The sequence below is a fragment of the Paenibacillus illinoisensis NBRC 15959 genome (assembly GCF_004000925.1).
Taxonomy (GTDB): domain Bacteria; phylum Bacillota; class Bacilli; order Paenibacillales; family Paenibacillaceae; genus Paenibacillus; species Paenibacillus illinoisensis.
In genome coordinates, this window is sequence record NZ_BIME01000002.1 from 346,029 (window position 1) to 461,371 (window position 115,343).

At 45.9% G+C, this 115,343-nt stretch carries 92 protein-coding genes (2 of these 92 cut by a window edge); 70 read left to right on the forward strand and 22 right to left on the reverse strand.

What is annotated here, in order from left to right:
- Positions 1–1,100, reverse strand: partial view of an NAD(P)/FAD-dependent oxidoreductase gene (locus tag PIL01S_RS06955; protein WP_127536873.1) — the 5' portion only. 118 nt of this gene lie to the left of the window's left edge; the window shows 1,100 of its 1,218 coding nt (coding positions 1–1,100); the start codon lies at positions 1,098–1,100; the stop codon falls past the left edge of the window.
- Positions 1,101–1,471: 371 nt separating this feature from the next.
- On the opposite strand from PIL01S_RS06955, the gene PIL01S_RS06960 reads away from it, so the two are divergent.
- The 6 genes from PIL01S_RS06960 to PIL01S_RS06985 all read left to right on the forward strand — a co-directional run bounded on the left by PIL01S_RS06960 (position 1,472) and on the right by PIL01S_RS06985 (position 5,856).
- Positions 1,472–2,368: a putative RNA methyltransferase gene (locus PIL01S_RS06960; protein WP_246058107.1), complete on the forward strand. Its 897-nt coding sequence runs from the start codon at positions 1,472–1,474 to the stop codon at positions 2,366–2,368.
- Positions 2,369–2,525: 157 nt separating this feature from the next.
- Positions 2,526–3,131, forward strand: a complete 606-nt coding sequence (locus PIL01S_RS06965) for a zinc dependent phospholipase C family protein (RefSeq protein ID WP_127536874.1) — start codon at positions 2,526–2,528, stop codon at positions 3,129–3,131.
- Between the two features lie 70 nt (positions 3,132–3,201).
- Positions 3,202–3,663: a GNAT family N-acetyltransferase gene (locus PIL01S_RS06970; RefSeq protein ID WP_127536875.1), complete on the forward strand. Its 462-nt coding sequence runs from the start codon at positions 3,202–3,204 to the stop codon at positions 3,661–3,663.
- A 161-nt stretch (positions 3,664–3,824) separates the two neighbouring features.
- Entirely contained in the window at positions 3,825–4,772 is a 948-nt protein-coding gene (locus PIL01S_RS06975; RefSeq protein ID WP_127536876.1) for a helix-turn-helix transcriptional regulator, read from the forward strand.
- Between the two features lie 68 nt (positions 4,773–4,840).
- On the forward strand, positions 4,841–5,398 hold the full coding sequence (locus tag PIL01S_RS06980) for a DinB family protein (RefSeq protein ID WP_127536877.1): 558 nt from the start codon (positions 4,841–4,843) through the stop codon (positions 5,396–5,398).
- A complete protein-coding gene (locus PIL01S_RS06985; protein WP_127536878.1) occupies positions 5,398–5,856 on the forward strand; it encodes an EVE domain-containing protein in 459 nt (152 codons plus the stop codon). The genes PIL01S_RS06980 and PIL01S_RS06985 overlap by 1 nt, the downstream gene beginning before the upstream one ends.
- A 15-nt stretch (positions 5,857–5,871) precedes the next feature.
- On the opposite strand, the gene PIL01S_RS06990 is transcribed toward PIL01S_RS06985, so the two are convergent.
- Entirely contained in the window at positions 5,872–6,723 is an 852-nt protein-coding gene (locus PIL01S_RS06990) for an AraC family transcriptional regulator (RefSeq protein WP_174818670.1), read from the reverse strand.
- Between the two features lie 141 nt (positions 6,724–6,864).
- Here PIL01S_RS06990 and PIL01S_RS06995 point away from each other — a divergent pair, with 141 nt between their 5' ends.
- The 21 genes from PIL01S_RS06995 to PIL01S_RS07095 all read left to right on the forward strand — a co-directional run bounded on the left by PIL01S_RS06995 (position 6,865) and on the right by PIL01S_RS07095 (position 32,080).
- On the forward strand, positions 6,865–8,808 hold the full coding sequence (locus tag PIL01S_RS06995; protein ID WP_127536880.1) for a glycoside hydrolase family 127 protein: 1,944 nt from the start codon (positions 6,865–6,867) through the stop codon (positions 8,806–8,808).
- A 161-nt stretch (positions 8,809–8,969) separates the two neighbouring features.
- A complete protein-coding gene (locus PIL01S_RS07000; protein ID WP_127536881.1) occupies positions 8,970–10,730 on the forward strand; it encodes a sensor histidine kinase in 1,761 nt (586 codons plus the stop codon).
- Positions 10,727–11,863, forward strand: coding sequence for a response regulator transcription factor (locus tag PIL01S_RS07005; protein WP_127536882.1), 1,137 nt, complete (start codon positions 10,727–10,729; stop codon positions 11,861–11,863). Before PIL01S_RS07000 ends, PIL01S_RS07005 begins: the two co-directional genes overlap by 4 nt.
- Before the next feature lie 174 nt (positions 11,864–12,037).
- Positions 12,038–13,720 (forward strand): extracellular solute-binding protein, encoded by a 1,683-nt coding sequence (locus PIL01S_RS07010; RefSeq protein WP_127537207.1) that lies wholly within the window; start codon positions 12,038–12,040, stop codon positions 13,718–13,720.
- A gap of 86 nt (positions 13,721–13,806) precedes the next feature.
- Positions 13,807–14,697: an ABC transporter permease gene (locus PIL01S_RS07015; protein WP_127536883.1), complete on the forward strand. Its 891-nt coding sequence runs from the start codon at positions 13,807–13,809 to the stop codon at positions 14,695–14,697.
- 22 nt (positions 14,698–14,719) lie between these two features.
- Positions 14,720–15,604 (forward strand): carbohydrate ABC transporter permease, encoded by an 885-nt coding sequence (locus PIL01S_RS07020; protein WP_095286647.1) that lies wholly within the window; start codon positions 14,720–14,722, stop codon positions 15,602–15,604.
- A 260-nt stretch (positions 15,605–15,864) separates the two neighbouring features.
- Complete coding sequence (locus PIL01S_RS07025; protein ID WP_127536884.1) at positions 15,865–16,404, forward strand: glycerol-3-phosphate responsive antiterminator; 540 nt, start codon at positions 15,865–15,867, stop codon at positions 16,402–16,404.
- 139 nt (positions 16,405–16,543) lie between these two features.
- A complete protein-coding gene (locus tag PIL01S_RS07030) occupies positions 16,544–17,257 on the forward strand; it encodes a glycerophosphodiester phosphodiesterase (protein ID WP_127536885.1) in 714 nt (237 codons plus the stop codon).
- 18 nt (positions 17,258–17,275) lie between these two features.
- Entirely contained in the window at positions 17,276–18,109 is an 834-nt protein-coding gene (locus PIL01S_RS07035) for an HAD-IIA family hydrolase (RefSeq protein WP_127536886.1), read from the forward strand.
- 38 nt (positions 18,110–18,147) lie between these two features.
- Positions 18,148–18,984: a metallophosphoesterase family protein gene (locus PIL01S_RS07040; protein WP_164764181.1), complete on the forward strand. Its 837-nt coding sequence runs from the start codon at positions 18,148–18,150 to the stop codon at positions 18,982–18,984.
- A gap of 20 nt (positions 18,985–19,004) precedes the next feature.
- The gene (locus tag PIL01S_RS07045) at positions 19,005–20,093 is read left to right on the forward strand and encodes an ABC transporter ATP-binding protein (RefSeq protein WP_127536888.1); all 1,089 of its coding nucleotides are present in this window, start codon (positions 19,005–19,007) and stop codon (positions 20,091–20,093) included.
- Complete coding sequence (locus tag PIL01S_RS07050) at positions 20,090–20,962, forward strand: carbohydrate ABC transporter permease (RefSeq protein ID WP_127536889.1); 873 nt, start codon at positions 20,090–20,092, stop codon at positions 20,960–20,962. The genes PIL01S_RS07045 and PIL01S_RS07050 overlap by 4 nt, the downstream gene beginning before the upstream one ends.
- Positions 20,963–20,981: 19 nt before the next feature.
- Positions 20,982–21,806 carry a carbohydrate ABC transporter permease gene (locus PIL01S_RS07055; protein ID WP_127536890.1) on the forward strand — a complete coding sequence of 275 codons (825 nt, stop codon included), beginning with the start codon at positions 20,982–20,984 and terminating at the stop codon, positions 21,804–21,806.
- Between the two features lie 31 nt (positions 21,807–21,837).
- Complete coding sequence (locus PIL01S_RS07060; protein ID WP_127536891.1) at positions 21,838–23,151, forward strand: ABC transporter substrate-binding protein; 1,314 nt, start codon at positions 21,838–21,840, stop codon at positions 23,149–23,151.
- Between the two features lie 358 nt (positions 23,152–23,509).
- Positions 23,510–24,493: an alpha/beta hydrolase gene (locus PIL01S_RS07065; RefSeq protein WP_127536892.1), complete on the forward strand. Its 984-nt coding sequence runs from the start codon at positions 23,510–23,512 to the stop codon at positions 24,491–24,493.
- Between the two features lie 380 nt (positions 24,494–24,873).
- Entirely contained in the window at positions 24,874–26,172 is a 1,299-nt protein-coding gene (locus PIL01S_RS07070) for an NCS2 family permease (RefSeq protein WP_127536893.1), read from the forward strand.
- Positions 26,173–26,377: 205 nt separating this feature from the next.
- A complete protein-coding gene (locus PIL01S_RS07075; RefSeq protein WP_127536894.1) occupies positions 26,378–27,805 on the forward strand; it encodes a VanZ family protein in 1,428 nt (475 codons plus the stop codon).
- A 229-nt stretch (positions 27,806–28,034) separates the two neighbouring features.
- Positions 28,035–28,922, forward strand: a complete 888-nt coding sequence (locus tag PIL01S_RS07080; RefSeq protein ID WP_127536895.1) for a cation diffusion facilitator family transporter — start codon at positions 28,035–28,037, stop codon at positions 28,920–28,922.
- Between the two features lie 161 nt (positions 28,923–29,083).
- Positions 29,084–29,689 (forward strand): acetylglutamate kinase, encoded by a 606-nt coding sequence (locus tag PIL01S_RS07085; protein WP_127536896.1) that lies wholly within the window; start codon positions 29,084–29,086, stop codon positions 29,687–29,689.
- 305 nt (positions 29,690–29,994) lie between these two features.
- The gene (locus tag PIL01S_RS07090; protein ID WP_127536897.1) at positions 29,995–30,879 is read left to right on the forward strand and encodes a protein kinase family protein; all 885 of its coding nucleotides are present in this window, start codon (positions 29,995–29,997) and stop codon (positions 30,877–30,879) included.
- 214 nt (positions 30,880–31,093) lie between these two features.
- Positions 31,094–32,080 (forward strand): alpha/beta fold hydrolase, encoded by a 987-nt coding sequence (locus PIL01S_RS07095; RefSeq protein WP_127536898.1) that lies wholly within the window; start codon positions 31,094–31,096, stop codon positions 32,078–32,080.
- Positions 32,081–32,343: 263 nt separating this feature from the next.
- Here PIL01S_RS07095 and PIL01S_RS07100 read toward each other — a convergent pair whose 3' ends face one another.
- Positions 32,344–33,303, reverse strand: coding sequence for an SDR family NAD(P)-dependent oxidoreductase (locus tag PIL01S_RS07100; RefSeq protein WP_127536899.1), 960 nt, complete (start codon positions 33,301–33,303; stop codon positions 32,344–32,346).
- A 67-nt stretch (positions 33,304–33,370) separates the two neighbouring features.
- Positions 33,371–33,745 (reverse strand): MerR family transcriptional regulator, encoded by a 375-nt coding sequence (locus PIL01S_RS07105; RefSeq protein ID WP_127536900.1) that lies wholly within the window; start codon positions 33,743–33,745, stop codon positions 33,371–33,373.
- Between the two features lie 338 nt (positions 33,746–34,083).
- Between PIL01S_RS07105 and PIL01S_RS30010 the strand changes: the two genes are divergently transcribed.
- The 3 genes from PIL01S_RS30010 to PIL01S_RS07125 all read left to right on the forward strand — a co-directional run bounded on the left by PIL01S_RS30010 (position 34,084) and on the right by PIL01S_RS07125 (position 39,613).
- The gene (locus PIL01S_RS30010; RefSeq protein ID WP_281280772.1) at positions 34,084–35,586 is read left to right on the forward strand and encodes a collagen-like protein; all 1,503 of its coding nucleotides are present in this window, start codon (positions 34,084–34,086) and stop codon (positions 35,584–35,586) included.
- A gap of 632 nt (positions 35,587–36,218) precedes the next feature.
- A complete protein-coding gene (locus tag PIL01S_RS07120) occupies positions 36,219–37,853 on the forward strand; it encodes a helix-turn-helix domain-containing protein (RefSeq protein WP_127536902.1) in 1,635 nt (544 codons plus the stop codon).
- 62 nt (positions 37,854–37,915) lie between these two features.
- Positions 37,916–39,613 (forward strand): cache domain-containing sensor histidine kinase, encoded by a 1,698-nt coding sequence (locus PIL01S_RS07125; protein WP_246058108.1) that lies wholly within the window; start codon positions 37,916–37,918, stop codon positions 39,611–39,613.
- A 40-nt stretch (positions 39,614–39,653) separates the two neighbouring features.
- On the opposite strand, the gene PIL01S_RS07130 is transcribed toward PIL01S_RS07125, so the two are convergent.
- The 3 genes from PIL01S_RS07130 to PIL01S_RS07140 form a co-directional block, all read right to left on the reverse strand.
- Positions 39,654–40,544 (reverse strand): carbohydrate ABC transporter permease, encoded by an 891-nt coding sequence (locus tag PIL01S_RS07130; protein ID WP_127536904.1) that lies wholly within the window; start codon positions 40,542–40,544, stop codon positions 39,654–39,656.
- Between the two features lie 14 nt (positions 40,545–40,558).
- Positions 40,559–41,449, reverse strand: a complete 891-nt coding sequence (locus PIL01S_RS07135) for an ABC transporter permease (protein WP_095357605.1) — start codon at positions 41,447–41,449, stop codon at positions 40,559–40,561.
- Between the two features lie 93 nt (positions 41,450–41,542).
- Positions 41,543–43,147, reverse strand: a complete 1,605-nt coding sequence (locus tag PIL01S_RS07140) for a type 2 periplasmic-binding domain-containing protein (RefSeq protein ID WP_127536905.1) — start codon at positions 43,145–43,147, stop codon at positions 41,543–41,545.
- A gap of 889 nt (positions 43,148–44,036) precedes the next feature.
- On the opposite strand from PIL01S_RS07140, the gene PIL01S_RS07145 reads away from it, so the two are divergent.
- Entirely contained in the window at positions 44,037–45,263 is a 1,227-nt protein-coding gene (locus PIL01S_RS07145) for a multidrug effflux MFS transporter (RefSeq protein WP_127536906.1), read from the forward strand.
- A 352-nt stretch (positions 45,264–45,615) separates the two neighbouring features.
- On the opposite strand, the gene PIL01S_RS07150 is transcribed toward PIL01S_RS07145, so the two are convergent.
- On the reverse strand, positions 45,616–46,233 hold the full coding sequence (locus PIL01S_RS07150; protein WP_127536907.1) for a TetR/AcrR family transcriptional regulator: 618 nt from the start codon (positions 46,231–46,233) through the stop codon (positions 45,616–45,618).
- 122 nt (positions 46,234–46,355) lie between these two features.
- Between PIL01S_RS07150 and PIL01S_RS07155 the strand changes: the two genes are divergently transcribed.
- Together PIL01S_RS07155 and PIL01S_RS07160 are read left to right on the forward strand one after the other, a co-directional pair.
- Positions 46,356–47,126 (forward strand): alpha/beta hydrolase, encoded by a 771-nt coding sequence (locus PIL01S_RS07155; protein ID WP_127536908.1) that lies wholly within the window; start codon positions 46,356–46,358, stop codon positions 47,124–47,126.
- 111 nt (positions 47,127–47,237) lie between these two features.
- Positions 47,238–47,474, forward strand: coding sequence for a hypothetical protein (locus PIL01S_RS07160; RefSeq protein ID WP_127536909.1), 237 nt, complete (start codon positions 47,238–47,240; stop codon positions 47,472–47,474).
- A 146-nt stretch (positions 47,475–47,620) separates the two neighbouring features.
- Here PIL01S_RS07160 and PIL01S_RS07165 read toward each other — a convergent pair whose 3' ends face one another.
- The 4 genes from PIL01S_RS07165 to garR form a co-directional block, all read right to left on the reverse strand.
- The gene (locus PIL01S_RS07165; protein WP_127536910.1) at positions 47,621–48,982 is read right to left on the reverse strand and encodes a TolB family protein; all 1,362 of its coding nucleotides are present in this window, start codon (positions 48,980–48,982) and stop codon (positions 47,621–47,623) included.
- A gap of 216 nt (positions 48,983–49,198) precedes the next feature.
- Positions 49,199–50,518, reverse strand: coding sequence for a gluconate:H+ symporter (locus PIL01S_RS07170; RefSeq protein ID WP_127536911.1), 1,320 nt, complete (start codon positions 50,516–50,518; stop codon positions 49,199–49,201).
- A 123-nt stretch (positions 50,519–50,641) separates the two neighbouring features.
- On the reverse strand, positions 50,642–52,084 hold the full coding sequence (locus tag PIL01S_RS07175; RefSeq protein WP_127536912.1) for a four-carbon acid sugar kinase family protein: 1,443 nt from the start codon (positions 52,082–52,084) through the stop codon (positions 50,642–50,644).
- Positions 52,071–52,979: a 2-hydroxy-3-oxopropionate reductase gene (gene garR, locus PIL01S_RS07180; RefSeq protein WP_127536913.1), complete on the reverse strand. Its 909-nt coding sequence runs from the start codon at positions 52,977–52,979 to the stop codon at positions 52,071–52,073. The genes PIL01S_RS07175 and garR overlap by 14 nt, the downstream gene beginning before the upstream one ends.
- 314 nt (positions 52,980–53,293) lie before the next feature.
- On the opposite strand from garR, the gene PIL01S_RS07185 reads away from it, so the two are divergent.
- Entirely contained in the window at positions 53,294–53,944 is a 651-nt protein-coding gene (locus PIL01S_RS07185; RefSeq protein WP_127537208.1) for a GntR family transcriptional regulator, read from the forward strand.
- A 76-nt stretch (positions 53,945–54,020) separates the two neighbouring features.
- Here PIL01S_RS07185 and PIL01S_RS07190 read toward each other — a convergent pair whose 3' ends face one another.
- A complete protein-coding gene (locus PIL01S_RS07190; RefSeq protein WP_127536914.1) occupies positions 54,021–54,422 on the reverse strand; it encodes a VOC family protein in 402 nt (133 codons plus the stop codon).
- Positions 54,423–54,873: 451 nt separating this feature from the next.
- Between PIL01S_RS07190 and rarD the strand changes: the two genes are divergently transcribed.
- The 16 genes from rarD to PIL01S_RS07270 all read left to right on the forward strand — a co-directional run bounded on the left by rarD (position 54,874) and on the right by PIL01S_RS07270 (position 76,489).
- A complete protein-coding gene (gene rarD, locus PIL01S_RS07195; RefSeq protein WP_110823011.1) occupies positions 54,874–55,752 on the forward strand; it encodes an EamA family transporter RarD in 879 nt (292 codons plus the stop codon).
- Positions 55,753–56,091: 339 nt separating this feature from the next.
- Positions 56,092–56,844 (forward strand): FCD domain-containing protein, encoded by a 753-nt coding sequence (locus tag PIL01S_RS07200; protein WP_127536915.1) that lies wholly within the window; start codon positions 56,092–56,094, stop codon positions 56,842–56,844.
- A 16-nt stretch (positions 56,845–56,860) separates the two neighbouring features.
- Positions 56,861–58,906: a hydantoinase/oxoprolinase family protein gene (locus PIL01S_RS07205; RefSeq protein ID WP_127536916.1), complete on the forward strand. Its 2,046-nt coding sequence runs from the start codon at positions 56,861–56,863 to the stop codon at positions 58,904–58,906.
- Positions 58,903–60,891, forward strand: coding sequence for a hydantoinase B/oxoprolinase family protein (locus PIL01S_RS07210; RefSeq protein WP_127536917.1), 1,989 nt, complete (start codon positions 58,903–58,905; stop codon positions 60,889–60,891). The genes PIL01S_RS07205 and PIL01S_RS07210 overlap by 4 nt, the downstream gene beginning before the upstream one ends.
- A 58-nt stretch (positions 60,892–60,949) precedes the next feature.
- A complete protein-coding gene (locus PIL01S_RS07215) occupies positions 60,950–62,086 on the forward strand; it encodes an ABC transporter substrate-binding protein (protein ID WP_127536918.1) in 1,137 nt (378 codons plus the stop codon).
- Positions 62,087–62,143: 57 nt separating this feature from the next.
- Positions 62,144–63,262: an ABC transporter ATP-binding protein gene (locus PIL01S_RS07220; RefSeq protein WP_127536919.1), complete on the forward strand. Its 1,119-nt coding sequence runs from the start codon at positions 62,144–62,146 to the stop codon at positions 63,260–63,262.
- Complete coding sequence (locus PIL01S_RS07225) at positions 63,259–64,176, forward strand: ABC transporter permease (RefSeq protein ID WP_095286716.1); 918 nt, start codon at positions 63,259–63,261, stop codon at positions 64,174–64,176. Before PIL01S_RS07220 ends, PIL01S_RS07225 begins: the two co-directional genes overlap by 4 nt.
- Positions 64,169–64,990: an ABC transporter permease gene (locus PIL01S_RS07230; RefSeq protein ID WP_127536920.1), complete on the forward strand. Its 822-nt coding sequence runs from the start codon at positions 64,169–64,171 to the stop codon at positions 64,988–64,990. Before PIL01S_RS07225 ends, PIL01S_RS07230 begins: the two co-directional genes overlap by 8 nt.
- Before the next feature lie 18 nt (positions 64,991–65,008).
- Positions 65,009–66,223, forward strand: a complete 1,215-nt coding sequence (locus PIL01S_RS07235; RefSeq protein WP_127536921.1) for a M24 family metallopeptidase — start codon at positions 65,009–65,011, stop codon at positions 66,221–66,223.
- Between the two features lie 72 nt (positions 66,224–66,295).
- On the forward strand, positions 66,296–67,504 hold the full coding sequence (locus tag PIL01S_RS07240; RefSeq protein ID WP_164764194.1) for an MFS transporter: 1,209 nt from the start codon (positions 66,296–66,298) through the stop codon (positions 67,502–67,504).
- Positions 67,505–67,883: 379 nt separating this feature from the next.
- A complete protein-coding gene (locus tag PIL01S_RS07245) occupies positions 67,884–68,936 on the forward strand; it encodes an AraC family transcriptional regulator (RefSeq protein WP_127536923.1) in 1,053 nt (350 codons plus the stop codon).
- Positions 68,937–68,963: 27 nt separating this feature from the next.
- A complete protein-coding gene (locus tag PIL01S_RS07250) occupies positions 68,964–69,755 on the forward strand; it encodes an SDR family NAD(P)-dependent oxidoreductase (RefSeq protein WP_127536924.1) in 792 nt (263 codons plus the stop codon).
- A gap of 538 nt (positions 69,756–70,293) precedes the next feature.
- The gene (locus PIL01S_RS07255) at positions 70,294–71,571 is read left to right on the forward strand and encodes an MFS transporter (RefSeq protein ID WP_127536925.1); all 1,278 of its coding nucleotides are present in this window, start codon (positions 70,294–70,296) and stop codon (positions 71,569–71,571) included.
- Between the two features lie 266 nt (positions 71,572–71,837).
- Positions 71,838–72,242, forward strand: a complete 405-nt coding sequence (locus tag PIL01S_RS07260; protein WP_127536926.1) for a VOC family protein — start codon at positions 71,838–71,840, stop codon at positions 72,240–72,242.
- 266 nt (positions 72,243–72,508) lie between these two features.
- A complete protein-coding gene (locus PIL01S_RS07265; RefSeq protein WP_127536927.1) occupies positions 72,509–74,812 on the forward strand; it encodes a stalk domain-containing protein in 2,304 nt (767 codons plus the stop codon).
- A 186-nt stretch (positions 74,813–74,998) separates the two neighbouring features.
- Complete coding sequence (locus PIL01S_RS07270; RefSeq protein WP_127536928.1) at positions 74,999–76,489, forward strand: S8 family serine peptidase; 1,491 nt, start codon at positions 74,999–75,001, stop codon at positions 76,487–76,489.
- Positions 76,490–76,564: 75 nt separating this feature from the next.
- Here the strand turns inward: PIL01S_RS07270 and PIL01S_RS07275 are convergent, their stop codons facing one another.
- Both PIL01S_RS07275 and PIL01S_RS07280 read right to left on the reverse strand, forming a co-directional pair.
- On the reverse strand, positions 76,565–76,990 hold the full coding sequence (locus PIL01S_RS07275; protein WP_110823002.1) for a MarR family winged helix-turn-helix transcriptional regulator: 426 nt from the start codon (positions 76,988–76,990) through the stop codon (positions 76,565–76,567).
- Between the two features lie 144 nt (positions 76,991–77,134).
- Positions 77,135–77,773, reverse strand: a complete 639-nt coding sequence (locus PIL01S_RS07280) for a nitroreductase family protein (RefSeq protein WP_127536929.1) — start codon at positions 77,771–77,773, stop codon at positions 77,135–77,137.
- Positions 77,774–78,019: 246 nt separating this feature from the next.
- Between PIL01S_RS07280 and PIL01S_RS07285 the strand changes: the two genes are divergently transcribed.
- Entirely contained in the window at positions 78,020–78,475 is a 456-nt protein-coding gene (locus PIL01S_RS07285) for a DinB family protein (protein WP_127536930.1), read from the forward strand.
- A 285-nt stretch (positions 78,476–78,760) separates the two neighbouring features.
- Here PIL01S_RS07285 and PIL01S_RS07290 read toward each other — a convergent pair whose 3' ends face one another.
- Positions 78,761–80,041 (reverse strand): glycoside hydrolase family 125 protein, encoded by a 1,281-nt coding sequence (locus PIL01S_RS07290; protein WP_127536931.1) that lies wholly within the window; start codon positions 80,039–80,041, stop codon positions 78,761–78,763.
- A 406-nt stretch (positions 80,042–80,447) separates the two neighbouring features.
- Here PIL01S_RS07290 and PIL01S_RS07295 point away from each other — a divergent pair, with 406 nt between their 5' ends.
- From PIL01S_RS07295 to PIL01S_RS07310, 4 genes are read left to right on the forward strand one after another with little or no spacing between them, the layout of a single operon-like run.
- Positions 80,448–81,398 (forward strand): ABC transporter permease, encoded by a 951-nt coding sequence (locus PIL01S_RS07295; RefSeq protein WP_127536932.1) that lies wholly within the window; start codon positions 80,448–80,450, stop codon positions 81,396–81,398.
- Positions 81,399–81,414: 16 nt separating this feature from the next.
- Positions 81,415–82,326: a carbohydrate ABC transporter permease gene (locus PIL01S_RS07300; protein WP_127536933.1), complete on the forward strand. Its 912-nt coding sequence runs from the start codon at positions 81,415–81,417 to the stop codon at positions 82,324–82,326.
- A gap of 38 nt (positions 82,327–82,364) precedes the next feature.
- On the forward strand, positions 82,365–83,975 hold the full coding sequence (locus PIL01S_RS07305) for an extracellular solute-binding protein (RefSeq protein WP_127536934.1): 1,611 nt from the start codon (positions 82,365–82,367) through the stop codon (positions 83,973–83,975).
- A 52-nt stretch (positions 83,976–84,027) separates the two neighbouring features.
- A complete protein-coding gene (locus PIL01S_RS07310; RefSeq protein ID WP_127536935.1) occupies positions 84,028–85,044 on the forward strand; it encodes a glycoside hydrolase family 130 protein in 1,017 nt (338 codons plus the stop codon).
- A 58-nt stretch (positions 85,045–85,102) separates the two neighbouring features.
- Here the strand turns inward: PIL01S_RS07310 and PIL01S_RS07315 are convergent, their stop codons facing one another.
- A complete protein-coding gene (locus PIL01S_RS07315; protein WP_127536936.1) occupies positions 85,103–87,439 on the reverse strand; it encodes a helix-turn-helix domain-containing protein in 2,337 nt (778 codons plus the stop codon).
- 278 nt (positions 87,440–87,717) lie between these two features.
- On the opposite strand from PIL01S_RS07315, the gene PIL01S_RS07320 reads away from it, so the two are divergent.
- The 7 genes from PIL01S_RS07320 (at position 87,718) to PIL01S_RS07350 (ending at position 94,498) form a co-directional block, all read left to right on the forward strand.
- Positions 87,718–88,770, forward strand: coding sequence for an amidohydrolase/deacetylase family metallohydrolase (locus PIL01S_RS07320; protein WP_307720984.1), 1,053 nt, complete (start codon positions 87,718–87,720; stop codon positions 88,768–88,770).
- On the forward strand, positions 88,748–89,857 hold the full coding sequence (locus PIL01S_RS07325) for a DgaE family pyridoxal phosphate-dependent ammonia lyase (protein WP_127536938.1): 1,110 nt from the start codon (positions 88,748–88,750) through the stop codon (positions 89,855–89,857). The genes PIL01S_RS07320 and PIL01S_RS07325 overlap by 23 nt, the downstream gene beginning before the upstream one ends.
- On the forward strand, positions 89,854–90,609 hold the full coding sequence (gene dagF, locus PIL01S_RS07330; RefSeq protein ID WP_127536939.1) for a 2-dehydro-3-deoxy-phosphogluconate aldolase: 756 nt from the start codon (positions 89,854–89,856) through the stop codon (positions 90,607–90,609). The genes PIL01S_RS07325 and dagF overlap by 4 nt, the downstream gene beginning before the upstream one ends.
- A complete protein-coding gene (locus PIL01S_RS07335; protein WP_127536940.1) occupies positions 90,602–91,615 on the forward strand; it encodes a sugar kinase in 1,014 nt (337 codons plus the stop codon). Before dagF ends, PIL01S_RS07335 begins: the two co-directional genes overlap by 8 nt.
- On the forward strand, positions 91,602–92,345 hold the full coding sequence (locus PIL01S_RS07340) for a GntR family transcriptional regulator (RefSeq protein ID WP_174818671.1): 744 nt from the start codon (positions 91,602–91,604) through the stop codon (positions 92,343–92,345). Before PIL01S_RS07335 ends, PIL01S_RS07340 begins: the two co-directional genes overlap by 14 nt.
- Before the next feature lie 328 nt (positions 92,346–92,673).
- Positions 92,674–93,213 carry a 2'-5' RNA ligase family protein gene (locus PIL01S_RS07345; RefSeq protein ID WP_127536942.1) on the forward strand — a complete coding sequence of 180 codons (540 nt, stop codon included), beginning with the start codon at positions 92,674–92,676 and terminating at the stop codon, positions 93,211–93,213.
- A 181-nt stretch (positions 93,214–93,394) separates the two neighbouring features.
- Entirely contained in the window at positions 93,395–94,498 is a 1,104-nt protein-coding gene (locus PIL01S_RS07350) for a peptidylprolyl isomerase (protein WP_127536943.1), read from the forward strand.
- A gap of 309 nt (positions 94,499–94,807) precedes the next feature.
- Here the strand turns inward: PIL01S_RS07350 and PIL01S_RS07355 are convergent, their stop codons facing one another.
- From PIL01S_RS07355 to PIL01S_RS07365, 3 genes are read right to left on the reverse strand one after another with little or no spacing between them, the layout of a single operon-like run.
- Positions 94,808–96,274, reverse strand: coding sequence for a serine hydrolase domain-containing protein (locus PIL01S_RS07355; RefSeq protein ID WP_127536944.1), 1,467 nt, complete (start codon positions 96,272–96,274; stop codon positions 94,808–94,810).
- Positions 96,275–96,321: 47 nt separating this feature from the next.
- Positions 96,322–97,419 (reverse strand): HAMP domain-containing sensor histidine kinase, encoded by a 1,098-nt coding sequence (locus PIL01S_RS07360; protein WP_127536945.1) that lies wholly within the window; start codon positions 97,417–97,419, stop codon positions 96,322–96,324.
- Positions 97,404–98,078, reverse strand: a complete 675-nt coding sequence (locus PIL01S_RS07365; protein WP_127536946.1) for a response regulator transcription factor — start codon at positions 98,076–98,078, stop codon at positions 97,404–97,406. Before PIL01S_RS07365 ends, PIL01S_RS07360 begins: the two co-directional genes overlap by 16 nt.
- A 280-nt stretch (positions 98,079–98,358) precedes the next feature.
- Between PIL01S_RS07365 and PIL01S_RS07370 the strand changes: the two genes are divergently transcribed.
- The 3 genes from PIL01S_RS07370 (at position 98,359) to PIL01S_RS07380 (ending at position 100,072) form a co-directional block, all read left to right on the forward strand.
- Positions 98,359–99,027, forward strand: coding sequence for a hypothetical protein (locus tag PIL01S_RS07370; RefSeq protein WP_127536947.1), 669 nt, complete (start codon positions 98,359–98,361; stop codon positions 99,025–99,027).
- Positions 99,028–99,361: 334 nt separating this feature from the next.
- Entirely contained in the window at positions 99,362–99,595 is a 234-nt protein-coding gene (locus PIL01S_RS07375; RefSeq protein WP_127536948.1) for an XRE family transcriptional regulator, read from the forward strand.
- A gap of 42 nt (positions 99,596–99,637) precedes the next feature.
- On the forward strand, positions 99,638–100,072 hold the full coding sequence (locus PIL01S_RS07380) for a DUF3888 domain-containing protein (RefSeq protein ID WP_127536949.1): 435 nt from the start codon (positions 99,638–99,640) through the stop codon (positions 100,070–100,072).
- A gap of 129 nt (positions 100,073–100,201) precedes the next feature.
- Here the strand turns inward: PIL01S_RS07380 and PIL01S_RS07385 are convergent, their stop codons facing one another.
- Positions 100,202–101,074 (reverse strand): helix-turn-helix transcriptional regulator, encoded by an 873-nt coding sequence (locus PIL01S_RS07385; RefSeq protein ID WP_127536950.1) that lies wholly within the window; start codon positions 101,072–101,074, stop codon positions 100,202–100,204.
- 321 nt (positions 101,075–101,395) lie between these two features.
- Here PIL01S_RS07385 and PIL01S_RS07390 point away from each other — a divergent pair, with 321 nt between their 5' ends.
- From PIL01S_RS07390 to PIL01S_RS07400, 3 genes are all read left to right on the forward strand, one after another.
- Positions 101,396–107,779 (forward strand): rhamnogalacturonan lyase family protein, encoded by a 6,384-nt coding sequence (locus PIL01S_RS07390; RefSeq protein WP_127536951.1) that lies wholly within the window; start codon positions 101,396–101,398, stop codon positions 107,777–107,779.
- A gap of 517 nt (positions 107,780–108,296) precedes the next feature.
- On the forward strand, positions 108,297–110,294 hold the full coding sequence (locus PIL01S_RS07395; protein WP_164764182.1) for an FUSC family protein: 1,998 nt from the start codon (positions 108,297–108,299) through the stop codon (positions 110,292–110,294).
- Positions 110,295–110,462: 168 nt separating this feature from the next.
- A complete protein-coding gene (locus tag PIL01S_RS07400) occupies positions 110,463–112,748 on the forward strand; it encodes a preprotein translocase subunit SecA (RefSeq protein ID WP_127536953.1) in 2,286 nt (761 codons plus the stop codon).
- A 103-nt stretch (positions 112,749–112,851) separates the two neighbouring features.
- Here PIL01S_RS07400 and PIL01S_RS07405 read toward each other — a convergent pair whose 3' ends face one another.
- The gene (locus PIL01S_RS07405) at positions 112,852–113,862 is read right to left on the reverse strand and encodes an aminoglycoside phosphotransferase family protein (RefSeq protein WP_127536954.1); all 1,011 of its coding nucleotides are present in this window, start codon (positions 113,860–113,862) and stop codon (positions 112,852–112,854) included.
- A 460-nt stretch (positions 113,863–114,322) separates the two neighbouring features.
- Here PIL01S_RS07405 and PIL01S_RS07410 point away from each other — a divergent pair, with 460 nt between their 5' ends.
- Together PIL01S_RS07410 and PIL01S_RS07415 are read left to right on the forward strand one after the other, a co-directional pair.
- Positions 114,323–114,877: a class I SAM-dependent methyltransferase gene (locus PIL01S_RS07410; protein ID WP_127536955.1), complete on the forward strand. Its 555-nt coding sequence runs from the start codon at positions 114,323–114,325 to the stop codon at positions 114,875–114,877.
- Positions 114,878–115,341: 464 nt separating this feature from the next.
- Positions 115,342–115,343, forward strand: partial view of a sensor histidine kinase gene (locus tag PIL01S_RS07415; protein WP_127536956.1) — a 2-nt sliver only. The gene runs 1,711 nt beyond the window's last position; just 2 of its 1,713 coding nucleotides fall inside the window; the start codon is cut by the window's right edge — 2 of its three bases fall inside, at positions 115,342–115,343; its stop codon lies off the right edge, out of view.

Below are 115,343 nucleotides of genomic sequence, written 5' to 3' on the forward strand. Positions count from 1 at the left end.
CCGTATGCCATCAAAATATAGCAGTGGGGATATGTCTCGTATTGGCCGAGGACAGGCAATCCGTCATGCGTGCCTCCGTAGAAGGCGCCCAGGTAGTATTCAGGCTCGGCAGGAATGTCAGGAAATAGCTTGTTAAACTCTTGAATGAGCTTGTCCTTGCTCGCCAGGATTTTTGAATCTCGGGTTGAAGCGAAGGAAGTATCCTTATCCATTCCTCCGATAATAACCCGATTGTCCGGGGTTGTACGCATATACACATATGGGCGTGCAGTTTCCCAGATCAATGTTCGTTTGTGCCAGCTTGAAAAATCGTTAATAGGCTTCGTAATGACGGCATAGGAGCTTGCCAGCGTAGCATTCTTTTCGGATTTAAAATCACTATCTTCATACCCGGCTGCAATAATTACATGTTTGGCTCGGATTTCGCGACGTTCCTTGGTGTAGAAGACAGCATATTCCTGTTCGAATCGTCTGCCTGTTATCTCCGTGTTCTCATAGATCTTTCCTCCCTGAGCTTTTACTTTCTCAAGAAGTCCATATACAAATTTTAAAGGGTTCATCTCGGCATCGTCGTGATAGTACAGCGCTGCCTTTTTCCGGAATGGGTAAGAGCCGGATATGTGCTCCTCATTCCACAGATCTACCTTGAATCCGTACTTCTGTAGAAGGGCATATTCTTCATTCAAAGCGGAAACATCCTCTTCATAGCTTGCGTAATAGAGGCTATCACGTCTTATAAAATCAGGATTGATGGGTAATTGACTGCTTACTTGCTCGATATGATTAATAGACTCTTCACATAGCTTCAGATGACGAGAGGCTATTTCTTCACCAAAGGAGTGCTTGAGCGATACAAAACTTTTTTCACCTGCATATTGAATCAAGGCCGTATTGGTGCTGGTACTGCCTTCTCCAACTCTTCTCTTGTCGACGATAACGACAGATACACCCTGGTCACAAAGGAAATTTGCACACTGAGCTCCGGAGCTGCCAGCGCCGATAATGAGCACATCGCAGGATATGTCCTCCTCCAACTTAGAATAAGAGGGGGGATTAGCTATTGTTGTCGGCCAGTATAATTTACCGCTCTGCAGATCCATTCGAGTCTCTCCCTTATATATATTCGGTACGTAGTATGGGCAACTCACGGGAACTCGATGCAGCATTTAGATACTTTCGAACAACGTGCTTCGGAAACTAACAATACAGGTAACTAGGTGAAGATATGCCTCATCAAAGTGATGTTTTTTATGATTTAAGTAAATGTTCACCAGACATGCGAAACATGTTACTATTTAAGTGCTTTAAAGTTATCATGATAAGGAGCGCTTAAATATGATCATCCAATTCATTCGTTTAAGGTAGGGAGAGGTACAGCTCACATCCCCCGGAATTTTTAAAACAAGAAGCCGGGTTTGTTTGACTGTGCCTTTTTTCGTTGACCTAAAACGAATGAAGGGGTGCTTTTTTTGTGTTCAACAAAAGTAAAAAGCAGATGAGTATTGAGAGAATCAGGGACTCCCAAGAGATATTTCGTTGCCCGTTATGCAGTAAACCGATGAAATTGATTCACTTGCAGAGCTTAATCTGCATGAATCAGCATTGTTTCGATATTGCCAAGCAAGGATATATCAATCTATCCTCACGATCCATTAAGTCTAAGTATGATAGACAAACCTTTGAAACAAGAAGAATAATTAGTCAGAGCGGGTTGTTTCATCCCTTGCAGGCTGCCGTAAGTGAAATAATGGTGAGTCAAAACAAGACCAAAGAACCAATACGTTTACTTGATGCAGGTTGCGGAGAAGGTTCTCATCTGAACAGCATACAAACCATTATTAATCAGAGAAAACGTAACCCTTTATTGGCCGTTGGGATCGATATCTCAAAAGAGGGGATCAGTCTTGCAGCAGCGGAATATTCAAATGTCATGTGGTGTGTTGCAGATATTGCAAACATCCCTCTGGTTAACCAGCAATTCAATTTCATCATAAACATTTTATCCCCAGCCAATTATTCCGAATTCCAGAGATTGCTCTCAGATGATGGTTTGGTGATTAAAGTGGTTCCAGAGCAGCACTATCTAAAAGAAATAAGAGATATCCTCTATAAAGGAACAGGTAAACAGGTCTATTCCAATACACCTACAATTCGTTATTTTAACGAACGGTTCAATTTAATAGCGGTTGAAGACATTCAATATCAAGTTAGCCTAAGTGAGCACCTCATTCCACCTTTGCTTGGGATGACTCCGTTATCTTGGGGGGCTTCACAAGAGTCCAGAGAACAGATTTTACGGATGGATCTGAGACAAATTACGATGGACTTTAAGATATTAGTAGGTATGAAGCCATCACAGAACAAGTAGTTTGCATTTACGATTAACTAATACCAAAGTTTCTATCAAGGCAGCTGATCAATGGATCGGCTGTTTTTTTTGAGCGTTAATCCCAATATGTGGTACTATCATTGGATTACGAACATCTGAAATGGATCAAGGGGATGATAAGGTGGGCTCTAGGTTGATGCATTTGTTGATTTCAGATTTTGTGGGCAAGGAGCTGTCTATCAAACAACGCGGGGATATGCTCCTTGGCGCCATAGCGCCAGATGCAAAATCTGAAAAAGGAGATACCCATTTTCTAGGGGATCAATTCAAGTATGGCGTCAACAGGCGATGGGAGTACGGGCGTTTCATCAATAAATATAAGGAGCGTATTACTGAACCTTTCATGCTGGGTTACTTAACTCATTTGGTGGCGGATGAAGTTTGGGCAATGAAATCTTACTTTAGCGGATTGGAAGAGCGACTGATCAAGGAGCCTACACTGTACGATCGCTATCACCATGACTTTCGATTGTGCAATGCGAAGCTGAATGAGATGTTTATTTCTGAGGGACTATACGAAGCACTGAATTCCGCTGTGTACATACCAGTTATGGATGAACTTGATGAGAAGAATGTATTCGCATTGAAAAAACAGGCGCTGGAGGACTTTAACTACCCAGTGGAACATGTCCAGCAGGAGTTGAGTGTTTTTTCATTAGACGAGATCTTGGCATACATGGAACGCTCCGCCTATCGTGCCTTGGATGTATGTCGATCACAGCTAGCTACAATTCATACTTAAATGAACCTCTATGCTCTTTTAGACAAGCGGATAAGCATACTGGCTTTCTTATGGAAAAGGAGAATAAAAGATGTCTATAACATTTAAGAAATCGACCTTAGAAGATATTGAAGCATTGCTTCTTCTTCAAAAAGAAGCGTTTCAAAAGGATTTGGAAAAGTACGAAGACTTTGAATCTAATCCGGCATGTGAAACCTATGAAAAATTAGCTGAAAATATTAGAAAATATCAACACTTTACCATTTTAGAGGAAAAAACAATTATAGGTGCGATTGAGGTAAGAGGCAACGATGAGCGCATGCACATTGATAAGGTGTTCATTTCTCCTTCTAATCAGAGTAAGGGCGTAGGTACTGCAGCAATTCAATTTGTGGAATCACAATTTCCGAATACAAAATTATGGACCTTATATACACCGCATTTAAGCTTTCGTAATCATTACTTTTACGAAAAGTTTGGGTACCAAAAGACTAAAGAGGTTCAGCTTACTCAAAAGCTGATTTTATTCAAATACGAGAAACGAATAGAGTAATTCTGAAAAAATAGTTCGTTATTTTGAGGAAAAAGGCTTATTGTTCCGTCGGATATCGATGAAACTCAATATCGCATTTCGCTAAATCTCATTCATCCCATACCGCCTTACTATGATAGAATGAATGCAGTTTGGATGATGGATAAGCGGAGGATAGAAGTATGAATAAAACGGAGCGGCATCTTGCAATTACCCTTGAGTTACAGCGCAGCAAAACGCTAAGGGCAGAAGATCTGGCTTCCCGGTTTGAGACAAGTGTACGAACGATATATCGGGATATGCAAGCACTAAGCGAAGCTGGGGTGCCAATAATAGGAGCACCTGGTCAGGGTTACTCTCTAATGGAAGGATATTTTCTCCCCCCAGTTAGCTTTACAGCCGAAGAAGCCGTAGCCCTGCTCATGGGGGCAGATTTTATTGAACAGAGATTGGATCATACATACGCACATGAAGCCAAATCGGCTCAACGTAAAATTGAAGCTATTTTACCAGAATCCGTTCGAGATGAATCTTCACGTGTTCGGGAAACCATGCGACTCCTTCATGGAAGTGATCCCTTAACTGGGGAGACGGTTAAAACGTACCTTATGCAAATACGTAGCGCCATTTTGGAAAAGCACAAGATTCGTTTTATGTACCGTAAAAAAATGCCGGGGCCAGACGGGAATCGAAGCAATCTCCGGGAGGTTTCTCCATATGGATTATCCCTTTTGCATGAACATTGGGTTTTAATCGCACACTGCGATATGCGACAAGACATTCGTCATTTCCGACTGTCCCGAATGACGGAACTTCACGTATTGAAGGATCGCTTTCTTTTACCGGATGGTTTTGACCTAAGCAAATATCGGCCGTCTGATGATCGGAATGTACGGGTATTGATTAGGGCAAACCCTGAAATAGCAGACAAGATTATAGAGGGAGTCAACTTCTATATTGAAACCATAGAGGATCATGTGGACGGTGTGAATTTTCATTTTCGTGTCCGGCATACGGAAGAACTATTGCATCATTTGCTTGGCTGGGGTGGGGATATTCAAGTGATTGAGCCGGAGTCTCTGCGCTTGCGAATTCAAGAAGCTGCGAAAAATATCTTAAAACACTACTGACATACCCCTGTCAGTAGTGTTTTTTTATACTTTGATTATATCTAAGATGAAAAGGGGTTGCTGGAAGGATGAAAAACACACTTCATGTATTAAAATCTTTTGAAAATGTGGTAGAGAGGTATTTGGCTGAATTGAAACAGCTTGATATGGAGCAATTACATAGAAAGACGAATGAGGAGGAATGGTCCATAGGACAGATGTATATGCATTTGATTCAATCAGCGCTCTTTATGCACCTGCCTAATATAAAACAATGTTTGGTTCACAGCGAACCATCGGTACATTCGAATAAGGGAAAAACGGAGCTGGGGGAAAGCGTGTTCGAGCAAGAACAATTTCCGGCCATTCGAGTTAAAGTCCCTGCTTCACCGCAATACACTCCGAAGTCACCGGAGAACAAGGAGCAGCTGGTTGAAGGGCTGCATCAAGTCATTGAAGAAATGAGAGACATGGAAGCTGTTTTACGTCCATCGGCAGCAACGGATAAAGTTATTCACCCAAGACTTGGGGCACTGGATGCCCAGGAATGGTTTTTATTGATTGAAATGCATTACAGACATCACTTTTTGCAACTGAATCGTTTGAAGATGGAATTAGGCATTGGGCAGAGAGAAGGGGAAATCTAATGTCGGTTATAACAAATCAGACAAGCAGATATTGGATTGGCGTTGTTTCTGCTTCTCATGTCCATACAGCCGTAGAAGGCGGATTTGCACAGTTGTGTCACGGCAAGGCAGTATCACTGCGTCTGATGTCCCCAGGTGATTGGCTGATATACTATTCTCCGCGCACAGACATGTCGACAGGGAAGCCGCTCCAGGCATTTACCGCTATTGGCCAGGTGAAGGACAGCCCAGTCTATAAATATCAGATGACGGAATCATTTGTACCCTTCCGCCGGGATATCCGTTATGTTCCGTGTCGGGAAGTAAAGATTGCCTCTCTATTAAACGAACTCGACTTTACACGCGGAAATCGAAATTGGGGATTACCATTCCGCAAAGGACATTTTGAAATTGGAGCCAAAGATTTCATGACAATCGCTGCCTCCATGATTGATCATGAAGACTTTCAAATTTGTTAGCAATGCAGCTCAATTCTATTTAAAGTATTGCTTGCGAAATTGCAGCGGAGAAGAGCCGAATTCCTGTTTGAAGCAGGACGAAAAATACGGGGAATAACGGAAACCCACTTCCTCGGCGACCCGGTCAATGGACCAATCGGTTGTGACCAGGAGACGTTTGGCCCGCTCCAGCCGAAACTGCTGCAAATAATCGGATGGCGTACATCCGTATCTCGACTTCATGCATCGTACAATATAGTTTGGATGAAAGTGCAGGGCGGTCGCGAGGGCTTCATTCGTTATTTTCTCACGGTAGTTAGCTTGAAGGTAAGCTACTGTCCGTTCAGCCAACCGGGAAGCCACCGAATCTGTTCGGCCGAAACATTCTTCTTCAAGCAAGCTGAGCAGTTCTCCGAGAAGCTGCTGTTCCTGCCAAAAGGAAAGCGTAGACGGCTGGGTGAGCAGCTGTTCTACCATACCGAACACCGTACGTGAGTCAGTCAAATGCATGTATTTTGGCAATCGCAGCGTGTAAGGGTTAATAAACGGCCTGGTTGTGTAAGGAGATGTATTGTTCTCCACTTCCACTGCCACTGCCACTAATGCATCCCGTCTTGGTGCATGCTCAAAGTGAACCCAGTAAAAAACGGTATCCTGATCGCAAGGTCGGATCGGATAATGTTCTCCATCAGGCAGCAGGAGCAGCATGTCTCCCTCGGTTAATGTCCATTGTGATCCATTCTCGCCGATGTACATCTCTCCGCGGACAAGGATCAGCAGATCATACGCCCCGATGTTGCTGCGATGGGGATGCTGGTCCCCGCTTTTATACTCTGTCAGGCCCGATCCCAAATAGTAGGGGAGTGGGGGCATATGAAGTTCAATCATGGTGTCTTCACCCAGGACATTCGCATCCTTTCGCTTGTGTCATATTTTATAGAAAATGGTTCATTCCATTCCTATTAAGTCGGTTATACCAAGCATATAATTGAGTTCGTAAAGAGTCAATTAATATAGGAGGTACTACTGATGCAGACAACAAAGGTTCATATCCGGGACTCATTTTGGGAGGATTATTCCGCACTGGTACGTCAAACCGTCATACCCTATCAATGGGAGGCATTGAATGATCGTATCGAAGGGGCGGAACCCAGTTACGCCATTCGCAATTTCCGAATTGCTGCCGGTCTGGAACAGGGAGAATTCGGCGGATGGGTGTTTCAGGATAGCGATTTATATAAATGGTTGGAAGCGGTTGCTTATTCGCTGCGGAGTCATCCTGATTCCGAATTGGAGGACACCGCAGATGGGGCAATCGACCTCATCGGACAGGCTCAGCGGGATGACGGATATATCAATACTTATTTTACAATCAAGGAACCGGGCAAAGAGTGGACAAACCTGTATGAAGCCCATGAACTGTACTGTGCCGGACACCTGATCGAAGCTGCGGTGGCTTACGCTGATGCAACGGGCAAACGTAAGCTGCTGGACATTGCATGCCGTTTCGCTGACTTAATCGACAATCTCTTCGGTACGGGAGAGAACCAGAAACGGGCATACTGCGGGCACCAGGAGATTGAACTGGCTCTCGTCAAGTTATATCATGCAACCGGTGAGGAACGTTATTTGAATCTTAGCCAATATTTCATTGATGAGCGGGGCAGCAGCCCAAGTTATTTCATCCAGGAATGGGAACGGGGAGGCAGAACAAACATCTGGTCGCACGGTTCACCGAACTTGGAAATGTACCAATCCCATCTTCCGGTACGGGAACAGACAGCAGCCGTTGGACACGCCGTACGTGCCGTTTACATGTATACGGCCATGGCCGATCTCGCCCGTTTGACGAAGGATGAGAGCTTGCGAGCAGCGTGCGAACGGCTGTGGGCCAATACAACTCGCAAACAGATGTACATTACGGGAGGCATCGGCGCGACACATTTGGGCGAGGCATTCACTTTCGATTATGATCTGCCGAATGACGCGGTGTACGCGGAAACTTGCGCATCCATCGGACTGATCTTCTGGGCGCGCCGCATGCTTCGTCTGGAGGCGAAGAGTGAGTATGCGGACGTGATGGAACGTGCGCTGTACAACAACGTGCTTGGCAGCATGTCCAAGGACGGCAAACACTTTTTCTATGTCAACCCGCTTGAGGTATGGCCAGAGGCCAGCATGCGCAATCCGGACAAGCATCATGTGAAACCGGTCCGTCAGAAGTGGTTCGGCTGTTCCTGCTGCCCGCCAAACGTCGCGCGATTGCTCAGCTCGCTGAACGATTATATTTATGATGTCTCTACGGAAGGGAACACGGTTCATGTTCATTTATACATTGGCAGTACGGTAGAATTTACGTCTGCCGATGGCAGGACAGTCAAGCTGAGTCAACATTCGGAGCTTCCTTGGAATGGAAAAATCAACTTCAATATCTCGCTTGCTCCAGACAGTTCAGATGGTGCTGCATTCACACTCGCGTTGCGAGTTCCAAACTGGTTCCAGAGTGGGCAGCCAGTTTTGCGAGTGAATGGGGAAGAGCAGGCATATACATTGAACAATGGTTATGCTCAGATCCAACGACTTTGGTCGGAAGGAGATTCATTAGAGTGGTTACTGCCATTTGAAACGCACTTGATAGAAGCTCATCCGCAGATTCGAGCTGATGCAGGCAAAGCAGCCATTCAGCGCGGACCACTTGTATATTGCGTGGAAGAGGCGGATAACGGAGCGCCGCTGGCTTCATTATCCATTGCCGAAGCAGCGAACTTAACGGAGCGCGATGCACCGGAATTACTTGGCGGATGCGTTGTTGTCGAGGGCGACGGACTGACTACGGATGGGTCAGCATGGACAGAAGATCAACTGTACCAAGCGATTCGCAAACCTCGCATTCCGGTACGTTTTACCGCCATTCCTTATTATCTGTGGGGGAACCGTGAACCGGGTGAAATGAGCGTCTGGCTGCGCAGCTGAAGCGTGGGTCATCGAAGCAGCTCCACTGTTTGAAGAGGTTGAATGGCACCTGAACATAACGCGTGGTTTCAATATTGGCAGGACAGAAGGTCCCTCGTATATTACCCGAGGGACTTCCGCCATGTCTGGCCTTCTCGAAACCCGGAAGCGGAGATGAATGCATGAAACCAGAACATGTACGAAGATCCCGTATCGAACGAATTACGCTCAAAAACCGAATTCTTTTCCTTTTTGCGGCAGTAGCCCTCATTCCTTTTCTTTTATCCTGCTATCTATCCTACCGAACAATCCATTCCATTTTGACGACGAAATTGCAATCCGGGATCCAAAGTAACCTGAAACAGGTGACACTTTCCTTGGAAAACACTCTCAGCAACCTGAACCATGTGTCTCAGCAGCTCGCCTTCGAGGGAAGCATTGGTAAACAGCTGGAGCAGCTCATGCTTGCGGATCAACCATATGACCGCAGTTATTTGACCGACCAGATCAAAAATCAGCTGAACCTGATTGCGTTTACCAATCCCAATATTGGGTTATCGATGTACTATTTTCGTGAAGACGACACCTATCTCTTTGAAACTATGGGGGTGAAGGACTCATTCGATCCGGAGAAATTGCCGATCATGGCGAGTTATTACGGAATCACGTATTTCGGGCCTCATATCAGTAACGACAGGTTCAACGATCAATATGTTCTTTCCGCGCTCCGAAAGGTGGATCTGCCCGAACGGGAGGATGCCTATGTATACATTGAAACCGGGTTTAATCTGACACAGAGCATTCTCGATCTGGATGATGTCAGTAAAAACACGGCCCACCTCATTTTGGATAATCACGGACGCATCTCTTACAGTGAGTTAAGGGACGCTTTCCCTGAGAACGCAAATTTCCCGGTTTCCGGCCAGCTCTCCGAACCTTCTACAACGTCAGGAATCGCTTCGGGCTATTATTGGTACCAGCAATACAGCAACCAGGGATGGAGCGTTGTGTCGCTCGTATCCAAGGCAGATTATGATCAGGAGAAAAACCGCTGGATCATGCAGATGGTTCTGTTAACCGTGTTATTCGCGGCAGTCAGCTTGGCCATCGGCTGGTTGTTGTGGAAAATGGTATATCGGCCGTTATCCCAATTCCACCGGGAAATGAAGCTGATGCTGAACAGCAACTTCAACGTGGTCGACGCGAACTCGCGCATACCTGAATTTGAAATGCTGCTGACACAATTTGGACGAATGAAGTCCCACATTGCAAGGTTATATTCCGAAGTAGAGTTAAAGGAGAAGCGCAGGGCAGACCTGGAAATTGAAAAGCTGCTCTACCAGATCAATCCGCATTTTCTGATGAATACGCTCGATACTGCGCACTGGCTGGCGGTCATGAATGGACAGGAGGAGATCGACCGGCTGGTTACTTCGCTGAACAAGCTGCTGTATTATAATTTGCGCATGGGCGGACAGAGCTCAACCATACGGGAGGAGATTGATTCGCTCAAGCAGTATCTGATCCTGCAGCAGATTCGCTATAATTTTCAATTCGATGTTGGCATTCATATTGATGACAAGCTGCTTAACGTGCCCGTGCCGAGGTTTATTTTGCAGCCGCTCGTTGAAAATTCGCTGTACCATGGGCTGGATGACAAAGGAAGAATCGAAGTTGAAGTAAGCAGGCACAACGACCGGCTTGAAATTTCGATCAGAGACAACGGCAGGGGAATCTCCGAAGAAAAGATCAAAGCGCTGCTGGAACAAGAACAGGCCGAGCGTCATCGGGTCGGAATGGGGATTGGCATGAATTATGTCAAGCGTATGCTGGAGTCTTATTATGAAGGCCAAGCCAGTATGAACGTATCCAGCGAACCGGGGCAAGGAACCTGGATCGTCATTGAGCTGCCAATTCACTGTGAAGGAGAGGAAAAATCATGATTGACGTACTCATCGTCGATGACGATCAACTCGTGCGCAAAGGCCTTATGCTCGCAATGCCTTGGGACAGATTTGAAATGAGGATCGTTGGCGAAGCGGGAAACGGAGAGAAGGCGCTTGAATTTCTGTCTGAAAACCACGTCGATCTATTGATTACCGATCTGGCCATGCCGGTCATGTCAGGGATCGAGTTAATCCGTACCGCTCGTAAGCTATACCCGGATCTGCCAATTGCGGTTCTGACCCTTCATCAGGATTTTGAATACATTCAGGAGGCACTCCGTCTGGGCGCCATCGATTACATTGCCAAAGTACAGCTTGAGAAAGAACGGTTCGAGGAAGTGCTTGGGCGCATTCATGACCGTATCCAGGCCGACAGGCGAAAACGGTTTAATGACGAAGCCGCGACAGAATCCGTAAAGGATGCGCTATTTTATGGGGAGCAAGGAAAAGAAACTCCATCGTTCGGTGAGTCGTGCTGTGAACATGAACGGATTGGGTCGTCAGTCATTGAAGCGAGCGATGTGAGCATTAAGGACAAGTTGCATTCGTTTCGCTGGGTTCATGAAGAGCGTTATATGAGTGAACTTCTACACGATTTGAAAACCATGAGATTGCCTGTACCCCGATTGATGCAGTTGCTGTACGGTGTAACGGAAGACTGGAACCGGACATTTAAAAACATTGTCATCACGGAAATGACGATACCTGTTCATTTTGCATCATGGAACGATGTGGTGGAATGGATGGCGAACTTTCGTGCAGAAGCGCTACGTTTATCAGGTGGGCAGTATCTGCGCAAGGAGGTCAGCAGCAGTATCATGACCGCCGTCAAAATCATACATGACGAGTTGCAGAATCCACTATTCGCCAGCGATGTATCGAAGCGGGTCAACCTCAGCCGCAGTTATTTCAATCAATGTTTCAAAGAAATGATAGGTTATTCGTTTAACGAATATCTGCGCAAAATTCGGATCGACAAGGCGAAGGACTATCTGACACAAACAGCTAAACCGATTGTCTGGATCGCGGAACATACGGGTTATGCGGACGAAAAATACTTCAGCCGGATTTTCCGTGAGCAGGTAGGCATGCTGCCAAGCGAGTACCGCAATACACCAAGAAGAGGGTAGACGAATGGAGAGAAGGTAGGATGAATGAGTTGTAAGCGTTAACAAAAACAGACGTTTCACCTCCTGTTCTTCGTTCGGCTCTCTATCCATAAACGTTTTCCGGCCGTGTTATATTGTTGGTGCTGGACGCGAAGGACATTCCATTAAAGGGGGAGCATCCATTTGGGCAAAAAAATGGTCATGGTGGCAATGACGCTGTTGCTCGCATTCACGAGCGCCTGCAGCGACGCGGGCAACAAGGAGAATGAAACGGCGGAAAGTAATACTACGCCTGGCGTTGTTGAAGAAGGGCCGGCAGATCCATTTGGCAAGTACGATCAGACGATTACACTAAGGTACGGCAAAGAGGTCGATCCAACAGACAAAAGTTTGCCTGCCGGGGATACACCGGAGAACAACCAGTATTCGCGTTATGTGAAGGACAATCTGAATATTGATACCAAAGTCACCTGGCAGGCGGCGACCGGAACGAACTATGAGCAGAAAGTTAACCTCGCGATTTCAAGTAACGATTTACCCGATGCCCTCGTGGTCAAGGATACCCAGCTGCGGGCAATGGTTAAGGCGGGCCAGCTGGAAGACCTGACCGATGCATTTAATCGATATGCTTCACCAGCCATGAAGAGTTATATGGAGAAAACAAACGGTGTGTCTGCCGAGGCGGTAACATTTGACGGGAAAATGTACGCTATCCCTAGTATACAAGTACACTCCGATGGTGTTCACCAAATGTGGATACGCAAGGACTGGCTCGACAAGCTGGGACTTGAACCGCCCCAAACGATGGAGGAACTGGAGAATGTAGCGAAAGCATTCGTGGAACAAGATCCGGACGGCAACGGCAAGAGCGATACGATTGGGATTGCAGGACAGCAGAACGGCGGCCGATTATATGCGAATTTCCTGGAATCAACGAACAACACGTATGGACTTGATCCAATCTTCGGGGCTTACAAGGCTTATCCTGGTTACTGGTTAAAAGATGATGCAGGTAACCCGGTTTACGGTTCCATTCTGCCAGAAACGAAGGAAGCGCTCGCCAAACTGCGCGACATGTATGCGAATGGGCTCATTGACAAGGAACTCGGCATTCGCAAAGCCGCGTCCGAGCCCGTAGTCAACGGTAATGCAGGGATCTTCTTCGCACCATGGTGGATGGGATATGGACCTCTTCCCGATGCGATTAAAAACGATCCAAACGCCAACTGGCAGGCATACTTGCTGCCGCTGGATGCTGATGGACAATTTAATGCTCATATGGGTGCTCCTTCTACCGTATTCGTTGTTGTGCGCAAAGGATATGAACATCCCGAAGCGGTCATCAAAATGCTGAATCTGCTCATTCGGGATGAATCGAAGTTTGATATCTCTGTGCCTGTAGGTCACTATCCGCTGCGTGTACCGATGTCCTATATGGATGAGAGCGAATATTCAGCGAAAGCTTTGCAAGAAGTACTTGCTGGCACGAAAAAACCGGAAGACTTCACCGATCCAGGCTACAAACTGCTTGCTGCAGACATTCAGAACGTCAAAAAGGTGAAGAAAGAGCCGTATGACAATATGGACATCCAGTATTGGGACCCTCAGGCAGACCTTGGTGTATGGAGCCGCATCTATTCACTCTTGGTCGGATCATCGTCCTTGCAGCAGGATTACAACAAGGTATACAGCTTGCTCTATTCCCAAACCCGCACGATGGAAAGCCGTTGGTCGAATCTGAAAAAGCTGGAGGATGAAACCTTCCTGAAGATCATTATGGGGGCTGCACCTCTGGATACGTTCGATACGTTCGTCAGCGACTGGAAAAAGCAAGGCGGGGACAAAATCACCGAGGAAGTGAAGGAGTACGTCAAGTAGAAGCTGTCCAGAGCGCCGGGGGTCAGTCATCCGGCGCTTCTTCCTGAGAAGATCAGGGATGGGAGATTGCAGAGGAGGAACACCGGATGCGAAACCGAAGTTTCATCAAACATTATTACATCATGCTGCTGCCCGGAATGGTGTGGCTGCTGTTCATCAGCATCATTCCCATGTTCGGGATTGCCATTGCATTTCAGGACTTTAACCCGGGCCAGGGCATTTGGAAATCGACCTGGATCGGGCTGGAGAACTTCGAATATATGTTTAGCCTGAACGATACCAAGACCATTTTCTTCAATACCGTGTACATTGCCGTCATGAAAATAGCAGGTAACCTGATTGTGCCGTTAGTCTTTGCGATCATGCTGAATGAACTGCGTCTTATGGTGGTTAAGCGCTGGGTTCAAACGATCGTGTACCTTCCGCATTTTTTGTCCTGGGTGATCCTGTCAGGCATATTGCTCGATGTGTTTTCGTACACGGGTCCGGTCAACGGATTACTGAACATCGTGGGGATTGAACCGGTGTTGTTCTTCGCCCGTGCAGACTTGTTCCCATTTATTGTCGTCGGCAGCGATGTATGGAAGGAGTTCGGCTTCAACACGATCATCTACTTGGCTGCACTCACGGGCATCAGTCCATCCTTGTACGAAGCGGCTTCGATTGACGGAGCAACCCGGATGCGGAGAATATGGCATGTAACACTGCCTGGCTTGCGAACCACGATTGTACTCTTGGCGGTGTTAAGCCTTGGGAACGTACTGAACGCAGGCTTTGACCAGATTTTCAACCTGTACAACCCGCTGCTCTATTCCACGGGTGACATTATCGATACTTGGGTATACCGCGAAGGATTGCTGAACATGCAGTACGGACTTGCAACCGCAGTTGGTTTGCTGAAGTCGATAGTCAGTTTTGTGCTCATTATCGTTTCGTATCTGCTGGCTTCGAAATTCGCCAATTACCGTATATTCTGATAAGGTGAAGGAGTCGAGCGAGATGATTAGAGAAACAACGCTGCGATCCAGGGTGTTTGATGTCACGCTTCTGGTTGTGCTGCTCCTGATTGCATTCCTGTGCATACTGCCCCTCTGGTATACGCTGGCCGTGTCCTTAAGCGAAAAATCAGCGGCGGCTGCCGGAAAAGTATGGTTATGGCCCGTTGGCTTCAACTTCAATTCATATCAACAAATTATCGGCGACCGTTCCTTTTTTAATTCCTTCTGGATTTCCATTCAGCGGGTTGTGCTTGGTGCAACAATCACGTTTGTGGTGACAACGATGATGGCTTATCCGCTCTCAAGAAGCCCGCGAGAATTCCGTATGCGGAATGTATTCATGTGGATTCTTGTGTTCACGCTGCTGTTCAACGGCGGCCTGATTCCATGGTACATGACGGTGAAGGCGATAGGTCTATATGATACCATCTGGGCACTTGTTCTTGGCGGGGGAGTGCCGGTATTTAACGTCATTCTGATCGTGAACTATTTCCGTAATCTGCCCAAGGAACTGGACGAGGCTGCGCTCGTGGACGGGGCCGGGCCTTGGCGAATGTTAATCACCATTTATGTACCGCTGGCCGTACCGGTACTGGCTACTGTCACATTGTTCACCATCGTCTACCATTGGAATGAGTTCTTCCATGGATTGGTGCTGACTTCAGGGCAGGATCATTATCCGCTGCAAACGTTAATCCAGCAATTCGTTGTGGTCATCGACGCGTCGAACATGACGGAAGACCAATATAAACGCATGAACGAGTTGTCCAATCAAACATTGAATGCCGCGAAAATTTTTATTGCCATGCTTCCCGTACTTATTGTATATCCGTTCCTGCAGCGCTTTTTCATTCACGGTATTACACTGGGTTCGGTGAAGGAGTAGCTGCATAGGACATAGCCTAAGAACAAACGAATAGCGTGACAGAATAGGTCTGTAGTCGATTTCGTCGGGTACGGACCTATTTTTATTAAAGTGTCAATTCACTCAAGCTGCTTCGAACCAAATTCACCTTACATTTAGGCTGTCTCCGAATAGTGAATGTGGAGTCGTGAAATTAACAACCCGTTTACATGAACATGAAACAGAAGAAATATTTTAGCTTTAACATGTAAGATGACTAACGAGGGAATGAGGACTGAATCATGAAGAATTATCCGATCATCGCTTCCATCACGGTAGATGAGCAAATTGCACAGGCTATAGCAAGCGATGTGAAGCGAGTTATTCTGATGACAGGAAACATTACGAATCTTGGCTCGATCATAGAGAAACTGCATCAAAGCGGTAAACAGGCCTATGTACATACGGAGATGGTATCCGGAATTGGACGAGATGCCTCTGCCATTCAATATCTTGCTGATATGTTTAAAGTCGATGGGATTGTGACAACGAAGAGCAATGCGGTGTCAGCAGCCAGACAAGCCGGCATATTAAGCATTCAACGTATATTTGCTATTGATTCAGCAGCCATTGAGACTGCAGTGCGGATGATTAAGAGCTACAAGCCTGATGAGGTTGAACTGATGCCGGGGCTTATGCCTCGAGTCATCCAAGAGCTGAATGAGCGCATCACACAGCCATTGATCGTTGGTGGACTGATTCGACATGAGGAAGAGATACAGCAGGCCCTAAAGAGTGGGGCAGATTTTGTATCGATAGGCCATGAGAAATTCTGGACTTAATTTCATACATTTATCCTTGGGTGGAGACGACGAGAAAACCCGGTGGTAAGTAAATCAATACAACCTTGATGTTGAAGGAGGGTGATTTGCTGCTGGGTTTTTTGTGTTGTCCAAAAAATACAACAGGAGGTAATGGAGCATGATTATTCAAGCAGTTGCTCATCGAGGCTATCCCAAGAAATATCCTGAAAATACGTTGTCATCCTTTTTAAAAGCGGTGGAACTTGGGTTCACCCATCTCGAACTGGATGTACATCTAAGCAAAGATGGTATCCCGGTTGTCATTCATGATCATACGGTTGACCGCATGACGAATGGAACAGGTAGGGTAGCTGATTATTCAGCTTCGGAGCTGCAATCGTTCCACATAGAACAAGATGAGCACATACCAACCCTAGAAGAGGTGCTTCGAGCTTTGAAGGGGAACATTGGGCTTAACATCGAGCTTAAGCAGATGGGTACTTACTATCCTCAGCTCGAGGAGAAGGTACTTGAAGTGATTAAGGAATTCAACATGCTGGATCAGGTCGTCATTACGTCATTTGATTTTGACGCCTTGGAGAGAATCAGACAATTATCTAGGGAGGTACGCATCGGTCTGATTACCTTTGGTTGTTCGAAGGCTATTCTTGACTGGTCTGTAGAGATGGGGGCGACGTTCTTGTCTATGCACTACGCTTTTGTAACCGAGCATTATATTCATCGATGTCAAGAGCTGGGGATTCAATTGATGGCCTGGACAATTAACGAGACTTCTATCATGAAGAAATTTCAAGATTATCCGTCTGTGTGGGTCTGTACAGACGAGCTCGAATCCTTCATGGATGTGTTGGAGCTGCCCAGCTCAGTATGAGTGGGCAAGGGTAAGGTTATGGAAAATGTGTATGATTACGATGCGTATTGCTTCGATCTAGACGGAACGATTTATGTTAGCCAGATGATCCTTCCTGGCGTAAACAGCTTCATTAGCAGCTTGAGATCCCAAGACAAGCGTCTGTTGTTCTTAACGAATACTCCCGTACATACCAGGGAGGATTGCTACAAGAGGCTGCTGAGTCTGGGTGTACCATGCGAGCTTGACGAAATTCTGACCGCGGGATACGTGTCAGGGATGTATTTTGCAGAGTATGCGCCTAATGCCAGAGTACTGGTTGTAGGTGAGGAGGCTTTGCGGAGTGAACTTCGAGCGATCGGGATCACAATGACGGAAGATCCAACTCAATCAACGCATGTATTAGTCGGAATGGATCGGCAGTTCCATTACGACAAGCTTCATTTGGCGGCAAAAGCAGTTCGTCATGGAGCAGTTCTCATGGCAACGAATCCGGATAGCTGCTGTCCCGTCCAGGGAGATATCATTCCGGATACCGGCTCGATTCTAAGCTCGATTGAGGCAGCCAGCCAGCAGAAAACATCCGTCGTGATTGGTAAACCCTCCCGTTACTATGCAGAGAAGGCAATCCAGCTCTTGAATGTGAACAACAGCAGATGCCTTATGATAGGCGATCGGTTGGAGACCGATATTTTATTTGGTCAACAGAAAGGAATGAAGACAGCCCTCGTGCTCACAGGCATCTCCTCAAGAGAGGATATCGAGGAAACAGGGATTATTCCGGACTATATATGGTCTTCTTTCAACGAATGCATCATGGAGCAGGATAGCCAATCCAAGCACTCAATGGTGTTGCAGATGAAGAGAACTTAAATAGCAGTAAGTTCTGAAAAATAATGGAGGTGGAATTCATGCGTTTAGCGTTACTTGGTGATTATCACTATTCAAGCATGAGTCACGGAACGGAAGAGATGAAAGCTGCAAGAGTTCGTGCTTATGAACATATGCTCCAGGCTTTTTTGGAGGTTGAGGCGGACTTTCATGTCTCTATTGGCGATTTGACGCATGAAGGAACAGCTCAGGAATTCCGATCGATTTTCTCCTTCCTTTCCAGGAGTGAACAGAACTTCATTCATGTGCTTGGCAATCATGACACGTATTCGATACCGAAGCATGAAATCTCCAAATTAACAGGTCAAGATCGCTATCGGGCGGTTGACACGCCTCATGCCAGGCTGATTTTTCTGGATACAACCCAGGAGATGAATCCTGCAGATTGGGGAGGGGAGCTGGACGAAGAGCAGCTGACATGGCTCAAAGAAGAGCTTAACAATTCACATGATAAGCAAGTACTTCTCTTTGGGCACCATCCGGTATTTGATACCACTGCACGCTCGACGCTTGATAAGCTGTACATTCGTCCACAGGATGAACTGAAGAGCATATTCAATAGTCGACCGGAAGGCGGCTTCTATTTTTGCGGACATAATCACATCAACTCCATTGTGAAGCAGGGGAAGTGGCACTATGTTCAGACCGCAGCTTGCCTGGACGTGCCGGCATACCGTGTGATCGAAGTCCATGAGGGCCAGGTAGAGATAACTCACCATCCGATACAGGGTGCGGGTCTCCTCGCTGATATTCAGAGCTTTTGCTGTGATATGCCGGGCTTCGGTCCTGTCGCTGGTGCATTAGGAGAAAAAAGCGACCTTATTTTATCCGTTCAATACACATCGGCCGCTCAATAAATGAAAGAGGAGGGAAGCTCATGGCACAAATTGTGCTGAAGCAGATTGAAAAAAGCTTCAAGCAGGATAAAGTCATTGAGGGTCTGGATCTGACCATTGAGGATGGTTCCTTTACGGTATTGGTCGGCCCGTCTGGCTGTGGAAAATCGACGACACTCCGCATGATCGCAGGGCTCGAGAAAGAAACGGGCGGAGAAATTTGGATCGGAGATCAATGTGTCAATGGCGTAGAACCAGGCAAGCGCAATGTGGCTATGGTATTTCAGAACTATGCATTATATCCGATGATGACTGTCAAGGAGAACATCGAATTCGGACTCGTAAATCGCAAGGTCCCCCGGCCCGAACGCGAGCGCCTCGTTAAGGAAATCACGGAGGTTGTCGGTCTGGCAGAGTATCTGCACAAGAAGCCGCAAGCTCTGTCTGGAGGTCAGCGCCAGCGGGTTGCCTTGGCTCGGGCCATGGTGAAGAGTCCTGCGGTCTTTCTGATGGACGAGCCATTGTCGAATCTCGATGCCAAGCTTCGTCATCAAATGCGAACGGAGTTAATTCAGCTTCACAAACGGCTGGGCGCAACCTTTGTCTTTGTTACACATGATCAGGTTGAGGCAATGTCGATGGGAGATCGCATCGTCATCATGAACAAAGGACTGATTCAACAAGCAGATGGTCCGATGAAAATCTACGACGATCCCGATAATGTGTTCACAGCTCAGTTTATCGGTACACCGCCGATGAATGTCATTGATCGTGAACGTATCCTGCCATACTTGAATGGGCAGCTGCATGACAACATTGGGCAGGTTGGTTTTAGACCGGAGAAAGCAACGATGACGCTTGAGAACCGGCCGCAGTCCGGACTTGTTCATTTCCCGGGCCGGATCATGACACGTGAGACACTAGGTGCAGAAATCATCTATCAACTGGAATCCGCGCTTGGATTTGTGTCTGTGAAGAGTTTTTTGAAGCCATTGGAGACAGCTTCCGAGGTGAACATCACGATCTCCATGCAGGACCTGTACTACTTTGATCGGGACGGAGTCCGTGCTCGTCAGCATGAGAGATCCGAAGAGAGAGAGCTCATTGTCCTGGGAGGGAAATATTCATGACCGTTTGGTCCAAATTTCGTCCCTATGTCATGGTGGCTCCCTCAATCGTCATATTTTCAATCTTTTTCATCTATCCGATCTTCTATATGATCTTCCTGAGCTTTTATAACTGGGACTTCATTAATCCGGTCAAGGAGTTTGTAGGCTTCAACAACTTTGTCGAGTTATTTAAGGATCGTGCCTTTCTTCAGGTCCTGAGCAATTCCTTGAACTATACGCTTCTTTCCGTATCCTTATCCATTGTAATTTCACTGCTGCTAGCCATATGGCTGAATCGGGAAGGCGCATGGTATGGGTTAGTACAGGGGGCATTATTCAGTCCACATATTGTTTCTCTTGTATCTGTATCCCTGGTGTGGATGTGGTTGATGGATCCCAAGTTCGGTTTGCTTAACGGTTTACTGGACATGGTGGGCTTGCCCAAGCTGGAGTGGCTCAGCAGCCCAGACAGTTCATTACTGTCACTTGTCCTTGTTTCGGTCTGGAAGGGCGTGGGTTATAACGCGCTTATCTTCATCGCTGGACTTCAAAGTATTCCCAAGGATGTGTATGAAGCTTCAGCTCTGGACGAGGCCAATTGGTGGCGGAAGTTCTACAAGATTACGCTGCCGATGCTATCACCGACCCTTTTCTTCTTAATTATCATTAATCTGATCAGTTCGTTCCAGGTATTTGAAACCATAGCCATCATGACTAACGGAGGTCCGATCAATTCAACGAACACACTCGTCTTTTACATTTATGAGTACGGATTCCGCTACTTCAAGATCGGTTACGCTTCGGCTGCGGGAGTTATCCTGCTTGTTGTCGTTGGTTTGCTTACATTAGTCTACTTCAAGCTGCTAAGCCGCAAGGTTCACTACCAATAGAAAGGAGAAGGGAAATATCATGGCAAGTAAGTCAATTCTGCGTACTCTGAACGTCACGGCCACGATCGTACTGGTTGCGATTTTTGCTATCCCTTTTCTATGGATGATCTCAACATCATTGAAGTCGTATCCGGAGACCGTGATCTTTCCACCCAAATGGATTCCCTCCAAGGTGATGTGGAGCAATTTCCAGGCGGCATGGGAATCGGGACCTTTCTTGAAATATCTAATGAACAGTGTTGTCGTATCCATCAGTATCCTTCTTCTTCAATTTACGACCATTATATTGGCAGCCTATGCGTTTGCCAGATACTCCTTCAAAGGAGACAAGCTGTTATTTGGAATTACGATGGTCACTTTAATGATTCCGGGTCAGCTCATTTTTCTGCCAGTGTATTTGTTACTCAGCAAGTGGGGGCTCATTAACAATTTGCTGGCACTTATACTGCCCTTCGCTTCCAGCGCCTTTGGGATCTTCATGCTCAGGCAGTCATTCAAGCAGGTACAGGAAGAACTTATTGAAGCTGCACGGCTTGACCAGACACCTGAATGGAAGATCATCCTTAGGATTATGGTGCCGATGGCCCGTCCGACGCTGGTAACCTTTGCATTATTCAGTTTCATAGCACACTGGAACGATTATTTTTGGCCGCTGGTGATGACGACCTCGGATGCAGCCAGAACACTTCCAATTGGGATTTCCAAGCTTCGCGAGGTGGATGGAGGGGCGGCATGGCACATTTTGATGGCTGGAAACATGATTCTGGTCGTTCCGATTCTGATTGTTTTCTTATTTGGACAACGGCAAATTATTAAAGCATTTGTTTATTCGGGTGTGAAATAATTCAATCCATCATTCATAGGAGGGTTTATCCATGAAAAAGTTTGGTTCACTTTTGTTAGCAGGAACGCTTGCACTTGCCTTAGCTGGTTGTGGTGATTCCAATTCTGCGGGTTCAACCGATAATGCTGCTGCTTCTGGGAGTTCGAATGGCACGGCGAATAAACCGGTAGAGATTACATATTGGTACTCATGGGGGGACAAGATTGCCGAGAACAATGAGAACCTGGTAAAAATGTTTAATGAATCCCAGGATGAAGTGATTGTGCAGGCTGAATATCAGGGATCGTATGCAGATCAGCATTCCAAGGCACAGGCGGCTTTTGCAGCGGGTAATGCTCCCGAAGTATGGCAAAATGAAATTGCTTCGGTTGGTGTATTTGCCGAATCTGGCATGACGCAGGAGTTGACTTCTTTTGTAGAGAAGGATCAGCTTGATATGGATGATTTCATTCCAGGTCTGATGGGAAATTCCTATGTGAATGACAAGCTGTATGCTCTGCCTTATTTACGCAGTACACCTATCCTGTACTTAAACCGTACGATGCTGGAGGAGGCAGGACTTGATCCGGCTGGACCGAAGAATTGGACCGAATTTGAAGATTATGCACGCAAGCTAACGATTAAGGATCAGCGCTACGGCATTTCGATGCCTGTGGACATTTGGTTCTATGAGGCTTTTGTAAGACAGAGCGGAGGAACAATGATTAGTGAGGATGGGAAAAGTGCGGCATTCAATAATGAAACGGGAATTGAACCTGTGAAGTTGTGGCTGAAGATGAAGGATGAAGGCATCATGAGCATCGGTACAACCGATGATGCAGGTACGCAAGCCAAGACGGATTTCCACAATCAGCGTTCAGCGATGCTGTTCGCTTCAACTGCAGACTTGACCAATAATATGAAGGTTGCAGAAGAGCAGGGCTTTGAACTTGGAACGACATTTATGCCTGCGAATGATACGTTTGGTGTGCCAACGGGTGGTGCCAACCTGGTGATGACCTCTGGCCTGTCTCCCGAAAAGCAGGAAGCGGCGTGGAAGTTTATCAAGTGGATGACCTCCAAAGAGCAAACGATCTATGCAAGCTCCTTTACGGGATATTTACCTAGCCGGATCAGCGCGGTGGAAAGTGATGAAATGAAGAAGCTCTATGAAGAAAAGCCGCTGTTCAAAGTAGCGGTAGACCAACTGGAATATGCAGGTCCTCGTCCGATGCAGAAGGTTTATCCTGAAATTGGTGAGATGATTAAGGATGAGATTCTTCGTGCGGTTGTTGATTCGTCCGTTACGGCAGAGGCAGCTATAGCCGAAGCAGCGAAGAAGGCAGATGCCTTGTTGAGTAAGTAGAACAATGATGATAGCGCAAAGGGGTTAGACGGTAATTTCCGCTAGCCCCTTTGTTTTGTCCCTGGGACATGGGAGATATCTGCTGGGCACTTCGTGCCGAGGGATAAACCACAGCCCAATGCAGGTGGAGCGCATTTACTAGCTGCGTTAATTTAGCGATTTGATCGCTAGTTTAGGTCCTTATTGTCTCCATGGGAATTGCAGTGAGCTTAGTGTCACTATACATCTTACAGGTGCAGTGCCTTCTTTTGGACTTGTTCACACTCCGTTCATACTGTCGTCACGAAGCGGACATCTTGCTTGATTACACTTGGAATATGTCGCCAAGGCGGCGCTTCACAAGCAGAGACAGGAGAAGATGAACGTGGTAAAAACGGTGGAAATACAAACAACGGGAATGAAGAGACGTAAGAAACGAAACTTATGGTTGAAAATCATTGGAGGAATTGTTGGGGTCCTTGTACTGTTCATGGGCGTCGTATTCGTCGTTAATGCTATAAGTAACGGAGTCGAGAAAAAGAAAATCGAACCCTATGGCCAGTATGTCCATGTAGATGGGAAAAAGATGAATGTATACATTCAGGGAGACGGCGAACAGACCGTCGTCCTTCTTCCGGGGCAGGGTACTCCGTCGCCTGTACTTGATTTCAAATTATTGATTGATGAATTGTCTCCCGATTATAGAGTTGTAGCCATTGAACCTTTCGGTTATGGGTTGAGTGACGAAACGGAAAAAGAGAGAACAACAGAGAATATTATCCGTGAATATCACGAAGCTGTGCAGCAGCTTGGTATTGACCGTTACATTCTGATGGGGCATTCAATTACAGGACTTTATGGAGTATCCTATGTGAACACGTATCCGGATGAAGTTATTGCTTTTGTCGGCATAGACAGCAGTGTTCCCAATCAACCTGGCATGGATGTCCAATTGCCTCTGGGATTGATGCAGTTCCTTCAGGATTCAGGTTGGATGAGATTAATTAAAGCAGTGAGTGGCGATCCTTATGCATCCCTTGATTTCGAAGAACATACCAAAGAACAGATGAACTTGATTTCGAATCAGGTCGCGACCAATCCAACGATGTTGGATGAGCTACGGCATCTCGGTTCCAATTTCAAAAATGGAGAACATCTCAGCTATCCTCGTGATCTGCCAGTACTTCTCTTTGTTCAATCAAATAATGAGCAAAATCAGCAGTGGATTCCGCTGCATGAGGAGCAAGCCAAACAATCTGCACAGGGTAAAATGATCCCAATGGAGGGGGCACATTACCTGCATCATACGAAATTCAAAGAAATTGCCCAGGAATTCAAAGAATACATGAAGGAAATAAAGTAGTATGGTAAATTTTAAACTGCGGTACCGGATTCGATGCCGTGGTTTGTTTTTTGTTCTGCGTTTGCAGATACCCATGGCTAATGGGGAACTGTATCAAAGTCGAAAAAACGAATGAATAATCTATAAAATATCTATATAGTTCGTAATTAACTGTGAACAAATCGGTTGATTCGTTGACAATGCGTGTTACTTTTATTAAAATACGAAATGGACATCAGGTTATAACAGATATGAGGATCACTTTTTGGGTCTCTAAGCTTAGCTGTTCAATCCTAATGACGAATATAGGAGCGGTAATATTACAATCCTATACGAAGATTAGGATTTTTTTGTTTTTATCTAATCCAGAAATAATTTGAAAGTTGGAGGCTGGCTTTACCATGAACAACTGGTTCAAACTGAAAGAAAGAGGCACGAGTGTTTCAACAGAAATCATCGCAGGGATCACGACATTCTTCACGATGGTATACATAGTGATTGTAAACCCGGGAATCCTCAGCAGCACGGGAATGGAGTTCAACGGGGTATTCATCGCAACGGTTCTTGCGAGCATTGTGGCAACGCTGATTATGGGGATATGGTCCAACTATCCAATCGTTATCGCGCCGGGCATGGGTCTGAATGCTTTCTTTGCCTATAGTGTAGTTGCGGGATATGGTGTGTCTTGGCAGGTTGCACTGGGCGCAGTATTCATCGCAGGGCTTTTGTTTATTATTCTATCACTTACTTCCTTCCGTTACATGCTGCTCGATGCCATTCCGGCGAGTCTCAAGCATGCGATTACGGCAGGGATCGGACTGTTTATTACGACGGTAGGCTTGCAAAATGCGGGAATTATTGCCGATTCGGAATCGAATTTGATTACCATCGGGAACTTGGCAGAGCCAATGACCTACCTGACGATTATTGGATTGATTATTACGGTTGTGTTGATGGCTTACAATGTAAAAGGTTATCTGTTCATCGGAATGGTGGTTACCGCGATTCTTGCCTGGATAATGGGACTATTTCAAATGCCGGAATCGATCGTATCCATGCCAGAAGGGCTTACAGCAACGGCTTTCCAACTGGATCTGGCAGGTGTATTCTCGAATGGCTTGTATACGATCATCTTCACCTTCCTGTTAATCACGCTGTTTGATACAACGGGAACGATGCTGGGTGTTGCTGAACAAGCAGGACTCCTGAAGGACGGGAAATTCCCTCGCTCACGCGGTGCGCTCCTGGCAGATGCCGTAGGAACGACCACCGGCGCCTTGCTCGGAACTAGCCCAACATCGGCTTATATCGAGTCCAGCACAGGGGTAGCTGCGGGAGGAAGAACCGGACTGACGGCAGTAACGGTAAGTGTACTGCTTGCGCTTACGTTGTTCTTTACACCTATCGTAAGTGTGATATCCGGTATTCCGGCGATTACTTCTCCGGCACTGATTATTGTCGGGTACTTCATGATCAGTGTTATCAGCAAAATCAACTGGAAGGATCTCGAAGAAACATTTCCTGCTTTCTTGATTATCATCCTTACTCCACTAACGCACAGTATTGCGACAGGTATTGGCGTAGGGTTCATCTTCTATCCGGTTCTGAAGCTGCTTCGTGGTAAAGGAAAGGATGTTCATCCTGTATTCTACGTGTTTGCGGTATTGTTCTTCATCCAGCTTGTATTTCTGGATCACTAGAAAACGATTTAAAATAGAAGGAGAGCGACCTGTAATTATACAGGCCGCTCTCCTTTTTGGTTTATTTTGTATGGATCTCAAGCACAACCTTACACGATTGAAAGATTCATGAAAGCTTGATAGATAGGAGCTTTTTTCCACTATCGGTATACTTGAACCATTAAGGGCTGCGGAGTGCAGCCATTCATTATGGGAGGAGTTACAGATGGATTTCATTCAAGTGGTACAGAAACTATTACCTGTCGTGGGTGTTGCATTAATAGTCGGTCTCATAGCCTTGGGAATCGTGTTAGTAACGTATAGGTTGTATAGAAAAAGAGGTGGAAAACGCATCATAAAATTATGGCAGTTTATAGCCTCATTATCGTTGATGGGCTGGCTGATCATGGTCATGATGTTAACTACATTTAGCAGAGGCGCTAACTATACCGGATGGGTAAACCTGGAGTTGTTCAGCGGCTATGTAAGTGCATGGAATCAATGGTCGCTGAGTGAATTCCAGCTTATTATTTTCAATATGTTGATGTTTGCACCACTAGGCTTCCTGCTTCCGCTTCTGGGAATGAAGACACGTGGCTTCAAGTCGATATTAATCATATCGCTGATGATTACAGTAGGTATAGAAACATTTCAAATGGTGACAGGCAGAGGGATTTTTGAACTGGATGACATACTACACAATACGCTCGGCAGTTTAGCCGGATATGGGTTGATGAGTGCAATCCTTGATATCAGGCAAAAAAAGAGAATATCCTTCAAAGCTATGTTTCGTGCGTTCTGTATTCCTTTGACCTTTGTACTGTTATTTACAGGGGCACTTATCATGTATTCCAGCCAAGAACTCGGGAACCTTGCCATTCGTCCAGCCACATCGCAGAAAATGAATCAAGTCCATGTGACGCTAGACACGAAACTGCCCGACCACGCTGAACCCGCAGCACTATATCGAAGCTTTGAGATTTATAACATGGAGTATGCCAAGCAGATGGTTTCATTACTGAGTGATCATTTTCAACTGCAACAGAGAGGTCACATCTCCATTGACGGATTCAACCGAATCTGGAAGCTGTATGACAGCGGAGGGAACGATTACACCTTTAATTACAACATGAATAGCGGTAATTGGTCGTTGGCACCTGATCAGTATGCGACGATCTCAATGCAGCCGGAGGTTCTGACAGAAAAAGGAACTGCCTATGGTAAGTGGCTAAGTCAGCATGGATTACTGCCTCAAAAAGCTGAATTTAGTACGCAAAATGAAGATACCGTTCGATGGGATTTGCATATGACCAACTCCGATATGTCAACAGAACAGCGAGACTTTGATCATGGGATGATCATCATTGTTCCTGCGGCAGAAGGTCTTATTCCACAGGAATTGTTCTATGCCATGAATAAAAATAAATATATTCGCACTGTTGATGTGAGCAGTCCAGCGCAGGCGTATGAAGAAGTTCTCAGAGGGAATTTCTACATGTATAATGACCTGCAAAAAAACGACAAATTGATTGTGACGGATTATGAATTGACCTATGCCTACGATTCAAAGGGGTATTACCAGCCAGTCTACCAATTCAAGGGGACTCTCAACGGGGAAGAGTGGAGCACTCAGATACCGGCCTTGAAGAATTGACTACTATGCAAGTTTGTACAAAAGCGAGCAAACAGCTCGCTTTTTCTAATTGTAGTTCTACACACGGGAAAAGTTTACCCACTCCAATTCTTTTAGTTTGTTATAACAGTCTTGCCGCGTTCAGATTATGTTTCACTGTCCCCAAAACGTTTCTCTAGACCCACATAATCTCTCGATGATACTATCAAAAACGTGCTAGAAGACTGGGGAATGCAGGAGGATTTTATTCGTGGATCAACTGAAGTACGACAATTTAAAAATGGGTGAACGAGGAGCCATTATTAGCATCATTGCTTATATATGCCTGACCGCATTAAAACTGGTTATCGGTTCCATCGCAGGCTCAGAAGCGCTCAAAGCAGATGGGTTGAATAACGCAACCGATATTGTGGCATCGATCGCAGTCCTTATTGGACTCCGGCTTGCTCAACGTCCAGCAGACAAGGATCATACATATGGTCACTGGAAAGCGGAGACCGTTGCATCATTAGTTGCTTCTTTCATCATGATGGCTGTTGGTTTACAAGTTTTATTTGAAGCCATTGGTTCCGTCTTTCAAGGGGAAAATGAATCGCCTGATCCGATTGCCGCATATACAGGCATTTTCTGTGCTGTTGTGATGTACTTGGTCTATCGCTACAATAAACGACTTGCTACCAAAATCAAGAGCCAGGCGGTCATGGCCGCAGCTCGTGATAATATATCCGATGCTTGGGTAAGTGCCGGTACCGTCATTGGAATTGTAGGCTCGCAGTTTGGCCTGCCTTGGCTTGACCCGGTAACAGCAGTCATCGTAGGTTTCCTCATTTGTAAAACAGCATGGGATATTTTCAAAGAGGCTACTCACCATTTAACAGACGGTTTTGATGTGGAGCTTATTCGGGAGTACAGAAAAACCATTGCTACGATTGATGGGGTAGAGACAGTGAAAGATGTAAGAGCGAGAAGCTACGGAAATAATGCGGTTGTAGACGTCGTTATTACGGTTCGTTCTGACCTGGACATGCAGCAAGCACACGATATATGCACCGATGTTGAAGACGAATTGCTCAGAGAACACGACGTGTATACTGTACATGTACATGTTGAACCAGAGATGTGGGAAGAATCCTTGTAACGATATATAAGATGTAAACCAGTGGACGTTCCTCGTCCATTGGTTTTTATTTTTTTCTAATCAAAAGTTTCAGAAATGACAAAAGAATAGACGATGTCCATCAGAATGCACCAATGAAGGCTATTGCCTATATATTGTTGTAGAAAAGGAGCTGACGGATCATGATGGATTATATTCCAACGTACTATTATCCTGTCTATCGAAAGGCAGATCATTTGAGCTGGACGCCAGCCAGCGTCGATTTAAACAGGAAGCTCAGATCACTATGGGAACAGCATGTGTTCTGGACGAGATTAACGGTGAACAGTATCGTCGATGGGCTTGAGGATGTCCAGCCAACAACCGCGAGACTTCTACGCAATCCAAGTGATTTCGCCATGGTGCTAGAAGCATTGTACGGGACGGCCATAGCCAATCAATTTGAAAAATTGTTTAGAGAACATTTAACGATTGCCGCCGAACTTGTTAGTAACTTGAAGTCAGGTAACACGACAGCTGCAGCAGATGCTCAGAAACGGTGGTATGCGAATGCAGATGCAATAGCAGCCTTTCTCGCCCAAATTAATCCATACTGGTCCCAAATCGAATGGCACCGGATGATGCATGAGCATTTACGTCTCCTCACGGAAGAAGTAGCAACTCGGATAGCGAAAGATTACGTAAGAAATGTTGCAATAAGTGATTCAATTCAACAGCAGGCGTTAGAGATGGCGGATATGATGACAGGCGGAATTGTACAACAATTCCCGGCGGTATTTCAGTATTAATTAAAATGCATGAAGAGCATCCAATTAAATTTGCTGGATAGTTAAATAAGAGTGTTTAAACTATAAGTCGCTATCTAAGCGACTTTTTTTGATTTTCAATGATTAAGTAAAATACGGGGAGTTACCTCACCCTGATGAAGGTTTGCAAAAACTACATTTAGATGGATAATAGTGGTACAGAATACGAGAGGAGTGATGTCTTATGAAAAGACATTTATATGATAACAGGGCAGATCAAAATGGGGGGAACACGTTTAAGTAGCCCTATAAACGGCGTGAATCCCCAAATGTGAGGGGACGATAATATGGATCAAAAATCGATTCCATTCAACATGGATCATGTATCATTTGAACTTCAAGAAGACCATGATTTCACTTGGCTACAATCGCTTGGTACCGTTTTTAGCGTGTTTGACCAGCAGGATTCGGGTAACATCAGTTTTGGAGTTGAGATTAACGGCAAGAAGCGATTTGTTAAATATGCGGGTTGCAGACCGATGGCGTTCTCTGGGGATCCCAGAGATGCAATTTCCAGATTAAAACGTGCGATGCCGCTGTACGAAACCTTGGCTCACCCCAATCTCATTGAGCTTATAGATCATTTTGAAACAAGAGATGGGTATGCTGCCATTTTTGAATGGTTTACTGGTGAATGCCTGCATTCACACTGGTTATTTGCAGGGGAGGCAAAACATTGTCACCCTGAGTCGCCTTTTTATAAATATAAACAATTATCAATTGAGCAAAGGCAGTATTCACTGGATACGATATTTGAGTTTCATCAACACGTGGAGTCCAAAGGATACGTTGCTGTTGACTTTTATGACGGTAGTATTCTGTATGATTTTACAACGGATGAAACGAAGATTTGTGATATTGACTTCTACAGAACGTCTCCTTCCGTCAATGACATGGGAGAGAACTTTTGGGGAGCAGCACGCTCAAAGGCACCGGAAGAGTTCACACGGGGTGCGCCTATTGATGCGAGAACGAATGTGTTCACCATGGGAGCCATTGCATTCGGGTTGCTGGGTGGTGAGATGGAACATTCATTTGCAAAATGGGAAGCAAACAGATCACTATACGAAGTCGCTCTACGAGCGGTTAGTCAGGATCGTGATCAACGATACAGATGTGTCCGTGAATTCTTCATTGCTTGGAATGAAGCTAAAAAGGGATATAACAATTGAACTTATCTGACTAAAAGTCGCTGTTTAGCGGCTTTTTTTAATTACATTGGGCTGATTTCTTACGCTTGGAAGGAGTTTAGGAACTTCATCCTTTGCATTTTAGGTTGTTCATACTCCGTTCATATTGCATTCATTCAGAGGACAACTTGGTTGGTTAGACTTGCATCAGTAGCCGGAAGGCCATTGTATAGATGACAAGAGGAGCTGAAAGAGATTGACACAACAAGTAGCAAGGGAAGTAAGGAAACGTACATTATTCAAGAAAGTGTTACATATTTTACTTAAAATTATCGCTGTAATCGTAATAGCCATCCTGCTTTTTGTAGCCAGCGTGTATACGTTTAACAAGGTTAGCCGTTATTCAGAACAAAAAAGAACGGAACCTTACGGTCAGCTTGTATCTGTGGATGGGAAGCAGATGAATGTTTCGATTCAGGGGAAAGGCGAAGAGACGGTTGTCCTGCTACCCGGTTATGGAACAGCGGCACCTGCACTTGATTTTAAACCACTTATCGCAGAATTAGCACCATTTTACAAAGTCGTTGTCGTTGAGCCTTTTGGTTACGGATTAAGCGATCAGACTGAGAAGGAGCGCAGCACTGCAAATATCGTAAGTGAAATTCATGAAGCATTACAAAGCCTCGATATTGACCGGTACATTCTCATGGGGCATTCCATATCAGGGATCTATAGTCTGGATTATGTGAACCAATATCCGGACGAGGTGAGAGCATTTATCGGGCTGGATAGCAGTGTTCCAACGCTGAAAGAAGAACAGACCATTGATTCATCGGTGACCACTCCGATTAAATGGTTTCGTAACCTGGGCTTCCACCGCATACAGTTAAAACTAAGCACGGACCCTTATGAAGGACTGCCATATGATCAACAAACCAAAGAGCAAATAGACATCTTCATACGTAAAAACATGTATAACAACACGCAGTTGAACGAGGCAGAGCACATGTATGCCAACTTTACTGAAGCCGAGAAGCTATCGTTCCCTCAAAACTTACCGGTTCTCCTCTTTGTTCAAGCGAATAACGCCGCAACGGATCAATGGGTTCCCGAACATGAGAAGCAAATAAAGGATTCTACACATGCAGAAATGCTCCTAATGGATGCGGGACATTACTTGTATCGTTCCCATCCCCAAGAAATCTCTGAAAAAATCAAGGAGTTTACGAGAGAATTAAAATAATGGAGTGAAGTCCTGTAGGAACCGGTAAGAGGAGAGGGATGGAAGTTACCAAGCGGTCATCGTAAAAGTAGTCATAGGACAACAAGAAGCGAGCTCGTGCTATCAGTGCACGGCTCGCTTCTTGTTGATTACACCTGTCCTAAACGAGAAGGGATAAATGGCTGCCTATTCGCCTTGCTCTCTGGAGTTATGACTTAGCGTGGAGGAATCAAATGTAAAAATGGTGATCATTAAAGGTACCGTTTCGTAAACTTCCGGTTAGGTTAGAGATCAAACTTCACACCGGTTAATTTCTCGCTAAGCAGCCACAATCGTTGTGCTGAGTCAGAGTCAATGGCCCAAGGCAGTACACCTGGCATATCCTGCACCGTAGGTACGGCTCTGGCAATGTTCACATCTAAACAGTACACACCGCCTTGACCTTCCAGAGTCGGACTTGTGGCACACCATACACTCGTTGCTGCTCCTTGCTCTTCTGTCTTGAGGTCCATTCCAAAGTCCAAATTATTCAATTCTTCCTCGGACAGGAAGCGTGACAAATCGGTATAGATTGCACCAGGATGGACAGCGAATGTCCGAATGCCATAATCATACCCGAGTTCATCTAATGAAACGGCAAAAAGGGAGTTTGCAGATTTGGACTGTCCGTAAGCTCTCCATTTCTCATATGGTTCTTGTTCGAAATTCGGGTCTTCAAAGTTAACTCCTCCGAACACAATGCCTGAAGAGGAGACCGAGACGACTCTAGCGCTTCCTGCTTGTTTAAGGGCAGGCCACAAACGCGCAGTGAGCTGGAAATGTCCTAGATGATTTGTAGCGAATTGGGATTCGTACCCACGGAAATCCCGGGTCAGGGGAGGAACCATGATACCAGCATTGTTAATAAGAATATCAAGTGGGCGTTGCGAATCCAGGAAGCGCTTGGCGAAGGCATCAATGGAATCGAGGTCCATGAGATCAAGCTCTTCTATCTCAACATGAGGGATATCGGCTAGAGCCGTACGAGCCTTCTCTATAGTCCGTGCAGGTATAATGACTGTAGCACCGGCTTCTGCCAAAGCACGGGTGGTCTCCAGTCCAATGCCAGAGTATCCGCCGGTTACAATACAAATTTTATCGCTTAGATTGATTTCTTGGAGCGTATCTTTTGCTGTGGAATGTTTTCCGTAACCTGATGTAATGGGCTCCTGAGGAGTACGACGATAAGTTTTGTTTGAGTGCATGTTTAATTCTCCTTTTCGTGATGTGTACATAACATACATCTTAAAGTTAACTTTAAGTCAAGCATCCTCACTCAGGAAGGTTCTTCTTCGAAATCAAATCATCATAGAATCCAATTTTCTGATTGATGCGTTCTAGATTGGATTGGATTTGGGCAATCTGGTGTTCTACGCTTTTTTTGTGTTGGATTAAAATATCTCTTCGGTCTTCAAGCATAGTCTCCACCTGATAGCCTAAGTTCATATAGGCTTTCAGGTCTTCAATGCTCATTCCCGTTTCCTTTAAACAGAGGAGAAATTTCAACAGCAGTACATGTTCTTCCTTGTAAACCCGTCTTCCACCATCATTACGTTCAATTTCGGGGAGAATCCCCTCTTTTTCGTAATATCTGAGAGTCGAAGCATTGATATTCAATATAGATTGCATTTCACTTATGGTATACACGTGCTTCACCTCACAAACTTGAACTCCAATTTTTATATATCTGACTAATAGCTCTTCATATTAATATATCAAGGTATTCGTAGACTAACAAAATAACCGTTTGGTCGAAAGCGAGAAGGGAGCTAACTCTGTGAAATTCATGGAGTATAGACTTACGGGTCGATCCCAGTTATACATAGTATTGTCTTTTGAGATTTTCTGATATTTGGCTTGGCCTGCTTAAGGGATTTGGTTACTATGAGCAATTGTCTAGATGACGATAGGCTATATATTGGTGAGTTTACCTAGTCCCAGTTTTCAACCACCGCATATCTTAGGCATAAGGAGGTGTGTTGAAGTTGACCTTTTCATTGGATCTCAATCAGATTACTCGCATAAAAGAAAACTCCTTGCGACAGCAACCGAAAAAGGCCAGCTATCGCTCTTCAACGAAGAAGAAACTGAAAAAAACAAAACCTTGTTGTAACCAGATTCAAAATAATGAACCTCCAAAAGATCATAAACCTTACTGTAGTAGGGATGCATGTTCTAAAAAATATAATAAGAAGAAGAGCAGAAAGTGCAAAAGAGGATGTAGAAGTTGGAGAGGACCACGTGGATATAGAGGAATAAAAGGAGATAAAGGAGCAGCCGGGAGTGTCGGTCCAGCGGGTGTAACGGGAGTTACCGGAGCAACCGGAGCTAAAGGCATAACTGGAACAACGGGAAGTGTCGGTCCAGCCGGTGCGCAAGGAGTCAACGGAACAACGGGCGCTACAGGTTTAACGGGAGCAACCGGAGGCATGGGTGCAGCGGGTGCGCGAGGAGTCACTGGAGCAACGGGCGCTACAGGTTTAACGGGTGCAACTGGAAGTGTCGGTCCAGCGGGTGCGCAGGGAGTCACCGGAGCAACAGGTGCCACAAGTTCAACTGGAGCAACTGGAGGCGTGGGTGCAGCGGGTGCGCAGGGAGTTACCGGAGCAACAGGCGCCACGGGTCCAACGGGAGCCACCGGAGGCGTGGGTGCAGCAGGAGCGCAGGGAGTTACCGGAGCAACAGGTGCCACAGGTCCGACAGGAGCAAGTGGAGGCGTGGGTGCAGCAGGAGCGCAGGGAGTCACCGGAGCAACAGGTGCCACAGGTCCGACAGGAGCAACCGGAGGCGCGGGTGCAGCAGGAGCGCAGGGGGTCACCGGAGCAACAGGTGCCACAGGTCCAACGGGAGCAACCGGAGGCGTAGGTGCAGCAGGAGCGACAGGAGTTACCGGAGTAACCGGCGCCACAGGTTTAACGGGCCCAACGGGCGCTACAGGTTCAACGGGAGTAACCGGTGTGACTGGGGCGACTGGAATTGCTGGCGCCGATTCGCCGTTTATTGAAACTCTCAAAATAGGAGACATCGATACATTAATCCCTTTTAATGCTGGGAGCGGAAATAATCAGGCCATTGGGGCACTTGCTTTTGATGGTCAAGACTCTACGATCAGCAGGCTTGCAGCGTTTGTTACACAAATGGGTACAAATACAGGTACCTTTCAGATGGCAGTGTTGGAGCCAGTCACTGGCACAACAGCGAGTGTCATTGGTGTCACTACGGTAGCAACAACCATAACACCAGGCCTGTTCATATTGCCATTAACTGCACCAGTGACTCTTTCAGGTAATATAGTCTATTACTTAGCTGTTTATAACCAAATTAACGGTTCATCCATAGGTGGCCGTACTACAGGAACTGGGACTGTAGATGATGCAATTCCAATCAATTTCAGAGTTCAAAATCTTACAGGTTTTGCGGTTGGTGATCTTATTAATACCAGTGATGTCAGTTTGCTGTTATCCCCATGGGTCGCTGGATTAGTATAGCCGATATCCAAGCGGCTGTATTACTTTGTGGAAGAATCGAGGAATAGCTTGTTTCAAGCTTATTGAATATCATTTTATTTGATAAGAAAAGAAAGCCGTAATGGAGCAGCTTGTCAGTCGGCAGGTGCTCCATTGTTTTGTTTACAAGGGAGCCTTTAGAAAATATTTTCCTAGGATTCAATCTCCGCAAGTAAGGGGTTCAACAGATCTCTTGCTGTTGGGTGAAGTAGCTGTAAGGGAAGAGGGAGGCCAGAACCTGAAGTCAAACCAATAATTTCAGCAGCTGCAGCAGCGACACGAAGACTTCCATATTGCCGGAATAGCTTCCAGATCGGTTCGAGCAGATAGAGGAGACTCCAGCAGTAACCAACCGCTCGATTAGATTCACCAATTCTCTTTCGTTAATTGGATGATTCAACAGAGCCAATTTGCATAAAGTTTATTGGGCCAATTTGGTTTGGAGAGTAGACAAGTTCCGGGCTTTACATATGGACTAGAATTTTAGTTCTGAAGGAGATAGGCTCGTTCACTTTGCAATGGTAAAATAGCTAAAAAGCTCCAGGGCTTTCGCATTTTTCAGCAAAATCAATAGAATAGGGTTCATCACGAAATAACGTAAACTGGGGGTTCTCATGTATAAACTGATGATTGTGGACGACGAATTGTTAATGCGCGTTGGAATTCGTTCCATGCTGAACTGGGAGGAATTTGACTTTTGTGTTGTCGGTGAAGCAGGAAACGGTAAGGAAGGTTTGGAGCTTGCACTCGAAGCTTCTCCCGATCTGATCATTACGGATATCAAGATGCCCATTATGGATGGACTGAAGCTCATAAAAGAAGCGTCTTTAGTACTGAAAAATTGCAAGTATGTCATTCTGAGTAATTTTGATGAACTCCATTATGTGAAGGAAGCATTAAAGCTGGGTGCTGTAGACTACTTGATCAAAAGTGAAATTACAGAATCATCCCTGATCGAACTCCTTACGAAGATCAGGCAGAAACTGCAAAGCGAACAGCACAGTCTGACAAATGTACCATTTGTGCAGCATGATTATTCGAAGAGTTTAAGACATCTCAAGGATAGTTTCTTCCAGGATATTGTAAGCGGATTCATAAGTGAAAAAGATATGATGACCAAAGCCGAAGAGCTGCATTTTCGCATACGGTCTGACAGGCTTGTGGTTATCAAGTTTGTCGTGAACTATTACGAGCAAGTGAAGAGGAAATATATTGAGAAAGGAGAGAAGCTGCTCCGCTTTTCGATCGTGAATATTATGGAAGAGATCATTCCATCCAAGTGGAACAAGGAGATTTTAGTTGAAAGTTCATCCGAATATTGGGTTATCGTCAATCTCCCTTCTGGCAGTGGGTCCAACCAGGTCGACATTAATAAACTGTGCAATAAGCTTCTATCCTCGATCAAGGATTTTATGAATCTATCGCTAACCGCTGGTGTAAGTACAACGGTTTCCGGATTTCGCTTTCTTAGGAAGGCATGTCAAGAGGCGGAATCCGCACTAAGGGAGAGTTTTTTCACAGGCAGCAACCAGGTATTGTTTTACGAGAATTTGGCTCAAGCTCCAGCACGATACGAAATTAATGGGATACTGAGTCCGCAGCAACAAAAAGACATTCATAAGTTGTGGGTAAGCAAGGACGTCAAAGAGGCGGAGAAGTTTCTTGAAATGGTGCGATCGGATCTGGAAGCAAAGCGGGGGGATGAGAACAGTATTCGTAAGCAATATATCACGGTAATGGAAATGCTCCACTCCCATATGACACGCGATACTCGAGGCAGCAAGCCTTATTTAAAAGAAGAGTCGCCCTATGAAAGGGTTCTGAGGGGAGAATATTGGGAGGACATTCATCAGGAAATGCTGACTCATATCGAATATTGCTTCAAAGCCGATTCCCAAATCATGCAGGAGCTTACGTATGCAGATCTGGCCATTCAGATCATTGACAAGTATTATGCCGAGGACATTTCTTTGCAAAGCGTAGCTGGCCAGATCAATGTGAACCCGTCGTATCTTAGCAGATTGTTCAAGCAGGAGAAAGGAGAGAACTTTATCTCCTACTTGACCCGGGTTCGAATCGAACATGCCAAGACTTATCTATTAAGCCGCGAATTAAAAGTATATGAGATCGCAGATACGGTGGGATACCACAATTACACGTATTTCAGTAAGATTTTCAAAAAGGTAGTAGGTGTAACTCCAGAGGAATACCGTGAGCTAGAGCTGGAGTCCAGGTTATCCCGTGAATAGAGGTGCAGCATATGAAGCGTCCAGGGCTCTTCCGTATCAAGTACAAAATTTTGGTGATTTGTATGACAGTGATTATCCTTCCGGTATTCGTGATGACCATCAATTCATATTACTCTTCTGAACGCTTGTTGGCACAGAATTATACCAAGCTGCTGAGCGATCTGGCCAAGCAGACCAATATTCGCATTGACGAGTTTCTTAAAGAAATCGAGAAAATCTCGCTGCTGGCCAGCAATGGTCTTAACGACAGTTTGTCTGCGACACATGATGGAAGCTTTCCGATACAGGATTTCCTGCGGAATGGTACGGAGCAGAATGAGATTGCGGCCTATAATCTTCTGATGAATTACATCATGATGAAGGATCGCGTATTTTCCATTTACCTCTATAACTTGAACGGAGGACAGGATCTGTTCGTTAGTCCACACCAGCCCATAGACCCCAACTTCAAGATGGCGAACGAATTATGGTTTAAAAAGTTTATGCACTCCAATGATCGAACGATTACGTTGACCACCAGGATTGATAAGCAATTGGAAAATAAAATTCTGGCCGTATCACACGCACGCAAGATTCATGATGTGACCAACGGAAAACTGCTCGGAGTTATCGTGGTCAGTATCGATATTAGATTTATAGAGATCGTTAATCGCAACTTGCAGGAAGGGCTTCGCTCCAGATTTATGATCGTCGATGAGGATGACAAAATTGTATACAACGTAAATGACCAGCTGATTGGGACCTTGTTCCGTGACAACGTTCGTCCAGTAGAATCATTGAATATTGTCGTAACCAGCCCGCTTAGTCAGCAAAAGTGGACCACTTATTTATATATGCCTTTGGATGAGCTGACTGCGGATGGCAAAATACTAGGTCGTAATCTCATCATGCTGGCTATCGTCATGTCACTGTTTGCTGCCATTATTTCGATCTTTCTCTCGCATGTGATCACACGTCCTATTAAGAAACTTTTACGCAATATCGCGCTGGTTGAAAAAGGGCAGTTTGAACAGGTTGAAGAGGTTCGATCTCGAGACGAGATCGGACATTTGTCGGTTCGCTTCAATAAGATGTCGCATGAACTGAAACGTATGGTTGAGCGAATGCAAAAAGAAGAAATAGAGAAAGCCGGAGCCGAGATGCGAGCACTTCATGATCAGATCAACCCTCACTTTCTGTACAATACACTTGGATCCGTAAAATGGATTGCATCCATGCAGCAAGCAGATAAAATCGTGGAAATGACAGATGCACTCATTTCGATGCTTCGCTATGCGACCAAGTCGGATGGAACCCTGGTAACCATTCGCGAGGAAGTGGATAATATCATCAATTACGCAACCATACAGAATGTCAGATATTACGGATCTATTCAGATGAGATATGAGATTGAAAATGAGCTGCTGGATTATCTTATGCCTAAGATGATTCTACAGCCCATTATTGAAAATGCCATCTTTCACGGTCTAGCCGAAATCGAAGAAGACGGTGTGATTACGATTCGGATTCAGCCGCAGGGCGATAATATATCGATAGAAGTTTGCGATAATGGTGTCGGTATGGAACATCATGCCATTCGAAGTTTTATGGAAGGAAGGATTGATCCGGGCAATGGTTCCAATGGAATCGGTCTTCATAATGTGCAGCGGCGCATTCAACTGCATTTTGGCAAACCCTATGGAGTACGGGTAGAGAGTAAGGTGGGAGAAGGTACAATTTTTTCCATCCTGCTGCCTGTTATTGCGAGTGTACCTGAGTAAAAAAATAGAGGCTTGCAGGTCATCCTGCAAGCCTCTTACGTTACCCTTTAACACTGCCAAGTACCAAACCCTTCGTAAAATACTTCTGGAGAAACGGATAAACGAGCAAGATCGGAATGGCACCCAAAAACATCTGGGCGGCACGTCCGGTTCTGGCGTTCATCATGGAGAGGAGTTGGGTGTAATCGGAGCCTGATTTCAGCATGATTTGTTCAAAGCTCTGCAGGAGCGTCTGCAAATAGCTCTGTAACGGATAATTGGCCGGATTGTTCATATAGATAATACCGTCGAACCAGGAATTCCAATGGGCAACGATACTAAACAACCCTACAGTTGCGAGAGCAGGTTTAAGAAGGGGGAGTAAAATACGGACAAGGACTTGTAAAGGACCTGCACCATCGATAATCGCGGATTCTTCAATCTCTTCTGGCAATCCTCTGATGAAGTTCATGAGAATGACCATACTGAAGACTGGTAGAGCGCCAGGTAATATCAGTGACCAGATCGAATCGATCAGTCCCATTTTGACCACCACGAGATATGTTGGGATTAATCCTCCGTTAAATAGCATGGTCACGATGAAAAATCCCATATATACATTACGTCCCATCAATTTTTGCTTTGTTTTTGAGAGCGGATACGCTGTAAGCACAATCAGGACAAGATTAACGAGTGTTCCAAGCAGGGTACGTTTGATGGCTACCCAAAGGGAAGAATAGAACGCTCCGCCGGATAATGCAAATTCATACGCTTTTGTCGTAAATTCTACGGGCCAGAAGGTAACACTGCCTGCAGACACTGCCGCACTGCTGCTAAATGAAACGGCAAGCAGGTTGATAAAAGGCAGAATGCATAGTAGAGAGATGATCATCAATATGGTGTAGTTTATGATATGAAACAGACGTCTACCTATACTGTTATCGTTGATCATAGTGATAGTCCTCCTTAGAAGATGCGATAGCCTGCTACCCTATACGCCAGGAAATAAGATAGGGCCATCAGTATCGTGGAAATGATGGATTTGAATAATCCGACAGCGGTACCAATGGAATATTGCGCCTGTTGAATCCCTAAACGATACACATAGGTATCAATAATATCGCCTGTTTGATAAACCACAGGGGAGTACAGGTTATAAATTTGATCAAAACCGGCATTAAGTACATTTCCAAGCGATAATACGGTCATCAACACAATAGTGGGCATAAGAAGCGGCAGAGTAATATATATGGTCTGCTTCCAACGTTTGGCTCCATCAATCACGGCAGCTTCATATAGCCCGGGATCAATACTCGTCAGGGCTGCCAGATAAACAACGGTACCAAAGCCAAATCCCTTCCAGATATCACTTATAATCATGGTCCACGGAAAAATAGATGGCGTGCCTAGAAATGAGATTTTCTCTATCCCGAATACCCCTAAAAACGAATTAACGATGCCGTCGGCGCTAAGAATATCGAGCATAATTCCAGCCATGATGACCCAAGAGAGGAAGTTGGGGATATAAACAAGGGTTTGGAACGTGCGTTTGACTGCGCTTCTTACGACCTCGTTAAGCAGTAAGGCGAAGATAACAGGCACAATAATGCCGCCAATGATCTTGAAGACAGACATATACAGCGTGTTCCAGATCGTCCTAACGAAATTGGGCTGATTAAACACGTGCGAGAAATTGTCCCATCCTACCCATGGAGAATTGAACCCCAGCCCCGGATTGTATTTCTGAAAGGCAATAACGAGTCCGTAGAATGGGATGTAACTGAAGATGAAAACCAAAATTAAGCTAGGTATCAACATTAAATGGTAGGGACTCTGCTGCTTTAATTTTCTCAGCATTCATTTTCCTCCGTTCACGGTAATAAGATCGAATCTCCAGCAAAATAAAAGGGGAGAGAAGTTAAAATTCCTCATCCCCGCTACAAAACCTATTTATTTTCCGTAAGCTTCATTGACTGCCCGGCTGGCTTCATCCCCGCCGGCAGCTCTCCAGTTCTGAACAATCACATCGAAATAATCGATACTTTCCGTACCCATAATGATCTTGGTGAATCCTTCGGTCAGGATATCATCCAAGGTTGTGCCGTAGCTCGCCAGCGCTTCGGGAGTTACTCCCCAAAGTCCTGTCTTGACATAGTTCCCGCTATCGAGCACTTTTTTTGCAAGACCATAAGCATTCTTAGGAGCGCCTTGCTGCAAATAGTCACCGACTGCTCCTGGCGTTGCATTTTCCATGAATTCAACACTGTTATTATATTTTTGCCACATTCCCGAAGTGGTGAGGCCGCTGGTGTCCTTGGACTGAAGCGCAGCGGATACCGCCTCAAACTGCTCATAGTCGGAGTTCGGATTAAGTACACGGAAAGCTCCAACCACGTGAGCGATATCGTTGTCCAGTAAGGCGGATAACGTTTCTTTCGATTCCTTGCCCTGGCCCTCATCTACGATATAAGCGTAGTCGTTCAGGATTTTAATGATTTCTTCAGCATGTTCAAATCCCTTTTTCATGACAATATAGTTGCCGTTCGCGAAAGAGATCGATTGTTTTGCTTCCTTACCGTCGATTGTGGGGATGATATACGGATAGAAGATGGCGTCCTTGCCCAAATTGGCTACCGTATCAACTCCAGGGTTATAACCCCACCATTGATAGTAAGGCTGCATGCCCACTTTGCCGGCGACAATATCGGCATTCATGGCATTGAAGTCTTTGATCGCGAATTCCGGATCAATGATGCCAAGCTTATACCATTCGGCCCATTCAGCCAGTGCTGCTTTCATCTCCGGTTGAATTGAACCATATACGAGCTCTCCGCTGCTATCCTCGATCCAAATATCCGGATGGGCGTTCCATGCGATGGCGAGCAGATTCAGATAATCCAGCGATTGATCAACCGCCATGCCATAACCACCGTGCTTTTCCATAAATTTCAGTGCGATATTCTTGATATCTGCCACTGATTTTGGATCTTCGAGGCCGAGTTCTTCCTTCCAGTCGTTCCTGATCCAGACGAAGTCCGGTTGATCAATTAAACCCCAGTGCATTTGTGGTATCCCGTACAATTGGCCGTCCTTTTTACCCGATTCGAAACTGTCTGCATCCGCTTTCATATATCCTTTGAGACGGTCGGAGGCGTGCTGTTCAAATGCATCTGTAAGATCCATGACCATATCTGCTTCGACTAATTGCCGTAGTTGTGAAGGATTCACCCGAAAGACGTCAGGAAGATCGTTCGATGATATGGCCAAATTCAGTTTGGTATCGTATTCATCACTAACCCAGTCTGTTTTTACATCAATATTAAGTTTCTCTTTGTATCTCCTGATCCACACATTGTTGGTGATATCGTCACCCTTAGGATATTTGGCCGAAGTGTATTCAGAGGTTACCGTGTGAATGGTTACCGTTCCAGCCTCGTTGGTTTCTGAGTCTGTGTTCGTTGGACTTTTCCCGGAGCTGCCCTCACTCGTGCACGCGGCCAATAATAAGGATGAGATGCATAATGACAACATGACCAATTTGCTTTTCTTGTTCATTTCTTTTCCCCCTTATTAGCAATATTTCAACAAATCTATTCTTGAAAATATTGTAATCTAGAAAGGGATAACGCGATATCAAAGTTATTGACGAGAACGCGTTCATTTTTTACTTTTGAGTCAGAGAGGAGAATGGAGAAGAGGAGAACGTGCACATATTTTACTTTGGACTAAACCTTTTTTTACTCAGGAATTGGGTTTTGGTTTTTTCAATACGGAAGCAGAAGGAGTGCGCGATTCATATAAGTCAAAATCAAAGCAAATTCAATGATGTAAATCAGCTGATCTCCCGGGCTAACACCCAACCCAAATCGTAACGCTGGGCATAAAGTGGTGTTAGGTCAATTACCTATAAGGAGTGAATCTGAAAATATGGCATACCCACAATCCATTTTTCCCTATCCTGCTAATCCCTTGGGACTTCAAAATTGCATTAATCGTTTCACGTATATGTGGCTTAGGAATGGAGACAACTTTTGGTTTTTCTTGACAGCGGTCGGTGAATTCAGAGCCTATGGCTACAGATTTTTTGGCGGGAGATGGAATCAGTATTCAATAGGATTGAGTGAGATTCGTTCCTTCAATTGTTCTCCGGTTCCAACGTTATATTAAAACAAAGCACCGAAGCTGCCGAGTAATTGGGCAGCTTTTTTTTGTGTTGTTTGTGGTTGAAGGTTATGTCAAACGAATAGTAAATGATTAAAAACCGTTAATCTAAAATGATTTACGGTTTTATTTTACTTGGTTTAATACATGAAGGGTGGCTAACGAATAACAGTTCGTACAACGCTTGAATCATGAACGTTCAAATATAGCTTGACCTAAAGTTAACTCTAAGAGCTATACTATCTAAAGGTTTAAAGTAATGTTTAGAGAGAGGTATGGATCAATGATTAAAAGCAACAAATGGAATGTTGCAGGCCTGGCCTTATTATTGGGTTTATTTTCAACCTTGGGCCCATTCACGATCGACATGTATTTACCAGCATTCCCTGAGATTGCATCAACGTTCAACACGAACGCTTCACTTGTTCAGTTCAGTCTAACTGCTTGCTTACTAGGGCTGGGTGCGGGACAACTGGTCATGGGACCACTGAGCGATGCTTATGGAAGACGTACACCGCTACTAATCTCCATGGCAGCCTATATCATCTGTTCATTAGCGTGCGCCTACGCTCCGAATATTGGTCTGTTGATTTTGTTTCGCTTCACTCAAGGTTTCTCGGCTTCAGCAGGAATCGTTATTTCCCGCGCGATAGCTCGCGACCTTTACAGTGGACATGAGCTTACCAAGTTTTTCTCCTTATTATTGCTCGTAGGGAATTTGGGGCCTTTGGCAGCACCGATCGCAGGCAGTGGCGTTCTTTCATTTACGACATGGATTGGTGTGTTCATTTCACTCTCCGTTCTGGGAGTTTTCTTATGGGCAATGACCAAATGGCGTCTGAAAGAGACGAACCCGCCGGAACGACGCGTTGCTCCTAACTTCAAACTTCAGTTACGTAACTATGGACAGCTTCTACGTGACCGGAAGTTCGTAGGTTACATGCTGGCACAGGGAATTATGACGGCTGGGGTTTTTGCATATGTAGCAGGCACACCTTTTATCTATCAAAATATATATGGAGTCACGCCGACGGTTTTTGCTATATTATTTGCTTCCAACGGGATCAGCTTGATCATCGGCTCTCAGCTTGTAGGCCGGTTGGCACAGCGAATCTCTGAGCAGACGCTCCTATTATCGGGACTATGGCTTGCACTAGTGGCAAGTATTGCTGCCTTGATGGTGACGCTGGCTCACGGCCCTCTTTTTGCTCTGGTTATACCGCTGTTCTTCTTTGTATGTTCTATTGGGATTACGTCAACAGCAGCATTTCCACTTGCCATGGAGAGTCAAGCCAAAAGTGCCGGAAGTGCCGCAGCATTACTTGGGGTTGTTCCCTTCTTGCTTGGCGCGTTGGTCGCTCCGTTGGTGGGAATTGCGGGTGAAGATACAGCTGTTCCATTGGGCCTTACTTTGTTAGGGACGAGTATTGTTGCTATTATCACTTACTTCGTATTGGTTAGAAAGATACCCGATCATACTGAAGAGGTTCAGTCCGATCTCAACATGTAGATATACGAGTCCTAAAACATTGTACTTTGAAAAGTCGCTGATACCATTTAGCGGCTTTTTTTATACATAGGGACCAAACGCCTAGTTAGGAGCAGGAATAAGAACGTGTACGAATAGCTATACCTGAAAAGGACGTACTCCAATAAATAATCAGAGAATTGAAAATTCATCCACAGGCATAAAGTAAGGTAATGATAATGTTTGAGGCTTTAACTACAACACAGTATGTAAAACCGCAGCCAAGCGCTAAGCTCGACTGCGGGCAACAATCTAATAATGCAGTTCAAGAACAGATCTGAAAAAGTTCCCTCAGGAAATCAAAAAAACATAATTACACTGGAGCAACCATAATCTAAGTTGATTTCGCACCTCTCAGAAAGATACCTACTAACCTTTGGCCCAGTGCAAGATTAGATTCATACTTTTGCGGGGTGTTCTCCCGATTGCCCATTAACATCAGGGTCGAAAAAGTCTCAGCTAAGAACATGGGATCGTCTTCGCGAAGAGTTTGCTGGTCCATGGCCAATTGGAAATGGGTCGCCAATACCTCATGAATGCGAGCCTCGGCTTCTCTGATTTCCTGAATTTGATTTTTCTCAAGAAAAGGCTCAGCTTCTCTAATCATGGTTTCAACCTCTGCATGCGGGTTCGCCAGTCTGGCCTCGGCCAACCGTATAAGTCCATCCTCCAGATGTTCAGCATGATCAAGAAAGTCTGAAGTTACTCGGCGTACATTCTGGAACATGGTTATCATAGCTACCTTAAAAAGTTCAGGCTTGCTAGCAAAGTGATAGTATATGGTCGGCTTAGACACATTGCATCGTTTTCCAATTTGTTGGAGCGTGACAGTTTCGTAGCCGTATTCCTTGAACAATTTGGAAGCAGTTAAAATGATCGTTTGCTGTACAGAAATTTTGGTGTCCGCTTGCTTGGGTCTTCCGGGCAAACGTTTGGGTGATTTATCTGGCATTGCACACTCTCCTCCATGAATATTTTATGACAAACCTCGTTCATAAGCAAAATCGACTTGTAATTATATTTACCGGTAAGTATAATTTGTATGAAATGAAACGAGTAATGAATAAAGGTGGAATGAAGTTGAAGACAGCAAAACGCAGTAACAAGTGGAAAAAGGTACTCATTTGGTCTTGTCTATCCGTAATTATAGTTGTGATTGGACTTTTCGTTTATCTCCAATCCGTCACGTATAGTCCGTCGGAAAGAGCCGAAGCAGCCATGAACCCGGATAGTCAGGTTAGCATCAATAAGATCAAAAATGGCTATCGGTTTGAACCGGTGGGTACCGAAATCGTGGAACCTAACATCATTTTTTATCCGGGAGGTCTAGTGGAACCAGCCAGTTATGCTCCGTTTGCCAGAAAATTAGCAGAAGAAGGACATAGAGTCTATATTGCCGATATGCCTTTCAATTTGGCCATGTTTGGGGAAAACAAGGCGGATTCTTTTATTGAGGAACATCCAGACGAAGCCTTTGTAATTGGTGGCCATTCGCTGGGTGGAGTTTTTGCATCACGGTATGCTGCCGAGCACACAGACACGCTGGACGGTGTCTTTTACTTAGCATCCTACGCCGATGAGAGTGGAAGCCTAAAGGAGACGGACTTGTCAGCCTTACAGATCACTGGTACAGATGATGGCGTGCTGAATTTCGAACGATGGGAAGAATCCAAAATAAATCTTCCTCAAAACACGACATATGTAAGCATCAAGGGCGGTAATCATGGGCAGTTTGGCTCGTACGGGGAACAAAAAGGAGATCATGCACCAGCAATTACTGAGGAACAGCAATTGGAGGAAGTAGTAGCTGGACTCGAAGCATGGTTTAACCTGATAAATCGCTAATAGCTAGTTGTGAATCTTCGAATCCTTGATTGGAAACTATTTATAATTACCTTCGTATGTACTATGATACATAGAAGGGAAAATAAGGAATAACTTCAAGGAGGAAGATGGTTGAAAAAGAGCACAAAATGGGTATTATGGATTTTGGGATTCATGCTGGGCGCAATTTTTATTAATTTTTTCATGAATTTATTCAGTTTCGCTTATGCCTTGATTACTGTACTTTTACTTGCCTTAATGGGATGGGGATTCGTAGTAAAGTTAAAGAATGATGTTCGTCAGCACGAAGATCATTATCGAAGAGAGTCGCATACTGAGATAAACGATATTGAAAGGTACACAAGGTAGATCATATCACATACCTCACAGAAAACAGCCGCCTATTTCAAGGCGGTTTTTCTATTTCATTGGCAAGGATGATGTACTTGGTACAGGGGTGCAAAACACTGTTTTCGTTCTGCACCTCTTTTTAAATTAGCTTTTCTTTTTTTATGTTAAATGAAAGTCAAAGTTTTTACCAGTGAGATTAAGTGATCTTGATCGGCCCACAAGATGAAATAGGAATACGTACTTCCATGAATCACAACAGGCGTAGGGTATTTGACAATAAGTGCCGCCTGATTTCTCATTTCTACGGCTTGGTCTTCTGAAGGAAATATGAAACAGGCTTCCTGTGCTTGAACCAATGCAGGAAAGATTCGTGGATTGGTTCCATAGGGTTGCAGGACATGGAAGGCTTCGGCTCTGCATACTGCGTGAATTTCCTCTTCGGAAGATATCGCCGATATCTGAAAAAATCCGTCCGATCCTTCGAATCGTTCTTCGGTCACTTTGCGCCAGTTTCGCGGATAATAGAAGGATACCTTGTATACCTGGTTTAGGTATAATTTATAGGAATCATGTTCATGGAATTGTGGTGACCAGGCTAGAGATGTAATCCACTTGGCTTCAACAATTTTAGTCGGATGATTAGGGTGATCTAAATCAATAACCCAAATTTCGTCTGCTTGTTCTTGATTGCTGCATCCTGATAAGTATGCAAGTCGTTTCCCGTCCGGAGACCAACTAAGCGGGGTGGAGAAACAGGTGGAGACCGCCCATGTTTTTTGCTGCCCGCCAGCTCGCCTGTCAGTCTGGATGAATGAAACGTATTGATTATTCACGATATCTGTGGCGCTGTATGCGACTGTCGTAGAGTCTGGAGACCATTCGGGAAAATAGTTCTTGGCCTGAGGTCCACCTTGGAGTTGGGAGCTTACTCCTGTTGATAAATTCACGGTAGTGATTAAGGAAATGCTGGCCCCTGGGGATGTATATAGAGCAAACTCTCCATTCGGAGATATTCTGACATTGTGGAGTGGCCCCTCCGTATTACGAGTTAATTGCTGTTTGTTCATGCCATCCCGGTTGATCTTATATAATTGAGTGATGCCTGCTTCATCTGGTGCTGCATACAGGAAAGCTTCTCCAGAGGGAAACCATTGAACATCGGTGACTCCATATTGAACGATCGAGCCGCTGGTATGCGTGTAGATATTGTAGATCACAATCCGATGGTCCTTTACATAAGTCAAGTAATGACTATCCGGTGACCAGCTTAGTAAAGTATAAGGTTCAATTTGATCAATCTGTGCCCATGTTCTGCTGTTAAGATTCAATACCATCACAGTATTATTCTTGCCGATAAAGGCGATATGCTGAAGATCTGGGGACCAATATGGAATTGAAAACTCTTCACCAAGATTCTGGGTTAGCTTCATGGTCCGACCTGTTAATACGTGATATAGCCAAATGTCGTACGAACCACCCCCAACATTAGAATTAAAAAGGATTGCTTCACGATCAGTACGATTCATATGCCAATCCGTCCTTCCATTCGAATTCCTACAATATATTCAAGAATGGTAAATAGGCGAATTATTTATTATCGTACCTTATGTTATAAAGCTTGAGGACATAAATACAGATAACAGGCACATGGCATATCAATGGCCTTCTTAATGTAACATCACAAAATAAAGGCATCGTTCTGATAAGAACGTGCCTTTATTACTTGGTTACCTATTTACGATTTACATGAACATATCCATAATCAGAACACCTGCAAGTCCCACAAGTGAGATTATCGTGACCATGACCGACCAGGTTTTTATCGTTTTACCGATACTAAGATTGAAGTACTCCTTGTAGATCCAGAATCCTGCATCATTGACATGAGAGAAGGTAACGCTACCGGCACCCGCTGCGAGAACCATCAATTCGGGACTTACGCCCGTTGCAGCAACCAGAGGTGCGGCTATACCAGCTGCTGTCATACCGGCTACGGTTGCAGAACCGACAGCAATTCTTAAGATTGCTGCGATCAGCCAGGTTAACAGGAGTGGAGAGAGGGTCGAGCCTGACATGAGATCAGAAATATATTGGTCAATATGACTGTCGATCAAAACTTGCTTAAATGCACCACCACCGGCGATGATTAAAAGGATCATTCCGATTCCGCTTACAGATTCGCTCAGTGAGGTCATAATCTCAGGCATTTTTTTGCCCAGATTTAACCCGAAAGTAAAGATAGCCACAATAACTGAAATTAACAGAGCGACATTTGCATTACCGATAAAGTCCGTTACTGGCGAAATTGCTGATTCAGGAGCAAAAATCTCAACAATGGTTTGAAGTGCGATCAAAATGACCGGTAGAAGAGCTGTAAAAAGACTGATTCCGAATTTAGGAAGTTCTTCTTCTTTGAATTCCTTCGGATTAAATAGACCTTTAGGGATATCAATCTGCAATGCTTCTTTTTTAAACAGCTTGGTGTAAACAGGACCCGCAAGGATAAAGGCAGGGATCGCAATAACTATACCCAGGATCATCGTTAATCCGATGTTGGCTCCAAAAACGTTAGCAACCGCTGTCGGTCCAGGATGCGGAGGCACGAATCCGTGCATGGTGATCAGCGCTGCAATAACGGGCATTCCCAGATACAGAACTGGCACGCGTGCAGCTCTCGCGATGGTAAATACCAATGGAATTAATACCACTACACCTGTTTCAAAGAATAAAGCGATTCCAACAATAGCCGCCGTAATAACTGCCGCTAGCTGAGTCCGTTTTTGACCGAAGGCACCTATCATGGTTGTGGCAATACGCTGCGCACCACCTGAATCAGTCATTAGTTTCCCGAGGATACCTCCGAAAATAATAATCATCGTTAAATGTCCGAGCGTCCCACCCAGACCGGATTCGATGGATTCGACAGCTTGAATCGGTGTCATTCCTTCCAGTACGCCAACCGCCAGGGATACAATAATGAGTGATATGAAAGCGTTTAACTTAAAAGCCATCATTAATATGAGCAGTAAAATGACCCCGATGGTAACAGAGATAATTGGCATATACTTTTCCTCTTTTCTATATTAGCTTGATCAAAGAGACCACAATGTAAGGAGTGCACGATTGATTTTTGTTATATTTATTCATCAGTGTTACTCCTTACAGTCTGGCCATACTAAACTGAATTAGAATGATTTCGTACTCAACATTTCAACGACTTCTCTCAAATCCGTTTTGGTACCGACGTTACCAGGGAAGATGACATAGGAAATCCCCGGGAATTTACTTTCACTGCCTGTTGTCCACACGGGGATACCTGGACGAATCTGTCCAGCAACGGTAGCTCGTTTTACTTCAAGGCCGTTCGTTCCAATATCGCTCGAGGTAATGCCACCTTTAGCAATGATATACGATGGTCTTACTTCCAGCCGTTTGACAATACTCGTGACGGCATCCGAAATTTTGACGGAAAGTTTTAATTCCTCTTCTTTTCTGTCTTCTCCAAGATCCAAGCGTTCTCTTCGGGTATAGACAGCCACATTTTTACCTTGAAGAATGAATTGGTTGGTAGTCTCCACAACTCTATTAAGCTCGTTCTCGAATTGATCGGGCTCCAGAACAAGATGAACATTAAATTCAACAAATTCTACTGCACCGGACTTTCTCAGTTCTTCAAACTGTTCCGTTGTTTTCTTAACATGGGATCCGATGATGACTAGTCCGCCATGATTTGTGTGATCACTCATCATCTCATCACGAGTGAGCAGACTTTTGTCACTAACGCCTCCCATGACCTTCGTAAGGGCAGCAGCACTTCTAAACATCAAGTGTTTACCTTGGTTGATGGCTCGAATTAAAGCAATGGTGAAGATCTGTACATCGGCATAGTCGATTGCATTCACAATAACTTTGTTAAAACCTTCAACGTTCAACAGCTGCTGTTCAATCAGATCCAAGTTCATGGCACGCAGACTTTCAAGCGAAATGTAAGTCATGTGTTCAGCTTTATACTGACCATTCGATTTTTCCTCAGCCCACTCACCCAAATGGGACTTGGTGTAACCAAAGGTGCGGTCCTTGGCGAATTCGGTTTCTCCAGCAGGAACCAGTTCCGTATCATACTGCACGTAGTGAACATTATCGATCGTGAAGCGTCCGCCTTCTTTGAAGAAAGGAAGGATGATCTCACCGTCAAATCGGATATCTGACTGGGCTTCAACGGTATCCTTCAGTATTTCCGTTTCCAGCGGGTAGTGGCCTCTAAGTGTGGAATCTCCACGACTAATAATGGTGAACTCAAGGTTGTTTTTCTTGGCAGCTGCTACGATATTTGCAGCAATGTCCTGGTGTGCTTTTGTCGTTTCTGCAGCAGTAAATCCGCGTGAGTTGGTGAGAACAAAGAACATCGAATTCTCTTCCTTAAAACCTCTGTCGATGCTTTCCAACGACCAATCCGTATAGACCGATACACCATGTACCGTTTGGACACCAGTTGGATCATCATCCAACACGATAATTTTGTGATTAAAGTGTTGAAGCTCTTTTTCAATCATTTCATGGACAAGAGTGGTATCCACAGAAGGAATGTTGCTGAACACTTCTTCAACAGACCGATTATTCGTTTTCATGGTCAAGACCCCTAACTTCGACATTTGCTAATTTTTCATAATACTGTACGATCCCGCCGTGATCGTTCATTAATTTCCCGTCAACTTTTAGGGCATGGAATATTTCCAACAGGTGACTGGAAAGGGGAAGAGGTACTCCAATCTCGTGAGCTGTATCCATGACATTCGTAATATCTTTCATATTGATCGCAATCGTGCCTCCCGGGGCAAAGTTTCTGTCCAGAATAAGCGGAACTTTGGCATCCAGAACAGCACTGCCTGCTAATCCGCCTCGGATTGCCTGATACATTTTCTCAATATCGATGCCCGCTTTGGCAGCCAGGACAAGGGCTTCGGACATCGCAGCAATATTCAAGTTAACGATGATTTGGTTCGCGAGCTTCGCTGTAACTCCGCATCCGCTATCTCCAACTAGGGTGACAGCCGTTCCCATGTCAAACAATACGGACTTGGCTTGTTCGAATACGCTTTCTTTACCGCCCACCATAATGGCTAATGTGCCATCAATGGCTTTAGGTTCTCCGCCGCTAACGGGTGCATCCAAAAAGCCGACGCCTTTTTTCGCTGCTTCTTCAGCAAGAGCAATAGAAACAGCAGGAGTGATGGAACTCATATCGATAATAATCGAGCCTTCTTTGGCTCCGGATAAAATGCCCTGTTCCCCCAAAACAACAGCTTGCACATGTTGGGATGCAGGGAGCATCGTGATGATGATTTCACAGTTTTCAGCGACTTCTCTAGGTGAGGAGGCTGCAGCTGCACCTGATTCTACCAATATTTGTACCGCTTCCTGATTCAGATCATTAACGGTTAGTTCGTGTCCTTTTTTTCTAAGGTTTAGAGCCATCGGTTTCCCCATGATGCCGAGTCCAATAAAGCCAACTTTTTTTGCCATGTTGTTTTCCTCCTAATAACTTTTCTAAGAAAGGCTTATATGCCTATGAATTGAGTTCTGTACACTGATTAGATTCAAACAACGTTGAAGTGAACTTGAGTTTCTGAAAATAAAACGATTGATTCAGCAACCGCTTACATCGTTGTTTGCGTTTTCATTGTATACTAAAAATTAAAAATTGTATACATTAAAATATAAAATTGTATACATTAAAATATAAAATTGTATACAATTAATGAAATTACGTATACTTTTATTGCCTACCATCGTTTATTGGAATGATTTTATGAACATAATTTGGTACTATATTTATGATGAGAAATGAAACTGAGGTGAAGTTAGTGCATGACCATAATAGCTCACGACCGGCGTATCATCAGTGTTACGAAATTCTCCGAGACAAGATCTTAAACGGTGAGCTTCCTAGCGGTACAAAGATCGTTGAAGAGAAACTAGCTGCAGAGCTTGGAGTTAGCAGAACGCCCATAAGGGATTCCATACGAAAACTGGAGAACGAAGGATTAATTGTTCAAAAGAAAGTGGTTAAGCCAACGGAAAAGGACTTACGTAATTTGTTCAACGTTCGGATATTGTTGGAAGGGTATTCAGCTAAATGCGCGGCGAATTTCCTAAAAGACAACGAGATTGAGGACCTGTACAAGTATGTGGAAATCGGGAGATCGGGGACCAAGGATGAGATTATGTCCGCGAATGAAAGCTTCCATAATGACATTGTAAAAGCGAGTAATAATCCGCTCATGATCGATATTATAGACCGGATGCAGGCTATTATTTATCTGTTCAGGAAAACCGTTGTCATCTATAATCGTCCTCACCTGATTGATGAGCATGAAGAAATATATAATGCAATCAAGTCCAGAGACGGCGAGAAAGCCGAAGAGTTGATGAAAAAGCACCTGGAGAACGACCTGAACTTTTATCTCCATGTCATGAGCAATCAGTAAGAGGCAAGAGGGCAAGAGGGTAAGAGGTATAACGAAAACGCCGGTGACCTTAATAAAGGTTACCGGCGTTTTTCAATTAGCGTTTCGGCATTTTGCTCTCATCCATGTAGAGCAGGTTCCACCGATGACCGTCCAGGTCTGCAAATCCAGCACCATACATCCAGCCTTCATTTTCAGCTGGTTTGCCAAAGATGCTTCCTCCGGCAAATTCAACCTTCTGAATAAAAGCATCGACTTCTTCTCTGCTATCAGCACCAATAGAGAATATGACTTCTGCGCTATGGGAAGTATCTGCGATGGTTGAACCTGTGAATTTCTCAAACGCCGCATCCGGGAACAGCAGAATGGTGGTTTGCCCGATGGTAAGCTTGGCTCTTTCGCTACCAACGCTCACCGCATGGAATCCAATCTCATTGAAAAAAGCAGTTGATTTCTCAACGTCTTTGACTGGCAGGTTAATCCAGATCTCCTGTGACATGGCTGTAGCCTCCTGGTATATATTTCGAACTATACTTACTATACCCTACTGCAGCTTCCCAAGACAGCATGAATTGGAAGACTGTGGTAAAGTAAGGAGGGACCGGACCTTCATCAATATTTGCCTGTTGTGATTACTGTGTTAATTTACTCGTATTTTAGTCAAAAAAAGAGAAGAAATGTTCTGGAAAAAATCTCGTTCACTTGCATTCGGATTATCATTGCAATAACAAGCTGTATTTTTTCACTTATCGTATTATTAGTGACTCAGCAACATTTCATGAGAGCAGCTGGCTAACAATTGGTTGCTTTTTGATATGTTCTTTGCAAGATACCTGGAGGGAAGGTCAAGAGCGTGGCTTGCTGCATGCCTTATTATTTCCTTTACTTAGGTTAGGATCAAGGCGTATAATCCGTTCTGACATCAGAGAGAGAAGAGGAGAATTGGATTCATGAACAACGGGTTAGTCAACGCTATAATTGCTTATATCATGTGGGGGGTTCTCCCACTCTATTGGAAATTGTTCAACGATGTGCCAGCAGGCGAGATTCTGTCCCACCGTGTCGTCTGGTCGTTTGTCTTCATGGGTATTCTCGTGGCTGTCCAGCGCCGCTGGGGTGATATGAAGCGGATTGCTGCTAATCGGTCACAGCTGCTATCGCTCGCCACAAGTGGACTGTTGATTGCAGTGAATTGGCTTATTTTCATCTGGGCGGTCAACAATGGGCACGTTGTTGAGACAAGTCTTGGTTACTACTTGAACCCACTGCTAAACGTACTGCTAGCCGTTGTTTTCCTTCATGAGAAGCCTAACCGCGGCCAGTGGCTCGCCATTGCTATCGCTGGTGCCGCGGTGCTCATTATCGCCATCGACTATGGTCGTTTTCCATGGGTCGCGATCTCGCTGGCTGCATCGTTTGGCTTGTATGGACTTGCGAAGAAAAAAACGGTGCAAGACGCTTCTGTAGGCTTGTTGTCGGAGACGGCTGTAGTGCTGCCCATCGCGCTAGGCTACTGGATCTATTTGGCGGTCGTAGGAGAATCGACTGCATGGACGCTGTCTTCGTCTATGTTCATAGGCCTGCTTCTTTCTGGCGTGGTAACGGCGCTGCCGCTGTTATTTTTTGCGCGTGCTGCTGCACGGATGTCGCTGTCCACACTCGGATTCGTACAATACATCGGGCCAACCATCATGCTGTTCCTAAGCATATTTGTATTTAAGGAATCCGTATCGCCGGTTCTCCTTGTTGGGTTTGCGTTGATCTGGACTTCACTGATCGTATATGCGATATCGTCCGTACGTGGCACGAAACTCGCGAAAGCGAGCTGACGGCAGGGGAGATTTGGTTTTGTCATCATGGCCATTTCCGTCCAATGGATGGAAGTGGCCTTTTTCTGTTTATTTCCTTTATGCGGCAGGATCCTTCATAATTATTAGGATAATTTCAACTTCAATTGAATGACGGGGAAGTTGCCCTTGAAAAAACACACTGATTTTTTGAGAGAGTCGTCACTACACAATTGTGGACGTCAAAATATTAACTTTAATCCACACTAATTTGGTCTGAATGATTGATATTATGTTCGATAGAAGATATACTTCTGTTAATTACGTTAATCATCAGTGAGTAACAAGAAAGTGAAACTTACATACATAGGAGGGAAACATGTGGCTCCAGAGTTATATGAATTGGAATTGGAGTACGACCTGCTGAAGCAACTTCAGGATGCAACTGCTCCAATCGGTGCAAGTACGCTCGTTCATACGTTAGGCAAAAAATACGGATTAAGCCAGGCAACGATAGGCAGACGGCTAATGGAAATGGACGTTGAAGGATATACGACTCTGGAAGGCAGGAAAGGTCGTATTTTGACCGAAGCGGGTTCAGAACGGCTGAAGTTAATTGAACGGGAGCTGCAGCAGAAAAATGCTAACTCACGCCTGATGCAGACGCTGAACCATTCTGGGGAAAAGGCGCTTCTTGACATTCTTGTTGCACGAAAAGCGCTTGAACGGGAGATTGCTTCGTTGGCAGCAGAACATGCCACAAAAGAATATATCCATCTGCTCGAACAATCCATTAAGGAGCAGCATCGGAAATTGGAGCAAAATATCATACCTTATGAGGAAGATCGGGAATTCCACCGGTTGCTCGCCTTTGCCGCCCAGAACCAATTTTTGCGCCATGCCGTGGAATTGGTATGGGACACCAGCAGAGACTTTCTGGAGACTGCGTATATTCGGCGCACTGTTGGGAGTGAATTGGTGGTGGATCATCGTCAGATCCTGGATGCCATCATATCACGGTCCCCGGAAGATGCCGAAGCGGCCATGGTCAATCATATCAATCAGATGATCGAAGATGTCAAACGTTATTTTGCTATAAAAAACCAGATATTAAACATCGAGGAAGCGCGTTGAAAAAGGAGATGAACTTGTGGACAAAAACTATCGCTTGGGTATCGACATCGGAGGCACGTTCACGGACGCACTGGTGACGGATCGGCAAGGCAGGATGGTGGCTGCACTGAAGACGCCATCTATCGCAGAAGCGCCAGAACGGGCTATTTTTAATGCATTGGATCAGCTTCAGGAACAAGGTGTGGACATTGGCGATATCGATTTGTTTGTGCATGGCACGACGCTAGGTGTGAACACGTTGATCGAACGGAATGGAGCTGTAACCGGACTGATCGTAACCCAGGGCTTTCGGGACATTCTCGAAATTCGAAGACTTCGCCTAGAGGATACGACGAACCTGTACGGTGATAAAACGGAGGCGCTCGTACCGAGATATCTCGTCAAAGAAATTGAAGAACGGGCGCTAGCTAGTGGAGACATACTGCAACCACTTAACAAAGATCAGCTGATGCAGGCGGTTGATGAATTGGTGGACGAAGGCATTACCGCACTGGCGATCAGCTTTATGCACTCTTACGCTAACCCTGCTCATGAGAAGGAAGCAGAAGAGATGATCAGGGAACGGCATCCGCAGTTGTTCATTTGCCGCAGTAGTGCCATCTGGCCGCAGCAGCGTGAATTCGAGCGGACACTTGCAACGGCCATGAATGCATATGTGGGAGAACGCATGGGTTCGTACTTTGTCAGGCTGCAGGAAGGCATTCATCAGTACGGTTTAAAAGCAAATCTGCTCTCCACGATGTCCAACGGTGGCATTATGACAGCGGCAAGTGCTGCGAGTGAACCTGTTCGCACCCTGCTCTCGGGTCCTGCTTCAGGTGTCATCGCAGCGACGCATATTGCCCGGAAGGCCGGCATTGATCAGGTGATCACGTTCGACATGGGCGGTACAAGTGTGGATGTGGCTTTAATTGACAAGGAGCCAGCGTATTCCATGGAAAACAAAGTCGGTGATTTTCCGGTCATTTTGCCGGCAGTTGACGTTACGGCGATTGGCGCAGGAGGTGGATCGGTTGCATGGCTGGACAGCGTCGGTGTGCTCAAGGTTGGTCCACGCAGCGCCGGCGCCTATCCGGGACCTGCGTGTTACGGCCGAGGTGGCGAGGAACCGACAACGACGGATGCTTACCTGCAGCTTGGCATTTTGCAGGCAGATCGTTTCCTTGGTGGTCAGATGAAACTCCATCCAGAGCTCGCAGAACGTGCACTGAACACGGTCGGCACGAAGCTGGGACTTGACGCATCACAGACCGCACAAGCGATTCTGGATGTGGCCACAGCGAACATGTACGCCCAATTTTCGCCTCTAATGGCTCGTAAGGGTGTTGATCCGCGTGATTTCACACTGCTGGCCTACGGAGGAGCGGGACCAATGCATGCGTTTCTGATGGCCAGGGAAGTCGGGATCCGGCGTGTACTTGTGCCACCTGCTCCTGGAACACTTTGTGCCATGGGTTGCACGGTGGCAAATCTCCGAAACGACTTTGTCCTATCGCTGCACAAGAGCAGCCATGCATTAGACAGTGGAGAATTGGCTTCCTATTATGCAGATCTGGAGCAGCAGGGGCGAAGCTGGGTAGAGGAAGAGGCTCGGGGCAGTGTTGAACTCGAGAGCGTCTACTGTCTCTATAGTGCCGATATGCGATACGAAGGACAGGCCTTTGATCTGGAGATTGCCCTAACGCAGGAGGAGATTGCCAATCCTGAACAGGCCAAAGAGAAGTTCCATGCGTTCTATCATAATGTGTTCGGAATCAGCCAGCCGGAATCCGAAGTGATGTTCATCAGCCTGCGGGCGACAATTGTCGGCATCGTACCAAGCCATGGAAGCGTGGATTCGTATGCCCAAGTCAGTCATGGCGGGGGAGCAGAGGAACGAACGATAACGTTCGATCATGCGCGGGGAACGGCGAAAGTGCTAACTAGAGAACAGATCCCGTTGGAAGCAAGTATTCCGGGCCCGGTCATTGTGGAGGAATACGATACGACCATTTTTGTTCCTCCAGGTTATAACGTAAGAAGGGATGCGCACGGCAATCTGATCGGGGAGGCGACGGAATGATCGCGGACAAGGTGTTTCTGGAAATTTTCAACAATCGAATCCAAGCGGCAGTCGAAGAGATGGCAAACGTCGTTCTGCGAACGGGATTTACCGCTTTTGTCAAAGAGACCGGTGATTTCGGTACTTATCTGTTGTCTCCTTCCGGAGAGACGTTTGGTTCACCGCTGGAAACAGGGTATAACCTTTCGCTCGGTATTCCAGCAGAAGCAACGATACGCAGCATTGAGGATTGGCAGGAAGGGGACTTGGTTATCTGCAATGATCCTTATGCGACCAAAGGCATGGTAACCCATCTTCCAGACATTCATCTCATTAAGCCCTACTTCCACGAGGGGCGCATCATTGCCTATGGGATGTGTTTCGTTCACTCGTCCGATGTTGGCGGTAAGGTACCTGGAAGTGTCTCTCCAAGTGCATACGATATTCATATGGAAGGCATACGCATCGCCCCAGTCAAGTTATATGAAGCAGGCGTGTTAAACGAGCAGGTAATGCGAATGTTTCTGGATAACAGCCGGATTCCAGAGCAAAACCTTGGGGATCTCAAAGCGCTGATGGCAGCCTTGAATCGGGGTGAACAGCGACTTGCCGAACTGATCGCGCGTTATGGCGTGGAACGGATTGAGCAGGGCATCGAGCAATTGCTCGAATATGCCGAAATGAAGGCTCGAGCCATCGTTCGTGAAATTCCGGATGGAGCTTACGATTTCTGGGATTATCTCGAAAAGGGACCCGGAGGCTATCCAATCCGTTTACGATGCAAAATGACAATCGAAGATAGCAACATTCATCTTGATTTCAGCGGTACCGACCCTCAGGTCCGGGCTTCGTTTAATATCCCGACGCATAATCAGCAAGGCCACTACATGCTAGTACCTGCGTTGATTCGCTATTTCCGCACCCTGGACCCGACAATTCCATGGAACTCCGGCATGATCCGTATGGTGAGCAATTACGCGCCACCAGCCTCGGTGTTGAATCCGGAACCGATGGCCGCTGTCGGCGCACGAGCAGCCACGTTTATCCGTCTGATGGACGTGATCACGGGTGCTCTTAGCAAAGCCGAGGCCAGTAAAGTGCCTGCTGCCGGAGCGGGACAAGCCTGTATCGTCATGATGGCGATGACGGATGCAAATGACGGAAAGAAAAAGGTTGGGGTCATCCAGCCGATCTGTGGTGGTTCCGGAGCAAGACCGATGAAAGACGGCATTGACGGTATGGATTTCGCCGTTGGTCATCTGCGCAACATTCCGGCAGAAACGGTGGAGGCCGAGATGCCGGTTCTCATTGAGCATTACGGGCTTCGCGAAGACTCCGCGGGCGCCGGGGAATACCGCGGCGGAAGCGGGATCGCCTTGCGGGTTAGAATCGTCACACCAGACACGGTCATGACGGCACGCAACATGGAGCGCATGGAATTTCACCCTTGGGGCCGAATGGGCGGTGATGTTGGAACGCATGGAGAGGCTATTCTGAATGAGGGGCTTCTCGATGAGAGAGACCTTGGCCGAATTGACGAACTGCTGCTGCAACCCGGCGATACGGTGACCTTCCTGTCCCAAGGAGGAGGAGGATATGGAGATCCGTTAAACCGAAATGTCCAGTCTGTGCTCGCAGACGTTCGAAGCGGTTTGCTTTCCATTGCAAAAGCACGTGAACTTTATGGCGTCGTGGTGAAGGGCACGAATATTGACGAGTCCGAAACGCAATCACTGCGGGCGACTATGCAGATTAATGTGGAAGATTTCAGTTATGGTCCAACCAGAGACCAATTCGAAGCCATCTGGAGCGATGAGATGCAGCTGACGTTGGGACAAGCGTTAAAGGAATATCCGCTTGCTCTTCGGGATTACCTGAAGCGCCGTACGATGGATATTTTGGAACAAAGGCATGCCGATGGACTGTCCGTGACAACAGAGGAAATTGCGTCCACCGTGAGCGGATTAAGGAACAACATCGGACTGCATGGAGCCGGTCGTACGTAAGCCTGCAAATGTGAAGGTGTATGAATATTAAACCAACTAATCTTATGGGGGAATTCACATGTTTAAATCAAAACGCAAACGTTTTTTCAGCTTGGCCTCATTAACACTGACTGCTTCACTTATTCTTTCAGCCTGCGGCGGAGCAAGCAGCTCGGGAACTGCTTCAGAGAATGGGGGCACTCCGGATAGCAGCGGCGACAAAATCAAGCTGACCATGTTTATCTGGGCAGGCTCCAATCAGGATATCGTACCTAAAGAAGTGGTTGCGGAGTATGTCAAGGAACACCCTAACGTTGAAGTTACTTTCGAGGAATCCTCCAATGCGATCATGTATCCCAAAATGGTAGCTGGCAAACAAGCCGATCCGAACAATCCGGTTGTCAACTTCGGTTACTTTAATGCAGATGCCACAGCCAAAGGCGTAAACGATGACATGTGGGAGCCGCTGGATACCAGCATCGTAACCAATATCAAGGACATTCCTGAACAATTTCACCAGCCTGACAACAAAGGCATCGTATGGGGCGTATCCAGCTTCGGCCTGGTTTACAACAAAGAACTGGTAACTACGCCGCCAACCAGTTGGAATGATCTGTGGGATAACGAACAATTCAAAGGCAAAACGGCATTATGGGATTACATGTTCTATTCCTATATTTCACCTCTGATTGCAACCAAAGGTGAGGAGATCGGCGCATCCTACGACAATCCTGAACCTGCATTTCAATATTGGGCTGACCACAGTGATCAAGTCGGCACGCTCGTTACATCCAACGACCAGTTAAAAGCTTTGCTCGAATCCGGTGATGCCCTCATTGCACCATTCAGTGCGCAAGTCGCTCAAACCTGGATTGATGACGGTTCACCGCTGGCTGTAGCCTACCCGGAAGAAGGGGCAATCTCGTTTCCGTACTCGCTCCAGGTCGTTAAAGGTTCAACACCAGAACAAACACGCGTGGCGAGCGAAATTATCAACGAGCTGCTGAGTGCAGACGCGCTCACACGTTACGCCGAAGCAACCGGCACACCAGTGACCAGCACAGCTGCTGCTGTACCGGATAAATACAAGGATGATCCATCGTTCTCTGTTGAGACCCAGAGCAATGGCATCAATCCGGATTGGGACGTACTCGCTCAGAACAGCTCCACATGGAAGGACCTGTGGGATCGTCTTGTGAAAACCAATCTTCAATAACATGGTCGCCTGGAACATAGACGAGATGATTACCAGGCAGGAATAGGAGGATCCGAGATGAGCAATGAGCACCAATCCGTCTCGATTGAGGCAAAGCATGTTACAAAAATCTATGACGGACGGGCTGCCGTCGATCAAGTCACGCTTCAGGTCAACAAGGGAGAGTTCGTATCCCTTCTCGGTCCGAGCGGTTGCGGCAAAACAACGCTGCTTCGAATGCTGGGTGGGCTCGAACAACCCGACGACGGAATCATTCTGCTCGGTGGGCAAGATGTCACGGGTGTTCCAGCATACGGCCGGAACAGCAATATGATTTTCCAACAGTTGGCACTGTTTCCGCATATGGATGTATTCAACAACATCGCTTATGGACTCAAGGTGAAAAAGACCCCAAAAGCAGAGATCAAACGCCAGGTCCATGAGATGCTGGAACTCGTACAACTTGGAGACTACAGCAGAAGGGCGGTATCTCAGCTATCTGGCGGACAAGCACAGCGTGTAGCGATTGCGAGAGCATTAATCAACAAACCGGAAGTGCTGCTGCTGGATGAACCGCTCTCCGCGCTGGACATGCAGCTGCGTCTTGATATGCAGCGGGAGTTGAAACGCATTCAGCGGGAATTCGGAGGTACCTTCATCTTCGTCACACACGATCAGAGCGAAGCGATGAACATGTCTGACCGCATCGGCGTTATGCGTGCAGGTCGGCTGCTTCAATACGCAACGCCGGATGAAATTTATGAAAGACCTGCCGACAGCTTTGTAGCCAAGTTCATTGGGGATACGAACCTTTTGGACGTTTCGGTTGTCGAGCCTGATTCAAATGGAATACGTGTAAGCATTCTGGGACATTCGCTGCTCGCAGGAAGCAATGAAGAACCTGCTGCGTTCCGGCCAGGGGCGAAGCATTCCTTATCCATCCGTTACGAGTATATTCGTCTAGGGCAAGAGGCCGCCCGTTGTGCAAACCAGTTGCAAGGTCGCGTTATTGAGAGTGTATATGGCGGGGCAAGTATCCGTTATGTCATCGAAACGCTGGATCATCTTCGCATTCAGGCGAGTGTACCGCATCAACGCGGAGGAACGCGATATTCCCCGGGCGAATCTGTCCAGCTGGGTTTTGACCCAGATGATGCTCTGCTGCTCGCAGACTCAGGGACGGGTGCGGCATCATGAGCCGGATTACCGACAAGGTCGTCGATGTATACTCGTCCGGCAATCGCAAATGGACGACCCAATTGCTTCTGCTCTTGCCCGCGCTGCTGTTGATGGGCATCGTGTATCTCGGCGGGTTGCTGATATTCGGAAGATACAGCTTCGATATATACGACAATGGCAAATTGGTCCGCGGCTGGGATTGGAGCACATATCGGGCTTTTCTGACAGATCCGTATTATTGGAAACTGATCGGAAATACGTTCCGCATTGCATTCAAAGTAACCGCGTGGAGTTTGCTTCTCGCTTATCCGCTCGCATATTGCATCGCGGGCTTGAAGAAGCCGGGATGGAAGCAGTTTTTGCTACTGCTTACGTTTCTGCCTCTGCTCGTGAGCGCGGTCGTGCGTTCCTATGGCTGGCAGCTGCTTCTGTCCAAGCAGGGTTTCATGAATTGGCTGTTCATTCATCTGGGTTTGACAGAGGAAGGCTTCAATATGATGAACAACGAGACAGGCGTAGTCATTGCACTCGTACACATCTTCCTGCCCTTTATGGTCTTTCCGATTCTGAATGTGCTCTCCCAGAGTGATGCTTCACTCAAGGCGGCTGCACATGATCTCGGAGCAGGAAGCTGGCGGACCTTTTTTACCATAACATTGCCGTTGTCGGCCAGAGGTATTGCTAGCGGAATCCAAATCGTATTTACCTTGTGCCTGACGGCATTCACGACCCCTCAGTTAATCGGCGGGGGAAGGGTAATGACGCTGCCGGTCTTCATCTACCAGCGAACACTGGACACCAACTGGCCGATGGCGGCAGTTGCTAGCTTGTTCCTGCTGGTGTCGTCCGTCGTGGTATCGTTGCTGGTCAACAAAGGAGCGGAGTGGCTTATGTTCCGCCGTTCCCGGGAAGGAGGACGTGCACATGGTTAAATCGGGACGTGTGACAAAATGGCTACTCACGGTGTTCGTTGGAGCGGTCGCCATATACTTACTGCTTCCACTATTAATGATTGCATTCACTTCCATAGGCTCGGGATCAGCAAGCAAATTTCCGCCTCAAGGGTTCACCTTGGAATGGTACGCCAACCTGAAAGAACAAACCCAGTTTCTTGATGCTTTCAAAAACAGCTTGATTGCTTCAGCAGGAGCTGTCATTTTGGCACTGGTGACGGGCACGCTCGCTGCGGTAGCCATCGTGCAGTATCCTTTTCCTGGTGCGGGATTGCTGCGAGCTTTCTTTGTATCGCCCATGGTCATGCCCAAAATCACACTCGGTATCGCATATCTAATTCTGTTCTCTAAAATGCACATCGCAGGCGGATTATTTGGACTTGTACTAGGCGAAGCCGTCATTGTACTGCCGTTTGTACTTACCATCGTGGGCAGTGCACTGGCCAACCTGAAGTCGGTCCATCGGGAAGCTGCGGCTGATCTTGGGGCAAGCCCTTGGCGGATCTTTTTTACCATTACGCTGCCTCAGCTCAAATTCGCCATATTGTTGTCCGGATCGATCGCCTTTGTATTTACGTTTGATCAAGTCGAAGCTGCATTGCTGCTACTTCGTCAGGACAGCTATACACTGCCGATCCAGTTATTCCTCTATATGGAGAAGTGGCAGGATCCAACGATCGCAGCCGTATCGGTTGTATTGATTGTCGGCGCCTTGGCACTATTTTTGGCCATCAAGCTGGTGCTTCGCTCCATTCCGGGGCTCGAAGGATGGTTTGGAAGCAGAAAAAAATAAATGGAAGGAATTGAAAACATGAATCCACAGCAACCATCCGAAGGTTCAGGCTTAAACAGGGACCGCGCAGATGAAGTAATGAAAGCGAAGGGACTTCAAGCCCTTATCGCGACGACGCCGGAAAATATCCATTATGTCATCGGATCGCAATTGCGTGCCAGCAATTGGACGATGCAGATCTATGCGATACTACCCGCTGACCGTTCTGCAAGGCCGTGCATCGTCATTCCGACGAATCGTCTGGGCGTCGTTGCTCAGTTTGGTATCACCAACGTTGACATATTTGCTTATAGCGATTTCTTCGTTGAGGGAACGATTGAAGGCAAACCTTCCACCGCAGACATCGATCTGTTCTATTCCTTGCTGCAAACGACTGTGATTCACCAAGGGGCAGCAGATGCCCTTTTTGCTGCGTTGAAACACCTCGGCATCGAGAACCAGCCTATTGGTATCGACGAAATGCGGATTTCGCCGGATATTATGGCACAGGTCCAGGACGCATTGCCAGATGGAGCTGTTATACCTGCTTATAAATTATTCAGGCATATCCGACTAGTCAAAACACCATTCGAAATCGAACGGCTGCGCCGCGCGGCAGAGGTCAATGAACGAATTGAGCAGGAGCTGATTCATCTGATCGCCGCAGGCGTGCACGAGAAGGAACTCGCCGATCATTACCGGATCGCCGTGATGCGTGCGGGCGGTACGCCAGCGATGACAGCCGTGGGAGCAGGACCGCGCAGTGCTCTGCCGCTGATCGAAAATTATTTCCACACGATCGAGCAGGGAGACCAGATCCGCTTCGATCTATGCATGCAGTTAGACGGGTACTGGGGGGATACGGGCCGTACCGTCGTTGCGGGTGAACCAACGGCCTGGATGAAAAAACATTTTCATGCGGTGAAGAGCGGTTGGGAAACTGCCCTAGAAGCTGTACGACCTGGTGTCAGAGCATCGGATGTATTTCATGCGGCGGTATCCCGCGTACAGCTGGAAGGGATCCCTCATTACCGGAGACAGCATGTGGGCCATGCGATCGGCCTCGAGCTGTATGACGACTTGACCATTTCCCCGGGTGACCAGCACATACTGGAGCCAGGTATGGTTCTTTGCGTGGAAGTCCCTTATTACGAGCTTGGCGCAGGTGGCTTTCAAATCGAAGATACGGTTGTCGTGACGCCGGACGGATATGAGTTTCTGACGCATATGGAGCGCAAATTATTCATTAAATAACGAATCCCGGAAGGCTTCGAGCAAGCGATCAGGCAGCTGCCGATCAGGAGCTTTCCTGCCGAGAAAGTTGGAATTTCAATGATTCAGCAGGGAACCAAGACGTTTCGAAACATTAGCCTTGCGTTGTTTGCCGCAGGATTCGTTACGTTTGCGTTGTTATACAGTCTCCAACCTCTTATGCCGGAGATTAGTGCCGCATTTGACATTACTCCGGCACAATCGAGCCTGACGCTTTCCGTTTCAACGGTGGCCATGGCTATCACCATGCTGTTTATCGGCACGTTGTCTGATGCCCTTGGGCGGCGATTCATCATGACGGCATCCTTGGTGCTATCTTCCATCATCGCAATTCTGAGCGCATTCAGCCAGGGATATACAGATTTGTTGCTGCTCCGCGTCCTGCAAGGCGTGGCACTTGCGGGTCTGCCTGCCACGGCGATGACGTATTTGTCGGAAGAAATTGAACCAGTTAGTTTGGGGTACGCCATGGGGCTGTACATCAGTGGCAACTCCATCGGGGGTCTGGCAGGGCGATTTATAAGTGGAGTTATCACGGACTGGTTCAGTTGGCGGGCAGCCATTGGATTTATCGGTGTGCTTGGCCTATGTGCAGCTGTTGTCTTCTGGTTGGTCATTCCGCAATCACGGAATTTTATCAAGACTTCTCCGGGATTAACCAAGGCGCTGCCTCTACTATGGTCACAATGCCGGAACCCGCGGCTTCTCAGTTTGTATGGGCTGGGCTTCTTATTAATGGGCGGCTTTGTTACACTGTTTAACTACATCGGTTTTGAACTGACCGGTGCTCCGTATCATCTAAGCCAATCCTTGGTAGGAAGTCTTTTCGTCGTGTATCTTATGGGCACAGTCAGCAGTACCTGGATGGGCAGGCTTGCCGACCGTTATGGACGGTCCCATGTACTTAGCATTACCATTGCGATCATTCTGGCGGGTGCCATCTGCACCATGCATCCGGCATTGTGGATTAAAATTGTGGGTCTCGGGTTGTTCGCCTTCGGATTCTTTGGTGGGCATTCCATCGCCAGCAGCTGGGTCGGTCTTGTTGCGGCCCATCATAAGTCGCAGGCAAACGCCCTGTATTTATTCTTTTATTATGTTGGTTCCAGTGTTAGTGGAACGGGCGGGGGATATCTGTACAGCCATTTTGGATGGATCGGCATTGTAGGCATGATCGGCGCGTACGCCGTGGCGGGTTTTGCACTATGCCGTTTTCTCCTGATTGGGCAAAAACAACAGACGACCGGCACTCCGATATACTGAGAGACAACTCGAAATGTTAAAGGTCAGAATGCCATTCACAAATGAAATCCATAGTGATTCGATTATGAAGGGTCGTTTATAGATTCTTGAAGAACATCACCGTTATGAGAATCTAAATATGATATTTGAACCGTTGATCTGTATTAAGATCAGCGGTTTTTTGATGTGTACCTTTGATCTGTAAACAAGTGGATTCAGTCCCCAAATCTTCTGGTATGTTCTCTGGAATGTATCATTCTAAATAGGCGCGATCTGCTAGTTTGTTGTCGCTCTCTGCTAGTTACACATCGAAACGTTAAGCGTATCATTAGATCCGTAAGTCAGCGAGAGGATGCTTCTCAGTCCGAATGTGTCAGTCAGCAGTAGGAGGTGCAAATGAATGACAACCCATTCCTGTGACCGAATCAAATTGCCGACAGGTTTTTGGGAGGGTCTGGGTCAACTCGGGATTGCCTCGCATGATGTAGCCCGCAAAGCCGGATTGCCACTCACCATTATCACTGAGCCGGCTCTTAACACTGATCAATATTACGCGATTTGGCAGGCGTATTCCGATTTGGCGGGTAATATCGCCCAGGGGATGATCAAACTTGCAACCATTTATGAAGTGACGAAATATCCACCAACGATATTGGTCACGTATCACGCTCGTAATTATCGCGATGCGTTATACCGGATGGCCCGATATAAACAGCTCGGTCCTCCCGAAAACTTAAGGATGACTGAAGATGGCGAGGAATGCATCATCGAATTGGAGTGGCTTGTTTCCGATCAAGCTTGTCCACCTTTACTGGTGGGTGTCACACTGGCATTTCTGCTTGAACTGGGACGACGGGGCACAGGTCAGCACTTGATGGCCAGCACCGTAGAATTTTCGCAGCCGATGGGAGATGTACAGGCTCTTGAAGCTTACTTTGGGTGCCGTATTCGAACGAATGCCGGTCGCAACCGCTTGACGTTACATCGGAAAGATCTGGATCGTCCTTTTCTTACCTATAATGAAGAGTTGCTCGAGATTCTGACTCCTGCGCTCGACCGCACGCTGCATGAACATCAAGGCAATCGTTCCCTGCCGGACATGGTCAAGTGGATCATGAAGCGCAGCTTCAGCGGCGGACGTCCGGATGTACAGACGGTTGCCAAGGAATTGGGTATGAGTGATCGTACTTTGCAGCGCCGACTAACTGATGAGAACACAAGTTTTAACTATCTGCTTACAGAAGCGAGGCATGAACAGGCGCGTTTGTATTTGGCAGACCTATCACTCGATATCAAGGAAGTGGCATTCCTGATTGGATATGAGGACCAAAATTCGTTTTACCGCGCATTCCGCACTTGGGAAGGCGATACGCCTGCCCATTGGCGAAGCGAACATGCGGAAGGTTATACACACGCAGAAGATATGCCATCAGGAAGAATGAATATTCATTAATCAACCAGAACAGAGGAGAAATGCATCATGGATATGGGATTAAATAACAAAACAGCGTTGGTAACAGGTTCCACGAAAGGAATAGGCAAAGCGATTGCCATCGAGTTGGCCAAAGAAGGGGTCAACGTACTGATTAATGGACGGAATCATGAAGATGTTGAACGTGTCGTCGGAGAGATCAAGTCGGCGTACCCGAGTACTTCGCCTCGAAATGCGGCAGCTGATATCGTCAATGTTGCTGAGCGCGAAGCATTGTTTGCAAAGTTCCCGCAGGTTGATATTTTGGTAAATAACACCGGGATTTATGAGATCATGTCTTATTACGATGTAGATGACGCCGTGTGGGAAAAATACATTCAGACTAATGTGCTTTCCGCAAATGCACTGACCAAATTTTACATGCCCGCTATGCTGAACAGCGGATTTGGCCGGATCGTCTTTATAGCGAGTGAAGAAGCCGTGATGCCAGGTCATATGCCGCAATATGCCGTCACCAAGTCCATGCTGCTCTCATTATCGAAGAGTCTGTCCAAGCTGACAGTGGGAACGGAAGTAACGGTCAACACAATCATGCCTGGACCAACACTTTCGGAGAATGTACAACAGATCATCGAGAGCGTTTATCAGGATGAAAACCTGACTTTTGAAGAAAAAGAAAAAACATTCATGGCTGCGAATCTCCCGCAATCCGAGCTGCAGCGTTTCATCAGACCGAGCGAGATTGGCAGACTTACTACATTCGTATGCAGCCCTTATGCAGCGCCATTTAAAGGTTCACCGATTCGTATGGATGGAGGAATGGTCCCTACGATTTACTAAACATATCAGCTTGAAAATGAAAGTATAACTGTTATTCTGGCTGCGTATATGTTCATTTTCAATGATCGGATGTTGGTACAAATTGTAGTTATTCAAATCATCTAGTGCTTGAAAGTCACATGTTGGCGAGCTTAAGGGCTCGCCTTTTTTTCGTTAGCTGCACTTTTCTTCTGATATGCAGTTAACTTGTCTCACTGTACCGTATCGTTGTATAAACAGTTGAAAGAGTATGATATCGCTGATCTAGAAGTTATCCTTGTCTTCTTAATTAACGGCCCTTTTCTAGTCGGACCTTAGCAATTTGTTGGAAGTCGCTATTTTGCGGCTTTTTTTGTTTTGACAGGACTAGTTAGATAGGAGGGTGACCTCTATGCATTGGAATAAGGTGTACGACCTATACGGTGACTTGCTGCTATCTATATTTTTTATATTGATTTTTGTTGTAAAACGGTTTTAAGTGCCGTAATCTAATTTTGATTGAAATATCAATTATATTAGTTATTAAAGTAACTTATTGAGAAATGGAGAATAAGCTTCGATGAAGTCATCTGATTTAACCCGTCCATTTTACTTTTTATGGACGACCCAGACTGCTGCGAATGCAGCAGACGTGCTTTACATCATGGCACTTACAGTGCTGGTCCTTGATCGAACTGACTCTCTTGTATCGGCAGCGCTTATGCCGCTAATGCGCAGCGGAGCCCAAATGCTGAGCAGTTTGATTGCGCCATTACTGATTAATCGTTTCAAGTTGTCCAACCTTCTATTGATGTCACAAGTGGGACAATTTTTGTTATTCATTGGCTTGGCGGTTTATTTGCAGTTTAACGGAGAGGCTTCATCACTTGTTTTGGTGTTTTTGCTTGTATTCGTGATGTCTTTTCTCGATGGATGGACAACTCCGGCTCGTAATGCACTTGTTCCGCGTTTGGTATTACGTGAGCAAGGTCTGCTCAAAGCCAACGGACTGCTTAGCGTCAGCGATCAGATCGTGCAATTTGCAGGCTGGGGACTAAGCGGTATCATCGTTGCATTTATGGGAGCTAGCCCCACTTTATTGCTCACCGCTGTTATTTATGGTCTGGCCGCGGTATTTACGCTGGGTGTCAAAGAACCCATGAAATCGGAAGTCGTCGAAAAGGAATTAGATGCAATTTCGAATCCCATATCGGAAATTGGCACATCCAAATGGCATACGTTAACTGAAGGCTGGAAAATGATATGGGAAACGCCTCGCCTGAGGGTGCTAACCTTTATGGACATTATCGACATGCTCGGAGCATCGATTTGGGTAGGCGCATTTACCCTTGCTTTTGTACAAGTTGCACTTGGTCAAGGCGAAGAATGGTGGGGATTTATTAATGCGGCTTATTTTGCAGGGACCATAGGTGGTGGTTTGCTGGTACTGGCACTGGCACGGATTATCGGTAACCGTTATGTATTGGTGATGATGATTGGTATGGCTGGATATGGAGTGCTGACCGCGCTTTATGCACTTAACACGCTGCCTTTTGTCGCTCTTATTTTAGTCATGTTAATGGGGCCATTCGCGGAACTCTCCGTGATTAACCGCCGCACATTGATTCAGCATAGTGTAGACAAACAGCTGCTGCCCAAGGTGTTATCTGCTCAAGCTTCACTTATGCATCTCGTATTTTGCATTTCGCTGCTGGGCATGGCTGGACTTGCCGAATACATCGGGATTGTGAATCTCTATTTGTTCGCGGCTGGACTAACCATTCTAGCACTTTTGGTAGGTTTGCTGAGCTACCGGGCTTTCCGGGACCAAGCCGATCATACTCATATAAGCGGGTAACATATGCCATGTACCATGATTAGAAAACGATAACGTTAATAAAAAATCACGGGCAGTCTGCGGAATGGCGTCTGCCTTTTTTAATCATGAAATTTGAATCTGTTTGAATGATTTAAGAATTTAAGGATCTAAGAAGTTATGAGGTGTGAACGCTACTGACATACCGTGGTCAGTAGCGTTCATTTATGATTTACAAGGGTGGAAGCTTGTTCTGACCTAAAGTTGTTTTGGCATTGTATCTTTTATTGTAGAAAGGATGTACTTTAATGAATTTCGCTTCTGTACGTGTAATTACCGACGACGTGGATCGTCTTGTCGAGTTCTATGAGGAAGTACTGGGCATCACAGCGGAACGTCCCGCGCCAGTCTTTGCCGAACTCGTTCTGCCTTCGTGCACTCTGGCTATAGGCCACTCCCAGACGGCACCACTGTTCGGTGTTGGTTCCGCAGTGGCTGCCTACAATCGCAGTGTCATCCTCGAGTTCCGTGTTCATGATGTCGATGCCGAATACGAACGTTTGAAGCCTGTTGTTAATGACTGGGTGAAGGAACCGACTACGATGCCGTGGGGGAATCGTGCGATATTGTTCCGTGATCCCGACGGCAATCTCATTAACCTCTTCCAGCCAGTGAGCGAGGAAGCGATTAAACGGTTCAGCGGTAGAGGTTAAAAGTCTATCACTAGTTAACCGAAATCAAAGCAGCTGATCCATATGATCAGCTGTTTTTGATTTACTTCTAACCTAACGAAAGGATAGCGTCTGAGCTAGAGGTGACTCAATAATCTTGTTATATGAATAGCATGCCTATTGAAAATAGCTGCATCAAATCCATAATATTCAATTTATTTAGTAACTTTTTCCGTATTCGAGCGTTTAATAGTATGACTTTTAATAGATTGAAATTTGCGAGGGAGCGAAAGGGGAAGAAATAAAGAATGAATTTGAAAAAGAATATGTCCATAATCACGGCGGTGGCTGTACTTCAAGCATTTACAGTTGGTTCAGCGAGCGCACAAACCGTGGATCAAGGGGAAGCAGCAGTTGTAACGCCTGCCAAAGTAGAATCCGTAGAGGTCATGAAGAAAGAACAGCCGCTTACCGAGAATGAAGTGAAAATAAAAAGCAGCACATCATCAAAAGGTGAATCTACTGTAGAAGACACGGAAGCCTCCAAATCAGCAGTCGTGGAGACAACACCGGCGGCAGAAAATGATCCGGCTGCTGTTGATCAAGCAACAACAACGAATGAATCCGAGGAGGGTTCCGCGATCCAGGAAGGAACTGCCGAGGATGACAAGACGCCAGCTACGCCAGCTATTCCAGCTCAAGTAGAGCAGCCTGCAACAGGTACTGCTGCCGGAACGCCGGGTGGAGACCTTACATTGTACATGAACAGCAATAAAATGGAGCAGGATGGAAAATCGTATCTTGCAGGCCAGCCAATGACTGTCAAAAACGGTGTATCCTATGTTGCGATTCGTGCTTTGGTGGATCGTGTGGGATACGGAGTTAAATACGATAACAAAACCAAGGAGACCATTATTATCAGTGGTGACAATGAGCTCCGATTCAAAACAAACAGCAAGGTTTATACCGTTAATGGTGAGTCCAGAACGATGAAAGGCCCTGCGTATCAGCAAAAAAATACGTTTATGGTGCCTTTAACTTCCATTACTCAAGCTCTGAACATTTCCTACAAAGTGAATCAGTCGGCGAAAACCGTTGTGCTCAATTTACATAAGAAACCTGTTGCAAGCTTTGTGATTTCCCAAAAGGAAATTTTTGCGGGAGATACAGTGGATTATGTGACTTCCTATAGTTCTCCAAACGGTCTGGAGATCACGAGCGAACGCTGGACAGGTCGTCAGGATTCGTTTGATCAAGCGGGTACATATACCATTTCATATCAAGTTCAGGATTCAAACGGCCAGTGGAGTGATCCCTATTCGGTTACAATTCAAGTGTTGCAGCCTAATCTTCCACCTGTAGCCATGTTCACAACGGACAAGGACCAATATAAAATGGGTGAAAAAATAACGTACATGGATCAAAGTACAGATGATGAAGGCAAGATTGAGAAAACGGTTTGGGATAACAATCCGCTTGCATTCTTTGAACCTGGACCCAAAACGGTAACCTTGACCGTCACAGATAACCATGGTGCTACTGATACGTATTCCAAAGTCATAAACATAACCAATGAGACGTTATATAATTTCTCGGATTTTAATTTACTCTTCACTCCGGTTGGACAGAAATTTACCTTCAATGGTGGCGAAGTGACTTCCATGGAGAAAGTACCTTATACGTATAGGGATGAGGCAAGTCTGCTCATTCGCAGCAACAGTCCTGAAACGGTTAATACGGAAGGCATTGTGTACCAGGAGTCTTCTTCGGGGCAGACGCGCTTCATGATTCACCATGTGAACAATACAGGCAAACGAGTAAAAATGTATGTTATTGCGACAAATAACAACCCATATCCGGCAGTATTCGAGCAGCAAAATATGGGCTTCGCAGGACCTACACCGTTTGCTACTGTAGCCGGCAAATTGTCTATTGATAAATGGTTCAAGTCGATACAGACTGGAGCGGATCAAAAGAAAGAATATTTTGAACCAGGGGAAAGTAAACTGATTTTGACTGAACTCAATAAAACTCCGATGAAAGAAGGACAAGTAATCTCACTGTATTCGGATGCATTCAGCGATTATTCCCTGGATTATAACGTTATTCTAGTTGAAGAAAATAAAGACCCGTTCGAAGCGTTACCAACGCTGCCTGTGCTCGATCGTGACGGTGTGCACAACCGTGGCACATACCCGAATGCAACTCGTGTTATAACGTACGACCAGCAAGTGGGAGCCACGCCAGCGCGATTGCCCCTTGGAGACAATGCCAGTGACCCGAATTTGGTTGGAACGGATCCGATGGCTTACACGGATGCATCCAATGCAGGTAACTTTGGGGTGTTATACAAAATCACGTTAAGCAATGTTGCTCCGCGTACACTGATCTCGTTTAACCCACGTGGAGGAAAGTACTTTGGAGTAGCTCTTGTTAACGGTCAAGTTGTACAAATTGTCGATGGTAGCTTATCGATCAACACGTCCAGTGAACAAAGCGTACTATACCGAACAGGATCCTCTTCGGAAAGTGTAACGATCCTTTTCTCAGCAGCCCCAGGAAGCAACCTGCCAGTTAACCTGCTCTTTACACCGCTCCCAATGGAGAAGTAGTGTAGTTGATCTTATGGACCAGAGTGATAACAAATAATTTATTTTGCTTAAGCATGGAAAGAAGGACTCCTTAGGGAGTCTTTTCTGTTATACAATCGCTGTTAGAAGAATTTGACGGCAGGGAAGTAGAAAAGTCTGTTAAAACTAAATTATCTCTATTACGAACGATATAGGGGGATAACAACGATGGCATTTCCTGATCCAACATGGGCAAGGTTAGGATTTATGGAACCACCGGATTTTCATAATTCCGGCCATAATATTGGAGTAGTAATCATTGATAAAATGAAACCCCATCATACAATTCGCCACTTGGGTGACCGAATTAAGTACGTAACTGTCGAAAATGATTTAACTATAAATTGCAATAATATTGCATTCCAATCTTCAGGTGAGGTAGATGAGGATGTCGGTGAACATGGCTTGATGACAATATTAACCCTTGCTCATAAACCTTTTTTTTTAGAAGGAAAAACACATGTAGGTCTTTCTCCTGCTGCAAACTTCATTGTGCTTGACCATGGTGCTTTCAGAGAAGGTGAAGGTGAGCGTTTAAAATATGGAATGGATTGGGTCCTGAAACAGCCAAACTGGAATATTAAAATTATTTTATGCACAGGTTGGCATGCTTCGGATAATCCTGTACTCCTACAGAAAACTCATAAAAATTCAACAGTTCAAGCTTTAAATTCTGCAGTCCAAAGAGGTTTGATGGTCATCTGTTCAAACGGTAATACCAGATTGGGCAACATTATGCCGCCTATCGAATATTTCACTGTGGGCGGCTTCAATGATCGTGGGAAGGCGGAGCGTCACCTGCATTTGCCTTATCCCGATGAGCCGTTTGGCAAGAATGGAGATGGTCATTTCAGGCCAGATATTCTAGCTCCAAGAGTATACCTAACGCTTCCTTTCTGTGAATCCAAGGAGAGAGAAGAACAGGTATCATATTATTGGGGAACTTCCGGTGCAGCAACACTCGTAACTGGTATTGCTGCGTACTTATTTTCTAAATATCCCGAATTAGATTCAAAAAACTTACGTAGTAAATTGATTGAAAATGCTGATCCAATAGAAGATTACAAAAATAATGCACCAAGAATAAATGTAGGTAATGTAATTCATAGTTTAGAAATGCAGGTCAACCTGAAAAAAGCAAACCCATGTGTATCGAGTGTCCGTATTGCTAGCCATGACCACCATTCTATAGAATCTTTAGATGATATTGAAAGGGGGTTAGCTTTATCCAAACTTGTTCAACAACAAATCGTAACTCGACAAGAATTATGGAAGTATGCTGAAGATGAATCCGATGTAGTAAGGAAAATTGCAGTCTACGCCTTAGCTAAACCAGAAGACGAATATGAGAGAAGGCTCTATTGGAAACGATTAAGCGAGGAAAGCGAGGGAGGAGTGCGCGGTTGGTATGCGCACGGATTGTTACAAAATACGAATGAATCTGAAGTATCCAAGTGGATTCCATGTTCCACAGATAGCAATTGGGCAGTCCGTTGGTCTGTTAGTGAATACTTAGCTAGATATGATGATTCCTTTCCTCAATTGGAAAAGACGCATGATCCGGATTTGATACAAGAAAAGGCTAGTAAGGTACTGCAGTGGTTAAAAAAAATCCAAGGATTTAATGTGAAGAAGAACAGGCTTGAAAACGGTCTATAAAACTCGCTAATAGGACGTAAAGATCTCCATAAAATGGACCAAGCTCGGCAGTTCCAGACCGTTTCCCTTTAAATGTTACATATCTTTCATATTGAATTGCATACGTGCGAGCATGTCTGTCATCATGGCAACTTCTTCCTCACTGAAATCAAGCAGCATCTGATGAACGAACTGGTTACGATCCTGTTTGAAGTTGGCTATATGTGTGAGTCCTTGTTCCGTTAACCGAACGAAGGTTTCTCTTTGGTCAATGGGATTTCGTCTTCTTGATACGAGACCATCTGCTTCCAGCTGCTTCAAATGGCGTGTAATGGCAGCACTGTCGATGTGAATGGCTTTTTGCAAATGGCTTTGAGTCACCTCTTCATGAATATAGAGATGGTACAGCAGAACATATCGTGAGGAACTGATCCCCGTACAACGTTCAAATTTGGGTTTCAGCTGATTACTTATATTTTTAAGTAGAATTAGTAGGTTTTCTTGCTCCAATGAACAATTCATGTGTGCCCCTCCTTGAATGGTGCTGAATATCCTGGAAAAGCAGCCTGGTAACCAAGGCACATCTCTTCCAAGACATTCAGCAGCTAAAGGCAACTATATCACAATGTGATGGCTGTTCGCATTATGGCATGCAGCTAATTTGATTTAAGCCCAGAATGTAGTTTCTTCTGCGGGCAGGCGGTAGGAGGTATATCCCTCGCTCGCTGCTTTACCGATGGTCAGCAGCATCACTGGTACATAACGTTCTTTATCCAATCCAAACACTTCGGCAATTTGATCTTTTTCATATCCACCAATTGGATTGGTGTCATATCCATGCGCACGGGCAACCAGCATTAATTGCATGGAAACCAGACCGGAGTCAAGCATAATGACATCGTTCATTTCAGCATCAGACATGTTGTTATAGATCGGTTTGAATGCATTCAACTGAAAGTCCTTAACAGCTTGCGGCATTAATCCGAGCTCAACGGCTTTTCCATAAATGTTTTCGGCATAATCAAAGTTGTTTTTGTCAGCAAACACGGCAATAACAGCTGAAGCTTGAGCTACTTTTTCTTTGTTGAAGCGGGACAGTGGCACAAGTTTGTCTTTTCCCTCTGGTGTATCCACAACAAGGAAACGCCAAGGCTGCATGTTAATGGAGGAAGGAGCAGTGCTCGCTTCGTTGATCATTTGAGTCATTTCTTCTCTGGTAATTTTGACGGATGGATCATAAGTCTTAATCGAGCGGCGTCCGTATATAATTTCATTAAAATCGTTTGTTTTTTGAGATGGTTTCATAATCATTTCTCTCCCTTTATCTAATAGTTGATGCATCAATATTTGACTAGTCAATAGTTGATATGTCAAATATAATTGAATTCTTGAATCATTTCAACCTTTTTATTATGTTAAAATATGCTAAACCATAAGATGAACGATTGTATTGTTCAGTTGCACAATAAGAAAATAAGCCTTTGTCGAATGTAGTTGATTAGAATTGAACTGGTGAATTTAAAGTGATTAAAAGAAGAGGGGATTGTCGAAATGAAGACAATTAAGGCTATGATGGAGCATCTGTACTGGGCCGACGGACGCATCTTGGACGCGCTTCAGAAAAGTGAGACGAAGAACAAAGGCCTGTTAAAGCTGGTTAGGCATGTCGCGGTTGCAGAACGTGTCTGGCTATCCAGATTGCTTGGCAAGGATAGCGGGCAGTATTCGTTATGGGAGGAGGCAGAAGACCTCTCGGTGATCCGGTCGATGTTCGAAGAAAACGCCAAGCAATATCGCGTCTATATGGAAGGACTTGATGAATCCCGGTTGGACGAGATGCTTGACTACGTGAACCAGAGCGGGGTTCTCTTTCAAACGTCTGTCCGGGACATCCTGTCACAGGTTATCTTACATGGGCAATATCACCGGGGACAGATCAACCAAGCGCTTCGAATTGAATCGGCAGAGCCTGTTCAAATCGATTACATTACGTTTGCGAGGCTATAAGAGAAGCTAACACTCAATAGATTGAAAGGAATTGGGTTTAACATACCGGCTAACGGTAGCTCAATAAAACGAGAAAATTTACCGGAATGACAGCCGACAGCTTAACGGTTTAAAAAAAATAGCAAGGAGCTTCTGTTACTAGCTCCTTGCATAGTTATTCGATCATGGCTCCAAAATCGACTGAGCCCGCCCTCTAATCTAAGCGGCGCAGCGGTTTTTTTATTTGCAAAGCATTACTTTTTGAAAGCAGTGTTTCTTCAGAATGCCAAGATCAGTAAGAAGAGCTTAGACAATTCCTTTCTCCATCGCTTTACTGATCAGCGTAGCAAAAAGGCTGTTAGACCAAGCGAACCATTCACGTGAAAAATCGGAGGGATCATCGGGGTGGAAGCCTTCATGCATATACCCGGTATCTGCATCAGTCCTGATCAGCATATCAATTAATTCTTTCATTTCCTCATCATTATCTGCTGTTAGTGCCTGCATAGACAGTGCCATATGCCACACATAACCTCCTGGCGTATGCGGACTGCCAATGCCTTTGGCATGTTTACCCTCGAAGTAGAACGGGTTGTCGAAACTAAGAGCAAATCGGCGGGTGTTTTGATATATTTCATCCTCCACCCCTACATAACCAATATAAGGAATAGATAGTAATCCCGGTGTGCCAGCATCATCCATCAGGGAATAATTCCCGAATCCATCCGTTTCATAGGCGTAGATTCGACCGTATTTCGGATGATTCACAATCCCGTACGTCCGGATGCCGAAGTCAATTTCCTTGCGCAGCTTTGCTGCTCGGGCAGCCAGTCTTTCGTCTTTATAGATAACGCTGGTGATCTCACGGATATACTCGAGAATCACCACAGCGAACATGTTGGAGGGGATGTTGTAGCCGAATTCGCAGCTGTCATCACTCGGGCGGAAGCCCGACCAGCTCATGCCGGTGTAGTTGACAGGCATGCCGCGTCCGTTATTGTGCAACGTCTCCGTATCCTGAAGCGTCTGCCGGATAAAATGGTAGGACGACTTCTCTCCGTGGTACTGCTCCGTTTCAATAACGTTCACAATGGAGCTGAGTGCTTGGTAGCATTCGGTATCGAAGATATCGGTTTGCTCCGCTTCCTTCCAGTACATATAAGCCAGCTGAACGACAAAGCAGAGGGAATCCAGCTCGTATTTGCGCTCCCACATCCAGGGATTTAAATTGCAATCGTCCGTAGCCCGGTAATGCTTGTCGCTAGCTGTTTCATTAAATGCATTCGTGTACGGGTCGATATTCACATAGAACATCTGCCGGGCAATCAGGCCGCGGAGAATCCGCTGAAGCTCAGAGTCGTGTTTGGCAAACGGAATGTAGTGGCGCACCTGCTCTGTAGAATCGCGCAGCCACATGGCTGGGATATCGCCAGTAAAAACAAAAGTAGTGCCGTCTTCAAGCAGTTTGGTTGTCGTCTCAAGTGTATTAGGGAAGCAGTTGCGGAACAGCTTTTGCAATTTGGGATGATGGGCAAGGCGTTCGTCGGCCTCATTCAAATACTCGGTAATGGAAGATGGCAGGTTCATAGTCAAACTCCTCCTACATAGTTAGGGTAAGGTTGCACGGTTCATATTAGAAATCTTCTGATATCATCCGTGCGTGGGGTAGCCTTGGCATTCGTAGCAAATGTTTGCATACTTGTCTGTTGATCACAATATGTAACTTTTGCAGCGTGAAGGGAGGTTCATAATTCACACATTATAGCCATCTTTCATCTAGGGGTATTTACATCATGGCAAGCCGAAAAGTACCGCTGCAGCGGGGTTTTACGTGCTTTTTAATATGACAATGCACAACCTACATATTTACGGTGTCAGCTAGGTTTCACTACAATTTGAATTGTAAGCGCTAGCATAGGAGAGGTCAGCTAAATGCAAAGCGGATACAAATTTATTTTATGTAACGAAAAAAACCATAGAGAGGAGTGGGAGAATGAAGGTGAGTCATGCTGCAGTATCCGTAAAACCTTCATTAAAGAACAAATCCCTTGGCAAAAGAATCTGGAAAAATTGGGAGCTTTATTTGTTCATGCTTCCCGCGTTGTTGTATTTCCTCGTTTTTCATTACGGCCCGATGTACGGCATTCAGATTGCTTTCAAGAATTTCGTACCTTCAAAAGGAATTACAGGCAGTGAATGGGTTGGCTTTGACCATTTTGAACGATTCTTCAATTCCTATTTCTTTTGGGATCTGCTCTGGAACACGTTCAGCATCAGCTTCTATGAACTCGCGATCGGGTTTCCACTTCCGATTATTCTGGCGCTAACCTTTAATGAGGTGCGGAACGGTCCGTTCAAGAAATCGGTTCAGACGGTAACCTATGCTCCGCATTTCATTTCCGTCGTTGTTATGGCGGGGATGATCATTACTTTTCTTTCGCCTTCCAGTGGAATGATAGTCCGGTTCATCGAATTCCTGGGCTTTCAACCTGCACAATTTCTGACGGACCCGGCCTGGTTTAAGACGATTTATGTTTTCTCGGGTGTCTGGCAGAGTACAGGGTGGGGTACGATTATTTATCTCGCGGCTCTGTCTGGCGTAGATCCCCAGCTGCATGAAGCTGCCATTATGGATGGAGCGAGCCGGATTAAACGGATGCTGCATATCAATCTGCCGACCATTGTACCCACGATTACAATCATGCTGATCTTAAATATGGGGAATATCCTGGGCCTTGGCTTCGAGAAAATTCTGCTGCTGCAGAATTCACTCAACATGGAAGCTTCCGATGTAATCTCCACCTATGTCTACCGCGCCGGTCTGGTGGATGCCCAGTATAGCTTCTCAACGGCTGTTGGCTTGTTTAACTCGGTAATCAACGTGATTTTGCTTGTTACTGTCAATCAGATTGCCAAACGTACCAGTGAGAATAGCCTCTGGTAGAAAGGAGTTGAGGTCTTTGGTTACTGCCATGAAAGAGTCCAGAGGGGACAAGCTGTTTGTGATTTGCACCTATATTTATTTGGTTCTTGCTCTGCTTGTGGTTCTCTATCCGCTAATCTATATTCTCAGTGCTTCCATCAGTTCACCGCAGGACGTCAATTCGGGAGCCATGTGGCTGTTTCCGAAGAATGTGACACTGGATGGCTACAAGCTTGTTTTCGATAATCCGAAGATATGGAATGGTTATTTGAACACGATTATCTATACGGTGGTAGGGACACTGGTCAATCTCGCCGTTACTCTGCCAGCCGCGTATGCGCTTAGCAGATCTGATTTTGTCGGGCGTAATCTATTCATGGGTCTCATTCTGTTTACGATGTTCTTCAGCGGCGGGCTCGTGCCGACGTATCTGCTGGTCAAGAATCTCGGACTCATCAACAGCATGTGGGCATTGATTCTGCCGGTGGCTGCTTCAGTTTGGAATATTGTTGTGGCCCGCACCTTTTTTCAGACAACTATCCCAAAAGAGCTGCAGGAAGCGGCTCACATCGATGGCTGTACGAATCTGAAGCTGTTCATCCGCATTATTCTGCCATTGTCAGCACCCATTATAGCCGTTATGGCTCTATTCTATGGAGTAGGCCACTGGAACAGTTATTTCCCGTCCCTGATCTATTTGAATGATGAAGCCAAATATCCACTGCAGATGGTTCTGCGCCAGATTCTTGTCCTTCAGGAGATGTCGGCTGAAACCACGGGCGCTTCGATCAATAGCGAGGTAGCGACCGCCATGAATAACAAGGCTGAAACGGCATCACTAATCAAATATGGAGTCATTGTGGTTTCCACGCTGCCGATCGTGGCGGTGTATCCATTCCTGCAGCGTTACTTTGTCCAAGGGGTCATGATTGGCTCTGTTAAAGGTTGAACTATTAGAATGTGTATATAACAAGGGAGGAATTATTCATGCAGACCACACGCAAACCATGGAAGCTTCTGTTGTCTTCGGCTCTAGTTCTTACACTGCTGGCAGGCTGCAGCAATGCTGACAAAGGAGCAGGAGATAACAGTACCGGAGCAGTTGCTGTGAATAAAGAGGGTTTCCCGATTGTTAATGAATCCGTAACTCTCACGCTTATGGCGCCGGATGTAGGGATTCAGAATTGGGAGAACATGAAAGTACTCCAGCAGATGCAGGAGAAGACAGGCATTAAGCTGGAATACAGGAATGCACCGAAAGACAGCTTCGAGACCAAGAAGAATCTGGTGCTCGCCAGCGGAGATTACCCGGATATTCTCTATGCTGCCGGTTTGACCACTGCGGAGCAGATGAATTATGGAGAGCAGGGTATCCTCGTTCCCCTGGAAGATCTGATTGAAGAATACGCTCCAAACTTCAAGGCCTTGCTGGATGAGAATCCGGATGTCCGCAAATCCATTACAGCACCGGACGGGCATATTTATTCTTTGCCGGTAGTCGAACTCAGTCAGCATTGGTATCGTAACCCCATGTGGTACAACGGGGACTTCCTGAAAGCATTGAATATTGACAAGCTTCCCGAAACGACAGAAGAGCTGTATACCTACCTGAAGCGTGTGAAGGAAGAAGATCCGAACGGCAACGGTATCGCCGATGAAATTCCGATATCCTCGGTAACAACACCTGCTGCCAACCTCCGTGATATCCGTACCTGGCTGCTTGGCGCCTTCGGTATTTATGAAGAAGAGGTATACGTGGACGATAACGATAAGGTGCACTATACACCGCTTGAAGAAGGATATAAGGAATATTTGACCTATATGAATCGTCTGTGGTCCGAAGAGCTGCTGGATCATGAGAGCTTCTCGCAGACGGCAGAGCAAAAAAAGGCTAAGGCACAGAACAATCAGGTCGCCCTTTTCTCCGACTGGCATGCCTACATGTCCAAAGGCGGAGAGCCTTCGACGGCAGATCCGATGTTTGCACCGGTCCGCAGCGAATCGGTTGATGCTCCGGCGATTGCGAAGAACAGAGGCATTACAACGGGTGCCTTTGCCATTACGGAGAGCAACCCGGCGCCGGAAGCCTCCATGCGTTGGGTGGATTATCTCTATTCCTACGAAGGTGCCATGTTCTTCAATAAAGGGCCAGAGGGCATTCTCTGGGAATACACCGACAAAGAAAACCGGGTCAAGAAATACTTGCCTGTACCGGACGGAAAGGAAATGGAAGATTATCGAGCCACTCTGACACCTAACTACGGTATTCCTGCTCCGACCCTGTCCATGGATGATATTAGTAAAGGGCTGAAGACAGACTTTGATCTCTGGGTAGAGAAGGAAACTAAGCAGAAGCTTCTCGATAAAGGCGCACGGATTCCGTTCCCAACACTGTTCCTGACCGTGGAAGAACAGACGGAAATCAGCAACCTGAATTCCGATTTGAGCACTTACGTGAAGCAGATGGAAGCGAAGTTCATCACCGGTGCAGAGCCGCTAACCAGTTGGGACAATTATGTGGCTACCGTTAAGAAAATGGGCGGAGAGCGTGTGGCTGAAATTAATCAGGCTGCGTATGACCGGTGGAAATCCAACTAATCAAGCCTCTGCGCAAACTATACCTTGAACATGTATCCCAGGAGGAACAGACATGCAAATAACGAGACACCCGAACAATCCCATAGTCGTCCCGGGCGGCTATGAATGGCGCAAGGTTACGGTCTTCAACCCGGCGGTCATCATAGATAACGACAAATTTTACATGATTGAGCGCACTGCAGGCTCCCTGACTCCATGCAAGAATTATCTGGGGCTGCTGGAGAGCGATGACGGCGTTAACTTCACCCACGTGAAGGACGAGCCTATTGTGACGCCCGATATGCTGGGTTTTCCTTATGGTAGTGTGCAGGACCCTCGTATTGTCAAAATTGATGGAACCTTCTATCTGAACTATGCCCTGCGTCCCTGTGCCATGAGCTATTATCCTACCGGAGCAGGCGTCCCCCTGCGCTCTATACCCGAATATCCGGACGGCTGGGGGGAAGAGGAGGGACATTGGTTGACCCGGTCCTCCATTCTGAAATCAGATAATCTCCTGGATTGGGAGTTTGTGGCGGATACGACGCCTCTTGATATTAACGACCGGGACAACATTCTGTTTCCTGAAAAAATAGGTGGCAAATTCGTGCTGCTGCGCCGCCCCGAGGAATATGTGGGAGAAGGCTACGGTACGGATAAGGCGGCCATGTGGATTACCTACTCCGAGGATCTGGTGAACTGGGAAGAGCCCAAGCTGCTCGCCACCGCCGGAAACTTGTCCTGGGAATCGCGGAAAATTGGGGGCTCGACGCCTCCAATCCGGACCGACAAAGGCTGGCTGGTGCTTTATCACGGCGTTGATGAAGATATCGTCTACCGCGTGGGAGCAATGCTGCTGGATTTGGAGCAGCCTGAGAAAATCATTGCCCGGACCCATCATTTCATTATGGAGCCGGAGACGTACTACGAGAAATTTGGATTCCAGATTCCGAATGTGATCTTCCCGACAGGAAACGTGGTCAAAGACGGACTGCTCTATATCTATTACGGCGTAACGGATACAGCGATTGCTCTCGCCACGGTTCCTCTGGATGAACTGGTAGAGCATATTCTTTGGGAAGGGCAGTAAGCAGGGCCAACTTGGTTAGTGATTCAGGTGCTTTGCGGGGGAAGAAGAAAGCCCGGAATTAAATAGGCCTTTTCACAACAGTCCCCTTCAAAGCATGTTCTTTACGATATTGCCCTGGTGTCAGACCGATTTCTTTTTTGAACTTGCGGATGAAATTCGGCGTATCCAAATAACCGACCTGCTCGATAATTTCCTTGAGCGGTGCGCTAGTGTTCTCCAACAGCCGGATAACTTCATCCACACGTTTATGCCAGATATATTGTGTGAAATTGCTGCCAGTCTTTTCTTTGAAACTCCGGCTCAAATACGAGGTTGAAATGGCAAACTTAAGCGCCACATGTTCCAGGCTGAGTGTGTAGTCTGCGAACTGCTCGTCCACGTATGTCAGAATGTCATCCATTAACGACGATTCGCTAGTCTCCGTATTCCGCTCGACCTGCATGCATATGTCAGCGGCCAGAGAGAGCAGGCGGCTCTCCAGCTCTTCCAGCGTTTCAAAAGAGGTCAATTCCGGCATATTGGCGAACACACTGTCCATCCCAAGTTCGGAGGCCGTGCGCAGAAAAGCGTTCAGCAGTTCGAAGCAGATGCAGCGCAGCAGATGAACCTGCAGCGGCTCGTCTTTGATCATCTCGATGGTATCAGCAATCATCTGGACGGCTACGGGTTCGTTGCCCTGTTTCAGACTCTGCTCCAGCTTCAACATGGATTTGCGCGGAATCCAGAAATTCTCGGTGGCGGAAGGGTTCAGCTCTGCAAGCTGCTCAAAGTAGGTTACCTGTCCGCTGCGACGGATCATTCGGTGTTCCAATGCCGCAGCAGCTTCGATAAACGATTGGTTAAGACGGCTCAGGTCGCTGTATGCCATACCAACTCCGATGCTTAAGGACAGCTGCGAGTGCTCACGAATGATCGTTTGAATGCCTTCAATAACCTGCTCCATTCGGGTCTGGACCAGCATGTCCGCTTCTCCGGGAAGTGAAATGATCAGGGCAAATTGGTCCTTAACCGAAAATTCCACACCAAAGATCTGTGCACCAGAAGTGGGCAAGCACACATTGCTGAGGATCTCCTGCAGGAGATGTCGTTCCTGCCAGGACTTGCTGCCCGGCTTGGTGTCATCCCAGGACAGTATAGCTGAGAAATAGAGGCCTTCTCCCTGAGGATGCCTGAAGCCGGTACTGAAGATCATCTGCTCAATCTCAGGGTCGTCCGGTTTGCCGTGCTTAAGCAGCAGCAGCATACACTGATTGCGGACGAAAGGCTCCTGTAAATTTATTTTGGCACTGTAATCGTGGAGAGTCTGCCGGATCCATTCCCACTCATTGCGAACCTTAGGAGCATCCTTGCCGCTGCTTTTCAGCTTGGCGAATTCCATCAGATCCCTGATCGGATGGTACTGCCGTTTGGCCAACAGCAGTGCCGCAGCTATTCCAGTGATTACTGTAATACAAAAGACAATTAAAATCAGGGTCTGAACATGGGCCACACGGCTGAAAAATTGGAAGCTTGGCATCGTGGTCACATAGGTCCATCCATTTTCTTCCGATTGCACCGAAACGACGGAGTGTTGTTCCCCGTCCAGCTTCAGATTATGAATTCCAGGCTCAAGTCCGGATATCTTCTCAAGCTCGTTCTGGGGAAGGGTGACGCCATAGCTGTTTGCGGTCAACACCTCTCCGGTAGGACCGAATATATAGCTGCTCCCCGTGAAGTCACTCAAAATCGAATCCATAACTCCGGTAAGCTTGGATTCTTTCATTAAATAGACAACCGTTCCATATGGATAGGGGTCATTCGGTTTAATGGGTACGAGCATGACAAGCATTGGATCCGTCCGGGAATTAATGGTTACATTTTCCGCGGGACGTACTAGCGGTTGTCGGGTTTCATTTAAGTCCTGCCGCAATTCTGCAGGGGTCCAGCGTTCAAATTGATAGAGAGTATCGAAGGTAACATGAAGATCAGCAAGACCACGGTGAGAATAGATGTTGGAGTCGTTATGGAAATACAGAAGCAGGTCCTCGGCAATGTTGCTGCTGGCTTTGTAATTCGCCAAGGCTTGTATCGCCTCCATGCTGTAGTAGGGATCCTTCACCATGTATGGGGTCAAATACTTGTCATAAGCGATTCGTCCGGCTATTTCCTGAAGCTCGTTCATACGGGTATCTATGGTGTTCTTCACCTGATTCAGCTGATTAACATTGGATTGTTCAATTTCGACACGAAGGCCCTTGACAGCGTTTTCATATACGAAAATAGTAACCCCTGTTAGAGGAATGAGAAATATGAGGATGTAGGAAAACGCATATTTCAGAAGAAGTCTTGATTTGAAATGATTCCAGCTGAGTCTGAATTGGTTGAGCAAGGATGGCTTGATTGCCGAATTAGCCATATAGTTGTCCCTCCCGCATTTAAAAAGTTCGAATTAGTCATTTTGGAATATAAATTAATGTTCTGTTCTGGAGTATACTTAAGTCAGCATAAACATTATAACATTATAATCTTTGGAATAAAGTAGCACGTCAGGTTTATTTTTAATAGAAGGAGGTACAGGTTTCATGAAATGATTCCAATTTTGAATTTTCATGTATACCTGGGTCGAAGAAGGAGATGGGATGATTGGGCACAGAGAATGTGCTGCGCAATTTGCAGCTTGTTGACGGGCGGATCATGGATATCGCCATTCAGGACGGGGTCATCACTGACATTACACCGTCAGGCCAGGCTGGGGAAGCTAAGAGAGGTCAAGACTGTTCCGGGTTATATGTGTCTAGCGGATGGATTGATCTGCATGTGCATGCCGTGCCGGAGCTTGATCCTTATGGCGATGATATCGACGAAATTGGTGTGAAGCAGGGAGTAACCACGCTCGTGGATGCCGGAAGCTGCGGTGCAGATCGGATCGGTGCCTTGTACAATGCCAGCCTGAAGGCTGAGACGCGGATGTTTGCACTATTAAATATTTCGAGGATCGGGCTTGAACGGACAGATGAGCTGTCACAGCTGAAATGGATAGACCGGGCAATGGCCCAGGCAGCAGCAACGGCGTATCCTGATTTTATCGTTGGTCTGAAAGCACGCATAAGCCGAAGCGTCGTCAAAGACAACGGCATTGAACCGCTCAAGCTGGCACGCATATTGTCCGAAGAAACGAAGCTGCCGCTCATGGTTCATATTGGTTCCGCTCCGCCTGCAATCTCCGAAGTATTGGAGCTATTACAGCCGGGCGATGTAATTACCCATTACCTTAATGGCAAGTCCAATAACCTGTTTCATGAGGACGGCACACCATTACAAGGACTGATTGATGCTGCTTCCCGTGGAGTTCATCTGGATGTGGGCCATGGCACAGCGAGCTTCTCTTTCCGGATTGCAGAACAGGCCAAAGAGGCCGGCATTGAGCTGAATACAATCAGTACGGATATTTACCGCGGCAACCGTCTGAACGGGCCAGTGTACAGTATGTCCAATGTGCTGACCAAGTTTCTCGTTCTTGGCTACAGTTTGGAAGAGGTCATCCGCGCGGTTACAATCAACGCAGCAGCATGGCTCGGCAAGCCGGAGCTCGGACAGATTAGGGTGGGGCAGCAGGCGAACCTGACTTTGTTTGCTCTGGAAGCAGGTGAGAAGCAGCTTAAGGACTCGGAAGGCGATGTTCGAATTGCACAGCACTATATTAAGGTTAAAGGAGTCTATGCTAATGGATCACTCATTACAAGCTAGATATGGACTGAAGCGTGTGATAAATGCCAGTGGTAGAATGAGCATTCTTGGCGTTTCTGCACCAACGGATTCGGTCATGGAGGCCATGAAACAAGGTGGACAACAGTACGTGGAAATCGCGGACCTTGTAGACAAATCGGGTGAATATATTGCACACCTGCTTGGTGCGGAAGGGGCAGCTGTTGTGAACTCGGCGTCCAGCGGCATAGCCCTGTCAGTGGCAGCCATGGTGACCGGCGGAGATCCGCGGCTTAGTCTTCGTCTTCACCAAGAGCCGATAATGAAAAACGAAATTATTATGCTAAAAGGTCATAACGTGCAATATGGAGCACCTGTTGAAACCATGGTTTTTCTTGGCGGCGGCCGGGTTGTGGAAGTGGGATACGCCAATGAAGGCCGGCAGGAGCATATTGAACAGGCCATCGGTGAATATACTGCGGCTATTCTCTATGTCAAATCTCACCACGCTGTCCAAAAGAACATGATTTCTGTGGAAGAGGCCTGGGAGGTAGCACAGCGCAGAGGGGTTCCGCTAATTGTTGATGCCGCAGCAGAAGAGGACCTGTCCAAATATGTCCAGTACTCAGATTTGGCGATTTACAGTGGCTCCAAAGCGATTGAGGGACCCACCTCTGGGATTGTTGCTGGTAAAAAGAAATACGTCAAGTGGCTTAAGATACAGCTGCACGGGATCGGCCGCAGTATGAAGGTTGGTAAAGAGACTACCTTCGGGCTGCTTCAGGCGCTGGAGGAATACCAGAACAAGGCCGATAACAGCGAACGGGAGAAGCAGGCGCTGGAGGATCTTCAGCTGCTCGCTGAGATTCCTGGGGTTTCAGTTCGTATCGTGCAAGATGAAGCGGGCAGAGCGATCTACCGTGGACGCATCCAGGTTGATTCCAATGTTGCAGGAATGGATGCGAAGGATGTGAATGACCAGCTGCGTGAAGGTGAAATTGCGGTATATACCCGAGACTATGGCGTTAAGCAAGGTTATTTCGATATTGATCCAAGGCCGCTGCAAGGTGATGATCTTCAGGTCATTATCACAAGAATACAAGAAATCGTGGGAGGTGAGCGTAAATGAGTCATATACAGCAGCGATTGTATAAAAACAGGGCCGCACTTAATGTACTGGCTGGCAGTATCGGGAACGCTAAGGAAGTATTCGAAGCTGCAGAAGGATATGTACTGATAGGTGTGCTCTCGAAAAACTACGATACGGCGGAGGAAGCAGCAATTGCCATGACTGCATATGGTCAGGCTATTCTAGATGCCGTATCCATTGGGCTCGGAGCCGGAGACAATCGCCAGGCGGCTGTTGTGGCGGAGATTGCAGCAAGTTATCCGGGAAGCCATATCAATCAGGTCTTCCCGGCAGTGGGGGCAACCCGTGCGAACTTGGGAGCTAAGGACAGTTGGATTAACAGCCTGGTTTCTCCATGTGGGCAACCCGGCTATGTAGATATATCAACGGGGCCTGTCAGTTCAGGAACCGCTCCGCATGCCATTGTTCCGGTTCATGCCGCCATTGCACTGGTTCGTGACATGGGTGGCAATGCGCTCAAATATTATCCCATGCAGGGTATGAAGCTTGAGGAGGAGTACCGAGCAGTTGCCAAGGCCTGCGGAGAAGCCGGGTTTGCACTGGAGCCTACGGGTGGAATCGATCTGGCTAACTTCGGAGCCATATTGGAGATTGCTTTAGAAGCAGGTGTGCCCCAGGTTATCCCGCATGTCTATTCCTCTATTATTGATCCAGAGACGGGGAATACAAATGTGGAGGATGTTCGCAGACTACTCGATATGATGAAATCGCTGGTGGACCGATATGCCTAGGATCGCTGCTTTTGGTGAAGTGATGATGCGTTTGCAGGTTCCGGGCTATGAAACGCTGATTCAGAGCAGCAGGCTGGAGTATTCTTTCTCTGGCAGCGGGGTCAATGTTACCGCAGCACTGGCTAAATACGGCCATACCGGTGCGCTTATAACAACCTTGCCGGAAACGCCGGTGGGCGAATCAGCAATCGCTTATCTGCGCAAGCTTGGAGTGGATACTTCACTGATCAGCCGTGGCGGCAAGCATCTGGGGATGTACTTTCTGGAGAATGGCTTTGGAGCCCGTCCCGGCAGAGTCACTTACACAGACAGGCTGGGCAGCAGCTTTAATACCGCGGAGGCGAGTAACTATGACATGCCAGCTCTTGCGGCCAAAGTCGACGTTCTTCATTTATGCGGCATCACGCTGGCAATGAACGAAGGCGTTCGCGAGCAGATGAAACAACTTGCTGTGGAAGTGAAGCGTGCTGGGGGGAAGGTTGTATTTGATTGCAATTACCGTCCTGCGTTATGGGGAACAGATGGCTATACCAAAGCTCGTCCACACTATGAAGAAATGCTCGAACTTGCGGACATAGCACTGATCAATGAGAAGGATGTGCGCTATATTCTTGGCATTGGGGCTGGAGATTATGATAGAATAGCACAGTTAAAGCAAGTGATCCCCGAAGTTGTGGAACGCTTCTGCATCAGAACGGCAGCGGGAACCCAACGTGAGATTAATGCTGACCATACGCATTCCCTGACAGGTTATATCTGTCATGAAGGTACGTTTGTATTTTCCGGCAAACTGACCTTCCCGGTGTATGACCGAATCGGAGCCGGCGATGTATTTGCCAGCGCCATTATCCATGGGGAATTGCAGCAATACCCGCAGCAGCAGACGGTTAATATGGCAGTGGCGGCAGCGATGCTGGCCCACACCACTCCAGGCGATACAGCGCTTTTTAGCGAGAGTGAGGTGCTCCGGGCGTTGTCAGACCATACCTTAGATGTTGAAAGGTAGTGAACAGCGAGTGTCCTTGAAGCGCAAGCAAGGTCCTTTATATCAGCAAATTCAAAAAATTCTCAAAGACCGAATACTCCATGGGGTATATCCTCTCGGAAGCATCATCCCCTCTGAGCCACAGCTGGAGAAGGAATTCGGCGTCAGTAAAATGACGGTCCGCGGTGCGGTGCAGGAGCTGTCTCAAGAAGGATATGTGCAGAAAAAAAGTGGTGTTGGCACGATTGTGATGCGCAATACCTCCCATCAGAAGCTCTCTAAGGGAAAGCGGTTTACGGAGCTGCTCGTGGAAGAGGGTCATAAACTGGAAAAGAGAGTGCTGAACTCCCAATTAGTCACCAATGATGAAGGGACAGAGGAATATAACCGCTTCGGTCCGTATTGCCAGCGGATTGAAAGGCTCTACATTCTGAACGGTCAGCCTTATATTCATCTCATACATTTTCTGGCCGCAGCTGCCCTGCCGGGCGGTACACAAGAAATGAATACAGATATTCAATCGCTGTACGACTCACTGGAGGAGAACGACATTAAGCTGGAAAACTTCAGGGACCGTTTCTTTGTAGAGCCAGCACCTCCCGAGGTGTGCCAGCTGCTGGAGATCCCCACGGGGATGTATGTGCTCAAGCGCCTGCGTAACTCCTATGACGGGGAAGGAAGACTAATAGAGCACAGTATCGGCTGCTACAATACAGAGCTTCATCATTATCTGGTCAGTTATGACACCTGAACTAAAAAGCGTTCATGTTTGGGAATCTGAAACGACATTTTGAAAGTTTGAAAATGATTCGGGATTTTTTTTCAGGACGCAGATAAGTTTATTCTGTTGAGCCTACAGTAAAGTAAGAGGTTTATAAGGAATATAAGGGAAGGCCTGTTCTATAAGAATGGGTCTATTTTTATATCTAATAATGTTTGTATGTGTTATCGGTGAATTTTCTTGGGAGTGACACATTATTTAACTAACAGGCAGGATCGTCTGAATAATCGAAGAAATAAGAATGGTGAGAGCAAGTGTAAAATGTTCCGTAATGGTTGATAAAGGATGTGACTGTATAATGAAATATTTTATTGGAATTATTCCTCCAGATGATTACAAAGAAAAAATAGTGACATTCCGTGATCGCTGGTCTAGTAGTTATCATAACGATGTTGCAGAGCCACACATCACTATAAAAGCCCAAGGAGGTCTTTATGGAGATCTGCAATGGTTAGAAAAGGTAAGACAAACATGCTCTTCAGTTCAAACTTTTCCATTAACATTATCGGTACCTGGGTCGTTCGGAAGTAAAGTTCTATTTCTTAGCGTTGAAACTGGACAAGTAATTGATTTACATCGAAGATTGGTCAACGTGATTTCCCCATCACAAGAACTGGTAGATCGCTACTTTGAAATGGATAAGTATCATCCTCATTTGACCTTGGGGCAAACCTGCTGGGGATTGAATGAGACTGAAATCCTCGAAATGGAACAGTTAGCAATGAACATATTAGCTCCTTATCCAACCTTTAATGTCCATTTTGTTCGCGTATATAAAGAAGTAAAATCAAATCGATACGTACCATTTGTAGATATCCCCTTAGGAGCTAAAGGCTAATTACCCATGTGGATGTGGGAGAAGGCGATATCTATTTACATAACGAAATAACCACAAATAAACGAATCAAATGAACAAGGATTTAAGAATTTTTATGTTATTTTAAGGTATTATTTTCCGAATACATTATATTTAATTAAAAAGTAGATTTAGGAAAAGACCTAAGGGGGATCATAATTTAATGGATAACAACAAGCCGTCGCAACCTGACAACGAAGAAGAAGTGAAAGATTCACTGACCGCAGAGCGGGAAACCGAGCAAGAAACAACAATTCTGCCCGAAATGCAAGAAGAAGAGAATATACAGCATCCATCCGAGATTCAACCACAAGTGGTTAAAGGGAAAAAAAGTGTGCTCTGGATGGCAATCTCGGGAGTTTTAGCTGCAGCACTTATCGTTGTACTTGTATTTCCACCGTTTGGTGGGGGCAGGGAGTCTGTGGCTTCGGTCAATGGGTCGAACATTTCTAAGGATGAGCTGTATAATGAATTGGTTTCTCTTGGTGGCGAGAGCACACTAAACAGCATGATTACAATGAAGTTGATCGACCAGGAAGCTGCAAAAGCTAACGTGTCTGTTACTGAACAGGATGTGAATGCCGAGATTGAGACTCTAAAAACCCAATATGGCGGTGAAGAAGGGCTTAACACGGCACTTTCTCAATCTGGTATGACCATGGATTCACTCAAGAAAAATACGGAAGTCCAAGTGAAAATCCGTAAAATTCTTGAACCACAAACCACAGTAAAAGATGAAGATATCAGTGCCTATTATGAAGAGAACAAAGCAACATTCGCCACTCCGGAGCAGGTTAGAGCATCTCATATCCTTGTGAAGACAAAAGAAGAAGCGGATGATATCAAAAAACAATTGGATGAGGGAGCAGACTTTGCAACCCTGGCAAAAGAAAAATCCACAGATACAGGCTCTGCAGCGAATGGCGGGGATCTTGGATTTTTCGGAGAAGGTGAAATGGTAGAAGCATTTGAGAAAGCAGCCTTCTCCATGAAAAACGATGAGATTAGCGACCCAATTAAGTCCGATTATGGTTACCACATTATCAAGAGGACAGATTATAAAGAGGCAACCAATCCGACTGAGGAAGACAAAAAAGAAGATATTCGTAACATACTGGTGGAGCAGCAAGTCGGTGAGCTCAGTACGAATTGGATGAGTGAATTGCGCTCCAAGGCTACGATTGTTAACACACTTGAGCCAGCGGATGAAAGCACGGATGCTCCTGCAGCTACCGCTGAGGATACAGAATCCTCTGCCAAGGAATAATAGTAACGACAGATGGAATAGAAGCATATAAACAGCTGACAAATTCGACTGTAAGGTTCGAGTCTGTCAGCTGTTTTTCTTGTTTGTGACTTGATAACATTAAAGAGTAAGAGCGTGCTGCACTAATTGAGAAGGCTAATGGTGCAGAGCTTGTTGGAGTGCTAAATCATGGGGAGTTCTAGCTCCTTAAACTAAAGGGAGACGTAGCTCAATAAACCAGAGGAGCAGCCAATCAACATGATCGGCTGCTTTCGTTTAACAATTGGATAGGACGTTTGATATTATCAATTGAAGTCATATGAACTGATGTTAATTCAACTGACTGTTCTTCTTATACTGTACATAGACGTAATAATAGCAATACAGATGCACAACATTGACGATGGACCATACAACAAGCCATATGATTGGAGTCGACAGCGTAGTCCAGATACCAAACCAAGGCAGCACACGTCCTCCACCGATAAACGTCATCAATGGCGAAAGGGTCAAGAGAATGAGGATCGGGGTCAGCCTTCCAATCGTTATCAGAATTATTTTGCTGGTCGTCAGGCGTTTGTTTCTGAAGCGGATGTGAAAGTATGCATATATGCCCCATACAAGCGTAGCGATGATTAGCGCAATCATAATCATTTCCACGTTTCGACCATTCACAAATGAGGTTTCAAGCTGTTCCCCTCTCATGATCTTCGCGATGTCATGAATAAAAGTCGAGTAATTCACAGAAGCGTTTAACCCGGAGTTAAACATTACCGCAATGCCCATCTCCTCGTCCAAATAAATCTTTTCTTCTGACTTGTATGTCCAGAAAATGCCGCTATGGGAGATGATTTGGCCGTGAGATTCTTCTTGGTCAGCAAGCCAGCCCATGCCGTAGGAACCGATGGTCCCCGCTGCATGATATTGTTTCATTAGGGTAGGAGAAAGTAGCTGTCCTTGATATTGGGCAAGCATCCATCGGGACATGTCCTCGGCAGTTGAAACGATGCCTGCCGGGCCTTCAATAAACCATATCGGTTCCTTTTGTCCTACCGCCCGTCCCAAACTCAAGTAATGTCCTAGCGGAATAGCTTCATTCCCATAAAATTGCTGCGTTGTACTGACACTAAAGGTATGGTTCATACCTAGCGGCTTAAAAATGTGGTTATTCAGATAATCTGAAAAGCGCTCTCCGCTCACATTTTCCACGAGGTTCGCCAGCAGGACGTAATTGGGATTATGATAGCTGTAGGCTGTCCCAGGGCTATGGGCAAGTTGTACATCGCTTAACAGCTGGTTCACCTCATGCAGTGCCTGGAATTGCGGTTTCCTCGTCATATCAGGATTTATTTTGTCATTGAGACCGCTAGTCTGATTCAATAGATGGCGGATCGTGATGTTGTGAACGCGGGGATCCCGTACAGAATGCTCTGGAAAATAAGAATCATAAGCCGCATCCAGGTCAATCTGGCCGTTGTCCGCTAACTGCAGTATGGCTAGTGCGGTAAAAGACTTGCTTAGCGAAGCAATGGGGAAATGAGTGTCGCCTGTAACTCTTTGGCCATCTTCAAATGTTCCGTAGCCTTTTGCATAATATACTTCATCGTCTTTAACAATGGACAGTGAGGCAGCCTGCATGTGATTGGCTTTCATACTCCGATTCATATATTCGTCGATGTCTTGCAGGATTTCTGATTTGTCACGGACTTCTGTGGCTGAAATCGGGTTTTGCCAGACTGAACATAACAACAGTGAACAGGCGATTGTAATTAACATTCTTTTTTTCATTTTTAGCATCATAGCACTCCCATCATTCAAGATAAGGGAATGCTATCAGAATATTTTCAACTATTTATCAACTTGATCCCAATACTAGCCGTGACGCTTCCACCGCCATGAGGTCCATTTTCAATCTGCAGGTTTCCATCATGTTTATCGCAAAACACTTTACAAACGTAAAGGCCCAGTCCACGATGTTCGGACGCATCCCACACTTCGCCCCGGTAAAAAGGCAGGACAGCTTTGCCTAGGGCATCTGTTGAGAAGCCCTGTCCGTCGTCTGTGACGTTAATTATCATAAAGCTTTTCTGAATGTCATAGTGAACATTCACTTGGCTGGCAGCATATCGAATTCCGTTAGCCACTATATTCTCAAAAATTTGCATGACGATATAGGGGTCCACGTTGATTTGGACATGATCATATTCCATGGAGGCGACGAAGGTTTTGCCCGATTGTCTTGCCATTTGTTTGGCACTGTCGTTCAGCAGCGTCGTAAGCGTGATTATATCCATCGATTGATGCCGTACGGGGACATCTTCTAGTTTCTGAATCGAGTTCATGGCCTCCGCATAGCTCTCCAGACGCACGATGTGAAGATTCATCGTGTGGATCAGTTCCAGCGCCTTTTCTTCAGACAATTTCTTTTCCGGCAGATAGGCTGCAAGTAGCTCGGTGTTTCCTTTTAAAACTGAAAGCGGTGTTCTCAGATCATGAGCAAAAATTGCATTCAGTTTCTTGCGTTCCTCAACCGATCGCCAGAGCGTCCTTACGTTTTTCTCTAATGTTGAGCGCATGTTTTCAAATGCTTCGATTAGCTCGCCCATCTCGTCCCGGCTGTCGTAGGAGATGCGGAAATCTAGATCGTTGGCCGAAATTTTCTCCGAGGCTTGTTTGAGTATCTCCAGCGGACGTTTTAGTTTCCATCTGTAAAACAGGATGGCCATGGTAACAATTCCGGCTGCCACGGTAAGCATGACCATCGCGACGAGGGAGGGCAGAATCCAATCTGATTCTCTGAAACGCTGCTGTAGCTTCTCCGCCCAGGCGAACTCCAGAGTTACGACGGCAAGCACCGCAATAACTGTGGCTACAGATAGTAAAATAAAAGATTGCCGCAAGGTAAAGCGCTTGAATAGCCGTCCATTCATGTGCTTGGCCATTTGTATCCTACTCCCCAAACGGTCTCGATTCGGTCATCGCATCCGTACTCTTTAAATTTAGAGCGAATTCGCCTGATATGTTCCGCGATTACATTACTATCACCTTGATTGTCCCAACCCCAAATTTTTTCGTACATGCGTTCCTTTTCGAACACGATATTGGGATGTGTGGACAGCAACTCGATGATCTCGAACTCTTTTTTGGCCAGTGGGACTTGCTTATCTCGGTAGTAGAGCATCCGTGCTGTATAGTCAATAACTATATCATCATTAAATCTCACAGAGGATTTGGTGTGGACACGATGTTCCCTGCGCAAATGAGCTTCAACTCGGGCACCCAGTTCGTGAATGCTAAAAGGTTTCAGGATGTAGTCGTCACCTCCGGCCCGAAATCCGGCTATCTTATCCGCATCTTCGATTCGAGCTGTTAAAAATAAGATGGGGCACGAGACGAAATTACGGATTTGCTCGCATAATTGAAGCCCGTTCTGTTCAGGCATGTTGATATCTAGCAAAACAAGGTCGGGCTGTTGTTCGACTTTCCGCAGCGCTTCTCTGCTATCCTTGGCCGTTAGGACAGCATATCCATTGATTTCAAAATAATCGGTCAGCAGCTTTCGAAGATCGGCTTCATCGTCCACGATTAGTATTTTATGCATCAATGCTCAGTCTCCCGTTAACCATTTTTAATTCAGCATAGCAAAAATCTATACATAATAAAATCGCCATCTAATAGGGGGCGCTAAACTGATCATCTTAGAATGAACCCTAAATACAAAGTCATACTGGAAGTAACTTTTCCACCATAGCTTATATAAAGGGGAGGCTGTTTAACTTATTTGAATAAGAATATTGATATGTGGGTTAATAACGGGGGAATAGACTATTCTGATAAATGTAAGCTGCTACACAAAAAAGTATAAGGGAAGGTGATTCTTTTTGGATCTTGTCATTTATTCGGCACTGGCACTAATTTATTTGTTTCTTGTTGTCAGGATTGCTGCTCAATTATCTGGAAAAAGACAATGGCTCAATTACGCCATCTTTCAGATTTTTGTATTGTTCAGTCTTGCGTACGATAACGGAATCATCGCAGCAGGTCACTTGATAGGTGAGCGAGAGCTGCTCAAGGGACTTAGCAGTGTTCGATTTTGGCTTCATGCCTTTGCTACCCCTACGTTGATACTTGTAGGCTACTACATCCTGCGCAGCTCACAAGTCAAGTTTTCAAAACATATCATTACACATATTACGGCATGGTTAATAACATTGGGCCTTATCATTTACCAAATTGTAAGTTCAACCTTACAGGAAGTAAAAAGTCTTATACCCATAGAAGAGTATGGGGTTTTGAGGTATACGTCAGAAAGTCTTGCAGGTCCGCCATTCATGGTGATCATCGTTGGTTTTCTGCTGTTGATAATAGGTATAATCGTTTTAGTAAAACAAAAATGGGTATGGCTGTTTGTTGGAACATTGCTATTATTTATAGGTCAAGGGCTACAAATACCTGTAGCAAGTACAGCTGTAACCAATATATTTGAATTGATCCTCATGGTGTCCATCTGGATCACCACTTCAAAAGCTTTAGATTCACAGAGGCCATAAAGTTTCCACTAGTACGTTATAGAGCTGATATGTAGTAAAGAGAAAGGTGATGTGTCTAATGAATGAGTGATTAACTCGTTCATTAGACATTTTTTTGTTGTGGAAGAATAACAAAATTCAATATGCTAACGAACAGGATAGTTGAAATCAACGAAGGGTACAATACTACAAAATCATTGGGGGTGCTCTTTGTTTAAACAGGTTGTTTCATTGATTTTTATTTGGACTGTATCCGTCAGGGCTTAATATTGTGAGCCACCAGTAAGGAAAGACCCATGCTGACAAACGGACGCATAAGTTTAAAATATAATGTTACACAGGAGGTTATCGTTTCTTGAAATTCGAACTAGGTCGCTGCTTACTGAATGAACGCTTGGTGGAAGCCGGAAAGTCAGCAGAGTGGCTGGCAAAGGAATTGCTTTTTAAACCGGAACGAGTCTACGACTTTATGGAAAACAAAAGAGTAATGCCACTCAAAATTGCCATATCGATTGCCGACTCTATCGGTTGTGACGTTCGTGCATTGTATGAATTAATTCCGAGTGATTTCGAAGTAAAGGGAGATTGATCAAATGTTGGAGTGCGCTATCTCTAACCGGAGGTGAAGTCGATGTTTGGAAGAGTGATAAGAAGATTACTTGTATTGCTTCTCTGTCTAACGCTTATTTTGGAACCCACCAAAACCTATGCTGAATCGGATACAAATTGTAAGGACCAAAGACTGATTCTAACTCTTTTAAGTCCAAAAATAGAAGAACAACTAACCCTTTTTTATAAAGATCGATTAATTGAAAAGCCTATGTTTGCTCCTTTTCTAGGCGGGAATGACTTAAAGTTAGATTACCATGATTCACACATTATTGCCCACGTCACGGTTGAACCGTACGTTGGTCCTCACTTAAGTGTTGGTCAGGATTTGATTACATTTCATATAAACAATTCCGGCGAGGTTAAAGTCATTGCATATCATCATATCAAGAACTACGAGCTTCCACCACATTGGAGGAAGGTGGTCATTCCAACGGCAACATTTAGACAGATGTGATTCTTTAAATGGTTCTTTAATGCAGAGAGAGAACAAACGCAGTTCCTTCGAAAGTCGCTGTTATGGTGGCTTTTTTGCTATCTGCACAAGTTTCTTGCCCTCGAATGCCGCAGTGGAGTGGGAGTTTGGCTACTCATAATAGATGGCCTCGTAAGGAAACGCTAACTTATTCAAGCGATATTCTTTGGGTGACATGGACATATATTGCCGAAAAACTTTGCCAAAATAGCTGGGACTCTCAAAACCGCATTGTTGGCCAATTTGGGAAATTGGAAGTTCCGTTGTGCGGAGTAGTCGGACTGCAACTTCAATCCGTCTGTCTTTGAGATAGGCTAGCGGTGAAGTTTTCTCTGATTTCTGAAATAATCTGCACAAGTAATGCTTATTGATATCACAATGGCTGGCCAGCACATCCAGCGTCAATGGAGCAGCATAATTCTCCCGGATGAACTTTTTGCATTTCTCGATCGTGGTAATCGAAAGGACGCCGATATCTCTCTCCGCATCCCGACTTGTCTGAACCAAGATAAGCAGCCACTGATAGACTTGCATGGACAAACGATACTTGTCCGTTACTTTCTCTTGATGAATCAAATGAATAATTTGCCATAACTCCTGAATCAAGGGAGAATCCGCGTTTCGTTGAATGACATGACCTTCGTTATCATGAATCATATCCCAGATTCGGTTCGCTTCATCCCCGCGAATGTTTATCCAGATAAATTCCCAAGGTTCATTATTCTCTTGTTTATAGTAATAGCAATGCTCCCCAGAGATTCTAACGAGTAGTGCATGTCCCTTCGGTAAAGGAAGGGTTTGATTATCAATATCCAGATAGCCCTGTCCATTAAGGGTGTATTGAAAAACAACGTGCCCGGGGTCTGGTCTATCGTCACTTGGACAGCGATATTGCTCGCTGGAGACGATCTGCCATCCAATAGAGTCCAGTGTCATGATTGATGTATCGTCGTTACGAAAAGCATAAGAGACCGTATGGACCATACTTTCATCCCCTGCCTAAAAAAGTCAATTTTATTATATAATACGTCACATTTTTTAGATTGTCTGCCTTTTTTTACACCTGTAAGATAATTGTAAGCGGTAACATAAGGAGGAGGTGACTATCGTTTGTGTTCCTTTGGTTAGCGAGTGAAGTTTTCCTGCATCAAAGGAATAATGCTGCAGAAGTGCAGCGAACGACAACATCATGCAGGGCAGATTGAACTGATTTCCTGGGGCTGTCTTACAACAGAAAGACTTCTTTCCCCAGATTTAATCCCAGATTTGAAGTAACAATTTTTGGATAAAGGAGGAGCTAATCCAATGGACCGAAGAACTGTTTCCATCCAGAAATCGATATTTGTATCTTTTCTAGCATTCCTTATGGTTATTTCATTGGCTGTACCTCCGGCTCCGGCACGCGCAGAGTCATCCGACATCCTGACGGGCCGCCAGGGAGAATATCTTAACCGGGGGCTGGTTGCGGTTCTCGTAGACAACGGCGTTTTTATAAGCTGGAGGTATTTAAACAATGATCCTGATGAGATCGCTTTCAATATATACAAAAATGGAACCAAAGTGAACACGTCACCGATCAGCGACGTGACGAACTATGTGGACACAACCGGCTTCGACAGCTCGCAATATCAGATATCCACCATTATTGCGGGCAAGGAGCAAATGCAGCCAGAGGTTGTATCGGTCTGGCATAACGATTATCTGCCTATTCCACTTGATAAGCCGGCCGACGGTCGGACCAAGGACGGTGGAACCTATTCCTATTATGCGGGCGATGCTTCCGTTGCGGACTTGGACGGTGATGGCGAATATGAAATCGTCTTCCTGTGGAGTCCGAGCAATTCCAAGGACAATTCGCAGGCAGGATATACCGGCAATGTCTATATCGATGCCATCAAACTGGACGGCACGAAGCTGTGGAGGATTGACCTTGGAGTCAACATCCGTGCCGGAGCTCATTATACGCAGCTCATGGTATACGATCTGGATGGCAACGGAAAAGCCGAAGTCGTTGTGAAAACAGCGGACGGCACAAAAGACGGACAGGGTACGGTCATTGGTGATGGCACAAAGGATTACCGCAACGAGGGCGGATACATACTGTCAGGGCCGGAGTATCTCACACTGTTTGACGGTGAGACCGGAGCGGCCGTATCCACCGTGGATTACAATCCCCCAAGAGGAAACGTCAGTGATTGGGGCGATGGGTACGGCAACCGTGTAGATCGCTTTCTTGGCGCCATCGCTTATCTGGACGGCAAGAAGCCAAGTGTGGTGATGAGCCGCGGTTATTACACCCGCACGGTGCTTGCTGCTTATGATTATGTTGGTGGAAAACTCGTGCAGCGCTGGACCTTCGACACGAACGAAGCAGGAGCACAATATCAAGGACAAGGCAATCATAACTTAAGTGTTCTGGATGCCGACAATGACGGCAAAGATGAAATCATGTTCGGCGCCTTGGCCATCGACGATGATGGGAGTTTGATGTACAGTACCGGACTCGGCCACGGGGACGCCATGCATGCAGGCCAGCTCGATCCGAACCGGGATGGATACCAGGTGGTGAGTGTGCACGAGCATTCGGATGCGGCATATGGACTGGAGATGCGCGATGCTGCTACAGGCGAAATTATCTGGGGGCAGAAAACAGGCATCGACACCGGTCGAGGGATGTCAGCGGACATTGATCCGAACTATCCGGGCTATGAATCATGGGCCACGACCGTTACCAACGGGCAAAGTGTACCTGTAACCAATACCTATTCGGCTGCCGGAGAGGCGATCTACACGGTGGACGAAGGGCCCAAAACCGCCAATTTCGCCATCTGGTGGGACGGAGATCTTCAGCGGGAGCTGTTTGACCATCAGTGGGATAACAGCACAGCCAGAGGAATTCCACTCATTTACAAGTGGGACTACGAGAACAAAAAGCTGGATGAAATCTTCCGGGCGACCGGTACGTTAACAAACAATCATACCAAAGGAAATCCAGCGCTACAGGCAGATATTCTGGGAGACTGGCGAGAGGAAATTCTGCTGCGGAGCGAAGATAGCTCGGAGTATCGTCTCTACACGACCACCATTCCTTCCGATTATCGCATCCCTACGCTGATGCAGGATCCTGTGTATCGACTTGGCGTTGCCTGGCAAAATGTTGCCTACAATCAGCCGCCACATACAGGCTTTTATCTTGGAGCAGAAGCTACGGAATTTCCCAAAGCCGATCTGACGCTGACGCGCGATGCAGAAATGCCGGAGCCTGTTTACCGCTTTGATTTCGGTACAGAGACAGCCTCAGGAAGTACAAATGTACAGGATACGCTCTACGCGCAAGATCCGGGATTCGGGTTCTTGGATACGAGCGGGATTGAGGTAGGGGCAAACCAGGTTTCGGTCAACACAGGCACAACATTTGCCGTTGATCTGCCAAATGCAAATTACAAGGTGACGCTGCGATTAGGTAGCGATGCGCGTGACTCCAACGTTGGAGTCAAATCCGAATATGTCCAGAAGCTAGCTATGACGAATGTAAAAGCGGGAGAACCGCTGGAGTATTCCTATGACATTGCCCTGGTGGATGGTCAGCTTGATTTCCTCTTTACGGGTACAGCCATAGACATCCAAGACATTATCATAGAGAAATATCCGGATAAATCGGCCGGTGCCGCAACGACGATCTATATGGCCGGTGATTCGACCATGCAATCTTACAGTGAGATGCAGGCACCACAAGAAGGGTGGGGTCAGCAATTCGGTCGTTATTTCTCAAATGGGGCAGTGATCGTGAATGATGCGATCGGCGGCCGAAGCAGCAAATCGTTTATGGTAGACGGTCGTCTGGATACGATCCTGCAGCGAATCAAGCCGGGAGACTTCTTCTTCATTTCCTTCGGTCATAATGATGCCAGTGCAGGGATACCGGACCGTTATGCATCACCTGAAGATTATAAGATGTACCTGGCCAGATATGTAAACGGTGCCAAACAGCGCGGTGCAACACCGGTTTTGCTTACTCCGGTTGGACGAAGAGACTTCAATACGGTAACTCAGGAATTCAACGTCAGCTTCCCGGCGTATGTGCAGGCTGCCAAAGAGGTAGCGGAGGAGCTGGACGTTCCGCTGATTGATCTCAGCAAGATGAGCATTGCATACTACGACAAAATCGGTAATGCTGCAACGGAGAAAGTGTTCCTTTACGCTAATCCGGGTGAATATCCGAAATACCCGAATGGAATCAACGATAACACCCACTTCAGTCGTTATGGCGCGCAGAAAATTGCCGGACTGGTTGCAGGCGCGGTCAAAGACATGGAGTTGAGTATTTCTTCTCTGGTGATCGACCCGGATATGTCCGAGCCGGAACCGGAGCCGGAAATTCAGCTCTACGAGGAGGATTTTGAAGGAGACCCTGCCGATTACCAGTATGCGATGGTTAATGCTACGGGTATTGCAGGAACGATGGCGGGAACGGTTGTTGAACAAAGCGGAAATAAAGTGCTGTCCGTCACGGGATCCGGATCAGGACATCGGGCTAAAGTGTTCCGTATGTTCGATGCCGTAAACGGCGATCAGGTAAATGTGAAGTTTGATTGGCAATCGGGCAACGTAAGTGCCTATCCGTCAGAGGGGCATCTTACCATCATGGATGCTAACGAAAATGCGCTTTTCACACTGTATACGAAAACCGGAAGTTCCAAAATTCATTATTATGTCGGTGCATATAATGCGGACTACGGTACGGGTGATACAGCCATACCTGAAGGGGGAACGGCGACAGAGATTTCCAAGAACCAGTGGGTGAACGTGGATGCAACTGTTAACTTTGCAGAGAAAACGCTGGATCTGACATTAACGAACCTAGCGGATCCGACAGTTACACAGACGATCGAATCTATTCAGATGAGTTCCGGTGCTTACGCAGACAACGTCAGAGCCCTTCGGTTCTTGGGTACGAGAAAAGGCGGTGGAGGCACACTGAACTGGACGACTCAGATCGATAATGTGCGAATTGAAGGCACGCAGCTCCCTTCCGAGGGTGGGGATCAGACAGCTTTGATTGCTCTGTATGATGAGATCAAAGCACTGGAACTGTCGGAATATACAGACGCATCGAAAGCTGTGTTGAACCGGGCTTTGGCAGCTGCGGAAGCCATATTCAATACCGAAGCCACGCAGGCTCAAGTTGACCATGTGTTTAACATGTTAACCGTCGCCAAGGATTCATTGACCAAAGAGGCGGCTGAAGAGGTAACTGAGTACAAGTTTGATTTTGGTTCCGGCAGCGCTGCCGATGGATACATCAAGGTAGATGCCAAGAGAGCGTTCATCGAAGGCAATGGGTATGGCTTTGCGAATACTGCGCTGACCGAAGATGTGAACCGGGAAACCGGAGATGCGCTCAAGGAGGATTTCACGCGGGTAAATGGGACTTCCTTCCTGGTGGAAATGGAACCAGCCAATTACCGGGTAACGATGACCGTTGGGGATGCGGAGGAATCGACGAGCGCAAGTGTCGTTGTGGAGCAGATGACGAAGCTGCCGCTCACAACCATTGCCAAGGGCGATTTTAAAGAAATCACAACGGACATTGCTCTGATTGACGGCGTATTTAACTTTGACTTCTCTGGAAATACACCGAAGATTAATGCACTGAAGATTGAGCGTCTGCCTGAAAACGGCGTGGGCGATAAGCCTGTTATTTATTTGGCGAGCGATTCCACCGTTGCCAATTACGCAGAGAACTATCGTCCGCAAGCAGGCTGGGGCGAAACGCTGGGCGGATATTTTGATCAAGATGAAGTCAGCATTGATAACCGGGCAGTCGGTGGACTCAGCAGTAAGACCTTCCTGGTCGGTGGATATCTCAACGATCTTTTGCTCGACATCCATGAAGGCGATTATCTGTTTATGCAGTGGTCTCATAACGATTCCACACCGTCCCGCCCGGAGCGTTATCTTACGCCTGAGCAATTCAAGGTATACTTGAAAGAATACATTGAAGGAGCTCAGCAAAGAGGTGCGATTCCTGTTCTGGTCACACCAGTGAACCGTCGTGATTTTACTGGAGAGACCCTGAACAAAAGCTTTCCGGAATACGTTCAGGCGATGAAAGAAACGGCCGACGAGACAGAAACGCTCATCATCGATCTGAACCAGGCAAGCTGGGAGTATTTCCAGGAGCTCGGCACTGAAGGAACCAAATCGATTTTCATGTGGGTAGGCACAACGGAAGACAATACCCATTTGCAGATGAACGGTGCAATCAAGGTATCTGAAATTGTGGCACGTCTTGTGAAAGAACTGAATATACAGCTGTCAGCCTTTGTCACACTGGAAGGGGAATCACCGGAACAGAAAGCCCCCCATACCACGGTATCCGTGGATGGAGATGAGCATGACGGGTGGTATACTTCTCCAGTACAAGTAACCTTTACTGCAAATGATGAAGATTCTGAGATCGAAGGGACCTATTATAAAATCAATGGTGGCGAAACGGTGAGTGGCACACAGTTGACTCTAAGTGAAGAAGGTACACACACCATCACCTACTGGAGCGTCGATGTGGAAGGTAATCAAGAGAGTGAACAGTCTCTGACCCTGTCTATTGATCTCGTACCACCAACCGTTGAAATTCAGGGTCAAGCCGAATACACCATTGATCAGCACGTGGAAATTGGCTATACAGCCGTTGATTCAATATCCGGCGTGGCAGAACCGACGGGTGTGCTCCTGGATACTCCGGCTTATACACTGGAACCGGGCCTGAACAAGGTAACGGCAACCGTCTCCGATTTGGCTGGCTGGGAGCAGACGGTAGAATATAGCTTTGGAGTTATTGCTACATTCGATAGCCTGATTAATCTGACCAACTCCTTTGCGAATGAATCGATAGATCCTAATGCAAGTGCTCTTGCTGAGCAGCTCGCGAACACATTAGGGCAGGCCAACCAGGCAGCTATCAATCATGAAGGAGCAAAGGCACGTCAACTTCTTGCATCTTACGGTAATGATGTTCAAGCAGCTAGAGGAACTGTCTTTACGGATGATCAGGCCAATGTGTTAATGAAGTGGGAAGAATGGCTCAACCAAGCAACTCCACTAGCGAACGGGGCCCCTGGTACGCCTGTGCTTTCTGACAATAACGGTTACGACACGGGTCTTAAAGACGGGGACTACACAGTCACGATGAATTTGTGGTGGGGCAATAACGGCAATGAGTTTAAACTGTATGAGAATGGTGAATTGATCAAGGAAATTGCACTGGTCGATCAATCACCATCCGCTCAGTCTGTTCAAGTTGATATTACTGGAAAGAAAAATGGCACCTACATTTATACCGGAGAGTTGATCAATTCACTGGGTACGACCATGAGTGTTCCGCTGACAGTCACGGTTACCCATGCTTCTCCGGGTCAAGCGGTTCTATCAAACGACAACTGGGACGGGGACGGTAACTTTAATGTCAGCATGAATCTGTGGTGGGGAACAAACGCAACCGAATACGAACTTTACGAAAATGGGATATTGGTCGACACACAGTCGCTGCAATCGAATACGCCAAATGCACAATCTGCGGTAACCACAATCACTGGAAGGGGACCTGGAATCTATGAGTATGAAGCTGTACTTCGTAATTCTTCAGGGGAAACCAGATCGTCCAAATTAAATGTAACCGTACGAAAGTAGGTAAAATTGTTTAAGGTATTCCTTTATCACAAGTGATTTAGAACTGAAGTAGATTAGATATATTAAAAAGTGCTATTCCTCATCCATTTGAGGAGCAGCACTTTTTTATTATGAGAAACTCAGATACCTTATTCAATGAATGGGGGAAACGAACAACCCAAATTTTTGATTTTCAAGTTGAAAATTCTTCATGTTCGGCCATGAGTATGTAATCCTACATACATTTAGGGTTAGACTACAAAGAAGGACGTTCCTAAACAGGACGTCCTTTTTTACTATGCTAACAACAACGTGACTGCTGATTCGAAAGTGGACCGTTTTGAAGCGGGTGTATGAACTTGAAGGCTTTTCTCAAAAAAGAGATTGCACCATTACGGATAAAGAATACGCTACTTTGGCCAAAATATTGGAAGGTATGATGAAGGAAGAGTTTTCCATGTTGAGCAGTCTGTTATTCCGTATCGGGAACAATGCAAGAACTCATACACAAAACTATGTTGAAATAGAGGTTAGTAAGATGGATCATACTCAATTTACCCATGATAACAGACGACGCCCTAAGCATCCGTTTCCGAAGAAAGCAACATATAGCGAAGCCTTCCGTATCAAACCGATTCCGCTCAATTGGTTCAGGGGAATTGGCTCGGCGATCAGTGTGGGAATTCCTTCTTTAATCGGTTTTTTGATCGGAGATCCTGCTCTTGGCATACTAGCTTCCGTCGGAGGTTTTACCTTTCTATATGTATCGAATGAACCGTATTCCCAGCGTGCTGTAAGATTATTCTGGATTGCGCTTGGATTAACTGCTTCATTTGCACTTGGTGCGTTAAGCTCTTATAACGATGTACTTATGGTGCTTATGTTTGGAGTTATTGGGTTTATTAGCACCATGCTGTTTAAGCTTTTTGAAATTGTCGGCCCTGGAGGCTTGTTTATTGTCCTTGCTTATGCGATTGGAACTTCCATGCCACATGATCTGGCTGCGCTCGGATCCAACGTGTTATGCGTATTGCTGGGCGCCATTTTTGCCTGGATCGTTGCTATGACAGGAGTGCTTGTAAAACCGCACCGTAACGAGAACAAGGCCGTTTCGGCGGTATACCAGAGCTTGGCGACTCTTCTGTCATCGATCGGAATGGATACGTATACAGAACGGCAGCATCAGACGGCATTTCTCATCAAACAGGCAGAGCGAACATTATCCCATGCCAAGTTGTTCGGAAAATGGAAGCGGAACAATTACGTTTTGGAAAACTTGATACGATTAAACGCACAAGCTGAAGTCATATTTCTTTCTATACTCGATGTCTCGCAAGAGCAAAAGCATGAGATGGAAGATCGACTCGCCGAATCACTTCAGATCATTAGCAATCAGCTTCGTGATAAAGATAAGGAAAAAGATGTAAACGTTCAAATATCAGAAGAAGGAAGCAGTGCTTTTCTTAGAGATCTCTATGCAAACGTAAAGTTCGCATATGAGATACATTTTGGGACAGTTGATTTGATTCCTGCTCCAGCGTCTTCTGGTGAGGAAGAGAAGAAAAATGTAATTGGTAATGATCTAATTAAAAAAGCGTTCAGCAGGGATTCTCATATCCCTTTTGTCGCTCTCCGTTACGGAACGATAATTTTTATTTCAGCAGCTATTGCGTATGGTTTTCATTTAAACCGTTCGTATTGGGTTCCGTTATCCTCGGCTGCAGTCATGGGAGGAGGGACATATGTCAGTAACCTGCATCGTGGTATACAACGTTCGGTGGGCACAATCATTGGGATTTGGATAGGGGCAGCCTTGCTATGGCTGAAGCCTGCTGGCTTGTTTGTTTCCTTAACACTTGCCGGATTGCAGTTTATCGTGGAATTAATCTACGCCCGAAATTATTCGCTCGCGGTTATGTTCATTACTCCCAGTACGCTTCTGATTGGAACGACAATTAATCCAGCATTGACTAGCGGTTATTTCATATCTGCCCGACTCGTCGATATCATCATTGGAAGCATCGTGGCCATTGTCGGGACGGCGTTGTTATGGCGGAAGATTTCTTCCAAACGGTTGCTTACCGTTTTTTCTGATGCTGTTGGAAAAGAAGGAGAGATGTTGATTTCCATGTTAGAGAGTGAACATACGTCAATTCAAGCCTCCAAACAACAGGAGCTCCAACATGCTTTGCTTCAGCTTCGTTTAGTATATGACAGTGCATTAGCTGAATCACTTCGCAGGGATGTAAAGGTTACAAGTCTCTGGCCTGCAGTGGGAGATTGCTTGCACCTGGGTTACATGTTACTCGCAGCGTCCCGCCATCCTTCAAGAGAAGTAGCGGAAGAGCGGGTGCATGAGTACAAGGTCTATTTCGAAAGGCTTACACAATCCATCAAAGATAATGAGAACCTCTGTATTGACATGCCGGACGTGCCGAGTCTGCCTGAATACCCTTTAATCCATGAAGATCTTGCTCGATTACACCGTTCTTTAGGTAATGAAGCCATCAAGAAGGGGATGGAATTGCACGGCTAGAATACTAATTAGAACGAATTGGAAAGTAGCCCAACAATCATATTCTCATTTGTGAAAAGAAATACAATAATTGCTGTGATAGTGAGTTGTTTTTGATCTCATGTTGTCGAATCCAAGTGCACTTCATTGAGCAAAGGAAGTGCACTTCCACCGAGGAGGGATCAACCCGTGAATGTAGTCACCAAGTTGATGAGTGAACTCAAAGATCGCGATAGCCGACAGCAGTTGAAAGGCTATCGCGACCAAGTGAAACTTATCAGAAAAAGGAATTTGGAGGCCTGGGACGATGAACGACTTCAAGAGGAATCACATCGACTGAAAGAGGAAGCGTTAGGAGGCAGAGCTTTGGATGAGCTGCTTGTCGATGCCTACGCTTTAGTCTGCGAGGTGGCGAAGAGAAAGCTCGGATTAAACCCGTACGATGTACAGATCATGGCAGCCATCGCTCTGCATGAGCGATTTCTAATCGAGCAGCACACGGGTGAAGGAAAAACACTCTCCGCTGTTATGCCCGCTTATCTAAATGCGTTGACAGGCCAAGGCGTGCATGTGCTGACGTTCAACGATTATTTGGCCAACCGAGATGCCGAGTGGATGGGCCCGATCTATCGATTTCTTGGGTTAAGTGTTAACTCAGTTCAAGCTGGCATGAATCTGTACGAGAAAAAGAATGCCTACGCTAGCGATATCACCTATGTGACGGCTAAAGAAGCAGGATTTGATTACTTACGAGACACGATCGCGCTCAACGAAGTTGATCTGGTTCATCGTCCGTTCCACTTCGTCATCGTCGACGAGGCGGATTCGCTGCTTCTTGATGAAGCGCGGGTGCCGCTAGTTATAAGTGGAGAGTCGGGCTCTTCCAAGAATGACGACATTCGTTTCGTAAAAGTGGCTCAGCAGCTCGATCAAGGAGAGCATTACGAATTTGACGAGTTCCAACGGAACGTTTACTTGAATGAAGCAGGCTCAGCGAAGGCAGAGTCACTGCTCAGATGCGGCAATCTGTACGATAGCCATAACTCTCATTTGTTAACATCATTAAATTGTGCGCTGCATGTGGAAACGTTACTAAAAAGAGACGTCGATTACATCGTCCGGGACGGTGGAATCGAGTTGATTGACGAATATACTGGCCGAGTGGCTGAAAACAGGTATTTACCTGACGGACTGCAAGCCGCGCTTGTAGCCAAAGAAGGGCTGCAGTGGACAGTAGGCGGGAAAATTCTCGGCACGATTACGATTCAACACTTCATTAGCCTGTATCCGGGAATTTGCGGAATGACGGCTACAGCGCATGCTTCTGCTATGGAATTTGAACATATCTATGCGCTGCAGGTCATGCGAATTCCGCCGAACCAACCAAACATACGGATCGACCATCCGCACCGAATTTACACTCATATAGAAGCCAAACTTAAAGCGCTTGTACAAGAAATCTCTTCTGTCCATGCGACAGGACGTCCGATTCTCATTGGTACATCCAGCGTTGAGGAGTCCGATGACCTAGCGGAAGCGCTGGCGAAGGTTAATGTTCGTTGCCATGTTTTAAATGCAAAAAACGACGCAAAAGAAGCTGAAATCATCGCTAAAGCAGGAGAAATCGGTGCCGTAACCGTTTCTACAAATATGGCAGGACGAGGCGTAGACATTCGGCTCGGAGGCGGAAATCCTGAGCAGGCAGGATTGGTCGCCAAGCTGGGAGGCTTATACGTGATCAGTACATATGTGAATGAAAGTGTGCGGATTGACGATCAACTACGCGGGCGTTCCGGCCGCCAGGGCGACCCGGGATCCTCCGTATTTTTCGTAAGCTTGGAAGATGAGCTAATGGTTCAGTTCGGCATCCATAAATTGGTTCACGTACCTAGGCAGGATGAGGCTATCGATGACATGGTGCTTCTCAGTAAAATCGAGCATATTCAGCGCGTTATTATGGGTCAGAACTTTGATATTCATCTGGAACTGAACAGTTATTCGGATATGGTGGAAGATCAGAGGCGAATTCTATACGCCGAACGACTTCAGATTTTAAAAGGCGATATACCGATGAGCCCCTCGGAACAGAGGGTACGTCTTTTTTATATCGATGAGTTCTGGGCGGAACATCTGGCATATGTTTCTTACCTTCGCGAAAGCATCCACTTGGAGAGCATAGCCAGCCGCAATCCAATCGACCAATTTCATATGCAAATCACCCAGGCCTACGAGCAAATTCCGTATAAAATCGATAAGGCATCTCAGGAGATGCTTCTAAGACTTGGAGATTCAAATGATCCATCGGAGTGGGAAAAGCTCGGTCTGAAGAGCCCTGCTTCCACAAGGACTTATATTATCAACGATCAGTACAGCGAAAATAGACGCAGCTTATGGACTGGTACGACCGTCTTTGCTTTTTGGGGCCGCCAAATTTTGAGATGGGCACTATGGCCGGTATCTAGGATTTCAAAATAGTGATAAAAAGTAGTATTTCAGTTCGTCGAATCGATTGATGTTACAAAAGAAACTCCGAACCCCACTATATTCAAGGGTTTCGGAGTTTCTCTGTCAGGACAAATTAAACAGTGATGTTCTTCATTTCATGAATTTTTTGGAGTATTTGAACAAGTTTTATCTTCTCTTTATCATCCTCTGTGTGGAGATAACTCTCCACAAACCTGTATCCAAATACGAGAAGGATCATTTCATAGACGCAATGGTCTGCAACAGGGGGTGCATCTGCATATTCAGAAAATCCCTGGTAATACGCGGGAACACACCGCTTGTAGTAATCGACCATGTAATTAACATCTGCTTCATCCGCAATCAGACTTGCTAGATCTTCACCCAAGTAGCCCCATCCCGATGTATCCCAATCGATAAGCGCAATTTTCCCTTCAGCATAGATCAAGTTGGTCACCCAGAAATCCCTATGGCATAGCACAAGGGGGAGTTTTTCAATGCGGTCAAATATTTCGTCTGCGTGCTCATCAATGTCGATAAGCATTTGCCGCACATGCTGCGGAAATTCGCAGTTCTCTGAACGTATATAGTCGTAGACAACTGGCCATGACCGGTAGTGCAGATAGGTATTTTTCATGAGGTCCGCATGGCTCAGGTTAGTCAGGCTCTGCAGTACAGCAGGTTGTTTGGCATACAGTTTACCTTGAAAGCGTCCCAATTCCAGCGCCGCCTGTTCATACATGTCACCGGTCAAGTCCAAACCGGATACGCCATCAATATATTCCAGCCATAGATGGAATTCATCTTCTTCGGGATTCATCTCGGCATAATAACATGTTGGCCAGCGCAAGGCATCGGAGAATGTTTCACCCAAGTCAGATGCATAGAGGTCATATTCCCTGCGCCATGAGCCAGGATCATTGTAACGATTCCATTGCTTCTGAATTTTTAGCACGATGCGGAATGACAATTTTTCGCCTTCGGATGTTTCGGCAACCCCCGTCACCATGTTTACATTTCCCACAGTACCGCCATGTAAAGGCATGGTTTTATAATCTGCCGAGATGATCTCTCTCTCAAATCTTCTGCGCAAGACAGCGTTCAGCGTTTCGGATTTAATATTCATATCTTTTCGTTAGCTCCTTTAAATGTTGTTTTTTTGGACGCAAAAATGCCACGGACAAAGCAGCCTCTAAAGAAGCTGCTGTCGCGCGGCATCAGGACGCAAAAAAGATACGACCTTCATCGTATCTGCAAACAGCAATATTCACGAAAGGTTACTTTGGATGGCATACCAAATAATGCGGGTGTATCCCGCTTTTTTCGTATATGCCAACTATTCAGTTTTAAGACGAAACCACCATATAAGTAGCTGCCATTTAAAACATCTCCCTTCGTGTAAGGAACTAGCTTATCACTAAGCTCTTTATAAAATAACCTTTTCTTCCAGAAAAATCAATTGAAAATACGACTAAGCAATAACAATCCTTCCACTTATTTTAAGGAACATTACCGTTTACATTACATTGAAAGTTTATTATAGTTATTAAGGAGTTATTTTATCCATAATTAAAGGAGTGAGCAACATGAATCCAAAATTACAAAAGAAAATTAACAACTTAGAAAATATTGAGAGATTTCCGGCAGAGGAATTATTGGAGTTAACACCTGTCAAGAAAACCGACAATGTATTGGACCTTGGGGCGGGCACCGGTTATATTTCCATGTCCATTGCTGAACAAGTGAACACCGTATATGCGTTGGACAATGATAAGGATGTTCTTGAATATTTGGAAACCCAAGCGACGGAGAGAGGTATAACGAATATTACATCTGTTGTAGGTGACTTCAGAGAAATCCCGTTAGATAACCAGGTTCTTGATATAGCTATTGCATCCATTTCTTTACACGAAGTTAAGCCTCTTGCAACAGCTTTGAAAGAGGTCAACAGAGTATTGAAAGACAGAGGCTTGTTCTTATGTATCGAATTAGAAAAGTCAGAGACTTCAACGGGTCCGAGAGTTTCATCCAAAGATATGGAAGTGGAAATGCTTGATGCTGGCTTCACCATTGTTAATAAGATCTACCCGTCGACCCAAATCGCCAACCAATCTGTCTATATAATCCTTGCTCAAAAGTAAAAAGGGCACCTATATTCTGCTGGAAAACAAAGCTTAATATAAATGAATGCGGGGCTTTCGATATCATCGGTAGCCTCGTTAATATACAAATGAATTTACACTCGTATTCTGTTGCTCCTGCTCGATATGAAAAGATATAGTTATATGAATTCTTCACCTTCATGTAAGAAGGGGTGTATATTAACTTCCCCTTGTCCTTCCACTGGTTTTGGTGGCGAGAAGTATGAAAGCGTTTGACTTATTCGAATATCGATCTATAATTATGAAGGAAATTGGACGAGGACGGAAACTGACGAAGTGTCCTGAAATGTGTCCGCCTGAATGGATCGAAATGCCGACGAGCTTCAAAGTAGGCCTCAGCCTATGGGGATAACGATATTCGGTATAGCTGTATGTATACTCACAGCAAGCTTCCATAACCAGGAGGCTTGCTGTTTTTATTTTTTGAAGGAGACTAGGTCAGAAT

What these genes read in the sequence shown, in the direction of transcription:
- PIL01S_RS07315 (WP_127536936.1), bottom strand. Translation starts at nt 87,439, where the DNA reads ATGGCTAATTCGGCAATCAAGCCATCCTTGCTCAACCAATTCAGACTC.
- PIL01S_RS07335 (WP_127536940.1), top strand. Translation starts at nt 90,602, where the DNA reads ATGCCTAGGATCGCTGCTTTTGGTGAAGTGATGATGCGTTTGCAGGTT.
- PIL01S_RS07365 (WP_127536946.1), bottom strand. Translation starts at nt 98,078, where the DNA reads ATGCATAAAATACTAATCGTGGACGATGAAGCCGATCTTCGAAAGCTG.
- PIL01S_RS07350 (WP_127536943.1), top strand. Translation starts at nt 93,395, where the DNA reads ATGGATAACAACAAGCCGTCGCAACCTGACAACGAAGAAGAAGTGAAA.
- PIL01S_RS07000 (WP_127536881.1), top strand. Translation starts at nt 8,970, where the DNA reads ATGAAACCAGAACATGTACGAAGATCCCGTATCGAACGAATTACGCTC.
- PIL01S_RS07120 (WP_127536902.1), top strand. Translation starts at nt 36,219, where the DNA reads ATGTATAAACTGATGATTGTGGACGACGAATTGTTAATGCGCGTTGGA.
- PIL01S_RS07260 (WP_127536926.1), top strand. Translation starts at nt 71,838, where the DNA reads ATGAATTTCGCTTCTGTACGTGTAATTACCGACGACGTGGATCGTCTT.
- PIL01S_RS07040 (WP_164764181.1), top strand. Translation starts at nt 18,148, where the DNA reads ATGCGTTTAGCGTTACTTGGTGATTATCACTATTCAAGCATGAGTCAC.
- PIL01S_RS07410 (WP_127536955.1), top strand. Translation starts at nt 114,323, where the DNA reads ATGAATCCAAAATTACAAAAGAAAATTAACAACTTAGAAAATATTGAG.
- PIL01S_RS06990 (WP_174818670.1), bottom strand. Translation starts at nt 6,723, where the DNA reads ATGATTGAACTTCATATGCCCCCACTCCCCTACTATTTGGGATCGGGC.
- PIL01S_RS07245 (WP_127536923.1), top strand. Translation starts at nt 67,884, where the DNA reads ATGACAACCCATTCCTGTGACCGAATCAAATTGCCGACAGGTTTTTGG.
- PIL01S_RS07380 (WP_127536949.1), top strand. Translation starts at nt 99,638, where the DNA reads ATGTTTGGAAGAGTGATAAGAAGATTACTTGTATTGCTTCTCTGTCTA.
- PIL01S_RS07150 (WP_127536907.1), bottom strand. Translation starts at nt 46,233, where the DNA reads ATGCCAGATAAATCACCCAAACGTTTGCCCGGAAGACCCAAGCAAGCG.
- PIL01S_RS07295 (WP_127536932.1), top strand. Translation starts at nt 80,448, where the DNA reads ATGAAGGTGAGTCATGCTGCAGTATCCGTAAAACCTTCATTAAAGAAC.
- PIL01S_RS07070 (WP_127536893.1), top strand. Translation starts at nt 24,874, where the DNA reads ATGAACAACTGGTTCAAACTGAAAGAAAGAGGCACGAGTGTTTCAACA.
- PIL01S_RS07305 (WP_127536934.1), top strand. Translation starts at nt 82,365, where the DNA reads ATGCAGACCACACGCAAACCATGGAAGCTTCTGTTGTCTTCGGCTCTA.
- PIL01S_RS07340 (WP_174818671.1), top strand. Translation starts at nt 91,602, where the DNA reads ATGTTGAAAGGTAGTGAACAGCGAGTGTCCTTGAAGCGCAAGCAAGGT.
- PIL01S_RS06985 (WP_127536878.1), top strand. Translation starts at nt 5,398, where the DNA reads ATGTCGGTTATAACAAATCAGACAAGCAGATATTGGATTGGCGTTGTT.
- PIL01S_RS07290 (WP_127536931.1), bottom strand. Translation starts at nt 80,041, where the DNA reads ATGAACCTGCCATCTTCCATTACCGAGTATTTGAATGAGGCCGACGAA.
- PIL01S_RS07230 (WP_127536920.1), top strand. Translation starts at nt 64,169, where the DNA reads ATGGTTAAATCGGGACGTGTGACAAAATGGCTACTCACGGTGTTCGTT.
- PIL01S_RS07220 (WP_127536919.1), top strand. Translation starts at nt 62,144, where the DNA reads ATGAGCAATGAGCACCAATCCGTCTCGATTGAGGCAAAGCATGTTACA.
- PIL01S_RS07320 (WP_307720984.1), top strand. Translation starts at nt 87,718, where the DNA reads ATGGATATCGCCATTCAGGACGGGGTCATCACTGACATTACACCGTCA.
- PIL01S_RS07270 (WP_127536928.1), top strand. Translation starts at nt 74,999, where the DNA reads ATGGCATTTCCTGATCCAACATGGGCAAGGTTAGGATTTATGGAACCA.
- PIL01S_RS07345 (WP_127536942.1), top strand. Translation starts at nt 92,674, where the DNA reads ATGAAATATTTTATTGGAATTATTCCTCCAGATGATTACAAAGAAAAA.
- PIL01S_RS07125 (WP_246058108.1), top strand. Translation starts at nt 37,916, where the DNA reads ATGACAGTGATTATCCTTCCGGTATTCGTGATGACCATCAATTCATAT.
- PIL01S_RS07155 (WP_127536908.1), top strand. Translation starts at nt 46,356, where the DNA reads ATGAAGTTGAAGACAGCAAAACGCAGTAACAAGTGGAAAAAGGTACTC.
- PIL01S_RS07170 (WP_127536911.1), bottom strand. Translation starts at nt 50,518, where the DNA reads ATGCCAATTATCTCTGTTACCATCGGGGTCATTTTACTGCTCATATTA.
- PIL01S_RS07165 (WP_127536910.1), bottom strand. Translation starts at nt 48,982, where the DNA reads ATGAATCGTACTGATCGTGAAGCAATCCTTTTTAATTCTAATGTTGGG.
- PIL01S_RS07390 (WP_127536951.1), top strand. Translation starts at nt 101,396, where the DNA reads ATGGACCGAAGAACTGTTTCCATCCAGAAATCGATATTTGTATCTTTT.
- PIL01S_RS07255 (WP_127536925.1), top strand. Translation starts at nt 70,294, where the DNA reads ATGAAGTCATCTGATTTAACCCGTCCATTTTACTTTTTATGGACGACC.
- PIL01S_RS07215 (WP_127536918.1), top strand. Translation starts at nt 60,950, where the DNA reads ATGTTTAAATCAAAACGCAAACGTTTTTTCAGCTTGGCCTCATTAACA.
- PIL01S_RS07065 (WP_127536892.1), top strand. Translation starts at nt 23,510, where the DNA reads ATGAACGTGGTAAAAACGGTGGAAATACAAACAACGGGAATGAAGAGA.
- PIL01S_RS07310 (WP_127536935.1), top strand. Translation starts at nt 84,028, where the DNA reads ATGCAAATAACGAGACACCCGAACAATCCCATAGTCGTCCCGGGCGGC.
- PIL01S_RS07225 (WP_095286716.1), top strand. Translation starts at nt 63,259, where the DNA reads ATGAGCCGGATTACCGACAAGGTCGTCGATGTATACTCGTCCGGCAAT.
- PIL01S_RS07130 (WP_127536904.1), bottom strand. Translation starts at nt 40,544, where the DNA reads ATGATCAACGATAACAGTATAGGTAGACGTCTGTTTCATATCATAAAC.
- PIL01S_RS07035 (WP_127536886.1), top strand. Translation starts at nt 17,276, where the DNA reads ATGGAAAATGTGTATGATTACGATGCGTATTGCTTCGATCTAGACGGA.
- PIL01S_RS07015 (WP_127536883.1), top strand. Translation starts at nt 13,807, where the DNA reads ATGCGAAACCGAAGTTTCATCAAACATTATTACATCATGCTGCTGCCC.
- PIL01S_RS07185 (WP_127537208.1), top strand. Translation starts at nt 53,294, where the DNA reads ATGAGAAATGAAACTGAGGTGAAGTTAGTGCATGACCATAATAGCTCA.
- PIL01S_RS07235 (WP_127536921.1), top strand. Translation starts at nt 65,009, where the DNA reads ATGAATCCACAGCAACCATCCGAAGGTTCAGGCTTAAACAGGGACCGC.
- PIL01S_RS07360 (WP_127536945.1), bottom strand. Translation starts at nt 97,419, where the DNA reads ATGGCCAAGCACATGAATGGACGGCTATTCAAGCGCTTTACCTTGCGG.
- PIL01S_RS07265 (WP_127536927.1), top strand. Translation starts at nt 72,509, where the DNA reads ATGAATTTGAAAAAGAATATGTCCATAATCACGGCGGTGGCTGTACTT.
- garR (WP_127536913.1), bottom strand. Translation starts at nt 52,979, where the DNA reads ATGGCAAAAAAAGTTGGCTTTATTGGACTCGGCATCATGGGGAAACCG.
- PIL01S_RS07175 (WP_127536912.1), bottom strand. Translation starts at nt 52,084, where the DNA reads ATGAAAACGAATAATCGGTCTGTTGAAGAAGTGTTCAGCAACATTCCT.
- PIL01S_RS07210 (WP_127536917.1), top strand. Translation starts at nt 58,903, where the DNA reads ATGATCGCGGACAAGGTGTTTCTGGAAATTTTCAACAATCGAATCCAA.
- dagF (WP_127536939.1), top strand. Translation starts at nt 89,854, where the DNA reads ATGAGTCATATACAGCAGCGATTGTATAAAAACAGGGCCGCACTTAAT.
- PIL01S_RS06975 (WP_127536876.1), top strand. Translation starts at nt 3,825, where the DNA reads ATGAATAAAACGGAGCGGCATCTTGCAATTACCCTTGAGTTACAGCGC.
- PIL01S_RS07280 (WP_127536929.1), bottom strand. Translation starts at nt 77,773, where the DNA reads ATGAAACCATCTCAAAAAACAAACGATTTTAATGAAATTATATACGGA.
- PIL01S_RS07100 (WP_127536899.1), bottom strand. Translation starts at nt 33,303, where the DNA reads ATGCACTCAAACAAAACTTATCGTCGTACTCCTCAGGAGCCCATTACA.
- PIL01S_RS07020 (WP_095286647.1), top strand. Translation starts at nt 14,720, where the DNA reads ATGATTAGAGAAACAACGCTGCGATCCAGGGTGTTTGATGTCACGCTT.
- PIL01S_RS07285 (WP_127536930.1), top strand. Translation starts at nt 78,020, where the DNA reads ATGAAGACAATTAAGGCTATGATGGAGCATCTGTACTGGGCCGACGGA.
- PIL01S_RS07145 (WP_127536906.1), top strand. Translation starts at nt 44,037, where the DNA reads ATGATTAAAAGCAACAAATGGAATGTTGCAGGCCTGGCCTTATTATTG.
- PIL01S_RS06970 (WP_127536875.1), top strand. Translation starts at nt 3,202, where the DNA reads ATGTCTATAACATTTAAGAAATCGACCTTAGAAGATATTGAAGCATTG.
- PIL01S_RS07055 (WP_127536890.1), top strand. Translation starts at nt 20,982, where the DNA reads ATGGCAAGTAAGTCAATTCTGCGTACTCTGAACGTCACGGCCACGATC.
- PIL01S_RS07090 (WP_127536897.1), top strand. Translation starts at nt 29,995, where the DNA reads ATGGATCAAAAATCGATTCCATTCAACATGGATCATGTATCATTTGAA.
- PIL01S_RS07050 (WP_127536889.1), top strand. Translation starts at nt 20,090, where the DNA reads ATGACCGTTTGGTCCAAATTTCGTCCCTATGTCATGGTGGCTCCCTCA.
- PIL01S_RS07135 (WP_095357605.1), bottom strand. Translation starts at nt 41,449, where the DNA reads ATGCTGAGAAAATTAAAGCAGCAGAGTCCCTACCATTTAATGTTGATA.
- PIL01S_RS07060 (WP_127536891.1), top strand. Translation starts at nt 21,838, where the DNA reads ATGAAAAAGTTTGGTTCACTTTTGTTAGCAGGAACGCTTGCACTTGCC.
- PIL01S_RS07140 (WP_127536905.1), bottom strand. Translation starts at nt 43,147, where the DNA reads ATGAACAAGAAAAGCAAATTGGTCATGTTGTCATTATGCATCTCATCC.
- PIL01S_RS07085 (WP_127536896.1), top strand. Translation starts at nt 29,084, where the DNA reads ATGATGGATTATATTCCAACGTACTATTATCCTGTCTATCGAAAGGCA.
- PIL01S_RS07025 (WP_127536884.1), top strand. Translation starts at nt 15,865, where the DNA reads ATGAAGAATTATCCGATCATCGCTTCCATCACGGTAGATGAGCAAATT.
- rarD (WP_110823011.1), top strand. Translation starts at nt 54,874, where the DNA reads ATGAACAACGGGTTAGTCAACGCTATAATTGCTTATATCATGTGGGGG.
- PIL01S_RS06995 (WP_127536880.1), top strand. Translation starts at nt 6,865, where the DNA reads ATGCAGACAACAAAGGTTCATATCCGGGACTCATTTTGGGAGGATTAT.
- PIL01S_RS07355 (WP_127536944.1), bottom strand. Translation starts at nt 96,274, where the DNA reads ATGCTAAAAATGAAAAAAAGAATGTTAATTACAATCGCCTGTTCACTG.
- PIL01S_RS07325 (WP_127536938.1), top strand. Translation starts at nt 88,748, where the DNA reads ATGGATCACTCATTACAAGCTAGATATGGACTGAAGCGTGTGATAAAT.
- PIL01S_RS07395 (WP_164764182.1), top strand. Translation starts at nt 108,297, where the DNA reads ATGGATCATACTCAATTTACCCATGATAACAGACGACGCCCTAAGCAT.
- PIL01S_RS06965 (WP_127536874.1), top strand. Translation starts at nt 2,526, where the DNA reads ATGCATTTGTTGATTTCAGATTTTGTGGGCAAGGAGCTGTCTATCAAA.
- PIL01S_RS07010 (WP_127537207.1), top strand. Translation starts at nt 12,038, where the DNA reads ATGGTCATGGTGGCAATGACGCTGTTGCTCGCATTCACGAGCGCCTGC.
- PIL01S_RS07005 (WP_127536882.1), top strand. Translation starts at nt 10,727, where the DNA reads ATGATTGACGTACTCATCGTCGATGACGATCAACTCGTGCGCAAAGGC.
- PIL01S_RS07190 (WP_127536914.1), bottom strand. Translation starts at nt 54,422, where the DNA reads ATGTCACAGGAGATCTGGATTAACCTGCCAGTCAAAGACGTTGAGAAA.
- PIL01S_RS07075 (WP_127536894.1), top strand. Translation starts at nt 26,378, where the DNA reads ATGGATTTCATTCAAGTGGTACAGAAACTATTACCTGTCGTGGGTGTT.
- PIL01S_RS07030 (WP_127536885.1), top strand. Translation starts at nt 16,544, where the DNA reads ATGATTATTCAAGCAGTTGCTCATCGAGGCTATCCCAAGAAATATCCT.
- PIL01S_RS07385 (WP_127536950.1), bottom strand. Translation starts at nt 101,074, where the DNA reads ATGGTCCATACGGTCTCTTATGCTTTTCGTAACGACGATACATCAATC.
- PIL01S_RS07275 (WP_110823002.1), bottom strand. Translation starts at nt 76,990, where the DNA reads ATGAATTGTTCATTGGAGCAAGAAAACCTACTAATTCTACTTAAAAAT.
- PIL01S_RS07250 (WP_127536924.1), top strand. Translation starts at nt 68,964, where the DNA reads ATGGATATGGGATTAAATAACAAAACAGCGTTGGTAACAGGTTCCACG.
- PIL01S_RS07045 (WP_127536888.1), top strand. Translation starts at nt 19,005, where the DNA reads ATGGCACAAATTGTGCTGAAGCAGATTGAAAAAAGCTTCAAGCAGGAT.
- PIL01S_RS07405 (WP_127536954.1), bottom strand. Translation starts at nt 113,862, where the DNA reads ATGAATATTAAATCCGAAACGCTGAACGCTGTCTTGCGCAGAAGATTT.
- PIL01S_RS06980 (WP_127536877.1), top strand. Translation starts at nt 4,841, where the DNA reads ATGAAAAACACACTTCATGTATTAAAATCTTTTGAAAATGTGGTAGAG.